92 protein-coding genes, 1 tRNA gene and 3 pseudogenes (2 of these 96 running past the window's edge) are annotated in these 115,343 nt (G+C 63.1%); 37 read left to right on the forward strand and 59 right to left on the reverse strand.

From position 1 onward, the window contains the following. A protein-coding gene (locus tag AC56LU_RS07680; protein ID WP_497174997.1) for an indolepyruvate ferredoxin oxidoreductase family protein crosses the window boundary here: on the forward strand, positions 1 to 823 show its end. The gene continues 2,735 nt to the left of window position 1, outside the view; 823 of the gene's 3,558 nt are visible here — the last part of the coding sequence; the start codon falls outside the window, past its left edge; its stop codon occupies positions 821 to 823. Between the two features lie 119 nt (positions 824 to 942). Then, a complete protein-coding gene (gene icmF / locus AC56LU_RS07685; RefSeq protein WP_497174998.1) occupies positions 943 to 4,242 on the forward strand; it encodes a fused isobutyryl-CoA mutase/GTPase IcmF in 3,300 nt (1,099 codons plus the stop codon). A 36-nt stretch (positions 4,243 to 4,278) separates the two neighbouring features. Here icmF and AC56LU_RS07690 read toward each other — a convergent pair whose 3' ends face one another. Together AC56LU_RS07690 and AC56LU_RS07695 are read right to left on the reverse strand one after the other, a co-directional pair. Next, on the reverse strand, positions 4,279 to 5,367 hold the full coding sequence (locus AC56LU_RS07690) for a WD40/YVTN/BNR-like repeat-containing protein (RefSeq protein ID WP_497174999.1): 1,089 nt from the start codon (positions 5,365 to 5,367) through the stop codon (positions 4,279 to 4,281). Between the two features lie 3 nt (positions 5,368 to 5,370). After that, a complete protein-coding gene (locus tag AC56LU_RS07695) occupies positions 5,371 to 5,640 on the reverse strand; it encodes a MoaD/ThiS family protein (RefSeq protein WP_497175000.1) in 270 nt (89 codons plus the stop codon). Positions 5,641 to 5,771: 131 nt separating this feature from the next. Here AC56LU_RS07695 and AC56LU_RS07700 point away from each other — a divergent pair, with 131 nt between their 5' ends. Continuing rightward, positions 5,772 to 6,077, forward strand: coding sequence for a hypothetical protein (locus tag AC56LU_RS07700; RefSeq protein ID WP_497175001.1), 306 nt, complete (start codon positions 5,772 to 5,774; stop codon positions 6,075 to 6,077). 3 nt (positions 6,078 to 6,080) lie between these two features. Here the strand turns inward: AC56LU_RS07700 and AC56LU_RS07705 are convergent, their stop codons facing one another. From AC56LU_RS07705 to AC56LU_RS07715, 3 genes are read right to left on the reverse strand one after another with little or no spacing between them, the layout of a single operon-like run. Beyond that, a complete protein-coding gene (locus AC56LU_RS07705; protein ID WP_497175002.1) occupies positions 6,081 to 6,638 on the reverse strand; it encodes a GNAT family N-acetyltransferase in 558 nt (185 codons plus the stop codon). Between the two features lies 1 nt (position 6,639). Next, positions 6,640 to 7,593, reverse strand: coding sequence for a GNAT family N-acetyltransferase (locus AC56LU_RS07710; RefSeq protein ID WP_497175003.1), 954 nt, complete (start codon positions 7,591 to 7,593; stop codon positions 6,640 to 6,642). Then, complete coding sequence (locus AC56LU_RS07715; RefSeq protein WP_497175004.1) at positions 7,590 to 8,549, reverse strand: polysaccharide deacetylase family protein; 960 nt, start codon at positions 8,547 to 8,549, stop codon at positions 7,590 to 7,592. The genes AC56LU_RS07710 and AC56LU_RS07715 overlap by 4 nt, the downstream gene beginning before the upstream one ends. Positions 8,550 to 9,016: 467 nt before the next feature. On the opposite strand from AC56LU_RS07715, the pseudogene AC56LU_RS07720 reads away from it, so the two are divergent. The 4 genes and pseudogenes from AC56LU_RS07720 to AC56LU_RS07735 all read left to right on the forward strand — a co-directional run. Next, positions 9,017 to 9,881 (forward strand): annotated as a pseudogene (locus tag AC56LU_RS07720) (nucleotide sugar dehydrogenase); the annotation flags it as partial. Between the two features lie 337 nt (positions 9,882 to 10,218). Continuing rightward, complete coding sequence (locus AC56LU_RS07725) at positions 10,219 to 10,806, forward strand: ATP-binding protein (protein ID WP_497175005.1); 588 nt, start codon at positions 10,219 to 10,221, stop codon at positions 10,804 to 10,806. 69 nt (positions 10,807 to 10,875) lie between these two features. After that, positions 10,876 to 11,974 (forward strand): annotated as a pseudogene (locus AC56LU_RS07730) (sigma 54-interacting transcriptional regulator). A 176-nt stretch (positions 11,975 to 12,150) separates the two neighbouring features. Continuing rightward, positions 12,151 to 12,828, forward strand: coding sequence for a discoidin domain-containing protein (locus AC56LU_RS07735; protein ID WP_497175006.1), 678 nt, complete (start codon positions 12,151 to 12,153; stop codon positions 12,826 to 12,828). Between the two features lie 19 nt (positions 12,829 to 12,847). Here AC56LU_RS07735 and AC56LU_RS07740 read toward each other — a convergent pair whose 3' ends face one another. The 6 genes from AC56LU_RS07740 to AC56LU_RS07765 form a co-directional block, all read right to left on the reverse strand. Beyond that, positions 12,848 to 13,483, reverse strand: a complete 636-nt coding sequence (locus tag AC56LU_RS07740; RefSeq protein ID WP_497175007.1) for a tetratricopeptide repeat protein — start codon at positions 13,481 to 13,483, stop codon at positions 12,848 to 12,850. 37 nt (positions 13,484 to 13,520) lie between these two features. Then, positions 13,521 to 14,399 carry a hydrolase 1, exosortase A system-associated gene (locus tag AC56LU_RS07745; RefSeq protein WP_497175008.1) on the reverse strand — a complete coding sequence of 293 codons (879 nt, stop codon included), beginning with the start codon at positions 14,397 to 14,399 and terminating at the stop codon, positions 13,521 to 13,523. After that, positions 14,374 to 15,231, reverse strand: coding sequence for a hydrolase 2, exosortase A system-associated (locus AC56LU_RS07750; protein ID WP_497175009.1), 858 nt, complete (start codon positions 15,229 to 15,231; stop codon positions 14,374 to 14,376). Before AC56LU_RS07750 ends, AC56LU_RS07745 begins: the two co-directional genes overlap by 26 nt. A 2-nt stretch (positions 15,232 to 15,233) precedes the next feature. After that, entirely contained in the window at positions 15,234 to 15,443 is a 210-nt protein-coding gene (locus AC56LU_RS07755) for an acyl carrier protein (protein WP_497175135.1), read from the reverse strand. A gap of 108 nt (positions 15,444 to 15,551) precedes the next feature. Continuing rightward, positions 15,552 to 16,574 carry a polysaccharide deacetylase family protein gene (locus tag AC56LU_RS07760; RefSeq protein WP_497175010.1) on the reverse strand — a complete coding sequence of 341 codons (1,023 nt, stop codon included), beginning with the start codon at positions 16,572 to 16,574 and terminating at the stop codon, positions 15,552 to 15,554. Between the two features lie 12 nt (positions 16,575 to 16,586). Next, a complete protein-coding gene (locus AC56LU_RS07765; RefSeq protein WP_497175011.1) occupies positions 16,587 to 17,930 on the reverse strand; it encodes a putative O-glycosylation ligase, exosortase A system-associated in 1,344 nt (447 codons plus the stop codon). Between the two features lie 234 nt (positions 17,931 to 18,164). Between AC56LU_RS07765 and AC56LU_RS07770 the strand changes: the two genes are divergently transcribed. The 3 genes from AC56LU_RS07770 to AC56LU_RS07780 are packed head-to-tail and all read left to right on the forward strand — an operon-like array spanning position 18,165 to position 22,883. After that, positions 18,165 to 19,754 carry an acyl-CoA ligase (AMP-forming), exosortase A system-associated gene (locus AC56LU_RS07770; RefSeq protein WP_497175012.1) on the forward strand — a complete coding sequence of 530 codons (1,590 nt, stop codon included), beginning with the start codon at positions 18,165 to 18,167 and terminating at the stop codon, positions 19,752 to 19,754. Further along, positions 19,751 to 20,986 (forward strand): pyridoxal-dependent decarboxylase, exosortase A system-associated, encoded by a 1,236-nt coding sequence (locus AC56LU_RS07775; protein WP_497175013.1) that lies wholly within the window; start codon positions 19,751 to 19,753, stop codon positions 20,984 to 20,986. The genes AC56LU_RS07770 and AC56LU_RS07775 overlap by 4 nt, the downstream gene beginning before the upstream one ends. Before the next feature lie 55 nt (positions 20,987 to 21,041). Further along, positions 21,042 to 22,883, forward strand: a complete 1,842-nt coding sequence (locus AC56LU_RS07780) for an asparagine synthetase B family protein (protein ID WP_497175014.1) — start codon at positions 21,042 to 21,044, stop codon at positions 22,881 to 22,883. 50 nt (positions 22,884 to 22,933) lie between these two features. Here AC56LU_RS07780 and AC56LU_RS07785 read toward each other — a convergent pair whose 3' ends face one another. The 18 genes from AC56LU_RS07785 to AC56LU_RS07870 form a co-directional block, all read right to left on the reverse strand. Next, complete coding sequence (locus AC56LU_RS07785; protein ID WP_497175015.1) at positions 22,934 to 23,656, reverse strand: hypothetical protein; 723 nt, start codon at positions 23,654 to 23,656, stop codon at positions 22,934 to 22,936. 286 nt (positions 23,657 to 23,942) lie between these two features. After that, the gene (locus tag AC56LU_RS07790; protein ID WP_497175016.1) at positions 23,943 to 27,323 is read right to left on the reverse strand and encodes a hypothetical protein; all 3,381 of its coding nucleotides are present in this window, start codon (positions 27,321 to 27,323) and stop codon (positions 23,943 to 23,945) included. A gap of 712 nt (positions 27,324 to 28,035) precedes the next feature. Continuing rightward, positions 28,036 to 29,499, reverse strand: coding sequence for an oligosaccharide flippase family protein (locus AC56LU_RS07795; RefSeq protein WP_497175017.1), 1,464 nt, complete (start codon positions 29,497 to 29,499; stop codon positions 28,036 to 28,038). Next, the gene (locus AC56LU_RS07800) at positions 29,496 to 30,788 is read right to left on the reverse strand and encodes a glycosyltransferase family 4 protein (protein ID WP_497175018.1); all 1,293 of its coding nucleotides are present in this window, start codon (positions 30,786 to 30,788) and stop codon (positions 29,496 to 29,498) included. The genes AC56LU_RS07795 and AC56LU_RS07800 overlap by 4 nt, the downstream gene beginning before the upstream one ends. 26 nt (positions 30,789 to 30,814) lie before the next feature. After that, positions 30,815 to 31,771, reverse strand: a complete 957-nt coding sequence (locus tag AC56LU_RS07805; RefSeq protein ID WP_497175019.1) for a glycosyltransferase family 2 protein — start codon at positions 31,769 to 31,771, stop codon at positions 30,815 to 30,817. After that, positions 31,771 to 33,162, reverse strand: a complete 1,392-nt coding sequence (locus AC56LU_RS07810; protein WP_497175020.1) for a phenylacetate--CoA ligase family protein — start codon at positions 33,160 to 33,162, stop codon at positions 31,771 to 31,773. Before AC56LU_RS07810 ends, AC56LU_RS07805 begins: the two co-directional genes overlap by 1 nt. Beyond that, on the reverse strand, positions 33,159 to 34,277 hold the full coding sequence (locus AC56LU_RS07815) for a glycosyltransferase family 4 protein (protein ID WP_497175021.1): 1,119 nt from the start codon (positions 34,275 to 34,277) through the stop codon (positions 33,159 to 33,161). The genes AC56LU_RS07810 and AC56LU_RS07815 overlap by 4 nt, the downstream gene beginning before the upstream one ends. Next, complete coding sequence (locus AC56LU_RS07820) at positions 34,274 to 35,485, reverse strand: TIGR04063 family PEP-CTERM/XrtA system glycosyltransferase (RefSeq protein ID WP_497175136.1); 1,212 nt, start codon at positions 35,483 to 35,485, stop codon at positions 34,274 to 34,276. The genes AC56LU_RS07815 and AC56LU_RS07820 overlap by 4 nt, the downstream gene beginning before the upstream one ends. 35 nt (positions 35,486 to 35,520) lie before the next feature. Next, positions 35,521 to 37,425: an XrtA/PEP-CTERM system amidotransferase gene (locus tag AC56LU_RS07825; RefSeq protein WP_497175022.1), complete on the reverse strand. Its 1,905-nt coding sequence runs from the start codon at positions 37,423 to 37,425 to the stop codon at positions 35,521 to 35,523. Further along, entirely contained in the window at positions 37,413 to 38,573 is a 1,161-nt protein-coding gene (locus AC56LU_RS07830; RefSeq protein WP_497175023.1) for a TIGR03088 family PEP-CTERM/XrtA system glycosyltransferase, read from the reverse strand. The genes AC56LU_RS07825 and AC56LU_RS07830 overlap by 13 nt, the downstream gene beginning before the upstream one ends. 13 nt (positions 38,574 to 38,586) lie before the next feature. Then, positions 38,587 to 40,140, reverse strand: coding sequence for an exosortase A (xrtA, locus tag AC56LU_RS07835; protein WP_497175024.1), 1,554 nt, complete (start codon positions 40,138 to 40,140; stop codon positions 38,587 to 38,589). Next, positions 40,131 to 41,324, reverse strand: a complete 1,194-nt coding sequence (locus tag AC56LU_RS07840) for a TIGR03087 family PEP-CTERM/XrtA system glycosyltransferase (RefSeq protein WP_497175025.1) — start codon at positions 41,322 to 41,324, stop codon at positions 40,131 to 40,133. Before AC56LU_RS07840 ends, xrtA begins: the two co-directional genes overlap by 10 nt. A 4-nt stretch (positions 41,325 to 41,328) precedes the next feature. Next, on the reverse strand, positions 41,329 to 42,423 hold the full coding sequence (locus AC56LU_RS07845; RefSeq protein ID WP_497175026.1) for a FemAB family XrtA/PEP-CTERM system-associated protein: 1,095 nt from the start codon (positions 42,421 to 42,423) through the stop codon (positions 41,329 to 41,331). Further along, positions 42,423 to 43,295, reverse strand: a complete 873-nt coding sequence (locus AC56LU_RS07850) for an XrtA system polysaccharide deacetylase (protein ID WP_497175027.1) — start codon at positions 43,293 to 43,295, stop codon at positions 42,423 to 42,425. Before AC56LU_RS07850 ends, AC56LU_RS07845 begins: the two co-directional genes overlap by 1 nt. After that, positions 43,292 to 44,305: an XrtA/PEP-CTERM system-associated ATPase gene (locus AC56LU_RS07855; RefSeq protein WP_497175028.1), complete on the reverse strand. Its 1,014-nt coding sequence runs from the start codon at positions 44,303 to 44,305 to the stop codon at positions 43,292 to 43,294. Before AC56LU_RS07855 ends, AC56LU_RS07850 begins: the two co-directional genes overlap by 4 nt. Positions 44,306 to 44,320: 15 nt before the next feature. Continuing rightward, positions 44,321 to 45,871: a TIGR03016 family PEP-CTERM system-associated outer membrane protein gene (locus tag AC56LU_RS07860; RefSeq protein ID WP_497175029.1), complete on the reverse strand. Its 1,551-nt coding sequence runs from the start codon at positions 45,869 to 45,871 to the stop codon at positions 44,321 to 44,323. Then, positions 45,852 to 46,754 carry an XrtA-associated tyrosine autokinase gene (locus tag AC56LU_RS07865; protein WP_497175030.1) on the reverse strand — a complete coding sequence of 301 codons (903 nt, stop codon included), beginning with the start codon at positions 46,752 to 46,754 and terminating at the stop codon, positions 45,852 to 45,854. Before AC56LU_RS07865 ends, AC56LU_RS07860 begins: the two co-directional genes overlap by 20 nt. A gap of 22 nt (positions 46,755 to 46,776) precedes the next feature. Continuing rightward, complete coding sequence (locus AC56LU_RS07870) at positions 46,777 to 48,312, reverse strand: XrtA system polysaccharide chain length determinant (protein ID WP_497175031.1); 1,536 nt, start codon at positions 48,310 to 48,312, stop codon at positions 46,777 to 46,779. Positions 48,313 to 48,618: 306 nt separating this feature from the next. Here AC56LU_RS07870 and AC56LU_RS07875 point away from each other — a divergent pair, with 306 nt between their 5' ends. From AC56LU_RS07875 to AC56LU_RS07910, 8 genes are all read left to right on the forward strand, one after another. After that, positions 48,619 to 49,482, forward strand: coding sequence for a S1 family peptidase (locus AC56LU_RS07875; protein ID WP_497175032.1), 864 nt, complete (start codon positions 48,619 to 48,621; stop codon positions 49,480 to 49,482). A gap of 204 nt (positions 49,483 to 49,686) precedes the next feature. Then, positions 49,687 to 50,262: an XrtA/PEP-CTERM system exopolysaccharide export protein gene (locus tag AC56LU_RS07880; protein WP_497175137.1), complete on the forward strand. Its 576-nt coding sequence runs from the start codon at positions 49,687 to 49,689 to the stop codon at positions 50,260 to 50,262. A 174-nt stretch (positions 50,263 to 50,436) separates the two neighbouring features. Next, complete coding sequence (locus tag AC56LU_RS07885; RefSeq protein ID WP_497175033.1) at positions 50,437 to 51,021, forward strand: hypothetical protein; 585 nt, start codon at positions 50,437 to 50,439, stop codon at positions 51,019 to 51,021. Then, positions 51,018 to 51,299: an HPr-rel-A system PqqD family peptide chaperone gene (locus tag AC56LU_RS07890; RefSeq protein ID WP_497175034.1), complete on the forward strand. Its 282-nt coding sequence runs from the start codon at positions 51,018 to 51,020 to the stop codon at positions 51,297 to 51,299. The genes AC56LU_RS07885 and AC56LU_RS07890 overlap by 4 nt, the downstream gene beginning before the upstream one ends. Beyond that, on the forward strand, positions 51,293 to 52,204 hold the full coding sequence (locus AC56LU_RS07895) for an HprK-related kinase A (RefSeq protein WP_497175035.1): 912 nt from the start codon (positions 51,293 to 51,295) through the stop codon (positions 52,202 to 52,204). Before AC56LU_RS07890 ends, AC56LU_RS07895 begins: the two co-directional genes overlap by 7 nt. Next, positions 52,201 to 53,286: a nucleotidyltransferase domain-containing protein gene (locus tag AC56LU_RS07900; protein ID WP_497175036.1), complete on the forward strand. Its 1,086-nt coding sequence runs from the start codon at positions 52,201 to 52,203 to the stop codon at positions 53,284 to 53,286. Before AC56LU_RS07895 ends, AC56LU_RS07900 begins: the two co-directional genes overlap by 4 nt. Before the next feature lie 268 nt (positions 53,287 to 53,554). Beyond that, positions 53,555 to 54,415: a PEP-CTERM sorting domain-containing protein gene (locus AC56LU_RS07905; protein WP_497175037.1), complete on the forward strand. Its 861-nt coding sequence runs from the start codon at positions 53,555 to 53,557 to the stop codon at positions 54,413 to 54,415. A gap of 125 nt (positions 54,416 to 54,540) precedes the next feature. Further along, on the forward strand, positions 54,541 to 55,617 hold the full coding sequence (locus AC56LU_RS07910) for a nitroreductase family protein (RefSeq protein WP_497175038.1): 1,077 nt from the start codon (positions 54,541 to 54,543) through the stop codon (positions 55,615 to 55,617). A 4-nt stretch (positions 55,618 to 55,621) separates the two neighbouring features. Here the strand turns inward: AC56LU_RS07910 and AC56LU_RS07915 are convergent, their stop codons facing one another. From AC56LU_RS07915 to AC56LU_RS07950, 8 genes are all read right to left on the reverse strand, one after another. Then, positions 55,622 to 56,482: a ThiF family adenylyltransferase gene (locus AC56LU_RS07915; RefSeq protein WP_497175039.1), complete on the reverse strand. Its 861-nt coding sequence runs from the start codon at positions 56,480 to 56,482 to the stop codon at positions 55,622 to 55,624. 57 nt (positions 56,483 to 56,539) lie between these two features. After that, on the reverse strand, positions 56,540 to 57,322 hold the full coding sequence (locus AC56LU_RS07920; protein WP_497175040.1) for an N-acyl amino acid synthase FeeM domain-containing protein: 783 nt from the start codon (positions 57,320 to 57,322) through the stop codon (positions 56,540 to 56,542). A gap of 352 nt (positions 57,323 to 57,674) precedes the next feature. Continuing rightward, entirely contained in the window at positions 57,675 to 60,443 is a 2,769-nt protein-coding gene (prsT, locus tag AC56LU_RS07925) for an XrtA/PEP-CTERM system TPR-repeat protein PrsT (protein WP_497175041.1), read from the reverse strand. Between the two features lie 139 nt (positions 60,444 to 60,582). After that, positions 60,583 to 61,728, reverse strand: coding sequence for a glycosyltransferase family 4 protein (locus tag AC56LU_RS07930; protein ID WP_497175042.1), 1,146 nt, complete (start codon positions 61,726 to 61,728; stop codon positions 60,583 to 60,585). Position 61,729: 1 nt separating this feature from the next. Then, positions 61,730 to 63,214 carry a GMC oxidoreductase gene (locus AC56LU_RS07935; protein WP_497175043.1) on the reverse strand — a complete coding sequence of 495 codons (1,485 nt, stop codon included), beginning with the start codon at positions 63,212 to 63,214 and terminating at the stop codon, positions 61,730 to 61,732. Then, positions 63,211 to 64,299: an NAD-dependent epimerase/dehydratase family protein gene (locus AC56LU_RS07940; protein ID WP_497175044.1), complete on the reverse strand. Its 1,089-nt coding sequence runs from the start codon at positions 64,297 to 64,299 to the stop codon at positions 63,211 to 63,213. The genes AC56LU_RS07935 and AC56LU_RS07940 overlap by 4 nt, the downstream gene beginning before the upstream one ends. Before the next feature lie 104 nt (positions 64,300 to 64,403). Further along, positions 64,404 to 65,432: a polysaccharide deacetylase family protein gene (locus AC56LU_RS07945; RefSeq protein ID WP_497175045.1), complete on the reverse strand. Its 1,029-nt coding sequence runs from the start codon at positions 65,430 to 65,432 to the stop codon at positions 64,404 to 64,406. Next, a complete protein-coding gene (locus AC56LU_RS07950; protein ID WP_497175046.1) occupies positions 65,425 to 67,152 on the reverse strand; it encodes a GNAT family N-acetyltransferase in 1,728 nt (575 codons plus the stop codon). The genes AC56LU_RS07945 and AC56LU_RS07950 overlap by 8 nt, the downstream gene beginning before the upstream one ends. 438 nt (positions 67,153 to 67,590) lie before the next feature. Between AC56LU_RS07950 and AC56LU_RS07955 the strand changes: the two genes are divergently transcribed. Continuing rightward, complete coding sequence (locus AC56LU_RS07955; RefSeq protein WP_497175047.1) at positions 67,591 to 68,343, forward strand: class I SAM-dependent methyltransferase; 753 nt, start codon at positions 67,591 to 67,593, stop codon at positions 68,341 to 68,343. 190 nt (positions 68,344 to 68,533) lie between these two features. On the opposite strand, the gene AC56LU_RS07960 is transcribed toward AC56LU_RS07955, so the two are convergent. Next, a complete protein-coding gene (locus AC56LU_RS07960; RefSeq protein ID WP_497175048.1) occupies positions 68,534 to 68,824 on the reverse strand; it encodes a c-type cytochrome in 291 nt (96 codons plus the stop codon). A 388-nt stretch (positions 68,825 to 69,212) separates the two neighbouring features. Here AC56LU_RS07960 and AC56LU_RS07965 point away from each other — a divergent pair. After that, positions 69,213 to 70,392: pseudogene (locus AC56LU_RS07965) on the forward strand (IS3 family transposase). A 218-nt stretch (positions 70,393 to 70,610) separates the two neighbouring features. Here the strand turns inward: AC56LU_RS07965 and prsR are convergent. The 6 genes from prsR to AC56LU_RS07995 all read right to left on the reverse strand — a co-directional run bounded on the left by prsR (position 70,611) and on the right by AC56LU_RS07995 (position 78,617). Beyond that, positions 70,611 to 71,972 carry a PEP-CTERM-box response regulator transcription factor gene (prsR, locus tag AC56LU_RS07970; RefSeq protein WP_497175049.1) on the reverse strand — a complete coding sequence of 454 codons (1,362 nt, stop codon included), beginning with the start codon at positions 71,970 to 71,972 and terminating at the stop codon, positions 70,611 to 70,613. Beyond that, the gene (prsK, locus tag AC56LU_RS07975) at positions 71,959 to 74,064 is read right to left on the reverse strand and encodes an XrtA/PEP-CTERM system histidine kinase PrsK (protein ID WP_497175050.1); all 2,106 of its coding nucleotides are present in this window, start codon (positions 74,062 to 74,064) and stop codon (positions 71,959 to 71,961) included. The genes prsR and prsK overlap by 14 nt, the downstream gene beginning before the upstream one ends. 40 nt (positions 74,065 to 74,104) lie before the next feature. Further along, a complete protein-coding gene (locus AC56LU_RS07980) occupies positions 74,105 to 75,508 on the reverse strand; it encodes a TIGR03013 family XrtA/PEP-CTERM system glycosyltransferase (protein WP_497175051.1) in 1,404 nt (467 codons plus the stop codon). A 51-nt stretch (positions 75,509 to 75,559) separates the two neighbouring features. Continuing rightward, positions 75,560 to 76,588 (reverse strand): SDR family oxidoreductase, encoded by a 1,029-nt coding sequence (locus AC56LU_RS07985; protein ID WP_497175052.1) that lies wholly within the window; start codon positions 76,586 to 76,588, stop codon positions 75,560 to 75,562. Between the two features lie 77 nt (positions 76,589 to 76,665). Continuing rightward, a complete protein-coding gene (locus tag AC56LU_RS07990) occupies positions 76,666 to 77,955 on the reverse strand; it encodes a nucleotide sugar dehydrogenase (protein ID WP_497175053.1) in 1,290 nt (429 codons plus the stop codon). 586 nt (positions 77,956 to 78,541) lie between these two features. Beyond that, a tRNA-Arg gene (locus tag AC56LU_RS07995) sits at positions 78,542 to 78,617 on the reverse strand. Positions 78,618 to 78,819: 202 nt separating this feature from the next. Here AC56LU_RS07995 and AC56LU_RS08000 point away from each other — a divergent pair. Continuing rightward, positions 78,820 to 79,707 (forward strand): c-type cytochrome, encoded by an 888-nt coding sequence (locus AC56LU_RS08000; RefSeq protein WP_497175054.1) that lies wholly within the window; start codon positions 78,820 to 78,822, stop codon positions 79,705 to 79,707. A 55-nt stretch (positions 79,708 to 79,762) separates the two neighbouring features. On the opposite strand, the gene AC56LU_RS08005 is transcribed toward AC56LU_RS08000, so the two are convergent. The 3 genes from AC56LU_RS08005 to AC56LU_RS08015 all read right to left on the reverse strand — a co-directional run bounded on the left by AC56LU_RS08005 (position 79,763) and on the right by AC56LU_RS08015 (position 85,553). Beyond that, a complete protein-coding gene (locus AC56LU_RS08005) occupies positions 79,763 to 81,244 on the reverse strand; it encodes a right-handed parallel beta-helix repeat-containing protein (protein ID WP_497175055.1) in 1,482 nt (493 codons plus the stop codon). Between the two features lie 87 nt (positions 81,245 to 81,331). Continuing rightward, a complete protein-coding gene (locus AC56LU_RS08010) occupies positions 81,332 to 83,392 on the reverse strand; it encodes a M13 family metallopeptidase (protein ID WP_497175056.1) in 2,061 nt (686 codons plus the stop codon). A 91-nt stretch (positions 83,393 to 83,483) separates the two neighbouring features. Continuing rightward, positions 83,484 to 85,553, reverse strand: coding sequence for a M13 family metallopeptidase (locus AC56LU_RS08015; RefSeq protein WP_497175057.1), 2,070 nt, complete (start codon positions 85,551 to 85,553; stop codon positions 83,484 to 83,486). 528 nt (positions 85,554 to 86,081) lie between these two features. On the opposite strand from AC56LU_RS08015, the gene AC56LU_RS08020 reads away from it, so the two are divergent. Together AC56LU_RS08020 and AC56LU_RS08025 are read left to right on the forward strand one after the other, a co-directional pair. Next, the gene (locus tag AC56LU_RS08020; protein ID WP_497175058.1) at positions 86,082 to 87,509 is read left to right on the forward strand and encodes a S41 family peptidase; all 1,428 of its coding nucleotides are present in this window, start codon (positions 86,082 to 86,084) and stop codon (positions 87,507 to 87,509) included. Positions 87,510 to 87,623: 114 nt separating this feature from the next. Continuing rightward, a complete protein-coding gene (locus AC56LU_RS08025; RefSeq protein ID WP_497175059.1) occupies positions 87,624 to 88,745 on the forward strand; it encodes a beta-ketoacyl-ACP synthase III in 1,122 nt (373 codons plus the stop codon). Positions 88,746 to 88,907: 162 nt separating this feature from the next. Here AC56LU_RS08025 and AC56LU_RS08030 read toward each other — a convergent pair whose 3' ends face one another. The 7 genes from AC56LU_RS08030 to AC56LU_RS08060 all read right to left on the reverse strand — a co-directional run bounded on the left by AC56LU_RS08030 (position 88,908) and on the right by AC56LU_RS08060 (position 96,441). Beyond that, complete coding sequence (locus AC56LU_RS08030) at positions 88,908 to 90,941, reverse strand: 2,4-dienoyl-CoA reductase FMN-binding domain-containing protein (RefSeq protein ID WP_497175060.1); 2,034 nt, start codon at positions 90,939 to 90,941, stop codon at positions 88,908 to 88,910. A 68-nt stretch (positions 90,942 to 91,009) separates the two neighbouring features. Continuing rightward, on the reverse strand, positions 91,010 to 91,462 hold the full coding sequence (locus tag AC56LU_RS08035; protein WP_497175061.1) for a hypothetical protein: 453 nt from the start codon (positions 91,460 to 91,462) through the stop codon (positions 91,010 to 91,012). 15 nt (positions 91,463 to 91,477) lie between these two features. Beyond that, entirely contained in the window at positions 91,478 to 91,939 is a 462-nt protein-coding gene (locus tag AC56LU_RS08040; RefSeq protein ID WP_497175062.1) for a DUF2721 domain-containing protein, read from the reverse strand. 44 nt (positions 91,940 to 91,983) lie between these two features. Next, positions 91,984 to 92,940, reverse strand: coding sequence for a prolyl aminopeptidase (gene pip / locus AC56LU_RS08045; RefSeq protein ID WP_497175063.1), 957 nt, complete (start codon positions 92,938 to 92,940; stop codon positions 91,984 to 91,986). A gap of 56 nt (positions 92,941 to 92,996) precedes the next feature. Continuing rightward, entirely contained in the window at positions 92,997 to 94,319 is a 1,323-nt protein-coding gene (locus AC56LU_RS08050) for an amino acid deaminase (RefSeq protein ID WP_497175064.1), read from the reverse strand. A gap of 116 nt (positions 94,320 to 94,435) precedes the next feature. Further along, on the reverse strand, positions 94,436 to 95,176 hold the full coding sequence (locus AC56LU_RS08055; RefSeq protein ID WP_497175065.1) for a beta-ketoacyl-ACP reductase: 741 nt from the start codon (positions 95,174 to 95,176) through the stop codon (positions 94,436 to 94,438). 86 nt (positions 95,177 to 95,262) lie between these two features. Beyond that, complete coding sequence (locus AC56LU_RS08060) at positions 95,263 to 96,441, reverse strand: acetyl-CoA C-acetyltransferase (protein WP_497175066.1); 1,179 nt, start codon at positions 96,439 to 96,441, stop codon at positions 95,263 to 95,265. 295 nt (positions 96,442 to 96,736) lie between these two features. Between AC56LU_RS08060 and minC the strand changes: the two genes are divergently transcribed. Genes minC through minE form a run of 3 tightly spaced genes read left to right on the forward strand, consistent with a single transcriptional unit; the run spans position 96,737 to position 98,657 of the window. Beyond that, positions 96,737 to 97,528, forward strand: coding sequence for a septum site-determining protein MinC (gene minC / locus AC56LU_RS08065; RefSeq protein ID WP_497175067.1), 792 nt, complete (start codon positions 96,737 to 96,739; stop codon positions 97,526 to 97,528). A gap of 60 nt (positions 97,529 to 97,588) precedes the next feature. Further along, positions 97,589 to 98,404 (forward strand): septum site-determining protein MinD, encoded by an 816-nt coding sequence (gene minD, locus AC56LU_RS08070; protein WP_497175068.1) that lies wholly within the window; start codon positions 97,589 to 97,591, stop codon positions 98,402 to 98,404. Position 98,405: 1 nt separating this feature from the next. Then, positions 98,406 to 98,657 carry a cell division topological specificity factor MinE gene (minE, locus tag AC56LU_RS08075; RefSeq protein ID WP_027864594.1) on the forward strand — a complete coding sequence of 84 codons (252 nt, stop codon included), beginning with the start codon at positions 98,406 to 98,408 and terminating at the stop codon, positions 98,655 to 98,657. A 62-nt stretch (positions 98,658 to 98,719) separates the two neighbouring features. On the opposite strand, the gene AC56LU_RS08080 is transcribed toward minE, so the two are convergent. Further along, entirely contained in the window at positions 98,720 to 99,262 is a 543-nt protein-coding gene (locus AC56LU_RS08080) for a hypothetical protein (protein WP_497175069.1), read from the reverse strand. 188 nt (positions 99,263 to 99,450) lie between these two features. Between AC56LU_RS08080 and AC56LU_RS08085 the strand changes: the two genes are divergently transcribed. The 8 genes from AC56LU_RS08085 (at position 99,451) to AC56LU_RS08120 (ending at position 108,229) form a co-directional block, all read left to right on the forward strand. Further along, positions 99,451 to 100,140: a response regulator transcription factor gene (locus tag AC56LU_RS08085; RefSeq protein WP_497175070.1), complete on the forward strand. Its 690-nt coding sequence runs from the start codon at positions 99,451 to 99,453 to the stop codon at positions 100,138 to 100,140. Positions 100,141 to 100,260: 120 nt separating this feature from the next. Beyond that, positions 100,261 to 101,532, forward strand: coding sequence for a glutamyl-tRNA reductase (gene hemA / locus AC56LU_RS08090; RefSeq protein ID WP_497175071.1), 1,272 nt, complete (start codon positions 100,261 to 100,263; stop codon positions 101,530 to 101,532). A gap of 90 nt (positions 101,533 to 101,622) precedes the next feature. Continuing rightward, positions 101,623 to 102,699: a peptide chain release factor 1 gene (prfA, locus tag AC56LU_RS08095; protein WP_497175072.1), complete on the forward strand. Its 1,077-nt coding sequence runs from the start codon at positions 101,623 to 101,625 to the stop codon at positions 102,697 to 102,699. Positions 102,700 to 102,917: 218 nt separating this feature from the next. After that, entirely contained in the window at positions 102,918 to 103,391 is a 474-nt protein-coding gene (locus tag AC56LU_RS08100; RefSeq protein ID WP_497175138.1) for a disulfide bond formation protein B, read from the forward strand. Next, positions 103,388 to 104,215 carry a peptide chain release factor N(5)-glutamine methyltransferase gene (gene prmC / locus AC56LU_RS08105; RefSeq protein ID WP_497175073.1) on the forward strand — a complete coding sequence of 276 codons (828 nt, stop codon included), beginning with the start codon at positions 103,388 to 103,390 and terminating at the stop codon, positions 104,213 to 104,215. The genes AC56LU_RS08100 and prmC overlap by 4 nt, the downstream gene beginning before the upstream one ends. 72 nt (positions 104,216 to 104,287) lie before the next feature. Then, the gene (locus AC56LU_RS08110; protein WP_497175074.1) at positions 104,288 to 106,078 is read left to right on the forward strand and encodes a DUF885 domain-containing protein; all 1,791 of its coding nucleotides are present in this window, start codon (positions 104,288 to 104,290) and stop codon (positions 106,076 to 106,078) included. A gap of 78 nt (positions 106,079 to 106,156) precedes the next feature. Continuing rightward, positions 106,157 to 107,767 (forward strand): glutamate--cysteine ligase, encoded by a 1,611-nt coding sequence (gene gshA / locus AC56LU_RS08115; RefSeq protein ID WP_497175075.1) that lies wholly within the window; start codon positions 106,157 to 106,159, stop codon positions 107,765 to 107,767. Positions 107,768 to 107,776: 9 nt separating this feature from the next. Further along, the gene (locus AC56LU_RS08120; RefSeq protein WP_497175076.1) at positions 107,777 to 108,229 is read left to right on the forward strand and encodes a GNAT family N-acetyltransferase; all 453 of its coding nucleotides are present in this window, start codon (positions 107,777 to 107,779) and stop codon (positions 108,227 to 108,229) included. 39 nt (positions 108,230 to 108,268) lie between these two features. Here the strand turns inward: AC56LU_RS08120 and AC56LU_RS08125 are convergent, their stop codons facing one another. The 4 genes from AC56LU_RS08125 to AC56LU_RS08140 form a co-directional block, all read right to left on the reverse strand. Beyond that, complete coding sequence (locus AC56LU_RS08125) at positions 108,269 to 109,282, reverse strand: hypothetical protein (protein WP_497175077.1); 1,014 nt, start codon at positions 109,280 to 109,282, stop codon at positions 108,269 to 108,271. Between the two features lie 149 nt (positions 109,283 to 109,431). Next, positions 109,432 to 109,611: a hypothetical protein gene (locus AC56LU_RS08130; RefSeq protein WP_497175078.1), complete on the reverse strand. Its 180-nt coding sequence runs from the start codon at positions 109,609 to 109,611 to the stop codon at positions 109,432 to 109,434. Positions 109,612 to 109,735: 124 nt separating this feature from the next. Further along, on the reverse strand, positions 109,736 to 110,173 hold the full coding sequence (locus AC56LU_RS08135) for an FKBP-type peptidyl-prolyl cis-trans isomerase (protein WP_497175079.1): 438 nt from the start codon (positions 110,171 to 110,173) through the stop codon (positions 109,736 to 109,738). A gap of 125 nt (positions 110,174 to 110,298) precedes the next feature. Continuing rightward, positions 110,299 to 112,176: a potassium transporter Kup gene (locus AC56LU_RS08140; RefSeq protein WP_497175080.1), complete on the reverse strand. Its 1,878-nt coding sequence runs from the start codon at positions 112,174 to 112,176 to the stop codon at positions 110,299 to 110,301. A gap of 167 nt (positions 112,177 to 112,343) precedes the next feature. Between AC56LU_RS08140 and rarD the strand changes: the two genes are divergently transcribed. The 3 genes from rarD to AC56LU_RS08155 form a co-directional block, all read left to right on the forward strand. After that, entirely contained in the window at positions 112,344 to 113,237 is an 894-nt protein-coding gene (rarD, locus tag AC56LU_RS08145; protein WP_497175081.1) for an EamA family transporter RarD, read from the forward strand. Between the two features lie 88 nt (positions 113,238 to 113,325). After that, positions 113,326 to 114,993 carry an energy-dependent translational throttle protein EttA gene (gene ettA, locus AC56LU_RS08150; RefSeq protein ID WP_497175082.1) on the forward strand — a complete coding sequence of 556 codons (1,668 nt, stop codon included), beginning with the start codon at positions 113,326 to 113,328 and terminating at the stop codon, positions 114,991 to 114,993. Positions 114,994 to 115,162: 169 nt separating this feature from the next. Then, positions 115,163 to 115,343, forward strand: the start of a protein-coding gene (locus AC56LU_RS08155; RefSeq protein WP_497175083.1) for an REP-associated tyrosine transposase. It continues 353 nt past the right edge of the window; 181 of the gene's 534 nt are visible here — the first part of the coding sequence; it begins with the start codon at positions 115,163 to 115,165; its stop codon lies beyond the right edge, outside the window.

Raw genomic sequence — 115,343 nt, forward strand, 5'->3', positions numbered from 1 at the left:
CGCCTGGCAGAAGGGCCGAATCCCGCTGTCGGAAGCCGCGCTGCTGCGCGCGATCGAGCTCAATGGCGTGGCCGTCGCGTCCAACAAGATGAGCTTCCTGTGGGGCCGCCGCGCCGCGGTGGACTGCAAGCGCGTCGAGAAGCAGGCGACGCCGGGCCAGACCGTCGTGATCCAGATGCCGCAAAGCCTGGACAGCGTGATCAAGAAGCGTGTCGAGCACCTGACCGGCTACCAGGACGCCGCCTATGCGGAGGTCTACCGGAAGCTGGTGGAGCGCGTGCGCGAGATCGAGACCGCCAGGGGCCTGGGCAGCAAGCTGACAATGGCAGTGGCGAAGAACTACGCCAAGCTGATGGCCTACAAGGACGAATACGAAGTGGCGCGCCTGTACACCGATGGCCGCTTCGTCGAACAGCTCAAGAGCCAGTTCGAGGGCGACGTCAAGCTCAAGTTCAACCTGGCGCCACCGCTGTTCGCCAGGAAGGACGCCAAGGGCCAGATGGTCAAGGCGCAGTACGGCGCATGGATGTTCGGCGCCTTCAAGCTGCTGGCGAAGATGAAAGGCCTGCGCGGCGGCGCCTTCGACGTGTTCGGCCGCACCGCCGAGCGCAGGATGGAACGCGCCCTGATTGGCGAATACCGCGAGTTGGTGGAAGGCCTGATCGCCGGGCTGGACGCGGCCAACCATGCGGAGGCGGTCGAACTGGCCGCGCTGCCGGAACAGATCCGCGGCTTCGGCCACGTGAAGGAAAAGGCGGTGGCCGAATTCCGTGCGCGCAAGGCGGAACTGCTCTCCGGCAACATTAAGCGCCGCGCGGCGTAATTTGCCCGGGTGGGCCAAGGCCCACCCCGCTATACCTGTACCCAGCTTGACGTTAACGTTAACGTCATATACCGTACCGAGATACCTCTGTCCTCCCGAACTCCCAAGGACCATACCCAATGAACGACATCACCACCGCCGCGAAACTCGACCTGCCGGAGCAGCCGAAGCTGGCCAACAAGGTGCGCTTCGTCACCGCCGCATCCCTGTTCGACGGCCATGACGCCTCGATCAACATCATGCGCCGCATCCTGCAGTCGAACGGCGCCGAAGTGATCCACCTCGGCCACAACCGCTCGGTCGACGAAGTCGTCACTGCGGCACTCAGCGAAGACGTGCAAGGCATCGCCATCTCGAGCTACCAGGGCGGCCACGTCGAATATTTCAAGTACATGATCGACCTGCTGCGCCAGCGCGGCGGCGCCCACATCAAGGTGTTCGGCGGCGGCGGCGGCGTGATCGTCCCGAGCGAGATCGAAGAACTGCACGCCTATGGCGTCACCCGCATCTTCAGCCCGGAAGACGGCCAGCGCATGGGCCTGGTCGGCATGATCCGTTCGATGCTGGAGACCTGCGACGTCGACCTGTCGTCCTATGCGCCCACGACCATCGATGGCCTGCGCGCGGGCGACATCGCCGAGCGCCACCGCCCGCTGGCCCAGCTGATCACCGCGCTGGAAAACGGCAAGCTCGATGATGGCCTGCGCAAGCAGATCGTCGAAGCCGCCGATACCGTCAAGACCCCGGTCCTCGGCATCACCGGCACCGGCGGCGCAGGCAAGTCCTCGCTGACCGATGAACTGATCCGCCGCATTCGCCTCGACCAGGGCGACCGCCTCAACATCGCGGTCATCTCGATCGACCCGTCGCGCCGCAAGTCGGGCGGCGCCCTGCTGGGCGACCGCATCCGCATGAACGCGATCAACCCATGGAACAATCAGGGAGAAATGCGGGCGCGTGTGTTCATGCGCTCGCTCGCCACCCGCGATGCCGGTTCCGAGATCTCGCAGGCCCTGCCCGATGTCATTGCCGCCTGCAAGGTCACCGGCTTCGATCTCGTCATCGTCGAGACCTCGGGCATCGGACAGGGCGATGCGGCCATCGTGCCGCACGTCGACACCTCGATGTACGTGATGACCCCGGAATTCGGCGCCGCCTCGCAGCTCGAGAAGATCGACATGCTCGACTTCGCCGACTTCATCGCGATTAATAAATTCGACCGCAAGGGCGCCCAGGATGCACTGCGCGACGTCGCCAAGCAGTACCAGCGCAACCGCGAGATGTGGAGCCGCCAGCCTGACGAGATGCCGGTGTACGGCACCCAGGCGTCGCGCTTCAACGACGACGGCGTGACGGCCCTGTACCACGGTCTGCTGCCGAAGCTGGCGGAACTGGGGCTTCAGGTCGAGGCAAGCCGCCTGGCTGCGCCTTCGCAAAAATACTCGAGCGGCAAGAACGTGATCGTTCCGCCAGCCCGTGCCCGCTACCTGGCCGAAATCGCCGACACCGTGCGCGGCTACCACCGCAACGTGCGCAAACAGGTGAACCTCGCCCGCGAGCGCCAGCACTTGAGCGAAACCAGGCGCATGCTGGCTGCGGCCAATCGGGAAGCGGTGCTCGATGACCTGATTACCGAGCGCGAGAACGCCATGGAAGGCGGCGCGAAAAAGCTGCTGGCCATGTGGCCGGACATGCAGGCCGCCTACGCGGGAGACGACTATGTCGTGAAAATCCGCGACAAGGAAATCCGTACCCGCCTGGTCTCGAAGACCCTGTCGGGCAACCCGATCCGCAAGGTGGCACTGCCGAAATTCGAAGACCATGGCGAGGTGCTGCGCTTCCTGATGCTGGAAAACGTGCCCGGCTCCTTCCCCTACACGGCCGGCGTGTTCGCCTTCAAGCGCGAAGGCGAAGACCCGACCCGCATGTTCGCGGGCGAAGGCGACGCCTTCCGCACCAACCGCCGTTTCAAGCTGGTGTCGACCGGCATGGACGCCAAGCGCCTGTCGACCGCCTTCGACTCGGTGACCCTGTATGGCGCCGACCCGGCGCTGCGCCCGGACATCTACGGCAAGGTCGGCAACTCGGGCGTCTCGATCGCGACCCTGGACGACATGAAGGTGCTGTACGACGGTTTTGACCTGTGCAGCCCGTCGACTTCGGTGTCGATGACCATCAACGGCCCGGCCCCGACCATCCTGGCGATGTTCATGAACACCGCCATCGACCAGCAGATCGACAAGTTCGTGGCGGACAACGGCCGCCAGCCGACCGACGACGAAGCGGCCAAGATCAAGGACTGGGTCCTGATGAACGTGCGCGGCACCGTGCAGGCCGACATCCTGAAGGAAGACCAGGGCCAGAACACCTGCATCTTCAGCACCGAATTCTCGCTGAAGGTGATGGGCGACATCCAGGAATATTTCGTCCACCACCAGGTGCGCAATTTCTACTCGGTGTCGATCTCGGGCTACCACATCGCCGAAGCCGGCGCGAACCCGATCTCGCAGCTCGCCTTCACGCTGTCGAACGGCTTCACCTTCGTGGAAGCCTACCTGGCGCGCGGCATGCACATCGACGATTTCGCCCCCAACCTGTCCTTCTTCTTCTCGAACGGCATGGACCCGGAATACACGGTGCTGGGCCGCGTGGCGCGCCGCATCTGGGCCGTCGCCATGCGCGACAAGTACGGCGCCAACGAGCGTAGCCAGAAGCTGAAATACCACATCCAGACCTCGGGCCGCTCGCTGCACGCGCAGGAGATCGACTTCAACGACATCCGCACCACGCTGCAGGCGCTGATCGCGATCTACGACAACTGCAACTCGCTGCACACCAACGCCTACGACGAAGCAATCACCACGCCGACCGACGAATCCGTCCGCCGCGCACTGGCCATCCAGCTGATCATCAACCGCGAATGGGGCCTTGCGAAGAACGAGAACCCGAACCAGGGATCGTTCATCATCGACGAACTGACCGACCTGGTCGAAGAGCAGGTGATGCAGGAATTCGAGCGCATCGCCGAGCGTGGCGGTGTGCTGGGCGCGATGGAAACCGGCTACCAGCGCGGCAAGATCCAGGAAGAGTCGATGCTGTACGAGCACCAGAAGCACGACGGCACCCTGCCGATCATCGGCGTGAACACCTTCCGCAATCCGAACGCTCTAGGCGCCCCGGCGACGATCGAGCTGGCGCGGTCGACCGACGACGAAAAGCAATCGCAGCTGACACGCCTGGAAGCATTCCACGCACGCAATGCCTCCGCTGCCCCGGCCGCCCTGGCGGCGCTGCAGCAGGCGGCGATCGACAACGAGAACGTGTTCGCCCGGCTGATGGACGCGGTACGCGTCTGCTCGCTGGGGCAGATCACGACCGCGCTGTTCGAGGTTGGCGGGCAGTACCGCCGCAATATGTAAGCCCTCGGTGAGCTTCTAGCCGAAGGGTGAGCTTCGTTAACCGAAGCTCACCGCATACACCGGCGGCAGCGTGGTGGACAAAGTCCGCCAGCTGTCGCCGCCGTTCTCCGAGATCCACACGCCACCCGACGTCGACCCCATCAACAGGGTACGGCCGTCGCCGCTCACCGCCAGCCCGTGGCGGTAGACCACGTCGTAGCAGTGCTCCTGCGGCAGGCCATGGCGCAGCACCTCGAAGCTCTTGCCGCCGTCGCGGGTGCGCAGCACCGCCAGCGAGGCGCCCACCGGGATGCGGCGCTGGTCCGCCTCCAGTGGCACGAACCAGGCCGTGTCGGCATCAAGCGGATGGACCGCCACCGCAAAGCCGAAGCGCGACACCGGCGCCGTCGTGATCTCCTGCCAGCGCCGGCCGCCATCGAGCGAGCGCCACATGCCGTTGTGGTGCTGGCACCAGAGCACATCGGGCTGCCCTGGGCAGCGCACGATGCGGTGCGGGTCCTGGATTTCCTCGTTCTCGTTCATCTCGGGCGGCATGTAGTCGGCGCGCATGCCGGTCGAACTGACGGTCCAGCTGTCGCCGCCGTCCTCACTGCGCCAAGCGCCGCCGCAGGACACGCCCACGAGCACCTGATTGGCATCACGCGGATCGGTGCTGATGCTGTGAATGCCCGGCACGTCGTAGCCGCCGCCGAACCAGTTGGCGCGCTGCGGCACGTCCCACAGCGAGCGCACCAGTTGCCACGAGTCGCCGTGGTCGCGCGAGACGAACAGGCCGCCGGGCAGCGTGCCCGCCCACAGCAGGCCGGGCTGGCTGGCATGGCCCGCCTCCAGCGCCCAGATCATGCGGTTGTTCCAGTCGACCTTGTCCTCGCTCTCTTCCGGCTTGGGTGGGTAGCTCGGCGCCGGCAGTTCGGTCCAGGTTTCGACCCCAGGACGGCGGCGGTGCAGCTTGACTCCGAAGTGGCCCAGGTTCAGGGCCGCATACAGGGTGCCGTCGCGCGTATCAGGCAGTGCCATCGACACCGGCTCGCCAAGGAAATGGACCGGGCCGAAGTCCCAGCGGCCGTTTTCCTTGCGCAGTTCGAATAGGCCCTTGCGGGTCGACAGGTATGCACGCTCGTTCATGCTTCAGCCTCCGGAAAGTGCCTGCAGCACGTAGACCTGGCTGCCAGGCTGCAACGGGTCGTCCAGGCGCACCGTGTCGCGGCAGCGCCGGCCGTCGATAAAGATCGTCACGTTGGCGCGCAGCCGGCCCTGGTCGTCGAGCACGTAGCCGCGCAGCAGCGGATTGATGGCGAAGGCGTCGTCCAGCCCGGCACGCAGCACGCCCGCGGTGGTGTCGACTTGCGGCACGCTGGTGAAGCGCGACAATTGCTGGGTAAAGAACAGCCGGGCCATCGTCCACGCTCATCATTTCTACTGTGAAATGGCATTCTATGCCGGCATGGCCGGGGCCGCTACTAGCAATTCCGTGGTTCTGACGCCCGCCGCTGGCCTAGAATGGACTCCAGACGACCCTGGGAGTTCACATGCCTATCCAGCCCGACCAGCTTGCCGCCCTGATGGCGGAAGTCGAACAGGAAGATCCGATCGATTTTGCCGACCTTCCATTTCCCGAAGATGAACTGCGTGCGCTGGTGGCGACCCATCTGTGTGAAATGGCTGCGGCGATGGAGAACTTCAGTACCGAAGACCGGCTGATGACCTTGCTGGCTGTTTCGGCGAAACTGGTCCTTGAAAACTTGGTATTGCATGTCCAGTTGCTGCGCCGTCTGGGCACGCCGGTCAGCGACGATGTCGCCAGCCTTCTGGGCAGGCTGCGCGGGAAGGACTGACAGCTAACGCTTGAAGGTAAAGCGCAGGTTGCGCCGCATGCCCGCAGGCTGGACCTCGACTACGGTCGCCACGCTCTGCCATCCCGCACGCGTAAAGGCACGGATCGATGGCGTGTTCGAGTGCCAGATGCGGGCGTAGTTGCGGTCGAAGCCATGGGCCGCCATCGCCCTGCACGACTCGGCGATCAGCGTCGTGGCCACCTCGCGCCCGCGCATCTCCGGCAATGTCATGATGTGGACCAGTTTCGCCTGACCGGCTTGCAGTGGCCAGAAATTGCGTTCCAGGTAGCGGGTGCCGTGCCAGTAGAAGCATAGCCCCACGATGCGCGCGCCGTCGAAGCAGGCAAAGGCATTCGATCCCGCGCCCAGGTAGCCGGACTGCTCGGCAATTTCCGCGTCGCCGCTCGCGGCCAGGTCGGCCGGGCCAACCTCGCGCACCATCAGTGTCGCACTCCTGGCCGTGCGAGGCGCCACCGGCGCCGTGGTGGCGCAGGTGTAGATGCGGTAGAGCGAATAATCGCGGAACACTAGGCGCAGCAGCGCTTTCGCGAACTGCTTCACGTCAAGCTCCCGGCCGCAACTGGGCAAAGCGCAACACGCGCTTCAGGCGGGCCTTGAGCCCGTAGCGGGTCAACACATTGCCAATCCATGCCGACAGCCGGTCCATCGCGGCGTGCGCGTGCAGGATCGCGCCATTGCGCAGGCCGCGCCGGACGAAGTACACATTGGCGCAATGCCGCTGATGCGTGGAAAACAGGCGTTTGTGATCGGACGCTCCCTCGGTGAAATCGAAGTAGCGGAACTTACCCTCCGAAAATAGCTGTTCGACCGCCAGCCACTGCAGCACCATGCCGACCGACTTGTCCATGTAGTCCGGATCGTACCCGACATAAGAGTAGCTGAGCACGCCGTCGGTGACCGGGCAATACAGATACGAAACCGGCCGCTCGCCGTCAAACAGGATGTAGGCCCGCACGCGGTCTTCGCCGGCCCATTGTTCGGCCTCGGCGAAAAACTCCGGCGAGTCGGGCAGGCCGGAATCGAGCAAGCGTTCCTGGTAGGTCCGCTTCGACACTTGGCGCGCCAGCCGGAAGTACTCGCGCATGTCGACTGAATCCTTGTACATCCGCCACTGCAAGGTGCCGCCGCAATGATCGGTGAATTTCTTGATCTTGCGGTTGATGGTCGAGCGGGTTTTGGACGAGAACTTTTTCTGGTAGGCGTCGAAGGTCTGGCCAAGGTCGATGTGGCAATGCTGATACTGGCGTGGCACGTAGCGGAAATAGCCATCGACGCGCGCGAGTACCGGCAAAGCCCCCTCGACCGGCATGCCGCGGATAACGAAGCCCTGGCTGCCGCTGGCAAGCGGCTGTTCGGGGACGCGCGGCGACGCGACTGCGGCGGTATTGTCCGCCAGCTCGTCGTTGCGCATCTGCAGGGTGATCCCGATGCTGAACAGCGTCAGGTCGCTCAGCTGGAATGTAAAGGGGACGCGCTTGCACTGCCACTGACTCAAAGGAACCTCCGGACTACCTGTTCGGCAACACGATGGCCGGTGCGCCACATTGGCGACACCAGCAACGGCGGTTGGGCCACCGCCGCGGGCGGCGCCAGACCCGCAAAGCCGCACGTGCGGAACGAATCGCGATGCTTGTCGAGGAAAGCACAGAGTTTCTGGAAACGCTTGACGACGATCGCGTCGCGCCGGGTGCGCTGGTCGTTCAACAATTCAACACTGTGCGACAGGATGACAAAGGTCGAGCGCCCCTTTTCCAGCGCCTGCCACAGCAAGCTTTCCATTTCGCCGGACGAGCATGCGGTCAGCTGGGCATGGCGCTGTTTGCCCGTGCCCTCGTGGTACACGGTCATGGGGTATTCCCACACGCCGGCGCACTCGAAAGGCTCAGTGGCAACCTGGCCGGGCAACACCCCACTGTCGGGTCCGAACATGGTGGCGTTATAGCTGCTGTCAAACGCGATGCCGTTGGCCGCCAGCGCATCCATGGTGTCGCGATTGAAGCCGAAGCTGCCCGCGCGGAAGGCATTGGGCCGCGGGCCGCCAGTCGCGGCGATCATGTCGACACCTGCTTTGATGAGCGTGGTCTGCTCGTCCAGCGCAAACTCGCGCAGGTGCTGCCGCTTGCGCTGTAGGCCTGGCAGCAAGGACGTGCGCGCCTCATCGACCCACTCGGTGTGCAGGTGCAATTGAACTTCATGTCCCGCGTCACGCACCATGCCGGTGATATCGGCCAGCGCTTGCTGGCCAAAACGGGTCGCGAACAGCGGTTCGACAAAGAACACGCCCGGGAGTCCATGATCGCGCAGCAAGGCAAGCTGGTAGGGCAGGCCATACGCGCCCTCAGGGGTGTTTCCCACGATGTAGCGCTGGTAGGCCAATGAAAATTTCTCGTCAATGTCTTGCCAGCCGTCGCACCAGAGCTCCACATCAACCGTGAAAAAAACGTTCAGCATCCGGACACGGCTCGCCTGACCAGGTCGGTGTCATCGAAAGCCCCGAATGCAAAATGTCGTTGGGAAAGATTTTTCATTGGCCAATATTACTAGACAAAATGTTCACGAACAAGCCGAATTCAGTAGCGGCTGTGGGCAACGCGCCACGCTCCCGCGCACGATTGAGCCAAAAAAATAATTCAAACGTGGAGATTAATAATATAACAACCCTGTTACATCGCGCATGTGGCTGAGCCCGCCTCACCACCGCTAATTCATTGCAACACGTACTGTGTTGTACCGCGCATACGACACGCTTGTTTAACAGAGTCAACAGTATTTGTTAAGGCAGATAGTATAGTGTTGCTGAGATAAAAATATTATTTCTCTTGGTGCAGAAATTCACGGTTTGGTGTTTGAACGCCAATGCTTGTGGTAAAGTTGTAATTTCATTATTGTCAAAATTTTATCTTGTAACGGAAACAATTATACAAGCTGATGACGTCATCGCAGTCGTTGGACTGGACTACGTGGGTCTGCCTTTGGCAGTTGAGTTGTGGCAAGAAAAGCTCCACTATCGGCTTCGACCTGTCCGAATCCAAGATCGAGAGCTATCGCAAGCATATCGACCCGACTGGCGAACTGGATACAGAGCACCTGAAGGTTGCCCGCCACCTGACGGTCAGCACCGATCCGTCGGTGCTGAAAACGCGACCTACATCGTCGTGGCCGTGCCGACCCCGGTCGACATCGCCCATAACCCGGACTTCACGCCGCTCGCCGGCGCCAGCAAGACCGTCGGCCAGAACATGGGAAGGGCGCGATCGTCATCTTCGAGTCCACCGTGTATCCAGGCGCCACCGAAGAAGTCTGTATTCCTATCCTGGAGAGCATTCCGGCCTGAAATGGAAGGTCGACTTCCACGTCGGCTTCTTGCCCGAACGGATCAACCCGGGCCACGAGGAACACACCCTGACGACGATTTTGGAATTGGTCTCTGGCGCCGACGCCGAGACCCTCGACAAGATCGCCAAGCTGTATGAGTCGGTGATCACCGCCGGCGTCTACCGCGCTTCGAGCATCAAGGTCGCCGAAGCGGCCAAGGTCATCGAAAACACCCAGTGCGACCTGAACATTGCGCTGATGAACGAACTGGCAATCATCTTCGAAAAGATCGGCATCGACACGCTGGAAGTCCTGAAGGCGGCCGGCACCAAGTGGAGCTTCCTGCCGTTCCGCCCTGGCCTGGCGGGCGACCACTGCATCGGCGTCGATCCTTACTACCTGACGCACAAGGCCGAAATGGTCGGCTACCACCCGCAGGTGATCCTGGTCGGTCGCCGCATCAACGACGACGAGTACGACGAGGAGCCCGAGAAGTACAATGATGTGGCGCTGCCGGACTGGCTGCGCGCTTTCCCGCGCGTCTGGCTGGTGGTGCCCTTGATCTTGCAGGGCAAGCTGTTCGGCTTCGTCGTGCTGCAGCAACCGCGCGGCAAGATCAAGCTGAATTGGGAAGTAATCGACCTGCTCAAAATCGCCGGCAGCCAGGCAGCCAGCTATTTGGCCCAACAGGATGGGGCGAATGCCCTGATGGTGGCGCGCCAGTTCGAGTCGTTCAACCGGATGTCGACCTTCGTGGTGCACGATTTGAAGAACCTGGTGTTGCAACTGTCGCTGCTGACGTCGAATGCGGAAAAAGCATAAGGACAATCCGGAGTTCCAGCGCGACATGCTCGAGACGCTCGACTTCTCGGTGCAGAAAATGCGCCTGCTGCTGCAGCGCCTCAGCCGCAGCGCGGCGCCGGAGCACCCGTCGCCGCTGCACCTCGACCAGGTGCTGCGCCAGGCAGTCGCCGGCAAGGCGGCGTTCGAACCGCGTCCACAGATCGACATCAAGGATGCCGGGCTGAAGGTAGTGGCCGACCGCGAATGCCTCGAGCGCGTGATCGGGCACCTGGTCCAGAACGCGCTCGAAGCGACGGCCCGCGACGGCTTTGTTGCGATCAAGGTCAACCGGGTCGGCGACGCCGCTCAGGTCCTGATCAGCGACAGCGGCTCGGGCATGAGCGCAGAATTCATCCGCGACCGGCTGTTCCAGCCGTTCGAGTCGACCAAGTCGGCAGGCATGGGCATCGGGGTGTTCGAAAGCCGCGAATATATTTCCGAACTGGGCGGCAAGCTTGACGTCACGAGCAGCCGGCCGGGCGGAACCACTTTCACGATATTGTTGCCGCTATACCGCGTCGAAGCGGCCAGCATCGATATCGCCGCGTAGTGCAAGAGGATTGTTGTGACCCAAACCAAGCAGAAACTATTGATTATCGAAGACGACCCGGGCCTGCAAATGCAACTGCGCTGGAGCTTCGATTCGTATGACGTGATCGTCGCCGGCGACCGCGAGAGCGCACTGGCGCAGATCCGCTGCCACGAACCGCCGGTGGTGACGATGGACCTCGGCCTGCCGCCCGACCCGGACGGCGCCACCGAAGGGCTGGCCACACTGCAGCAGATCCTGGCGCTGGCGCCGGACACCCGCGTCATCGTCCTGACCGGCAGCCAGGACCGGGTCAACGCGGTCAAGGCGATCGCCATGGGCGCCTACGATTTCCAGCAGAAGCCGTGCGATCCCGAAACGCTCGGCATGGTGCTGCAACGGGCCGCGCGCAGCCAACCGCTTCATGGCGATCAACTGCGCGGCAATTCCGGGAAACCTGCTCGAGAGCGAGCTGTTCGGCTATGAAAAAGGCGCCTTCACCGGCGCCGCCAAGCAGACCAAGGGCAGGTCGAACTGGCCCACAAAGGCACTTTCTTCCTCGACGAGGTCGGCGACTTGCCGATGTCGCTGCAGGCCAAGCTGCTGCGCTTCCTGCAGGAGCGCGTGATCGAGCGGGTCGGCGGCCATGAGGAAATCCCGGTCGACGTGCGTATCGTCTGCGCGACCCACCAGAACCTCAAGCAGCTGACAACGACCGGACGCTTCCGCGAGGACTTGTATTACCGCCTGTCCGAGATCGTGGTGACCATCCCGCCGCTGCGTGCGCGCACCGGCGACGCGGCCCTGCTGGCCCACCACTTCAAGAACAAATTCAGCGCCGCCGAATCGCGCGGCAAGGTGCACTTCAGCCCCGACGCGCTGGCGGTGATTGAGGCCCATCCGTGGCCGGGCAACGTGAGGGAAAATGGAAAACTGCATCAAGCGCGCGATCATCATGGCCGACGGTCCCCAGATCACCGTCGAGGATCTCGAACTGGGCGATACCGACCAGGTCGAGCAGCCGATCAACCTGCGCTAGGTGCGCGAGGAAGCGGAATATGGGGCCTTGCTCAAGGCCCTGGCCCGCTCGGACGGCAACATCCTGCGAGCCGCCGAAATGCTCGGCGTCAGCCGTCCCACCTTGTACGACCTGACGGCCCGCCATTCGCTCAATCCAGTGGAGAGCTAAGCGATAGGGCTTGGCGTCGGGCGATTGTCGGTGTTCTTTACAGGACAGTCACTGCGAGCCGCAGTGACGACCGCCGCGCGTGAGTGCGCGCCCGTAAAGCTGAGCAGCGAACAGCGTTGGCCCATTTCTTGCATCGCTCTTCAAGTCGTCTAAATCACACTAAAAGGAGAAGAAAAATGCTAAAGCATGTCTTGGTTGCAATCCTGGCAGTCGCAATCAGCACGGGGGCGAGCGCTGGCACCATCATTACGGCCACCAGTGCGGTTGTCAACGCTGGCGGGCCGGGCATCACGCCGATCGAGAACAGCTTTAACCAATCGGGGCTACTGACCCCATACATTCCCGGGGTGACCGATTTCGCCACCTACATCGCGTCCGATCCCCAGCACTCACCTGAATTCACCGGAGAATGGATCAGCGAGACCGGTTTCTCGTCGGCCGTCGTGACCTATGACCTCGGTGCAGCGTTCACCATCCAGGCCTTGGCCTTGTGGAACGAGGACGACTCGGGCATCGGCCAGCTGGATTTGTTCGGTTCGCTCAACGGCACGGATTTCACCTTGATCGCGGCCGGACTGCTGCCTACCAACAATCCGTTGAACGAGACGTATGGTCCCGACGTCTTCAGCTTCGGTCCGACCAGCTTGAGGTATATCCGCTTCGAAATGTCGAGCTGTCCGCAGCCCGACGGGGAAGATTTTGTCGAATGCGCGATCGGCGAAGTGGCGTTCGATCGCGTGGGCAACGGCAATGGCGACCCGGACGGCGAGGTGCCAGAACCCGGCTCCGTGGCCCTGCTGGGCCTGGGCGCGGCCGGATTGATATTTATCCGGCGCAGCAAATTGCGGCGCTGAGCCGTGTCGGAACGGGCGCTTATTCGGCGCCCTGCGTCCACTGGCCGACCGCCGCCAGTTTGTTCTTCAAGCCCGGCAGCGGGAAGCCCAGGTCGTAGGCCAGTTTGGCGTGGCGGCGCGCGTTGGCGTAGTCCTTTTTCTTGAAATAGGCCAATCCGGTGTTGTAACTGATCGTCGGGTCGGCCGGCATCATCTCGCTTGCGGTCTTGAACATGTTCAGGGCCTCATCGGTACGCCCCAGCGCAAACAGGTAGTTGCCGTAGACTGCCTTTACGATCGCGTCGTCCGGAGCAAACCGAATCGCACGGTCAAAGTAGCATTCCACCGGATATTTTGCCGTCTTCAGATGCAAACTCTTGTCGCGCAGGCCGACCTTGGCCAACGTCGCGAGCGCGCGGGCATGGTTGGGAAATGCATGCAGCGTGTAATCAAGGTCGCCGCCAATCTCAGTGGTTTTCCCTCTTAAGCCCGCTTCCACCTCCGGGGTAAAGTGTGCGTTCTCCACCAGCATCAGTCTGGCGTTGCTCTCAGTGCGGTAATCGTAAGGACCATAGTGGGTCGTCAGATCGCCGCAATACTGGATGCGTTTTTGCGCGTAGGCGGCGCCGGACAGCAGCAATAGCGCAGCGGCCAGCGGGTAGACAATCTTTTTCATCATAACTCCCTTTGTCGAGCAGACATGCCGTCCATGTTTACCACGATACCACCCATTCGGCGGTCCACCGGCCGACCTGGTCTTTCCAGGTACGGCGTGAAAACGTGTGATCCGCGTCCGCCAATCTCAGCTGCTGCACGCTCGGCGAACCGACCAGCTTGCGCCAGCGCGGCGTTCCCTGGGCCAGGCCGAGGAATTCCTGCGCCGTCAGGTCGGGCTCGCTGAAGATCATCAGCACCTTTCCCTTGAATGCGGACAGTCCAGCATACATGCGTTCGGGCAGTGGCAGCGCTGCTGGCTTGCCCGCCGGCTCGCCTTGCGCGGCCTGGCTGGGCGCTTGCGGCACGCCAGCGCCGCGCGCGGAACGCAGGATCCGGCCAAGCGACGCGAACGCCGCCCGGTAGTTGAACTGCCCGCCCGCAATCTTCTTCCACAGCGCCGGATCGAGCAGGCGCGCGCGGTAATAGTGCTTGAGCGTGGCCTTGGCCAGCCCGTCCGCGGTGCGTGCCCACGGATTGAGCAGCACCAGCCCGGTCACGCGCGCATCGAGCGACGCGTAGAACATGGCCGCTGAGGCGCCGTCGCACAGGCCCCAGATCACCACCTCACGCAGGTCCGGCACCGCCTGGCAAAACGCATCGATGGCGGCGCGCAGGTCCTCGTCGACCGCTTCAAAATTGCGCGCCTCGCCTTCGCTATCGCCCATGCCGCGGTAATCAAAGCGCATCGCGGCAGTGCCGTCGGTCGCCAGCATGCGCGCCAGCTCAGTGAACTGGCGATGGCTGCCGACGCGGTATTGTGGTCCGCCGACCACCACCAGTACGCCGCGCGGGCGCGGCCGTTCTGGCACACTCAGGATGCCGAACAGGCCGTCTCCCCCGCAACTGAAACTAAGCGCTTTTTCTTGGTAATTCATCGGTTCGTATCCAGTTGAGGGCGGACGTGGCGGCCACCAGCGCTGCCGCCTCGTCGATTTCCTGGCTGCTCCAGAACGGCGCGCACGCCACCTGGTGCACCTGCACGTCGGTACCGGCCGCGCGCCAGGCCGCGACCTGGCGCGCGACCGCCGGCGTCAACGGCCGCTCGCTTGAGACGGCGCAGTCGAACCAGTCGACCGGGCAGGACGGCGCCGCGAGACGCGCCATGTCGGCACCGTCGATGCCGGCGCCCAGTTCCGGCGCCAGCTCGTAGCCGGCCACTTCCATCATTTCGCCGCCAAGCAAGGCTTCGCGCAGCGCGCCATTGGCACGCCCGGCGCTGCCTTCGATCATCGTCCTCGCGCTCAGCAGGCGCAGGAACTGGGTCAGGTACTGGCTGCCGCTCTGGACCGGCTGCCACAGGACCATGCGCGCGACCGGATGGCTGGCCGTTTGCGCGTAGTCGAGCGCCAGAAGCGCGCCCAGGCGCAAGCCCCACAGGGTAACCGGCTGGCCGGTACGCTGTGCCAACCACGCGCAGGCGATGTCCAGGTCGGCCTTCCACAGCGCCCAGCGGGCGTCGCGGAAGTCGCCGCTGCTGTCGCCGCAGCCATGCAGGTCGACCTGCAGCACGGCGAAGCCGGCGTCGGCCAGCGCGCGCGCCTGCAGCGCCGCCGCGCGGCGCGACTTGTTCATTTCTTCGCCGAACGGGTGGACATACAGGATGGCGCCGCGGCAGCGCTCCCATGCCGCCGGATGGAACAGGCTAAAGCGCTGTCCCGGCGCGGCCGGCAGAAAGTGGGGCTGGGCACGCAGGTGCGCGGGACGCATGATCAGGCCAGTTTTTGCTCGACGAACGCGTTCAGGCTACCGAGGGTCTCGAATGTGGATGCGCTAATCTCGTCGTCATCAATGCTGAAGCCGAAATGCTCTTCGAGCGCGGCCAGCAGATTGACCACGGCCATGGAGTCCAGCTCAGGAATGCTGCCGAGCAGGGCGGACTCGGCCGTCAGGTGCTGGGCGGATTCTCCCAGGCTGAGCACGTCGATCAAGATAGTCTTAACGTCGTTCAAATACATAGCGATTGCACATTTCGAAAGATAATAAAGTGACATGGTAGCATGTCGTCCGGCTACACCGGACCGCACACGCTAAGCTGTGTCGCCGTCGCGACGCGCGTTCTGGATCATACGCAGCAGGAATGCCATTGGGTGGCGGTCCCATGGCGTAAAGCGTGGTAACTGGAACGTATCGCTGGCCAGGCGGGCACTGCCCCATGAGGTGGAAACGGCGGCCTCGAATCCGATTTCGCGCGCCATTGCCGCATGCTCGGCCAAGTAGTCCTGGCCCGGCTTACCGTTCGGATAGGCGAACAGCCGCACTGGCGCCCCGATGATCGCTTCCAGTGCATGTTTGCCGTCGGCCATTTCACGTCTGGCGCCGACCGCATCCATACGCGCAAGGATCGGATGGTTGACGGTATGCCCGCCGATTTCCATGCCGGCCGCGCGCAGGCCGCGCACCTGCTCCGAGCGCATCATCAGGTTCTCCGGCAGGGGCGCCAACACATGCTCGCCAATGGCGGCGACGGCATCGAGCCGTTCGTCCAGCGGCAGGTATTTCAGGCTGCCCAGCAGCGCGCCAATCGCCGCCTGGCGGTCGGCCAGGGTATGAAGGGCGAAGCGCCCATGGCCCAGCGTACTGAGGTTGAACTCGGCAGGCGCAGCCCGCACCAGCTCGATGACGGTATCGTTCCACATCCGGCCGCCATCGAGAAAGCCGGTAGCGACAAAAAAGGTCGCCGACATGCCGTGCTTTTGCAGGATGGGCAGCGCCACTTCGGCATTGTCGGCATAGCCGTCGTCGAAGGTGATGCAAGCCGCGCGGGGCGGCAACCTGCCCTCGCGCATGGCGCGTACGCCCTCGCCCAGCGAAATCACGTTGAAGCAGTGGCCGAGCAAGGCAAGCAGCGCATCGAAGCGGCGCGCGTCGACCTCGTAAGGCATGAGGGGATCGGGCTCGGCCAGCACGCGGTGGAAGATCAGAATCGACAGGCGGTTGGCGCCGTTGCCGACAAAACCCATGCGCGCAAGCGCACCATAGCCCAGCGAGGCAAACCCGGCGCCGGGCGCCCCGCCCTGCCCGTGGGCGGCGCGAATAATATTATGCGACATGCGAACTCCTTGTTATGCGACATGCGAACTCCTTGCGCGGCTCGCGGCCCCAACGGGTACGGTGTGCTGGCCGGCGCGCGCACCCCGCTCAGCCGGGGCCGGGCTGTTCTCCAGGGCCTTGCTGGCCAATGCTTTTTCGACCAGCACCGCGGTCGATACCACAATCGCGATCAGGTAATACGGTACATCGTAATACAGCAGGCTGAGGAAGGCGCCTCCGACGGCGAAGCCGACCATGCTGACCTGGATCATGCGCGCCAGGTTGGCCGCCCACTTGAGCTCGTCCATACCCTTGGTGGCCTTCAGGATCCAGGCGGCCTTGCGCCAGGTCAGCACCGCCAGCAGCAGGTACAGGCCGAGTCCGACGAAGCCATGCTCGCCAAGCGCTTGGAAATAAATACTGTGGGCGGCGTGCACGTCTTCCGGCACGGGCGCGTAAAGTGCAAACACGGTGCGGTCATAAATTTCGAAACCGCCGCCGAAGAAGCGGTCGCAGGCCAGGTTATACGCCATCTCCCACGCATTCAGGCGCCCCATCGCCGAGGCATCCTGCTCGTAGGTCTGGATGGTGTCCATCCGCGAGAACCATTGTTCTGGCATGAACAGAAATGCCACCGGTATCAGCATCGCTAGAACGGTACCGGTAAGCATCTTTCTGGGGCTCTTCAGCCAAAGGAAAAACACCATGGCGGCGATGCCGACCAGCGCGCCGCGCGAGTACGAGCCAAGGGCGGCGAAGGCACACAGTATAATCGCGGCGGCCATGCCCCAGCGGACGAAGCTTTTTTCAGCGCTAAGGAACAGGTAGTACATGATCGGAATGATGGTGATGAAGGCCAGGGCCACTTCGTTGTTGCCCTCAATATAGCTGCCCGGCGGACCCCAAACGATGTCATTGCCGCCACTGGTGAGCGTAAACAGCCCCCCTTTTGTGCCGAAGTAGCCCAGTGACAACACCAATGCCCACACCAGCCAGTTAATATGTTCCTTGGTCTTAATGAGCATCATGGTCACGGCAGTCATCAGCAGGATCTTGCTGACTTTTTCCAGCATGACGAGCGACGGTTCCGGCCATATCGCAAACAGGGTCGTGATGCCCATCCACGCCATGAATGCCCCGAGCGTCCAGACAATCGGGGTGGAAGGCAGTTTTTTCGGGTCTCGGGTGATGAGAAGCGCCAACAGCGTCGTGCCGGCGATAATCGCGGCAAACGGGAAATCGTAGGCGAAACCCCAGCCGAGACGGTGCGGGTTCATGACGCTGACCCACACCCACATAAGGACGCCGATGTACGGGCGCTTCAGGATAAAAGGAAGCGAGCTGAAAACGATCAGCGTGATGATGATGTCGCGCATGGAGATCCTGAAGGACGCAGTGGTACTGGACTGCAAATTGCATTGTGTACTGAAGGGAATTCGATTAGCAACACGTATTTGCCTATTGTAATGCCCAAGTGTTAAGATTCGATAGTGAAATTTACAAGAATGCAAGGTGTCGATACGTTAATTTGACACAAATTAATCGCTGCGTTCGCGCGTGTGCTGGGACCTTCTGGCACAGCTTGACACGGCATCACATGGCAGAAATTAATGAGCGAATTGATACAGGACTTTATCTTTGAGTCGGCGCGCCGCAGCCCGACAGCCGAAGCGCTTGTCTATGGTACAAGCCGTCTCGATTACGCCAGGCTCGCGGACATGGTGCTGCAGGTGGCCGGCGCCCTTGGCGAACTCGGCCTGGCACGCGGTGAACGGCTGGCGGTCTACCTGGAAAAGAACGTCGAAAACGTCGCCGCCATGTTCGGCGCGGCGACCGCTGGCGGCGTGTTTGTCCCGGTCAACCCCCTGCTCAAACCCGAACAGGTCAGCTATATCCTGGTCGACTGCAACGTCCGCGTCCTGGTCACCTCGGGCGACCGCCTGCGCCAGCTCGGCCCGGCGCTGGCCGCCTGCCCGGACCTGCACACGGTGATTGTGACAGGAAACAACGCGGCATTGCCTGACCTTGGCCGCCTGCGCGTGATCGGCTGGGAGGCGGCGATGCAAGCCGGCGCCGGCGATACCGCCGCGGCCCAGTGCTGCATCGACGCCGACATGGCCGCGATCTTGTATACATCAGGCAGCACCGGCAAGCCAAAAGGCGTTGTGTTGTCTCACCGTAACATGGTCGCCGGCGCGATCAGCGTCTCGACCTACCTTGAAAACACCCCGGCCGACCGCCTGCTGGCGGTGCTCCCGCTGAGCTTCGACTACGGCCTGAGCCAGCTGACGACCGCGTTCCGCGTGGGCGCGACCGCGGTCCTGATCAACCACCTGCTGGCGCGCGACATCCTCAACGCCGTGGTGGCCGAACGCATCACCGGCCTGGCCGCGGTGCCGCCGCTGTGGATCCAGGTCGCCGGCCTGCCGTGGCCGGCCGACTGCACCTTGCGCTACCTGACCAATTCCGGCGGCGCCATGCAGCGCCCCACCCTGGACGCGCTGCGCCGCGCGCTGCCGAACGCCAAACCGTTCCTGATGTACGGCCTGACCGAGGCGTTCCGCTCGACCTACCTGCCGCCGTCCGAGCTGGAGCGCCGTCCTGATTCGATGGGCAAGGCGATCCCGAATGCCGAAGTGATGGTGCTGCGCCCGGACGGCAGCGAATGCGAACCGGGCGAACCGGGCGAGCTGGTCCACCGCGGCGCGCTGGTCTCGCTGGGCTACTGGAATGACGCCGCCAAGACCGCCGAGCGCTTCAAGCCGCACGTGTCGGTCCACCGCGGCCTGATGCTGACTGAAATGGCGGTCTGGTCGGGCGACACCGTGCGCAAGGATGAGGAAGGCTTCCTGTACTTCATCAGCCGCAACGACGAGATGATCAAGACCTCGGGCTACCGGGTCAGCCCGTCCGAGGTCGAAGAAGTCATCTACGCCCGCGACGGCGTGGCCGAAGCGGCCGCGATCGGCCTGAAACACCCGACGCTGGGCCAGGCCATCGTGGTCGTCGCCTGCGCCGCCGAGGGGTCGGCGCTGGATGCGGCCGGCCTGATGGCCGCCTGCAAACCGCACCTGCCAGCCTATATGCTGCCCGCAAAAATCATCATCTCCGAGGCCAGCTTGCCGCGCAATCCGAACGGCAAGATCGACCGCAAGCTGCTCAGCACGCAGATGGAAAACCTGTTCATGGAGTCAGAATGAGCGCACCGCGCCCGAAACACGCAGCCCTTGAGCAGTTCGAGGTCATCGACGATTGCCTGCAGGTCGGCGGCATGCCGCTGACCCGGCTGGCCGAACGGGTCGGGCGCACGCCCTTCTACGCCTACGACCGCAGCAAATTGAGCGAGCGCGTGGCGCTGCTGCGCCAGCACCTGCCGGAAGAAATCCACCTGCATTACGCGATGAAGGCGAACCCGATGCCGGCGGTGGTGCAGCACATGGCCACCCTGGTCGATGGCATCGACATCGCCTCCGGCGGCGAACAGCGCGTCGCGCTGGACACCCCGATGGACCCGGCCCTGATCAGCTTTGCCGGCCCCGGCAAGAGCGACAGCGACCTGAGCTGCGCGATCGCGGCCGGCGTGGTGCTCAACATGGAATCGGAAGGCGAAATGGAGCGCATCGCCGTGGCTGCCATGCGCCTCGGCATCCGTCCGAAAGTGGCGATTCGCGTCAACCCCGACTTCGAGCTGAAATCGTCCGGCATGAAGATGGGCGGTGGTCCCAAGCAGTTTGGCGTCGACGCCGAGCGCGTGCCCGAGATGCTGGCGCGCGCGGCCGCGCTCGACCTGGACTTCCGCGGCTTCCACATCTACAGCGGCTCGCAGAACCTGAAGGCCGAATCGATCCAGGAAGCGCATGAAAAAACCTTTGCGCTGGCGATCCGCCTGGCGCAGCACTGGGACGGTCCGCTCCACCAGCTCAATATCGGCGGCGGTTTCGGCATTCCCTACTTCCCTGGCGAAGGCAGGCTCGACCTGGAAGCGGTCGGCGCCAACCTGAAACGCATCCTGCCGGGCGTGCGCGAGCACCTGCCCGATACCGAAATCCACCTCGAACTGGGACGCTACCTGGTGGCCGAAGCAGGCGTCTACGTCAGCCGCGTCATCGAACGCAAGGTCTCGCGCGGCCAGGTCTTTGTCGTGACCGACGGCGGCCTGCACCACCACCTGGCGGCCTCGGGCAATTTCGGCCAGGTGATCCGCAAGAATTACCCGGTGGCGATCGGCAACCGCGTCCATGGCGGCGAGCGCGAAACGGCCTCCGTGGTGGGCCCGCTGTGCACGCCGCTCGACCTGCTGGCCGACCAGATGGAACTGGCCAAAGCCGAACCGGGCGACCTGGTGGTGGTATTCCAGTCCGGCGCCTACGGCCTGACGGCCAGCCCGCTGGCGTTCCTGAGCCACCCGGCGCCGGTCGAAGTCGTCGTCTGAACACATATAGCAAATACGCGAGGAAAGTCATGACTGAATTGACAGGGTTGCCGCAGTGAGCGGCTTGTGCGGCTGGATCGGCAATGGGACCAGCGCCGCGGATAACCGCGCGCTGATCGAAAGAATGGCGGCGCCGCTGACGGCGTTCGACGCCAGCCCGCTGCAGACGGTGCAGGGCGTGCACGCCGCCGCCGCGGTGGCGGCGCTGGACGACAGCGCCGCGCTGTACCAGAACGACGGCCTGATGGTCGCGCTGTGGGGCCAGGCTACGCTGGCGCAGGACCAGGCGCCCGGCGCCGGCCGTGCCGCAGCGCTGGCCAACGCCTGGCGGCGCGACCCGGATGCGGTGTGCGCCATGCTGAGCGGCGCGTACTCACTGTGCATCCTGGATGAAGCCAAAGGCGAGGCGCTGCTGGCAATCGACCGCATGGGCACCCAGCCGATGATTTACCAGCATGCCGCCGGCGCGCTGGTGTTCGGCTCCTCGTCGGATGCGCTGGTGCGCCATCCGCTGACCCCTGGCGTAATCGACCCGCAGGGCCTGTACAACTATGTCTTCTCGCACATGGTACCCGCCCCAGGCACGGTGTACCGCGGCCAGCAGCGCCTGCTGCCGGGCGAATACCTGCGCTTCCGCAACGGCGCGGTCGACAAGCGCGCCTACTGGCGCATGGCGTTCGACGAACAGCCGGGACGCGACGAGACCGCGCTCAAGGCCCAGTTCCGCGACGTGCTGCGCTCCAGCGTGCGTGAGGCGGCGGGCGACCAGAAGGTCGGCGCCTTCCTCAGCGGCGGCACCGACAGTTCGACCATCGCCGGTATCCTGACCGAAGTGGGCGGCAAGCCGGCCGATACCTATTCGATCGGCTTCGAGGCCGAAGGCTACGACGAGATGTCGTATGCGCGCCTGGCATCGCGCCATTTCGGCACCAGCCACCACGAATACTATGTGACCCCGGACGACGTCGTCGACGCGATCCCGCGCATTGCCGCGGTGTTCGACCAGCCCTTCGGCAACGCCTCGGCGGTACCGGCGTTCTACTGCGCGAAGATGGCGAAACATGATGGCGTCACGCGCATGCTGGGCGGCGACGGCGGCGACGAACTGTTCGGCGGCAACGAGCGCTATTCCAAGCAGCACGTCTTCGCGCGCTACGAGCAGGTGCCGGGCCTGCTGCGCAAGGCCCTGCTGGAACCGGCCGTGTTCAACTTCCCGGGCGGCGAACACATCAAGCTGATCCGCAAGGCGCGCAGCTACATCAAACAGGCCTCGCTGAAAATGCCGGACCGGCTCGAGACCTACAACCTGCTGGGGCGCTTTGGCCCACAGAAGGTATTTACCGACGACTTCCTGGCCAGCACCGACACTGGCGCGCCGCTCGCCGGCCTGGTCAATACTTACGCCCAAAACAACGCCGACAGCTTCATCAACCGCATGCTGGCGTTTGACCTGAAGGTCACCCTGGCCGACAACGACCTGCCGAAAGTGGTCAAGGCCTGCGAAGCGGCGGCGATGCAAGCGGCGTTCCCGTTCCTGTCCGACGACATGGTGGCGTTCTCGGCGCAGTTGACGGCCAAGCAGAAACTCAACGGCACCCAGCTGCGCTGGTTCTTCAAGGAGGCGCTGCGCGACTTCCTGCCGAACGAAATCATCACCAAACAGAAACATGGATTCGGGCTGCCGTTCGGGGTCTGGCTGCAGAGGCACAAGCCGTTGCAGGATCTGGCGCTCGACAGCCTGACCGACCTCAAGGCGCGCGGCATCGTGCGCCCGGAATTCATCGACAAGCTGATCGGCCAGCACCTGAACGAGCACGCCGGCTACCACGGCACCATGGTCTGGGTGCTGATGATGATGGAGCAGTGGTTCCGCCAGCACGAAACGCAGCAGGGCTGACCGGCGGCCGGCAACAGGGCGACACCTGCGGGCGCCGCTCATTGCGGGGTTCAGTTGCCGGCTGCAGTTTCCGTCGTCACACCGCCCGGCTTCGCGAAGGCAGGTGCAAGGCGGAAAACCGGGGCGCCCGAGTCGCTGCCCGACAGCTGTACGAAGGGCATTTGGGTTGCCAGCGTCAATTGCCAATTGCCAGCTACCAGGAACACCGCAGTGGCAATCCGTTCGGCGCCCATGCGCCGGTGGGCTGCGCCGGAAGCGGCGTTGAAGGCCGAGATACGGCTGCACGACCAGCGCACGCCCAAGCTGTGCAGCAACACGTTGGCGCTGTCCCACAGGCGCGGGAACGCCATGGTGAGCTGATATTGCGGAAAAATTTGCACGTCGAAGTCCCAGGCCGCGCTATCGTCCGGCGAGAACACCGCCCTCACCTCATCCTCATGATAGTCGCCAAGGGTGAACCACAGGTAGCCTAGCAAGTTGTTGCCTTTGTACGCGGCCAGGCAGCGCGCGCCGCGACGGAAGCGTTCAGCAATGACGGCGGCCGGGCGGTCGAACTGGCTCGCGTCGAGTTCGCCTTCCATGACCTCGCGCACATTGATCGCCGCGCCGCGGCCTTTGCTGAAAGGGATCGCCGTCACCGGCTGTGCCGTGATGTAATACCTGAACAGCTTGACGCGGCCGGCAGTGCTAAGTGCGAGCAAGCGTGACAGAGCGTACCAACCACAGTTGACCCAGCCGATCTGCCGCACCGTTTGTTGAAGTTGTTTTCGCATAGCCCTTGAGAGCAGAAAATTGAACCTAAGTGTCGCCCTGCGCAGGGTGTCGAAGAGACCATGACATGTGGAGAAATATCGTACCACAGCAATTCATCAACTTTGCGGTACTGCAATTGCGTTTCACATAATTATCCGCCGTCGACTGCGCCAGTTGCGGGCACGCGGATCACAATTTTTGACTGGAAGGGAGAGCGGCTGGACGGCTGGTGAAGCCCGTCCGCCGTTGGCAAAAACTGGTCGAGCCGGAGCGACGGCGCTTGCGCGCCGCCGCCCGGGTGACCGATCAAGCCGATGTACGCATGAAGAACAAGTTCGAAAACGGCGACGGCATCAGCAGGAAACCACGCAGCGCAGGAATGTACCGGAAGCGGTTATGCACGCCGTCGTTCGGGGTTGCCGGCGGACGCTTGGTGCCGGCCAGTGGCAGGATGCTCATGTCCCAGGTGTTGGTGACATTCGGCTTGATGACATAGACGCGTCCAGCCCCGGCCCCCTGACCGCAGTAGAACATGAAGCAATCGTTGACCGGATCGTAGTCCATCCCCGCATACTCCGGCTTGTCGGCCATGAAGCTGATCACTGCCGCACTGGGGTTGAAGCCGACCGAGATCTGCTGCGAACCGTTGAGCGGAATGCGGCTTGCGTACACTCCCCCTCCCCCATAACCCTGCCCGTCGCCGAAGTTCAGCGTGAACAACTGATTGCGGTGCGAGTCGTGTGCGATCGGGAAGCGCACCTGGTCGTTGGTACGGGTGGTGATCGGCCGGGTCCAGGCTTTGGTCTGCGGTGACCAAACTGCCAGTCCGCTACTGAATACCTGGCCGGTACTCCTGATTTTGACAACACCGTACATATCGCCAGCCAGCAGATTCGCCCAGGTACCTGCAGGATCCCATGTGTTGGTATCAAGATTGAAGCCGTCGACCGTGGGCAAGCTAATCCCGGCACCATGGACGGCACTTGCACCAAACAGCATCAGCCGATTTACCTCGGGAACGAAAAACGTGCTGCTATACAAGTGGCGTGAGCTTGGCTTGCCATCGGCATAATAAGCAACGTCCCGTTGGACCGACGCCAGGGCGCTTGAAGCGTGGCGCAGTCTCCACGACGGCGCACTAGCGGTCAGCTTCAACGATACCACACGGTTATCCCACCCGTCGCCGTGGCCGCCTGCAGCGGCAATCAGGATTTCGTTGGTATCTTCCCGGTACGCAAAGCCACTATACGACGCCAGGGCCGCACCAGCAGCACCGGAGGTGCCAGGAATCTCGATCCACTGGTTCAGGGCCGAACCGGCCATCCATGCGGGATCGCCTGGAGCGACTTGTTCCGGCTCGGCCAGGGCCACAGGAGCGACCGGGACCACCGGCACCGGTGCGACATAGCGCGCCGGCTTGACGGCCCATACCGGACGGCCTTCGAAGGTCGACGTCAAAGCATTGAAGTTGGAAGCATTGACGACGCGGTTGTAGCCTTCGGCCGCGCCGGCCACGCCATGCTGCACCGCGTACGCGATCGCCGGCATCAGGTTGCCCCACATCGAATTGCCCCAGCTGTCCGACGAATATTCGGCGGCCAGCACGCCTTCAGTGCGGCCGAGCCAGGATGGCGCTACGGCGAACGAGGCGGCATACACTTCCGCATCGGTGGCGTACCACGGGCCGGTGCCGTTTTCATAATTCGGGCTGCTGCTTGGCGAAATCGCCATGACGTATGGAGCGGCGTTGATGTACCAGAAACCGTCTTTGGTGCCCAGGCGGTGGATCACGCTGCGTGCCTTCCATGCGAAGAACGCGCCCAGCTTGGTGCTCGCGGTGCTGGAAATCGGCAGGCCCATCGATACGGACCAACCGAACACTGCAGTGACGAAATCCTGCTGCCATGGCGAGGCGAGGCGGATGGTGCCGTCGTAGCCCTCGCCCGGCTTGATCCAGCCGTATGGGTTATTTTTCTGGGCAACATAGCGACCGTGGAAGTGCTCGATGTTGGCTTCGACCGACGCTATGAACTCGGCGCGCAGGGCCGTATCGTCGTCAGGGGTGACGCACAGCGCTTGGACGCGGGCGCGCCAATCCCATGCGCAGCTGCGGGTCTGCCAGGCGCCGGTGCAGGACTGGACCAGTCCCTTGCTGCCGGTGCGCAAATAGATGTTATCGCCGTTGCCGAGGTAGTTGGCGGTGGTGGCGAACTGGACTTCTTCCATGAAGTACCAGCGGCCCGTCACCAGGTAAGCCAGGTAGCCGACCGACGGACTGTGCGCCACGTCCCAGCCCGGTGGATTGCCGCCGGTCGGTGTCGGCGTGTACATGTTGTTGGTCGAGCCGCCATTGTCCTTGAAACCTTGGCCGTCGCCGATGTTCAGCGTCGGGTAGGTACTGAATCGTGGCGGACGGTTGGTGGTCTCGTCGCGGTAATGGATGGCCCAGCGGCCGGCGCTGAAACCGTTGCGCACCACGGCGCCATAGGTGGCGACCGAGTTGGCGATCAAGTGGACGACGTCGTGCTGTGGCAGCAGGCCGATCGGATCCTGATAGCCGGACGACGCCATGTTGTCCTGATCGTACTTGAAGTTACCTGCCTGCAGCGGCTGGTAGGACGACACCAGGCTGCTTAATGCGGTGCCTGACGACAAATGGCTCATATACGACGGAACCAGCTCGGTCGCCTGGAGGTAAGCAGTGTCCTGGCGGGCGGCCACACCCAAATCTTGGGCAGCCCAATACGACAGCGCGGTGCCGCTGATCAGCGGAGTACGCTGGTGGTGCTTGAGGTCGATCGCGGCCGACATGCGCTGGCTGCGGTTCAGGGTGAAACCGAAGGTGGCCGCCTTGTTAGACGGGGCGGCGACGCGCAGGAAGCCGTTTTCGATCCATGGCAGCATTTCGATGGCGCCGTTGGCCCACATGCGTACTTCAAGCCAAGCCACCAGGTGCTTGTCGCTGCCGACCGGCTTGCGGTAGATCCACGACGACATGGCAGGGCCGGCAATCCAGGTCTGGAAAGGCGTATCCCAGTCTGTCGCCTGCCACAGGGCGGCACCGAAACTGCCGCAGCTCACTTCAGCGACGGCGCCGCTGGAGCGCAGGCGCGATGGGGCGACCGGCGATAAATTGACGGCGCTGTCCGTCGCCGAGCTGAGGTTGACGGTGACGCTGCCGTTGGCTGGCACAGAGAGCTGGCCCGACAGGATTGCGAACTTGAGCGAGCCATCAGGCCAGCGGTTCTTCACGGTTACTTGCATGGTGCCTGCGTCAGCCAGCACGGTACGGCCGGCGACCACCTCGCCCTTCTTGAACGCGAATCCAAGAGAGTACGGCGCGGTTTCGCTGCCCAGGGTGCTCGAGACTATGAAGCGCGCGCCGGGGATCAGCGCTGCAGGCGACGCCGGCGCGCGCGGTGGGGCGGCGACATTCCTCGCGCCTTCACTTTTAATTGAAGCGGCGAACCGATCGCCCAGCGCTTCTTCGGTACCACCCCCACCGCCGCAGGCGGTCAGGGCGCCAGTGGCGGCCAGGGCGGATGAGTTACGGAGGAATACGCGGCGTTTAGTGTTGATCATTGTTAATATCTCAGTAAGTAAGTAATGACCGACTGGATGCGCGAACTTATGCGTCGATCTGGCTGCACCACGGGGTCGATCTGCAAGACACGGCGTCAGGAACATGCGTTTAATACGGGAAATTCCAATCAGCCTCTTTTAATGCCTTGTGGCACCTTTTAATCCATTCTAGCGAAATGAATGAGCAGTTAAAATATCCGTACAGCAATAAAATGCCGCAAAACAACAAATTCCTGACTTTTCTTGCGCAGTGGCAAGCATTCCTACCGATCACACTCATGCATAAAACGCACGACGTGTTAATCGATTGATATAGCTAATTAGTGATTTGGCAGCGGTGATTACCTAGGAGGCAATAGGCATGAACAAACCCGCAATGATCATGCAGATCCCTTTATCCCGTGGATGGCGATGATCTTCTTGAGCAGCAAAGCTGCCGTTTCCATCGGGTAAATAGGTCGTAACGACGTCAGCGGGATTCCCGCAGCGCGTTATTATTATTGGGTAATACAGAGTGGAAGACCGCTAATATGCGATGACCAAATGCAGAGTGTAAGCAGATGTAAATAACAGTCAGGTTGCAATAGTTCCAATAAATATTTAGAAAGTGTATTCAAGACAAATATTTTCTTGAAGAGCACAAATTCTACACGGAATTAATGCACTAGTTAAACACTTTGTTCGTGCGGATCTAAAACATTAATATTGTTATTAATGCTTGAGCTATTACTGTTCAATTAATGAAAGGCGATTTGATTCACTAACATCCGGACGCGTTATCAAATCGCGTACGCCCCCGGTGAGGGGACGGGCCAACTTAAGCGGTCTGCGCTTTGGCGCCGACACGTGCAGCGAGTATCGAGGTGAACTCGTGGAACAGGGGGTGGCGCAGCGCCCACAGGCTGGCAGCCCAGGCCACGCAGGTCAGGCCGGCGCAGGCGAAGAACAGCGGGTAAGGCAGTGCGCCGTGCGGCGGCCGCATGAAGTACACGATCACCAGCGCTGGCGCCAGCGCCAGCGCGGTAACGAGGCCATTGAGCCCCAGCCCGCGCCCCAGCGCACCAAAGGCGGTCGGCATGCAGCGCTGCTTGACCACGTACCAGTAAGGTACGCTGAACAGGGCAACCATCATGAAGCCGGCGGCAAAATAGTAAAGGTTGCGGTAGTAAAAAACGAGCGTGCACAGGGTCGCCGCGCGGATCGGCTGTATGATCAGCTCCGCAGTTGCTACCTGCCTTGAATGACCCGCCGCCAGCAGCGCGGTCGGGACCAGGTTGATCAGCGCGCTGGCGGCGCCGGCAATGCAGAACAGCGGCACGAGGGGTGCCGACTGGTCCCACTGGGGACCGAACATCAGGCGCAGCACTTCCAGCGGGAACAGCCCGGCAAAACCATAAAAAGTCCACGCGATCGCGCTGACGTTGATCACGCTTTCGACAAACTTGGCATCGACTGGTTCATTGTTGCGATAAGCCTTGGAGAAGGCTGGGTAGGCGACGTTGCGCACCGCGCCCATGAAATCGCGGTGGAACAGGTTCATCAATCCCTGCGCACGGCTGGCGATCGCCACCGCGTTAAAGCCCATGATCTTTCCGACCGCAAGGTCATTGATATCCATCGTGATCGAAGTGATCACGTTGGCAGCCGTCAACGGGCCACCAAAGCGAAGGATTTCGCGCCAAGTGGCGAGCGACGGCTTGAGCAGGTGGCCGGCCCCGCCGATGGCCAACAGGCCCCCACCGATCATGGCGTTGTTGAGCACAGATCCCAGCGCCAGCGAATAAGCGCCAGCGCCCAGCCAGGCCAGCATCAGCGTCGCCAGCGTCGACAAGAAGGCCCCTGCCAGGTTAATCCGCATCACCACTTGGAACTTCATCTCCCTGCGCAACAGCGCAAGGCAGACCGAATTAAAAGGCAGGATAAGGAAGTTCAACGCCACGATGCGGGAGATCGAGGTCAGGCTGTCGTCATTGTAGAAGGCACCGATGAACGGCGCCCCCAGTTGGACCAGCACGAACAGCGCGCCCCCAAGGATCAGCGCCATCCCCCACGCGGTGGAAATATGCTCCGGGCCCAGATCTTTTTTCTGGATCAGGAAGCTCACCAAGCCAAAGTCGCGTATGACTTGCGTGATGGTGATGATGGCCAGCGCCACTGAAAACAAGCCTACCTGCGCCGGCGTCAACATGCGTGCAAGCAGGATGAAGGAGACCAGGCTTAGGGCGATACCGAGATAGCTCTCGAGAAAGGAAAAGACAAGCGCTTTGCGCACTATGGTCATGAAGTGGCCGCCTGTCTGGTATCGCTGGTCAATCCCGTCACGGTTTCGAACGCCCTCGCCAGCCTAGCGGTCAGGCTGGCGCGCGTATATTTGGCCAGCTCGGCCGGCACGCGCGGCGAGAATGCGCCATCTCCCTGCCCCTCGCACATTTGCTCGATCGCCCGCGCCAGCGCTTCAATATCGCCAGGATCGACGCGGCGGGCCCCGCCGACGCCTTCCAGCACGCGCGCCACCTCGCTAACCGGCTGGGCCGACGCCAGCACTGGGCGACCGCTGCCAAGGTATTCGAAAAGCTTGCCAGGAATGCTCGCATGCTCGTAGAAACCCTGCGACACCGGCAGGTAGACGGCACTGGCGCCCATCATCAATGCGAGCGCCTCGGCGTGGGTGACGCGGCCGTGTTCCTCGACCAGGTCGGCGATGCCGTACTCGGCAGCGCGTCCCTGCCCGAAGCCGGCCACCGCCAGCTGCAAGCGGCCGAGTGACGGCGCGCCTCGTTCCTTCAGCAAACGTACCGCGGCAAACAGGTCGTCTGGTCCATAGCCAGGCCGCCACACGCCGGTGTAGACGATGCGGACCTTGTCATCCTGCGGGACGTCCGCCGGCGGGAAGTCGGCCGGGTCGAAGCCGTTGGTGATTGCGAAGCGGTTTGGACCGAGCAGGTCCTGTGGCAACATGGTCAGGAAGGTGGCGGTGGTGGCGATCACGCCGTGGGCGGCGCTCAGCACGCGCCGTTCGAGCCCGGGATTGTGCTTGCGCTGTTGCGGCGTATGCTGATCCCATGCCACATCAGACGGCATCCACAAGTCGCGGTAATCGACCACGAAGGGCACGCCGGTCAGCTTGCTGGCGCGCTCTGCCACCAGAAACGACGACCATGGCGAACCGCTGGCGTAAATGACATCGAACGGGGTTTCCGCGTGCAGCTTGCGAATCGCCGCCACTGCTGTCGGAATCCAGCTGGCGGCATCGTCGGGCACGCTCCAATAGCGACGAATGCGCCAGTGCAGCGCTGCTGAGATGCGCTGCGCGCCGAACAAGAATCCGAATGCGGCATCGAGCTTGCTGCCAATGTCGGCGTCCCAGAACGGCACCCGAACGATGCGGGTACCTGGGCGCACTTCGTCCAGCAGGGTCGGGTCGCACTCGGACGGTGGCGGGTCAGCCACCGTCAACACGGTAGGCTCCCAGCCATTGTCGGGCAGGTGGTTGACGAATTCCAGGCTGCGGCGAGTACCGGAGTTAAAGATTGGAGGATACAGGAACGCAATGACGAGAACTTTTTTCATTTTTTCTTTACTAGGCGGGGACAGCATCACCCGCGTTGCTTGGCTTGAAACCGTGCCACCGATTTGATGATGGACTTGATCAGGACCTTCCATCCGTACGCATGGCCAGGATCGGCACGTAGAGCGGCCCAGCCGGCGCTGCGCGCCTTGACCAGACTGCCACCCTGCAGGTGCGCGCTGGCGTATTCGCACCAGCTCTTCGACAGCAGGCGACGCACGGCAGCGTGGTCCGCTTCGCGTCCGTCGGGCGAACGCATGCCCCAACTGGCGATCGCACGCCCCAGGACTTTGGCGCGGTAATTGTCAGTAGGCATGCTATGGGTGATGCTGTTGGGATGCATACGGTACAGCGCATAGGGGTACGCCACGCGGTGGATCGGCGTGACACGCGAGGTCCGCAACCACAGGTCATAATCCTCGCCCACGCGCAAGGTGGTGTCGAAGCGGCCGATCTCCTCGAACAGCGTGCGATGAGCCAGTACAGTCGAGGTCCAGACCTCGCAGTCGACCAGCAGCTCGGGATAAATCCAGCCGCTGGGACCCTGCCATTTTGTGATGTCGGCGGCGTCTTTTTCCAGCTCCGCGAGTAAGGCTTCGGTGGGCAAGGGGTCGACGCTGGGCCATACTTTCCACGCCGTGTAGCTCATGCGGCAGCTCGGCACGTCGGCCATTGCATCGAACTGGGCCGCGAGCTTGCCCGGTAGCCAGATGTCATCGGCATCGACGAAGGCGACCCACTGCCCGCGCGCCAGCGCAATGCCGCGATTGCGCGCTGCCGCCACGCCGGCATTGGCCTGCTGCTCTACCCGCACCTGGGGAAACTCGCGCCGCACCAGTTCTACCGTGCCGTCCGACGAGCCGTCGTCGATGACGATGATTTCCATCCCGGCCTGATCTTGCGCCAGTACCGACCGGATCGTCGCGCCGATGTAGCGCTCGGCGTTGTAGCAGGGAATGATGACCGAAACGACAGGATCGCTCATCACTGCCCCCGGTGCGCGGCATCGAGCTTGCTGACGACGTAGCGGAACTTGCCCGACTTCTCGGGCAGGATTGCCTCGACCTGCTCGACCGCGATGTCCACCTGCTGGCCCAGCCTGCCTTTGAAGCCTTGCACGATCTTGCTGCGCAACGGATCGTCCAGCGCGCTGTCCAGCACCACCTGGACGGCGGTGAGGGACATCGTTTCCTGCACAATCCTGAAGCTCTTCACTTGTGGCAGGTCGCGCAGGATGTACACCAGCGCCAGGCCATGCATGACGGTACCGTCGCTGGCGATCAGGAAATCGGTGCTGCGCCCCTGGATCTCTTTCAACAACGGTAGGCCGCGGCCGCAACTGCAAAGTTTTGTGTCGAGCACGCCGATGTCGCCGGTGCGATAGCGGATGAATGGGAAATCGCCGGTGCCCAGGTGGGTGACGACGATCTCACCCGATTCGCCGCGCGGCACCGGCTGGCCGGCGCCGTCGAGAATCTCAACGATGATGTCCTCGGCCGTCAGGTGCATGCCGCCGGCCGGACACTGGTGTGCGATAAAGCCCGCGTCGCGCCCCCCGTAGCCGTTAGCCACCGGGCAGCCGAAGGTGCTGGCAATCTGCTCGCGCTGTTCGTCATACAGGCGCTCGGAGGTGACAAACGCGACCCGGATGCCCAGGTCGTCCATGCGCTGTCCCTTCGCCTGCGCATGGCGCGCGATGTGCGACAAGGCCGACGGGTAGCCGAACAACATGCGCGGGCGCACCGCGCGTATGCGTTCAAGGAAGCTATCGAGCTTGGCATCGGACATTGCGAACGCCGGCAGCAGCGACGTGCGCAGGATGCGGTCGCGCACGGCGCGGACATTGTCTTGCGCGCCCAGTTCGATCGGCGAACCCCACACGACGATTTCCGGATCGCCGATATCGACATTCCACCAGCGCGTGGCGCGCCACTTGGCGGCGACGTCATGGCTGACCCGCTCCTTGCCGATGAAGAAAATCAGTGGTTCTCCGCTGGAGCCGCCGGTATTGAACCGGGCCAGCCCTTTCGCAGCGTCCGCCTTCAGGCGCTCGGTATTGGCGCGGATGATGGCTTTGTCGAGCAGCGGCAGGCGCGCCAGGTCGGCCAGCGCCTGCACGTCGCGCGCCGGATCGAACTGGAGCTCGGCGAACAGGTCGCGGTAATACGGCACGCTGGCCTGTACACGCGCCAGCAATTGCTTCAGGCGCCGCAACTGCAGGGCCTGCAGTTGCGCTTCCGGCCACCATTGCGATTCTTCCATCTGTTTGCGCAGCGCCACGGTGGTATGGCGCTTCATGCGTTCGTGGAAAGGGAACAGCAGGTTGGAAACGACGGAAGTATACAAGCCGGTCCGGGGCGCTTGACGATTGCTCATGGGTGGCTCACTTCTTCAGCATTCTTGACATTCAGTCCTGGGTTGAGCACGTCGCGGTAGACCTTGAGCAAGCGCGGGCGCACTTCCGGCCACGCATACTGCTGCACGTAGCTCAGTCCGGCCTGGCGCAGCCTGGCGGCCAGTCCCGGTTCATCGAGCAGCCGCAGGATCGCCGCGGCTATCGCCTGCGGCACGCCTGGCGGCACCAGCAGCGCGGTCGTCTCATGCTCAACAAAGAACGGCACGCCGCCGACGTTGGTGCTGACCACCGGTATCCCGCAGGCGAGCGCTTCGAGCACCGAGTTGGGCATGTTGTCGACAGTGCTCGGATTGAGCATGATGGCGGCGGCGCGGTACAGCGCGGCCATTTCCATGTTGTCGACGCGGCCGGTAAACGTCACCGCGTGGCTGATCGCCAGTTCGACGGCCAGCTGGCCAAGCGAGTCGCGCAACGGGCCCGAGCCGGCCACCACCAGCCGGGCCTCTGGATGGCTTGCCAGCACGATGGCGAAGGCGCGCAGCGCGCTGGCATTGTCGTAGATCGGCTCGAGGTTGCGCGCCACCAGGATGGTCGGGGCGAGCGTGGCGCCTGGCGCGGCCGAGAACCGCTTGAGGTTGATAATGTTCGGCACCACGGTCGTGCGCACCCCGTATTTGGCAAACACGGCTTCCAGGAAACCGGAAGGGACGATGACGGCACTGGCGCGCTGAAGCGTCGGCCGGACCCAGGCCAGCGATTTGCCCAGGAAAGCGTCGGCTTCACCGCCCCGGTAATTGATCACGACCGGGCGACCGCGCATCCAGCCGATCCAGACGGCCGGCGCCGCGTACAGGTGCCACGACCAGCCCGAATTGGCCATCACATGAAACAACTGGACCCGTCCTGCGGTGCGCCACAGCTGCAAAAGATACGGAACCAGGCGAAACACGGCGCGCACGCCGCGCAAATTAGCTGCCCAGGACGGCCGGATCGGCGCGTTGACCTGGACCACTTCAACCGCCATGCCTTCCCCACGAAGCAGGGTCGCCAGCTGCAAAGTCTGGTAGGCCATCCCGCCCGACGGCGGCGGCAGCGGTCCCACCAGCCCGATGGAACGGGCAGCGGTGGCCGTCATGCGAGCGCCTTCGGCAGCGCCCCATACACGGCCTTATAGCGCGCTACGCTGTTTACCCAGTTGCGCTCGTTCTCGACAAAGGCGCGGCCGCTGTCGCGCAACGCCTGCCATCGTTCCGGCGCGGCCAGCAGCGCCAGCACCTTGCGCGCCAGCGCCTGCGGGTCGTCGGCGCCGAACAGGATGCCGGTCTTGCCGTCTTCTATCAATTCCTGGTGGCCGCCGACGTCCGAGGCCGCCACCAGTCGGCCCTGGGCCATCGCTTCGAGCGGCTTGAGCGGCGTGACCAGGTCGGTCAGGCGCAACTTCAGGCGCGGATAGACCAGTACGTCGACCAGGTCGTAGTAGCGCTGCACATCCGCGTGCGGCACACGTCCGGTGAACACCACCTTGTCGGCCACGCCGAGCTGCGCGGCCTGCTTCTTCAGCGCGGCGTCCTGCACCCCGCCGCCGACCAGCAGCAGGCGGATGTCCGGGTTCGCGGCCAGCATCGCCGGCATCGCGTCGAGCAGGATGTTCAGGCCCTCGTAGGCGTAGAACGAACCGATGAAGCCGAGCACCTGCTTGCCTTGCAGGCCGAGCTGCGCGGCCAGCGCCTCGTCGCGCGTGCCGCCGGTCTGGAAGTCGGCCACATTGACGGCGTTCGGGATCACCATCACCTTGGCGGCGGGAATGCCGCGGCCGAAGATCTCGGCGCGCAATCCTTCGCAAATGGTGGTCGCGGCGTCCACCCGCCTGAGCGCGTGGGTTTCCATCGCGCGGGTCAGGCGGTAGCGCAGGCCCCATTCGCGGCTGGTGCCGTGGTCGGCCGCCGCGTCTTCCCAGAAGGCGCGTATTTCATACACCACCGGAATGCCGAAGCGCTTGCCAACGCGCAACGCGGCCATCGCATTGAGGACCGGCGAGTGTGTGTGGATCACATCCGGCTTCACCGCCAGCGCAACCTCGTGCAGGCGCGCCGGCAGCTCATCGATGACGGCCAACTGGTCGAACATCGGCAAGCGCGCCAGCATGCCGCTGGACGCGGCGGTGCGGTGGAAGCCCAGCCCGTCGACGTCTTCGTACGGCGCGTTCGGCACGCCCTGCTTCGGTCCGGTGATGTGGAAGGTCTGCCAGCAAAGCGCGCGCTGCCGCTGCAGGATGGCGCGGTTGCGGAAGGTGTAGCCGCTGTGCAGCGGGATCGAGTGGTCCAGCACGTGCAGCACGCGCAGCGCCGCTTGCTGCGGCAGGCGGTCGGCGACCGCGTTCATGCGGCGGCCCCTTCCATTTCCTTGCGCAGGAAGGCTTCGAACATCAGCACCGACCAGATCGGGGCGCTGTAGTCGCGCCGTCCGCTGTGGTGGTGTTCGACCATCTCGGCGAGGAAAGCGGTGTTGAAGATGCCGGTGTCGGCCAGGGTCGAACCGAGCAGCGATTCGCGCACGCGCTGGCGCAGCGGGCCGCGGAACCATTCGGCCAACGGTACCGCGAAGCCCATCTTCTTGCGGTACAAAATCTCTTCCGACAGGTAGGGCTCCATCGATTTCTTGAAGATGTACTTGCCTTCGTTGCCTTTGAGTTTCATCTCGGGCGGCAGGCCGGAGATCCACTCGACCAGCTTGTGGTCCAGCAGCGGCACGCGCACTTCCAGCGCGTGCGCCATGCTGGCGCGGTCGACCTTGGTCAGGATATCGCCCGGCAGGTAGGTCTTCATGTCGAGGTACTGCACCATCGACAGCGGATCGTCGGTCGGCGACCTGGCAGCGTGGGCCTTCATGACTTCCACCGCGCCATAGCCCTGCAGACTGGCCTTGAAGCGGTCCGAGAACAGGCGCGCGCGCATAGCGTCCGACATCAGCGACACGCCATGGAAGTAGCCTTCGGTAAGGTCGCGCGACAGCGCTTCGAAGGTGGTTTTGGCACGAAACACGCGCGGCGCCCAGTCAGCCTTCGGATAATATTTGCCGAGCGGGCCAAACACCATCTTGCGCATCCCTTCAGGAATGCGCGAGCGGACATTCTCTTCGGCCATCGCATAGCGGTAACGGCGGTAGCCTGCCAGATTCTCGTCGCCGCCGTCGCCGGACAGCGCGACGGTCACGCGCTTCCTCGCCAGCTGGCACACGCGGTAGGTCGGGATCGCCGAACTGTCTGCATACGGCTCGTCGTACAGGTCGGCCAGAGTGTCGAGCAGCGCGTAGTCGTCGGTGTCGACGGTTTCGGTCACGTGGTCGGTCTTGTACTGCTTCGCGACCTGTTCGGCATACTGCGACTCATCGAAGGCCTTTTCCTGGAACGCGATCGAGCAGGTGTTGACCGGGTCCTTGTTCAGGCCAGCCATCATCGCCACCACCGCGCTCGAATCGACGCCGCCCGACAGGAAGGCGCCCAGCGGCACTTCGGCCTTCAGGCGGATCTTGACCGCCTCGCGCAGGCGCTCGACCAGCTCGCCCTTGGCGTCCCATTCGGTCATCGCGTGGTGCCGCTTGAACGGCACATCCCAGAACTGCCTTGGCTGCGGCACCGGCTGGCCGATTTTGACTGTCAGGCAGTAGCCTGGCGCGAGTTTTTTGGCGCCGGCGTAAATGGTTTTTGGTTCCGGGACATAGCCATAGGCGAAGTATTCTTCGACCGCCTGCGGGTCTATCGCGTGCGGCAGGCCCGGGTGGGCGCGTAAGGACTTCAGCTCGGAGCCGAAGATGAACATCCCGTCCGGCAGTTCGGCGTAGAAGAACGGTTTGACGCCCATGCGATCGCGTGCCATGAACATGGTCTGTTTGGTGCGGTCCCAGACGGCGATGGCAAACATGCCGCGCAAGCGGTGGACGCATTCCTCGCCCCAGGCTTCCCAGGCGTGGACGATCGTTTCGGTGTCGCTCCTGGTGCGAAACACGTAGCCCAGCTGCTGCAGCTCCTCCGTCAGCTCGGGATAGTTGTAGATCTCGCCGTTGAACACGACGCCGACATTGCCTTCGGCGTTGAACATTGGCTGCTGGCCGCTCAGGATGTCGATCACCGACAGGCGGCGGTGGCCGAAGCCCACTCCCGGCTCGGTGTAGACATCGCCCTCGTCCGGACCACGATGGTGCTGGGTTTCGTTCATGCGCCTGACCAGCTCCGCGTCGATCGCGCGCGCGCCGCGCGTATCAAAAATCCCGACTATTCCACACATGATTTCACTACTTTCCTAGATTGTTTTTTACGTTCGCACAACGTGTCGTAGAGCGCTTGGTACGCGGCCACCATGGCCGGCATATTATAGTGGCGCATGACGCGCTCGCGCCCTGCTCTACCGTGCGCGCCTGCCAGCGCCGGCGCCGCCGCGTAGGCCGCCAGAGCCGCGGCCATGGCCTGCGGATCGCGCGGCGGCACCAGGGTGCCGGTCACGCCATCTTCCACCACTTCGGGGATGCCGCCGACGCGCGTGCCCACCACCGGCAGGCTGCTGGCCATCGCTTCGAGCGCGGAGCCGGGCGTGCCCTCGGCGATCGAGGACAGCACAAACACGTCGAAGCCGCGCAGGATGTCGGCGATATCGGTACGCGAGCCAGGGAACCAGCAAACATCGGCGATGCCGGCCTGTTCGGCCTGGGCGCGGATGGCCGGTAGCAGCGGGCCGCCGCCGACGATCGCGAGGCGCAGGCGCGGCCGCAGTTCCGGCATGCGCTCGCGCAGGGCCACGAAGGCGCGCACCAGCGTCGCGTGGTCCTTCACATCATCCATCCGGCCGACGCAGCCGACGACAAAGGCGTCGGCGTCGAACGGCAGCACTTCGCCGCCCGCGCGGTCGAACTTGTCGAGGTCGATGCCGTTGGCCAGCACGCAGCTCTTGTGTTCCGGTAGCCCGAGCACCTCGCGGCCCCAGGTCAGCATCTGCAGGGAATTGGCGTAGCAGACGTCGTAGAACGGCAGCATCAGGCGGCGCAGCAGGTTGTGCTTGCGGTTGCGGCCTTCCGGATCGGCCGCGTCGCGTCCGTGCATGCCGTTGACGCGCACCGGCACGCCGGCCAGCAGCGCGGCCGGCCCGTATTCGACCGCGGCCAGGTTGTAGCTGTGGACGATGGTCGGTTTCAGGCGGCGCAGCAGCTTCCACAGGTCGGCGTGGGTGCCCAGCGACTGGCCCGGGCGCTTGTGCAGCGCATACAGCCCCACGCCCGGCTTGGTGATTTTTTTCGCGAAGTCGGTGTAGTCGGTCAGGCAGACTACCGCATGGCGGTAGCGCTCGGCCGGCATGCGGTTGATGCGTTCGACCAGCAACGTTTCCAGCCCGCCGAAGTCGAGCCGGTAAATCAGGTGGACGACGAGCGGAATCTCATCCATGACCGCACCGTGCTCAGCGTCCACTGTTTGCCGCCAGCACCGCTTCGATCGCGGCCAGGTCGCGTGCCAGCAACGCGCGCATCGCGGCCCGGGCCTGCTCGCGGTCTTCATCATAGGCGGCGGCGAACATCAGCACGGCGCCATCGTCGGACGAATGGGTCAGCTTCTCGCGCAGCTGCAACAGCTTGCCGTGATAGTCATTGCTGGTGTTGGTGCCGTCGATCCAGTACCAATGCCACGTCAGCACGTGTCCGCCCAGCCCGGCAATCACGCTCTCGCGCACACGCAGTGCGCGGCCACCAATGTTTTCGTCGCGGAGCTGCATGCTGCGCGGCCGCCACAGCGAATCGCCGGAGGTGGCGGCCATGCGGTTGCTGGTGCTGATCAGCTTGGTGCCTTCCGGCGGCTGGCGGTAGTAGCGCAATTCCAGGTCGACGGTACGTCCACCGATGTCGTAGCTGCGGTACAGCTCGCCAGCCGCCGCCGGGAAGGCGGAGCGCCAGCCGGTGGCCCGGGCCGCTGTCGGCGAGGCCAGCGTCAACTGGTTCAGCTCGACCGGCGCGGCCGGCGCGGTATCCTGTAGCAGCGCGTAGTTGTAGGCCGGCCAGATACCTGCCACGACCACCACCGCCAGCGCCGCGAGGGCCAGGCGCACGCCGCTGGCGCCTGCCGTCAGGATCGGTCCTTGCTGCGCGGCGCTGGCCGGAGCGACCTTGTCGTCTTCACGCCACAGCGAGCCAATCCAGAACAGCAAGAACATGACCAGGCCGAAGAACAGCCAACCGTAGATCAGGTGGTCGACGCCGACTGCCATCGTCATGCCACTCAGGTGGCCGATCATGACGATGATGTAGGCGCGCAAGCCATTGGCGACGATCGGCACGATGATCGACGTCAACACGAACAGTGCGCGCCGGCCCGCGGAGCGGAAAGTCAGGTAGGCATACACGCTGCCGAGGGTGACCGAGGAAATCAGGTAGCGCACGCCGCTGCAGGCTTCGACCACCGACCAGTTACCGCTCGGCAGAGAAAAGTTATTGCCTTCCCGGTAAATCGGGATGCCGGTCGCCTGTACCGCGCGGACCGTAAAGTCGGCGGTCACATTGATCAGCGGGTCGATGAAGACGTCGCCGAACGGCACCGCAAACAGGATGAACAGCAGCGGAAAGGCCAGCCGGCGGGCGATCGGCACGCCGAGTATCGCCAATGCGCTTAGCGGCAGCATGGCGGCGAATGCATACTGGCGCACCACCTGGACTTCGGCCAGCTCGGCCATCAGCCAGGCCACGCCGCACAGCGCCAGCGGGACCAGCGCCGGCAGGCACAGCGTCACCGGCAGGCCGCGCACCTGCTCGCGCCGGCCCCAGATCAGCCACAGGGAGATCGGCAGGATCGCGTAACCGTGGGCGTAGGTGCCGGAACGGTTCCAGATCTCGACAATCGAGCGCGCCGTGTCGAAGTACATGGCGAACGGCGCCAGCACGGCGAGCGCGATCAGCAGCCATGCGCCGACGGACAAGGCGCCTCGCTGGGCATTCATGACGGCCGGCGGCGGTGTCAGGTACATTCAAGCCTCGCATCGATGCGCGCCAGGTTGCTTGGCCAGCTATAGCGCGAGACGACGGCGGCGCGCGCCGACGGCCCGAGGGCGGCATCGTCCTGGTGCAAGAGAGTGGTTATGGCGCTGATGAATTGCTCGGCGCCTTCGGCAAGGAGCAGGTCACTGCCAGGCGCGGCCTCGATGCCTTCCAGCGCCTGCGGCGACACCACCACCGGGCGCGCCATGGCCATCGCTTCGAGCACCTTGTTCTGGATCCCGCGCGCCACCCGCAGCGGCGCGACCGAGACGGTCGCGTGGGCGATGTAAGGGCGAACGTCCGGGACCGTGCCGGTGACGACGACGCCTGGCAGGCGCGCCAATTGCTGCACCGGCGAGGAAGGACGGGCGCCGACGATGTAGAAACGCAGTTGCGGCGCCGCGTCCAGCAGGCGCGGGAACACCTCGGCGGCGAACCACTGCACGGCGTCGACATTCGGCCAGTAATCCATGGCGCCGGTAAACACCAGCGCCTGCTCGCCCACCCGGTACGGATTGTCGTACGCGCCCTGCGGGGTAAAGTACTCGGTATCGACGCCGTTGTTGAAAAAGCCGATCTTGGCGTCGCTCTCCGGGGCCAGCTGGCGGAACAGGTCGGCCTCGGGCGCCGACACGAACAGCGCGGCGTCGGACTCGGAAGCGACCTTGCGCTCGTAGCGCAGCAGCTGGCGCGCCTCGTGCGCATACAGCGCGCTCATCGGCCACTTCTTGCCGTCGGCGTACTGGCGCCATTTATCCGAATCGACGTCGCAGAAGTCCACCACCCTGCGCGCATCGCGGTAAGGCTCGGCATACTGCGCCATCGGCGAAGAGAACACGACGATGCGGGCGATCGGATGGGCCGCCATGGTGTCGGCCACCCAGCGCTGCACGGTGGCGTCGCGGTAGTAGCGCAGCGACAGCGATTCGTTGGTGGCCAACGCGGCCAGGCTGCGCACCCGCGCCATGCGCGGATCGAGCGGCGCGAAATGGCTGCTAGCGCACAGCGCCCTCACCGTCGGCACATGCTGCCAGTCGTCGGCATCGTCGACGAAGGTCGATAGGTGGACGCGGTAGCGCTGGCTCAGGTGCTTGAGCAGGTAGTAGGAGCGGATTTTGTCGCCCTTGTTGGGCGGATACGGCATCCGGTGCACCAGCAGGAGCAGGTCGTCCATCGGGTTATCCCAGGTTCCTGACCACGTACGGGCCAAGGAAGTTGGCCAGGCCGATCGGCATCTTTTGCCACAGCTTGATGAATAGCTGGTACTTCGGATTCAGCGGATTGTTGTCGGGCAGCTCGGTCGATTCGTACAGGCGGTATTCATAGGCCAGCGGGGTCGGCTCGAACCCCCAGTTCTTCTTGAAGTCGAAGGCGCCGGTGCCCAGCTTGCTGCGGCCGAAATCGAACACGCGGCAGCCGCGCGCGGCGGCCGCCTGCATCAGGTTCCAGTACATGTAGTCGTTGCCCGCGCATTCGCGCGCGGCCGGCATGCCGCCGCCGTAGTAAGGCAGCACTTCGTCGCGGAAGTAGAACGACAGCACCGCGGCGATCACTTCGCCGCCGCGCACGATGACGCGGATTTCGCAGTCGTCGCCGAACACTTCCTTGATCACACGGAAGTACGACTTCGGAAAGACCGGGGTGCCGAGCCGGTGCACGCTGGTCGAATAGGCGAGGAAAAAGCGCTCGACATCCTGGTCGATCTCGGCGGCCAGGCCCAGCTTGATGCCCTTGCGTACCATCGCGCGCTGCTTGCGCGGGATAGCGTTCATGTTGGCCTCGTCGTCGGCGCCGATCTCCTTGCGGAAGGTGACGTAGAGCTCTTTCTGGTACCAGTTCGGATCGCCAGCGTGGCGGGCGACCAGGTAGCGGTATTCGAGATGGCCGACCTTCAGTTCGCGCGCCAGCGCGTCGGCGGCGTCATCGAGCATGCCGCGCGCCGCGTCCACTGTGGCGACGACGCCGCCCAGCACGCAAAACGGCAGCGAACCGAGCGAGTGGCCGAACATGCGGCTCTTGATTTCGGCGAGCGGCAGGATGCCGATGATCTTGCCATCCTGCTCGACATAATAGAACCAGGTCTGGTGGCCGTAGGCCCGTTCGATCACGGTTTGCCAGCCGGCGCGGTGGAAGAACGTGGCCTCGGGGCAGGATGCGACGAACGCATCCCAGCGCGCGTAATCGGCCGGTTTCAGCAACTGCAGGGCGGGACGGTTGGCGGCGATGCTGGCGGCCGCGCGTTTGGTTTGTACCGCTTCGATGATCGAACTCATTATTTACCTAAAAAAATCCTGTCCATGCGGTCCCACTTGAAGTCGCGCGTCAGCTGGGCGATGCGCCCTTCCATGCGGCCGAGGTTCACGTAGTGGCGGAACCGGCTCTTGGCGCTGGCGCCCGGCGGGCGTGGCTGGCCAGGGTCGATTTCCCATGGGTGGAAGTAAAAGATGGCGCTTTGCTGGTCGACCCGGTTGACCCGTTCCATCATCCAGCGCGACAGCGCGTACGGCAGAAGGCGGAAGTAGCCGCCGCCGCCGGCCGGCAGCTTGCGCTGGCCCACTTGCACGGTGGTGATCGGGACTTCCAGCAGGCCGCCCGGGCCGTCCGGGTAGAAGGCGAAGCGCGGCGCCTCCGGCATGCCGTAGTGGTCATGCTGGATCGGATAGATGCTTGAGCTGTAGCGGTAGCCGGCTTCCTGCAGCACGTCGAGCGCCCACAGGTTGGCGGTGCCGATCGAAAAGCTCGGGGCGCGGTAGCCAAGCACGGCCTGGCCGCCGATGTCTTCCAGGATCGCCTTGCTGCGCTGGATGTCGTCGGCGAATTCGGCGCGGCTCTGGTCGGACGCGCGCAAGTGGCCATAGCCATGGCTGGCCACTTCGTGGCCGCCGGCGACAATGCTGCGCACCAGCGCCGGATAGCGTTCCGCCACCCAGCCCAGCACGAAGAAGGTCGCCTTGACGTTGCCGCTGGCAAGAATCGCGAGGATGCGCCCGACATTGCGTTCGACGCGGCATTCCAGGCTATCCCAGGTGTCGCGCGCGATCACCGGGGCGAACGCCGACACCTGGAAGTAATCTTCCACGTCGATCGTCATCGCATTACGGATCTCGGTCGCGGCAACGGCGGTTGGGTGCAGGCGGTCGTTCATTCCTGCCTCTGATTGGTCGATTGCTGGGAGGCAGGCAGCGAACTGACGATCTTTTTCAGGATTGACAGGACCGACGACATGGATTTCTCCATTTTCATCATGCGCTCGTCCATGAAGCCCGAGTTGTCCATATTGGGCGCGCCTGCGGCGGCGCCCTGGATGCTGGCGCCCATGGCTGGCGCGGCGCCCGGCGGCAGCTGGTATTCTTCGGCGATGTCGCTGATCACTGCCTCGACGTCCTTTTCCTTGAGCGCGTGCAGCTCTTCCAGATAGCCCATCAGCAGCAGGCGGTCGCACAGGGCATTCACCTTGCGCGGGATGCCGCCCGAATAATCGAAGATCGCGGCATAGGCGTTGTCGCTGAAGGTCGGGTCATCGTGCCAGCCGACCGTGTGCAGCCGGTGCTCGATGTAGGCGCGGGTTTCTTCCGCATCCATCGGGCCGAGATGGTAGCTGGCGGTCACGCGCTGGCGCAGTTGCTGCATGCCAGCGCTGTGCAAGGTGGTTCGGAATTCTGGCTGTCCCAGCAGGAAGGTCTGCAGCAGCGATTTGTCGTCGGTCTGGAAGTTCGACAGCATGCGCAGCTCCTCGACCGCGCGCGAGGTCAGGTTCTGGGCTTCGTCGACCACCAGCAGCGCACGCTTGCCTTGCTCGTCGCTGGCGCGCAGGAAATGCTCGAGGCGCGCCAGCATCGCCGTCTTGCTGGCGTTTTCGTAATCCAGGCCGAACGCTGCCACCACGGTGCGCAGGGTGTCATCGGCGTCGAGATGGGTGTTGACGATGTGGGCCGCGACAATCTTGTCGGACGGAATCTTGTTGAACAGGTTGCGCACCAGCGTGGTCTTGCCGGCCCCGACTTCACCGGTGATCACGATGAAGCCCTCGCCGTGCGACAGACCGTACTCGAGGTAGGACATAGCGCGCTTGTGGCCCTTGCTGCCGTAGTAGAAGTGCGGGTCTGGCCTCAGCCGGAATGGCTTGTCGCTGAGACCGTAATAGGATTCATACATTGCAGTACTCGCTTCTCAGAACAGCATGTTGACGGACGCGGACACAGCATTCTCGACATAGCCGGGACCGTTCGGGCCGTTTGGGCCGGTCTGGCGGCGCAGTTCGGCGATTCCGGTAAACCGGCGGTCGAAGCGGTGCTGCAGCGACACGCTGGCCGACTTGTGGGTGGCTTCAATGCCTGTGGCGTCCGACCTGACGCGCGTCACCTGCGCGATCGTGTTGAGTTCATTGCTCGGATTCAACCGCAAGTTCCACAGGACGTTGGCCCCGACCTGCCGGTTCGAATCATTGAGCGAACTCGAATTGGGACCCAGCAGCTCGCTATCGGTGTCGACGTTCGACAACGCGATGCGGCGCACCGCGAAGGCCGACAACAGCAGGTTGCTGCGGGTACCGCGCAGACCGGCCGAGGCCTGCAGTTCGCGCTGCAGGAAATACCGGTTGCTGAAATAATTGATATTGTTAGCCAAGGTAGGCGGAAGGCCGCTCGCGCGAATATAGTTCTCGACCGCGCGCTGGCGTGCGACCGGGTCGAAAATCGTCGCCGCAAACAATCCATCTAGCATTTCCGCCGTGCTCACCGCCGAGGGCAGCACGAACTCGTTGCGCGTGCTGGTGACAGCGTCGTTGTAGCGCAGGTCAAACACCATGCGGCGCGTGCGGTGCGAGGCATTCAGGTAATAGCTGGAACCGTAGTAGCGCTTGCCCACGGCCGCGTCGACCCGGGTGCGCGCGCTTGGCGCCCACTGGAAGCCGGCCGACCATGAGCGCCCGCCCGTCGAGCCGCCCAGCGCCGCGTAATCGTAGTCGTCATAACCAACGCGCGAGGTCAGCTTGAAGGCCCGGCTCAGCGCATAACTGAGTCCGACCGAGGCGTTCTTCGAGGTGACGTCCGGCGCGAAATCGTAGGAGACCTGCTGCTGCACGGCCTGGATGTCCCAGCCCACCGAGGTAAACCGCGAGCCGCTGGCGAGGCTGAAGGCGATGGTGCTGCCCTCACTGGAGCCGACCGCGCGCGTACCGGTATCCACGACGTCGTGGGTGTAGCCCAAATCCACCGTCGCGGTATTGCCAAAACTGTGACGCAGCGACGGCGTGGCGCGGTAGCTGCGCACTTCGGAGCGGTTGCCCCCCAACGCGGTGTCGCTCGGCAGGGGGTCGAACGCCGAAATCGGCTGCTGCGTGATGTTGGCGGCCGCGTCGAAGTAGAACAGGTTCTCGACCAGTTTCGCTCTCAGGTTGGCGCCAAGCTCGGACTGGCCGCGGTCGATCCGCTCGCCGCGCTGGTCGAACTCGCTGACGTTGGTGAAATAACGGTATTGGTAAGTGGCGTCGAAACTGAAACGGCGTCCCTGGTTGCTCAGCCTGAAACCAGGCGCGATCTCGCTGCGCCAGCCGCCCTCTTCCTGGCCGCGCGGGCGCAGGTCGAGGTTGTCGGAGTAGATTTCACGGACATTGAGCAGGGGAGAAAATTTCCAGTTCGCCTGCGCGGACGGCGTCAACAACAACACCAGCGGCGCCAACGCACATGCTGCGCGCCGGTGCTTAGCCATAGTGATAGTCATAGGTTTCCGTACCTGGAAACGCGCGCGTCTTGTTGTAGATGAGGTTGACGTTTGGCATGCCTTGCAGCTGGGCCACTGCCACCGTGACGGCTTGCTGGGTTGTTACTTCGGCCTCAACCACGACCACGATCTGGCCCATGTGCGATGCCAGCACGTGCGCTTCGCTGGTCAGCAGCAGCGGCGGCGAATCGAAGATCACGATCCGGTCGGGATAACGGTTGGCGATCTCGGAGACCAGGCTGCTCATAGCCTGGCTGGCCAGCAGTTCGGTGGCGCGCGGGTTGCTGGTGCCCGCTGGCAGAATCGACAAGGTATTCACGTTGGTGCGCAACAGCACGTCGGCTACGTCGAGATTATCGTCGAGCAGGACGTCCATCAGGCCACGCTCGGCGGGCAGCCCGAGGGTGTTCAGCACGGACGGACGCGCGACGTCGGCATCGATCAGCAGCACGGTGTGATCCAGTTCCATCGCGATGCTCATCGCCAGGTTGATCGCGCAGAAGGTCTTGCCTTCACCCGGCAGCGAACTGGTGACCATGATCAGGTTGCCCGGCATTTCGCCAGCGACCGGCTCGCCAAAGGCGCGCCTGAGCAGCGGGCGCTTGATGATGCGGAAGTCTTCGAGCAGGGTGGTGCGTCCGCCACCGGGGGTGATCAGGCCCATGGTCTGCATGCGCTGCAGGTCGAGTTCGACTTCGCGGCCGTTACGCTGAGGCTGCGCCGATACGGCTGCCGCGGTCTCGACCGGCGGCAGCGCGGCGCTGACTGGTACTGGCGCTGGCGCCGGTGCATCCAGGGTGATGGACGCGGCAACCGGCATGAAGGCGGCGTCCTCGTCCTGCTTGGTGCTAATCCGCTTTGCGGCTTTTTCAATAATGCTCACGCAAGTTCTCCAGTGAACGCGATTACAGCGATGGTTGGATGACGAGGACCGCTATCACGGCGCCATAGGCGCCGAACAGGGCCACGACGGCCGCGCCGAACGCGTAGGTTCGCTTGGTGCGCTTGATTTTCTGCTCGTCGGTCCAGTTCATACTGATGCTGCCAAGGATAGGCAGGGCCGTGACTTCGCGCAGCTTGGCCTGGCTCATGAAGGTCGGACGGATCTGGCTCATCAGGAGAGCGACGCCGAGACCGGCCAGCAGCGCGCCCAGAAACACCAGCGTGAACAGGCGCGGACGATTCGGTCCAGCCGGCGTCGATGGTACCGTCGGCGGATCGATCACCCGGAACACCAAGGTATCGGTTGCCGAGCTGAGCTCGCCCGACAACTTGGCGGCCTCGCGCCGGCCCACCAGTTTCTCGTAGTTTTCCTTGTTAATTTCGTAGTCGCGATTAAGCTGCGCCAGGTGCGCCTCGACGTCCGGCGCCAGCGCGCTCTGGGAACGCAGGCGTGCGGCACGTGCGCTGTATTCGCCGACCCGCGCCCGGAGGGCCGCGACGCGCGCTTCTTCGACCGACAGCGCGACGTTCAACTGCTGCAGCATCGGGCTGTAATTGGCGCCAGGATCATTGCTGCGCTTGATCTTCTTGGCCGCTTCGCGCTTGCGCTCCTCGAGTTGCTCAATCAGGCGCTTGGTCGCGGCGATATCGGGATGCTCGTCGGTATATTTCATCTGCAAGCCGTCCAGATTCTTGCTCAGCTCCGCAAGCCTGCCATCGATCTCGGGATTGGCGATATCGGTTTCCTGCAGGCCGACCGGCACCGGCGTATCGCCGGCAATCTGGCGCTTGATGGCATCGCGGGCGTGTTCGGCCTCGGTCAGCTCAAGCCTTGCCGCGCTGAGCTGGTCGATGATCGCGCCCATTGCGGTGTTGTAATCGCCGCCGCCCTGTCGCGGCAACATGCCGATGTTCTTGATCTTGAATTCCTTCAGCGTATTCTCGGCCGTCGTCAGCTTTTCTTCATAGGACTTGATCTGGTCTTCGATGAACTGCACCGCCTTGTCCGAATCCTGCTTCTTGCCGCCGAAGCTGCCTTCGACGAACAGGGTCAGCAGCGATGCGACGACGTCCTTGCCGACCTTCGGATTGGGGTTACTATAGGCGATCGTGTAAATGTCGTCACGCTCGGTGCCGGTGATGCTGATGTCTTTGATCAGCTTGTCGACCATTTCCTCGTGTTCCTTCGGCGTCTTCGACTTGATGTCGAGATCGACCATGCGGATGACTTTCTCGACGTTCGGACGGCTGATGAGGGTGCGGCGCATGAAGCCGACCTGCTGCTCGACATTGGGCACCGTGGTCATTCCGGCCAGCAGCGGGGCGAGGATGCTCTGGGTGTCGACGTAAACCCGTGCTGAAGCCTGGTAGTCGTCGGGCATGCGGTATGCGGAAATCCACCCGACAATCGCTATTACCACGGACGTCAGAAGCGCATGCCAACGGTATTTCCAGATCGCTTTCAGGAAGCTGGTGATCAGGATGATTAATTCTGTCATCTATGTATCGCCTTTAGTGACCGCGCGGACAAGGCTGTCAGGCGCATCTTGTTAGCACTGTTTTGGTTTAGATTGTTTACCAATGCGAAATTGCCGTAATGCATTGACTAATGTCATATCATACATGACATATTATTGCATATTGCTACGTAATCTCAGTTTTCTCTTAACTCGGTTGCAAGATAGTGACAACTGCGGGGATGACGACGAACCACCAAATCGCGAAGTTTCCCGCGGAAAACAGTTTCCCACAGAAATGGAAAAAAAGATGTGATATTACAATCGTGCGCTTCAATTTAACAACAGATGCGGGTCCGGCTTCTGCCTGCACGCTTTATCGAATGTCACTTCTTGCTTTTCTTGGAGCAACTAGCTAGTCTCGGCGGCATGTCGCCATTCGATTTCTTCTTCATCAAGTTCACTGTTTTGGCCGCCCTTTTGCTTGCCCAGCCAGCCGTGGCCACGGCCGCCGACCTGCCGCGCACCATCGCTGCCATCAAGCCGTCGATCGTCGGCGTCGGCACCTACCAGCGGACCCGCACCCCGGCCATCCGCTTCGCCTCGACCGGCTTCGCGGTCGGCGACGGCCTGTCGATCATCACCAACGCGCATAGTATTCCCGCCCTGCTCGACACGGAAAAGATGGAAGTGCTTGGCGTGGTGGTAAAGGATGGTAAGGAGATCGCGTTTCGCCCGGCCCGGCTAGCGGGCATGGATCGCGAGCATGACCTGGCCCACCTGCGCCTGACCGGCGCGCCGCTGGCGCCGCTGACGCTGGGCGATGCGGCCAAGGTCGTAGAGGGCATGGATTTCGCGTTTACCGGCTTCCCGCTGGCCATGGCGCTGGGCATGCACCACGCGACCCACCGGGCAACGCTGGCGTCCATTACGCCGGTGGCGATGCCGGCCTTGAACTCAAGTAACCTCAATCCGCGCGTGTTAAGCCAGCTGCAAAAGACGCCGTTTGCCATTTTCCAGCTCGACGCCACCGCCTATCCGGGTAATAGCGGCAGCCCGCTGTACGACCCGGAAACCGGCGTGGTCTATGGCATTCTAAACATGGTCATGGTCAAGGGACTCAAGGAAACGGCCATTACCACGCCCAGCGGCATCACGTATGCGATTCCAGCCAGTTATATTCAGGAACTGCTGAAGGAGCAAAAAAACTAGCGGATAAAATTTGCAATTGTGCAGCTTTTCGACAAAAAGATGCATGCTAAAATAGAAACTCTTGAAAGTATAGTTACTTATCAGAATCATTATGGATGCGATGCCGCTAGCGGCCGACGCTTCCTCATCACGTTCTAAAAGGATATCCAAGTGAAGACTCTCCAACACAACCTGATCAAACTGCTGGCGTGTTCCGCGCTGGCAATGTGTGCGCTTGGCCTGAGCGGTTGCGCCTCGCGCGGCGTCAGCGCGCCGGTCGCCGAGCAGATTCCTGAACGCGATTACCGCATTGGCCCCGGCGACAACCTTTCGATCATGGTGTGGCGCAATCCGGAGGTATCGACCAGCGTCCAGGTGCGCCCGGACGGCAAGATCACCTCCCCGCTAGTGGAAGACTTGCCTGCCGCTGGCAAAACCTCGACCGAACTGGCGCGCGACATCGAAGCCGCGCTGGCGCAATTTATCCAGCAGCCGACGGTGACCGTGATGGTGAGCAGCTTCAGCGGCAACTACGACGAGCAGATCCGTATCATCGGCCAGGCCACGCGCCCGCAGACCCTGCCGTTCCGCCGCAAGATGTCGCTGATGGATGTGATGATCGCTGTCGGCGGTATCACTGACTTCGCTTCCGGCAACCGCGCGACCATCGTCCGCACAATCGACGGCAAGCAGCAGAAAATCGATGTCCGCCTGGACGACCTGATCAAGGGCGGCGACATCTCGGCCAACATCTACATGTATCCGGGCGACGTGCTGATCGTTCCTGAGAGTTTCTTCTAAAACTGTCGATTATACTTACACGCTCGGGGAAGCGCACCCGAGCCAGCGCCGGGATTCCGGCGGAAGGCCTTGTTTTCTCACGGATTTTTCCTTAATCATGCGCGACGGAACGAAAATTGCTAAGCTTACATTCGGTCGGCGCACCGTTGAGCTGACCATCATTGAGGATATGACGTGACTACCGAACAACAACAAGATGCGTCTCCCGTCGTCGCGGACGAGGATGCACAGGAAAAGATCACTGCGCGGCGCAAGTTCCTGCGCGCCGGCAGCACTGGCGTCGTCCTGACCCTGGCCAGCGGCTCGGGCATGGCGACGGTATGCACCGTCCCGTCGATGACAATGTCTGGCCCGACCATGGCCAGCCGCGGCGTGACGATCGAAAAATGCGCCGGCGGCAATTCGCCCGGCTTCTGGAAAAACCCGACCCGTACGTGGCCGCTTGGCACCTCACGCGACACCCCGTTTGGCGACATATTCCCCAGCGACGAGCCGTATGCGAGCACCAAGTTGGGGGTAATGATCAAGCAGCAAGATCCCGGCAATTATTTTGATACGCACAATCTGGGGTGTCACTTTACTGCCACATACCTCAATATCAACGCAAAACTAGTCAAGTTCATGACGGTGGACCAGCTCAGGGCGATCTGGAACGAACTGAGGACCTTTGGGGTCTACGCGCCGGTCGACGACCCGGATGTCGAGCCCTGGTCGAAAGAGCGCGTGGCGAAATATCTTGAGAGTACCTACCACGATTGACGGACGCTGAACTGGCGGCGCAGTGGCGCCTGGTCCGCGGACAGCAAATGCGCCATTACCGCTGGGACGACGAGTTTGTCTTGTTTAACAACCTGTCGGGCGATACCCACCTGCTGGGTGTGCAAGCCATGCAGTTGCTGCAGGCGCTTGCGGCGGGCGCGCGCAGCGACTCCGAGCTCGGCGCCGCGCTGACTGAATCCCTCCCCGGCAATACCACCCTGTCCGAGCTCCTCGCTGACCTCGAACGCCTGATGCTGGTCGAGCGCTGCCCGTGCTGACCCTCGCATCGCTCAACCCGCGGGAACTGCGCCGGCGCTTGTCCGGCCCCGGCTTGGATATCCGCACCGGCCCTTTCGTGGTGCGCCTGCATACCCGCATTGCCGCGGTGGTCGACAACCTGGCTCTCCTGTATCCCGATTACCCGCTCGACGACAGCGGCTTTGCCGACTTCCACATCAGCGTGGCGCGCGCGCGCGGGCTGCGCCGCTGGATCCGCCCGCAAGTCGAATTCCTGGTCGATGGCGAATCGATGTTCAGCCCGTTGCCGCTGGCGCAGGCCTTCCCGATTTTCGAATGGGGACTGAACTGGTGCGTGTCAAGCCAGGCCCACGACCACCTGGTGCTGCACGCGGCCGTGGTCGAACGCGGCGGCATGGCGGCGATCCTGCCGGCCCCGCCCGGGTCAGGCAAGAGCACCCTGTGCGCCGCCCTGGTCAACAATGGCTGGCGGCTGCTGTCGGATGAACTGGCGCTGGTGCGCCTGTCGGACGGCATGCTGGTCCCGGTGCCGCGGCCGGTCAGCCTAAAGAATGCGTCGATCGACATCGTCCGCACTTACATACCGGCCGCCGTTCTGAGCCAGCCGGTGCACGCCACCAGCAAGGGCAGCGTCGCCCACCTGCGGGCGCCGTCAGGCAGTGTCGCGCGCGCCGCCGAGCTGGCGCGTCCGGCCTGGGTCATTTTCCCCAGGTTCGAGGCCGGCGCCGACGTCGACCTGGAAGCGGTGTATGGCGCCGATACCTTTATGCGGCTGGCCGAGAATGCGTTCAACTACCCGGTGCTCGGCGCCGCCGGTTTCGATGCGCTGGCCGGCCTGGTCAACGGCTGTTCCGCCTACAGCTTCAGCTATAGCCGGCTGGACGACGCCCTGGCCACCTTCGACAACCTCGCCGCGGGCGCATGATGACCGACCTTCCTTTGCTGCTGCAAGCCTGGCGCGATCCTGAGCGGGCCTGCGGCTTTGGCCTGGCCGACTGGGACAAGCTGCTGCGCCAGGCCGGACGGGTCAAGCTGCTCCCCGCGCTAGCCGGGCTGTTCGAAGCGCGCGGACTGCTCGATCGGCTGCCGCCACAAGTGCGCGCGCATTTCGTCCGCTGGAAGGCGGTCGGCCTGCGCCACCGCCAGGGCACCGGCTACGAAGTCCTGCTGATCCAGGCGGCGCTGCGCGAACTGGGCCTGCCGCTGGTCCTGCTCAAGGGCGCGGCCTATGCGGTGGCCGGGTTGCCGCCGGCGCCGGGCCGGCTGTTTAACGACATCGACATCCTGGTGCCGAAAGCCATGCTGGGCAAGACGGAAGCCGCGCTGATGCTGCACGGATGGACTACGACCCATCAGGACGCCTACGACCAGCGCTACTACCGCACCTGGATGCACGAACTGCCGCCGATGGAAAACGTCAAGCGCGGCACCCGCATCGATGTCCACCATGCCATCCTCCCCGAGACTGCGCCAGTGCGCCCGGACCCGCGGCTGCTGCTGGCCGGCGCCGTTCCGGTCGAGGGAAAGGACGGAATACAGGTGCTGGCCCCTGCCGATATGGTGCTTCATAGCGCCGTCCACCTGTTCTATGGCGAGTTCGAGTATGGCCTGCGCGACCTGGTCGACCTGCATCGGCTGCTGTCCCACTTCGGCCGCGATCCGGCGTTCTGGCCGCAGTTGATGGCGCGCGCGCGTGCCCTTGAACTGGGTCCGACGCTGTATTACACCTTGCGCCATGCCTCGCGCCTGCTGGGCACGCCGGTTCCTCCCGCGATACTCGCAGACAGTGCCGCCGATGCGCCCTCGTCATTGATGGCCCCGATGATGGACGCCCTGTTCCTGCGCGCGATCGAGCCGGACCATCCGAGCTGCCGCCGCGCTGGCAGCGGTCTGGCGCGGTTTTTACTCTATGTGCGCAGCAACTGGTTGCGCATGCCTCCGCTGCTGCTCGCACAGCATTTGCTTCATAAAGCAATTTTTCCACCCAAGCAATCGAATGATGCTTGACGCATGTCGGAAAAGCTTACAGTTCCGCTTTCCGAATTTTTGACGACTCCCATAAGTTATTGATTTAAAACGATGTATGAGAGCTGGCCTGGAAAATGCTTAGCATATACCGTCAGACCGGAATCGCAATATCTAGCTGAGCCGCTCGGAGCAAGGGCAACACTGAAAATCAGCGTTGGCACGGTCCGAAGCCTGAAGCAAGAGTCGTAAAAAAGCGCGAAACCATCATCGAAACATTGAGCAGTTAAACACTTAGGAGATATTTAAAATGAAATCGATCAAGAAAACGCTGCTGGCCGCCGCGCTGGCCATCAGCAGCCTGCCAGCCTTCGCAATTACCGTTGGTGGCATCAACGTCGGCACCGCTGGCTCGCCACACTTCGAAGCTGCAGAAGTGTACGAGAACTTTATCGGTACCTACACCACCAGCCCGGGCGCCACCAACGTCGGCACCGGCTTCACGCCTGGCTTTGGCCCGGGCGCAGAACTGGCCGGCTATGGCCGCGTCAATTCGATCAACGGCAACCTGAACTACTGCGCCGGCGGCCCAGCCACCTGCGAGCTGACCTTCCGCTTCTACGGCTTTACCGCCAAACCGGGCGGCACGCCGAACGACATCGACTTCAACGGCGGCTTTGTTGATTTCTATGTCGGCACCGGTGCCGACGTTGACTTCAATCCGTTCCAAGCCACCGAAGCGCAGATGCTTGCACAATCAACTAATGGCACCCTGTGGCTGCGTTTGTCCGGCGCCAACTTCCTTGACCTGACTTCGGGCCGTACCGGCACCCTGCAGGCCAACGGTACCAACTTCGGCACGGGTACTGCCGACGGCGGTAAGGGAATTGGCCAACTGGACATCGTTTCCGGTCTGGCTGATGTTGTCGCTGCGCTGAACACCAACTCGGTGACCAACAACCTGGGTTGCACCCTTGGCGTCAACTGCTCCGACTTCGACCTGACCACCTCGTTCAGCATCGTTGGCGCCTCGGGCGAGTTGCCTCTCGCTGGCGTTGCCAGCGTCGCTGGCCGCGTCGCTGCGGTACCAGAGCCTGCATCGCTGTCGCTGATGGCACTGGGCCTTCTGGGTCTGGGTGCTGCAAGCCGTCGTCGTCAAACCAAGAAGTAATTCCTGCCGCGCGATAACGCGCAGCACTTTAAGCCCGTCCTTCGCGACGGGCTTTTTCTTTTTGAACGCGGCCCATACACTGCCTTTTGCGCTCACAGTCCGCGCGAAGCATGGTAGGGTTCTGGATGGAAATTAGCCAAACAATATCGACACCGATGACATCGACATTTATCACGCACGTGGCCGAGACTGGCGCACTGGCCCCTTCGGCCGACAATTGCCAGACCTGGCGGATGACATGGAACGGCCAGGTGCTTGAACTGGCTTACGAACAGCGCCACGCCGAAACGAATGTGTTTTCGGCAGAGAGCCACGCGACCCTGATGGGCATCGGCGCGGTGGCCGAGAACGTCCAGGCGGCGCTCGCCGCCAACGGCGTGGATGCACAGTGGCGCTGGAATAATGCAGGACAGCCGTATGGGTCGATCGAGATTTCCTCCACGCCTGCAGGATTTACGATACCCGACGGCCCGGCGAGGCGCCATACCAATCGCCTCGCTTATCGCAGCACGGCGCTGCCCGCCGCCCTTGCCGATCAGATGCTGCAGCAGGGCGAAGGCGCCAGCCGGGTGACGCTGCTGACGGCAAAGCAGCCCAAGGCTGAGCTGATTCGTGCTGTGCGAACCAGCTCGGAAGCACGCTTTTGCGACCGTGCGCTGCACGCGTGGCTGTTCGGCAGCCTGCGCCACACGCCGGCGGAGGTAGCCACAGGCGATGGCCTGGACATGAACACGCTGGGTCTGCCGCCAGGCGGCAAGGCAATGATGGGCTTCATGTCCGACTGGAGCCGGTTGTCGGCGCTGAACCGGCTGGGCGCCTACAAGCTGCTGGCGCGTTCGGAAGTGGGGCTCATTTCGGCCGCTCCCGCGTTGCTGTGCATTTCAGGTCCCGGCGACCGCCGCGGCGTCATCGATGCCGGGCGCCTGCTGGCGAGGGTGTGGAGCGAATTGAACCTGGCCGGGCTGGCGGCGCAACCGTATTATGTGGTCACCGACCAGATCAATCGCCTGCATTCAGGAAACTTGGCCGAGGGTTTCGACGCGAAAATCACCGGCGTCGAACAGGAAGTGCAGCGCCTGCTTGGTCTTGGCCAGAGTGAGATGCTGCACATGATACTGCGTGTCGGCTATCCGAAGGCGACACCGGTGCGTTCGCGCCGGCTGCCGTTGGCGACGGTGTTTACCGACACCACCAGCGCCTGAACCGCTACTTGGTCAGCTGGCGCTTTCCAATAGCAATGGCGAGGCGCTGCACCGGGTGGCGGTTGCCGCCCGGGCGCCAGGTACGGGTCAGCTTGTACCGGTAGGCATCGAATTGCGAGCCGTGCGGGGCTGCGCGCACCTTGCCGCGCTTTAACAGGATCTTCAGGGCCTCAGTGGCAGCGATGCCGGCGCACAGCTGGCACGCCATGATCGTCGACGGCCCGCGCCGCTCGGCGAAACTCACCGTCGACGGCACGACTAGGTAGCCGCGATGCAGACCGGCCGGGGCCAGCCCGACCACGAAGCGGATCGCCTTGTCGATCTCCGGCAGGTCGCCCCACTGGAAATACTCCTCGAACGTCATCTTCCCTGGCATGAAGTTGAGCAGCGCTGCGCCCATGCCCAGCGGCGCGACGGTAGTCGCTGGAATGCCAAGGGCCGCGCAGCGCGCAAAGGTCTGTTGGCGTATGTCGAACGCAAAGAAATCGAGTCCGTCAATGTAGAGGTCGACACCTTCGAGGAATTCGTCCAGGTTGCCCCCATTGATACCCTCGGGGAATATCTTGATGTCGAGGCCAGGGTTGATATCGCGCGCCATCCGCGCCATCACCTCCACTTTGGCCACCCCGACCGTTGTCATACTTGCACCGACCTGCCGGTTAAAGTTGGCGATGTCGAATTTATCAAAGTCGGCGATGTTGAACGCCCCAATGCCCAGCCGCGCCAAGGTCAGCAGGTGAACGCCCCCTACACCGCCGCCACCAGCGATGGCGACACGTTTCGTGCGCAGGACTGCCTGCTCTTCTCGCGTGAGCCAGCCGATATTACGGGAGAACGCTGTATCGTACGGGAAGAAATCGCTCATAGGGAAGCCGCCAGCTACGCGCTGGAAAGAATAAATGTGGGAACTTGCATCGCCGGGTTATATTTCGGCGTGTTCGTCAATCCTGAGTAACCGGTTACGGATACCGATCTCCTCGCGTGGCGAGAAAAAATACGGGTAGAAAGAGCGTTCCGTGGGGCTCTCGCTGCGGGTTCCGCCGTATTTGATGATTTGCTCGCTTGCGTAGTCCAGGCTGACCCGAAGTAGATAGGCAGGGGCGTCCACGCGCGGATTGATTTTCATCTCACCTTCGCGTTGGAACCCGAGCATGCGCTCGTAGAAACGGCGGTGGCGCGGATTGACCTCAATCACGATATCAGTGCAATGGTAAATGTCGCGGGCGTAAATCACGGCAAGGTGAAACAGATTGCCCAGCGATTCCTTGGAACTGCCGGTGGGGTCGAATGCCAGCTTGGTAAATTCACATAACTTGGCACCGCGTTCACGGTGGGCATTCAACTCCTGCCCGAATATTTTGTCCGCGTTGAGTCCAATCGCCGAGTCGATGCCGATCGTGATCGTGCCCAACACCGTGCCTTTGTTCTGGGCCATCAGCGTAATACGGTTCGGATCGTCGTCGGGTCGATGGGTGCCGGCGTAACCGCGCCAAGCATACATCTTGCTTATCAACATGCTTGCTGAGTTCCGAATTTCCGCTTTATCGCAAAGACGAAGGTGATAATTGTCCCGTTGCACGATTACGTCCTCGTATTGACTGGACGTTATGATATCCCGAGTACCAGATATCGTGGCGCGTGATTCGGCCTCATCTGTACCCTCATCTATTACTGTCTCGAGTTGTCCTAGCTTTTCGGCATTCATGGTGTTTCCCCTTAATGCGCCCAGTCACTATACACACGGTTTCGCTCAGCTGCCAACGTAACGGCCAGCCAAGTGACGCCCCGCTCAGCAGGTGAGCAGGCACATCGAACGCCTTCAGCGATGCTGTAAACATCGTCCAGTTCTATGAAATCTTTATTGCTGGAGCAAAATCTGATTGCCAGAATTCTTTCCATCAACGCCAGTCAGCGGTCACATACGTGCAAAACCATGTAGACAAGCTATCCTACCATTCCGCAACTTTGTGTTTTCAAAGAATCAAAAAATTCAGAGCAAAATGTTGCCTAACATAACACGTTGTTGATGTTCATGCTAGCCGTCGATGACATGAACTTCACAGTTGCTTATAGAGAAGCTCGGCCTTGTCACGTTCGCTGTATTCCTTATTGGCCATTACCTTTTCCAACTCCTTGCGGGCATTGGCCTTGTCGCCAGACTTCGCCATGCCCTGTGCCAAGTGGAAGCGGATCGCCGTATCGTTCGGCGACAGCTGAACCGCCTTCTGCAGATACCCGAGCCCGCGCGCGGCGTTGCCCTGCTCCACCAGCAAGTAACCGAGCGTGTCGAGAATGGCAGGCGCACTGCTGGCCAGCGAATGCGCCTTTTCCGCCGTTTTCAGCGCGCGCGGGTCCTTGACCTGCTGGTAAGCCCAGGCAAGGTTATTCAGCGCGGCCGGGTTTTCCGGCGATTGCTGGACCACACCTTCCAGTATGACGATCGCTTCCTTGTACTCTTTCTTGGCCAACGCGCGCTCTGCGGTAAACATCCGCATCGTATCATCCGGCTTGTTTTCCTTCTGCCATTTCACCAGGCGCGCTTCGGCTTCCGCCCCCTTGCCTGCGGCACTCATCGCGGCGTGAAGCAGCAGCAGGTTGGCCGTGGTCGGCGCTACCGCGAGCGCCTGCTCGTAAGGACGGATTGCAAGGGCCGGCTTTCGCTGGGACTGCAACAGATTGCCTTCGAGCAGGAATCCGATTGGCTCCTTGGCGCGCTGTTTCTGGATCTGGCGCGTCATCGCAACGGCTTCGTCCGGTCTGCCCGAACGCGCCAACAATTCGGTCATGACGATCTGGGCGTCAAGGTAGGCCGGGTCGATCGCCAGCGCTTTTTTGACGGTTTCCTCGGCTTGCCCAGGTTTTTGTACCTGCGCATACGCCGATGCCAGGCGCAAATGCGCAGGTGCGGATTTCGGCATCAAACCAACGAGCTTGCTGTACGAATCCACGGCGCCTTCCTTGTCGCCTTTGGCCAGCTGGGCATTGCCCAGCAGGTCGAGCACGCGCGGCTCATCCGGGTTGGCGACCTGGAGCTTGCGCGCCAGGACCAGGGCCTTGTCGTTCGCGCCGGTGGCAGAGTAGTGCTGGCCCAGCAGCAATGCTGGCTGCACCGCGTCCGGATTGGCCGCTTGCGCCTTTTCCAGCCAGCTGGTCACTTCGGCCGGCTGTTTCTGGGCAGCCGCCAACTGCGCCAGCGCGGTCATCGCTTCAGCGCTTTTTGGCTCTTTTTCCAGGAAGGTCAGGAACTGTTTCTTGGCAAGCTCGGGTTTCTTCTCGCGCATCGCCAAGTTGGCCAGGTTCGACGCCGCCGGGAAGAAGCTCGGGTTCAGCGCCAATGCCTTCTCAAACGCGGCGCGGCCCGCTGCCGTATCGCCTTTGGCCATCAGCACGCCGCCCTTCAGGTTGTGCACTACCGGATCCTTGGGATGCTGCTGCTCCATCACGGCAACGGCCGCCAATGCCTTATCGAAACGCTTCAGGCGCATTTCAGCCAGCACCAGCAGCGAACCGGAACGGATCGACGAGGGCTCGAGCTTGGTGGATTCCTCAAGATCGGTCACGGCGCTGGCGGCATCGCCCTGCGCCAGCCGGGTCACCGCCAGCGATGTCCGCAGACCAGCCGCGGCGGGCGCCATCTTGGCGGCCTGCTCGAACAGCAAGCCGGCCTTGGTGAAGTCGCGCTGCTGCATGGCGATTTCGCCGGCCAGCGCCAGCGCCTGGGCATCGGGGGTGGCGCCAGCGGCGAGCAGTGGTTCCAGCGTGGCGCTGGCATCGGCTAACTTGCCGCTCTTCAGGAAGGACGACACCAGCAATTTGCGCGCATACGGATCGCGCGGGATGCTGTTGACATACTTACGTAAATAAATCTCGGCTTGTTGCCGGTTACCCAGTTTATCCTCGACGGCCCCTGCCAGCAGCATGCTCGGCAGATGCTCAGGCGCCGCTCGCAGCACTTTCATCAGCAACTCCCGGGCTTCGGCATTCTTGCCGCTGGAATGCTCCAGCAGCGCTTCGGTGTAAAACAGCTGCAGGCTGTTCGGGGTGATCTTCTTGGCTGCCGCAACGTCAGCCCGCGCGGCGTCGTATTTGGCCGTGGAGATGTGAATCGCCGCCTTGGCGAGGTGGGCCGATCGGTGCGCCGGTTCCGCTTTCAGCACGGCATCGTAGGCGGCCAGCGCCAGGTCAGGCTTGCCTTCCGTGCGCAGCAGGTCGGCTTGGAACATCAACACCGCGGTATCGTTAGGGTGACTAGCGAGCGCCTCGGCGACCAGGCGCTTGGCGGCGTCGAGGTCGCGCTGGGTGCCGTGGTAACGGGCCATGCCCAGCAGCGCTTGGGCATCCGCCGGTTTCAGCTTGAGCGCCTGTTCGTAGGACTGTTTTGCCTCATCCTGCTTGGCCAGGGCCAGGTTGGCGTGGCCGCGCAGCACCAGCAGTTCCGCCGTCGCGGCGTCCTTGGTCTCATCGATGACCTTCTGGTACTGCTGCTGAGCCAGCAAGGCCGTGGCCAGGCCGGGCGCCGCCTTGTCGGCCGGGGCGCCCAGCTCCATCGCCTTGCGGAATTCTTTTTCAGCCGACAGCGCGTCGCCGGTCTCGTTGTACAGCGCGCCCAGCGTCAGACGCGCCTCGACGTCGGATGGGTTCTTCAATAAGGCGTTCTTCAGCTGGATTACCGCGGCCTTGCTTTCTCCCTTCTGGATCGACTGCTTGGCGCTGGCGACCAGGGTTTCCGAGGTCTCGGTTTTTCCGCAGCCGGACAGGCCGCCAAGCAGGAGAATAGCGGATACGACGGTAGCGCCGACATGTTTCTGGTTTCGAGTACTTTGCATGACATCCCTCAGGATTGATAGTGCGATTGAAGTTTTGTCCGGACGCCGGCGGAAGCGGCCATGCCCAGCATGAATAGTTCGTCCATTCTATATCGCAATGGCAACGAAACAAGCATTAAAGAATGTCGATGCGCTAAGGCTACGATTCACCGGCGTGAAACCTCACGCTTATGCCCGGCGCGCGCTCCAGTACCTCGCGATAGACCGCGAAATGGCGCTCCACGCTGCGCCGCCACGAAAACTGGCGCGCCCATGCGATCCCTTCGGCCGCCAGCGCGGCGCGCCGTGCCGCCGGCAGCGCCAGCACTTCATTGAGCGCCGCGAGCCAGACGTCAAAGTCCTCGGCGTCCACAGCCCACGACAGCGGGCCCACCAGGTCGACCAGGCTGCTGACGGGACTGAACAGGATCGGCGTACCGGCCGCCTGCGCTTCGACGGCGGGGAATCCAAAGCCCTCGTACAACGTCGGATAGAGCGCGGCGAGCGCCCCGCGATACAGCGTGACCAGTTCGCTGTCTTCGACATACGGTGCAAAATGGACGCGGTGACGCAGCGCGGGCGGCACTTGGTCCAGCGGGGCGGTGCCGGCGCCAAACCCGCATCCAACCAGGTGCAGGTCCTCGCGGCCGCACCGGGCCAGCAGTTCCAGCGCCCAGGCGAAGCGTTTTCGCGGCTGCGGACCACCAAGGAATAACAGGTAGGGAGCATCCCCCAACGCTTGCTGCAGCAGCGCCGGCAACGGGACGCTGCTGTCGCTGAAGAACTCGTCGGCAATGCCGTGCGGAATGACCGTGATGCGGTCTGCCAGCACCGGCCACCGGTTGGCAATATCGCGCTTGGAGTTTTCGCTGATCGTGATGACCGCAGCGCAACCCTTCAGCGCCTGGCCTTGCACCTGGTGGAGATAGAAATGGTCGAGCTTGGTCGGACGCTGCTCTTCCCACAGTACGGTATCGTGAATCGTCACAATGGTTGGCACCGGCTGCCAGATCGGTAGCGTATTCTCCGCGCAATGCAATATGTCGACGCCCGACCGGTCCAAGCGCTTTGGCAGCCCGATCTGCTCCCATAAACCGAAGCGGTCGCCAGGAAACTCAAACACGTCCGTGGTACCAAGCAAGGGAGAAGGCACCTTGAACGGTTTGGCCGGATCCTGCGCGTACGCGGTCCACCGCACGTCATCGCTTTCCTGTGTATTCCTCAGCAGCTCCTGGACATAGCGTCCGGTGCCGCGCAGGTGTTCGACATTGAGCGTCGTTGCAGCGATTCCAACTCGTAAAGTCATATCAGGGATTTTCTACGGGTGACGGCATAAGGGAAGATGCGTCGCTGCCTGGCGCATCGATGGGCGCTGCGTGTCCGCGTGCGCGCCGGCTCAGGTGCCGGGCCAGGCGCAACGCAAGCGCGCCGATGGTCAGTCCGGTGTTGGCGATGCCGCTGGCGGGAATCACCGAGCCATCGCACACGTACAGGTTGGGTATGCCGTGAACGCGGCAGTCGCTGTCGCACACGCCCGACGCGGGTGAGCGCGACATCCTTGCCGTCCCAGAATGATGGGCGCCGGTCGAGATGGTCGTGAGCCAGTCCGGGAATACCCTGGCGCTCTTGAGCACCGGGCCCAGCTGCGAGAGCATCGCCTCGACGGCGGCGCTCAGGTCTTGCTGGTAGGATACCGGGAAGCGCCAGCGGCGGATCCTGCGCTCCTTGCCGGTTGCTGGGTCCAGCTCGCTCCAGACCGAGCGCTCGTCGGCCGGCGGCTGTTGCGCCATCATCAGCAGGGTGTAATGCCTGGTGGGCAAACGGATGTTCAGCTTGAAGGACAGGATGTCCAGCACATCGTCCCAATGGGTCAGCAGCTTGAAATAGTTGAAGACGTTCCAGGGATTCTGACGCAAGGTGTTCAGCACGCTACCAACCCGCTCGCGGCGGCTGTCGCGATAATAGTTCGCTGCCGGCCTCAGCTGGAAGGACACGGGCGTGCCGTTGTGCCATACCACCAGGGGCAGCCGCAGGTTGCCGCCGGTTCCCTTCACATGATGATTCCAGAGTTGATAGAGCGGTACCGTCAGCTCGACCTCGCCGACAAATCCCATCGGATGTTCTTCGTAGTGGCAACCGGCATGCTGGAGTGCCGGCAAGTCGGTCGTCGCCGCCAGTTTCTGCAGCAGCACCGGTGTGCCCAAGCCGCCGGCGGCCAGGACGAACACATCGCCACAGACCTGTTGCGCCTGCCCGTTCACGACCACCGTCAAGCCGGCGATGGCATCTTGCCCGTTGAGCCGGAAGCCGGTGACGTCGCCTTCTACCACTGTCACCCGGCCCTTCAGCTTCAACGCATCCCATATATTGATTGGCCAGCGCGGATAAAAGAGCCCAGGCGATGATTCGCCTGGCAGGCCGAGGTCGCGATACTTCTGCCTCAGTTCGGCAATCGCCTCGCGCACGCGCGCCTGCGGTACACCCGAAAGCTGGAAAAAGGCCTCTTTATAATGCCGATCGAGATCGGATTTTGGCAGCGGCCAATGGGCACGGAAAATAGCGTCGTCGATCTCGATCAGGCCATTGTGCCAAAGTTGGGTTGAGCCGCCCAGGCCGGAGCCGAAGTTGGGTTCTGTGCGCGCTGGCATGCCGACATCGAGCACGGGAAAGCGTGGATCGATCGTCGTGGCACCGCGCTCGATGATGGTGACGTCATGGCTGTCCAGCAAGGCGTGTGCAAGCATGCACCCGCCCAAGCCTGCGCCGACGATGACTGCCTTCGGTCGTGTCATGCCAGGTAACCCTTCGCAGTCAGCCAGGCGCGCGTGAGCGCCGCACCGCGCGGGAAGTCGAACTGCGGCGCCCAGTCGAGCAGCCGCTTTGCCTTATCGTTGGTAAATGCAATTGGGAACATTTCCCGCTGCACCCGGCCGGCGTGCGGCCATGGCGCGGCAGGCGGCTGCCAGCCCGTCATGCGTTTGAGCTTCAGGCCGATCCGGTCCAGCAAGCCGTTCACCTGTACTGGGGGATTTGCCGCCCAGTAGCTGAGCGCGTCAGCCGACGAGAGATTGACGAATTCAGGCGGTGGCTCAACCATCGCCGCGAAGGCCTGGATGAACTCGCCCCAAGACACCGTCTGATCCGCATTGATGAACATCGCCTCGCCGATCGCTTGCTGGCGCACCAGCGCCGCGTCGATGGCGTCGCACACGTCGTCGACGTAGACCGCGTTGCAAATGCCGGCGCCATTGTCGAACATCGTGACAGCCCCCTTGCGGGCCTGCTCGACGACTTGCAGCACAAAATGGCTTGCCGGCCCGTACACCACAGTCGGACGCAAGATCACGACGGGCAGGTCGCCACGGTCATGGGCGGCCTGGACAATTTCTTCTTGCTCGGCTTTGGAGTCGGAATAGTCGTGGTCATACCTGCCGATGCGGGCGGTCTCTTCACGCGCCGCCTCGGGGCCGGGGACCGGCCCATGGACCGACATCGTGCTGACGTGGACGAAGCGCTTCACGCCACGTGCGATCGCGCACTCGACCAGCCGCCGCGTCGCCAGTGGTCCGTGGTTACCATGGGCCAGGTGAACGACGGAATCGCATCCCTCCAGCGCCTGGTTTACCTGTTTGACCTTCAGCAGGTCAGCAACCGCCAGATGCGGCCAGCGCCCGTGCAACAGGGCTGCGCTTTCCTGGCTGCGGACGAGGGGCACGTAAGCTTGCACGCCGCGAGCGTCGAAACGCTCGCATAGCCGCGAGCCGATGAATCCCGAGGCGCCAGTGATCAGGCACTTCGACGGACGTAACTGGAGAGAATTCATTTGATACCAGTATCGAGATTGTTCAAGCTTGACAGCCGAGCCAGCTTCGATCACGTTAAATTACGAACGACATTTTCCTATTTTACAACTTTCTGCCGGCGCCAGGCATGCAGGATACTGTCGTGCGCGCCACCTTGATTGCTGCGCTAAATCAATTGTCAGCCACGGCTTAGCAGTCGACGAAGCACATCCGAAAAGCCGCTCAATGCAGCCTCGAATTCCAACGGATGAATGTTGTCACCATCGAGGAAGCGGCGCATCGCATGGCGTGGCGTGGATGGCGTATTAAGCCCTGGCAAGCAGGTCGTTGAACTTTTCACCCCCATCGCATCCAGCCATTCTCCCTGTCGCGGTGCGAATTCCCCGCTCGGATAACAAAAGTGCTCGATTGCATCGACACCGCAGCGCTTGAGAGCGGCCCGGTTGTCGTCAACTTCGCGCACCGCCTGGTGCCGGTCATCTGTCGAAAAACCGTGGCGGTGAGTATGCAGGCCAACGCTGACACCATCGGCGGCTAAGCCCCGCAACTGCTCGGGGGTCATCAGGTGGAACATCTGGGACGCCGAGATGTCATGGAACGGCAGGTTCAGCAGGTCGCCCAGTGTTTCACAGATTGCCTGGCGTTCCTTCTCGGTGCAGTTGCGTTCACCATGGTCGATGCATTCCGAGGTCACACGTTCTGCCTCCTCGGGGTTCGTCAGGTCGACTACACCATCCGGCGCCCAGCCGACGTTTTTCAACGTCAGCTGGGACACGGTTGACCGGTGAAACATATATTGAACGATCAGGCGAAACACCGGCACTGCATGTTCCACATAGTAGGTAGTGACGTAGACGGTGGCCGGAAAGCCATACTTGCGCAGTAATGGCGCTGCGAGGTGATGGGTCGAGTGAAACCCGTCGTCGACGGTGATGACGACCGTGTGATCGGGCAACTCCCCTGAGTACAGCTGATCAACAGACTGGTCAAGGGTGCCGACTCGCATGCCGCAACGCTTGATGGTCGCCAGCCGTTGCTCGAACTCGGCCGCCTTGATGAACAGCTTAGGCCGAAAACTGCATTCGTCGGCTACCGCGAAACCGTGGTAGCACAGTATCTTCAGCTCGCGGCGCGTCAACCAGCGCGCGAAGCTGAAGAGGCCGATTAGCTTGCAAATGAAAAAGAAACTCAGCTTCACTTTACGCATTTGCCGTCTCCACCGTCGTCATCCCTTCGCTCGACCATTTGCGTTCGGCGCCGAATCGGCGCTCCCAGAAGTAAGAACCCTGGTATGCGAAGCCCATCGATTCGATCACATGCCGCGAGGGGAAGTTGTCGGCCAGCACGCTGATATACGCATAGTCGGTGGCTTCGGCACTGAACGCGGCCTTGAGCATGTGGCCGATCGTTGCGCGGTACAGACCCGCCCCGCGGAAGTCGGGATGCGAATAGAAATCAAAGAGCGCAGCGCTGTTCGTCGGGAAGCTCATTGTCTGTCCGACCTCCGTCATGTGCGAGCTCACCTGATTTGCTGCGAGCCAACCAGAATGGGCCAGTCGTCCGTCGATGCTGACAGTAAACGCGCTGACGCCGTGCTCGATACGCTCGAGTGCAGTGCTCAGGAAGCTATCGCGCGACTGCCATGATTCGCCCGGTTCGAAGGCCAGCAAGTGAGGAATCTCATTGCAACGCACGCGCGGATCGAAGTCGAACCTGGCAGCCAGATCCCGGTCGGCCCGATACACCCGGAATTCGCGGTGCTCCCCGCCCAATTTGGCCAGCTTGCGGCCGAACGCGGCTGGTTTTGCACGCCGCAGAGTGCTGATCGCAGCGCGAACCTGCTCGGGCGTAACGCTTGCCAAGGCCAGCGCGCGCTTGCCCAGCCGTGCAATCTGTTCTTTGGCCTTGTCGCGCCGCAGCCCCATTGCGGAGCGGAAGACCGTCGCGTCGGCAACCTCGTCGTGCGCATTGGCAAAACGTTCCTTCCAAGCATCCCCGCCAGGCGTCAGGTCAAGAACCTCAATGCCGTCTTTAAGTAACTGCTCACCCAGCTGCATCATGTGGATCTTGCCGGGCGAATGTTCGGCACAAAACGGCGACGAAATCAGCAACCCAAGATGCGCCATCTTCCCGCTGACAACGCCCCAGAAAGCGGCAATCGGGCGCTCGTCGGTATACGTCACAGCGCAATAAATGTCATCGGCCGCGTTGGCTAACAGCGCGCGATGGAAGGCGCGCTTGGCCGGATCCTCGCCAAACGGTGTAGATTGGTTAACCGCGCTCTGGCGTAAATCGTAAAAATTAATCAGGTCGTCGAAGATGCGCTCGAATTCTGCAAGGTCGGTGATGCGGCGAAGTTCGAGTTTCCCGAGCTTGGCAAGGCGATTGAACCGGCTCTTATTGCTCTTCTTCGCCATGCTGGCGCGCATTTCCTCGGCATTCAATGTCATGAGTGGACGGGCGCTGCGTCGAACGGCCACTCCACCCTCGACCGCCAAGGCCGCCGTCAATGTGTCGCTGAGCGCTGGATGTGGAAGAAATTTGAAGCGCAGCGACGAAAAACTGAATTGCCGTTTGAGCATGCGCCAGCCTGCTGCCAGCAGTTCATGGTCGTTGCCGGGCGTGCTGAGCCAGACATGGTATTCCGCCTGATGGGCGCCGGCATGCGCCAGTTGCTTTGAGACCTTGTCGTAAGCCAATAGCCACAGGCCGTTCAACGTGCCGGTTGCGGCGCTGGCGCGCACAAGAATCGGCTCCCACTGCGCCGCATACGCGGCATACCACGTGCGCACGAAACCGGGGCCCTGGAAAGCGGTTGCATGCGGACATGCGTTGTGCAACACCTGCCATGAATGCACAAATTCGGGGTCGTTCATCAACTCACGCGCGGCTTTGCCGTAAATCACACCCACAGTATCGACACTCATTACGAATCAGTCAGCCTTATTGTTAAGTCGGTAGCATGAAGATGCGCGATGCGGCGCCTGATTACTCATCCAGGCGGGTTGTGCGATTTGCGGAGCTCCGCCACGGCGTAGCAGCGGAAATGGGATACGCGAAAAAACATCGTCAAACTACAAGCCGCGTCATTTTACATGACAAAAAATAAACGATGCACACAGGTATGTCAATCGTTTTGCTACCCCGCGAACTCATGGGGCCGCCATCCCGGAGATCAAGTTGCGGAAGCGTGCCATTTTGGCTCGAGCTATAAAGCCTGTCCGCCAGCCCAGCTATTCTGACAATGCGAATTTCGCCTGATAAACAGTTATCGCCGCAGCGACTCCTGCTATTATTGTAACAACATTCTGTGCTGGCATATCACGCGAGGCACGAATTTAGTTTACCGATGGAGGAGTTCTCCTATGCTGTCCTTAGTTCAGTTACTTGTTACTGCCGCCGTCCTGGCGCTGGTTTGCTACACCTTGTACAAAGTGCGCGCAGCCCATCTAATGCTGTATGAAGTAGGCGGCCAGGTGCGCGCAGGCACGGAAGATCTCTTCAGGCAGCTTGAAGCCTTGCAGGGCCTGTACGTCGAACTGGGCTTGACGAAAAGCATGCCTGCCACGCGCGGCTGGGCGGCGTCGCCTGATTTCTTGCTGGAGGCCGCGCGTCACGCGTTGGCAAGCAAGCCACGCGCAGTTCTCGAATGCAGCAGCGGCACCTCGACCATGGTGCTGGCACGCTGCATGCAAATGAATGGCGCGGGTCATGTCTACAGCCTCGAGCACGACCCGTACTTTGCCGCACAGACCCGCTTGCTACTGGAGCGGCATGGCTTGTCGGACTGGGCAACGGTGCTGGATGCGCCGCTGACGCAGCGTCAGATCGACGACGGCAGCTGGCTCTGGTACGACACTGCCGCCCTGCCGCCGCTGGCTTTCGACATGCTGGCGATCGATGGGCCGCCACAGGCAACGGGCCATCTGGCACGCTATCCGGCCGGGCCGCTGCTGTTTCCACGGCTGGGCTCCAATGCGGCCGTGTTCATGGACGACGCCGACCGGCCGGACGAGCGCTCCATCCTGGCACGCTGGAAAGCCGAGTTTCCACTTTTTGCACAAAGCTCGCGCCAGTGCGAGAAGGGTTGCGCGGTGCTGACGGCGCCGCAGCGCTAACTAGGTTCTTAGTTCTTCAAGGTGATGTTGCGCTAGGCTTCGAGTGCCTCGGCTGGCCAATTGCTCTTGATGTAAGCGAGCACGGCGACGATGTCACCGCCCGTCAGTACGCCTACATACGCGGGCATGTCACTGCGGTAACCCTCGGGCGCAGTCTTTCCGGGTACCAACCCATCCCGCACGATATCGATCAGGACAGAATCGGGATGATGTCAAGTGTGGCGCTAAAGTCATGCGGCGGCGCCGGCAGGCAGCCATTGGCAAGCCGGTCTCGCCAGTTGAGCTGCCCTTCGAGCGTGGCGCCGTGGCAGGACGCGCAGTTCTGCTCGTACATGGTCTTGCCGCGGGTAACCAGCGCGGTGTCGGAGGCCGCGATGTATTCCAGAATGACGGGTGGCGCGGGGCGGCGGACGAATAATGTGACCGCAACGCCGGCGACAATCGCAACGGTAGCGCCTATGGTGGCGATTGATCTATGCATACTGCCACTTGCAGAGATGCTAAGAGAAAGCGTTGGCCGGCTGGCGGGGATCGAACCCACGACCCTTGGCTTCGTAGGCCACTAGTCGTTGGCTTGGAGAACCGCATGAACACTGTAACTCGTTGAAATTACATACTATTGTACATTGCAAAAGTAGGCAGTAGTGAGCAGTATCAGGAAGAACATCAGGGTGTTTTCTCCCCAATTTCTCCCCAAAGTCTAGGGCACTTTCGTCGGATTACGTCACAGTGTCCATGCCGCGAATGAACATTATTCGTGTTGCTTATTGCGCAATACTATGCACGAGCGCGTGAGGAAAGCCAGGTGTAGTGGTTTAATTGCCCGGACACCTCGATAGGTGGACAATCTGCCATCCGAGGAGATTTGCATGAAAAGGCAGCGCCGCAGTTTCGATCCCAGCTTCAAGCTTGAGGTCGTCAAAATGATCAAGGAACAGGGTCTCAGTGTTCAGCATGTAAGCGAGAGCATGAGCATTGGCCCGAGCGCCATCCGTCGCTGGGTGGAGCAGTACGATGCCGAGCAGTCCGGCCAGCCAGGCATTGGTAAGCCCCTGACACCCGAGCGGCAACGGACCCGGCAGTTGGAGCAGGAGAACCGCCAGCTGCGAGAGGACGTATCCATCCTAAAAAAAGCATTGGCCTTCTTTGCGCGCGAGCTGAAATGAGTTTTCGACTGATCGAGGAACTGCATACGAAGGCCATTTCTGTCTCGCGTAGCTGCCACGTGTTGGGCGTCAGCCGATCCGGTTTTTATGAAGCGAAGCGCCGCGCCGCCACGCCGGCTGTTTGCGCAGCGAGCGTTCATGCGCGTGCTGCTTTCGCATCGAGTTATCAAAGCTACGGCAGCCGCCGGATGGTGACAGCGCTGGCAAATCGCGGTATCCAGGTCGGGCGCTACAAGGTCCGTCGTTTATGCGCCAGGCAGGCCTAAAACCGGTCTGGAAGTGCAAATTCGTCCACACTACCGACAGCCGGTATGATTTGCCGGTCGCCACCAATGTGCTGGCCCGCCAATTCAATCCAACAGCGCCAAACAAGGCATACGTTTCAGATATCACCTATGTCCGCACCGACGCCGGCAGGCTGTAATTAGCGGTCGTGATCGACCTGTTATCGCGCAAGGTGATCGGCTGGGCCATGGCGCCGAACATGCCGGCCAAGCTCGTCTGCGACGCGTTGCATATGGCCGTTCAGCAGCGGCGACCGGGCAAAGGCTTGATCGTCCATTCAGATAGTAAGAATGTCAGTATGCAAGTGCCCAGCACCAGACGCTGTTAAGCAGTCACGGCTTCGTCTGCAGCATGAGCCGCAAAGGCAACTGCTGGGACAATGCCGTCGCTGAACGCTTCTTCTTGAACCTGAAGATGGAACGGCGTCTGGCAGCGAAAATATGTTAACCACGCCGAAGTCAAGCTCGATATCGCGGCCTACATCGTTGGCTTCTACAACAGCGAACGCCTGCATTCAGTTCTGGGTAATCTGCCGCCCTCCGTCTACGAGCGGAACATGGCAGCACAAAAACCTATCGTCGTGTCCGAATTTACTTGACCACCACACCCTTTTTATTCAGGGTCGAGGTCGACGAGTCCCCGAGCAGCGAAACCGTTATTTGCAGCTCGCCCGTCTGTCGGGCCTTCTGGGCTTCCACGTCCTCCGGCAGGACTGCGGCTATTGAATCGAGCCGTACACGATAAACAGGGTCATCGCGATCAGCAGCACCCGGGCCGGCGTGCGGCTTGGCGCTGCGCCATGCGGCCCGAATGCGGTCAGGCGTTGGCCCCTTTGATCGCATGGCGCGCCATCAGATCGTACATGGTCGGACGACTGATCCCCAACACTTCGGACGCCTTGACGATATTGCCGTCGGCCCGGGCCAATGCCTTCACCAAGGCCTTGTATTCAGCTTCGTCGCGTATCTGACGCAGGTTGATGGGCTGCTCTTCCGCCTCGACATCCAGGCCCAGGTCCTCGGCCTGGATGGTCGACCCGTCCGCCATGATGACGGCGCGCTTGATATAGTTTTCCAGCTCTCGCACATTGCCTGGCCAGGCGTAGGTCTCTATCGCGCCCAAGGCTTCGGGTGAGAAATGCAGGCTCGAGCGCGATTCCTGGGCACAGAACTTGTTCTTGAAATGGTGCGCCAGCAGCGCCGCGTCACCGTCGCGCACCCGCAGCGGCGGGATAGTGACGACGATCTCGGACAGGCGGTAATACAAGTCTTCACGGAAGCGACCGCTTTGGGCCAATTCCTTGAGGTTACGGTGGGTCGCACAAATCACGCGCACGTCGACCGGAATTTCTTCATGGCCGCCAATGCGCTCGACCACCCGCTCCTGCAGGAAGCGCAGCAGCTTCGCCTGCAAGGCCATCGGCAGGTCGCCGACCTCGTCGAGGAAGAAGGTGCCGCCGCTGGCCAGCTCGACTTTTCCTTTCGTCTGTTTGGCAGCCCCCGTGAAAGCGCCTTTTTCATAGCCGAACAGCTCGCTTTCAAGCAGGTTCTCCGGAATGGCGGCGCAGTTGATGGCCATGAAACGGTTGCTCGAGCGCGGACTGAGCTGGTGCAGCGCACGCGCCAGCACTTCCTTGCCGGTGCCCGACTCGCCCAGCAGCATCACCGAAGCCGAAGTTGGCGCCACTTTCTCAATGCTTCGGCAAACCCTGAGCATGCCCGGATCGCGGCTGATCACGCCTGACATCGGCGAATCGGCCTGGCTCTGCATCATACGGCGGTTCTCGTTCTGCAGCGAATGCAGGAAGAACGCGCGCTGCACCACCAGGTTGAGCACTTCCTGGTCGCAAGGCTTCTGATGGAAATCGTAGGCGCCCATGCCGATGGCCTTGACTGCGTTGGCATGGTCCTGGTTGCCCGTCAGGACGATGACCTTGGTGTCAGGCGCCAGTGCCAGGATACTTTGTAGCGTCGCCAGTCCCTCGGTGGCGCCGTCCGGGTCGGGGGGCAAACCCAGATCCATGGTGACCACGGCCGGCTCGTGGCGGCGCAGCAGCGCCAGCGCGCTCTCGCGATCACCGGCGACCACGACCTCATACGCGTCCAGGCTCCAGCGCAACTGCTTCTGCAGGCCCACGTCATCTTCGATGATGAGCAGTTTTGGTTTATTCTGTGTCAAGACTATCCTCCAGCCTGACCGCGCGCGGCTTGGCTTGCGCCACGTCCACGCGGTGAAGAGGCAATATTACGTCGAAAGTAGTGCCGATTTGTGGCGTGCTGCTGATCTCTATCCGCCCGCCCAGTTCCTGGATGTATTCGCGGCTTTCGAAGGCGCCGATGCCCATGCCGGCCGCCTTGGTTGATTCGAAGGGCTTGAACAGGCGCTCGCGGATGAATTCCTCGTCCATCCCGACCCCGGTATCCTGAATCGAGACGACAGCATGGTCCTCGCGCCGCATTACCTCGATGGTAACCTTACCGTCGCGCGGAGTGGCCTCGATTGCGTTCTGCACAAGGTGACCGAGCACCCGCTCCAGCCGTTCGCGGTCGGCCAGCACCATCAAGCCCTGTGTGCGGACGCGCAGCACCGGATGCGGCTCGAAGCCGCGCTTGTCCTTGATGGCCTGCTGCACCACGTCGCCAATGGCCAGTGGGCCAGTTTGATCGGCATTGGCGCTGCGTCCCAGTTTTTGCAGCATCAGCTTCATCTTTTCCACTGACAATTCAACGGTTTCCAGCATGTCGCGCTGGAATTCGGGATTGTCGCGGTGCTTTTCCGCGTTGACCACCATTAGCGACAACTGCGAGACCAGATTCTTCAGGTCGTGCACGACGAAGGTCGACATGCGGTTGAAAGACTCGAATTGGCGCGCGACGATCAGGGCGTCGGCCGCTTCCTGCTGGGCCAGGTAGCTGGCAGCCTGCACGCCTGCGATTTTGAGCAAGTCGATCACTTCCCAGTTCAGGTTGACTGGGCTGCGCGATTGCTGCAACACCGCGAAACCGAGCAGGCCGCCATGCATCATCATCGGCACCACAAGCCAAGCCCTGGCTTGCTGGTTCAGCCAGTCCGGCAAGACGAGTCCGGGATATTTGTCGGGGTCGCTGGCGGCCTCGCGCAGGTCGACCACCCATTGCGATTGCTCCAGGTAACGGCAAAATGACGAGTCGGCATCTTCGCAGCCTTCCTGCGCGGTCATGTGCCAGTAAGCGGTTGCTTCATACTGCCCTGAATCGCGCCGCAGCCACAAAGCCCCCCCGGGACTTTCGACCAGTGCCGCAATGGCCTGGATCGCACGCGCGCCCAGTCCTGGTCCCGGTTCGGACAAAGTACGGGTAAAGCGCAGCCATTCCTCACGGTAATCGTAGTTATAGGTATAGAAGTGCTTGCTGATGAAGACTTTCAGCCATGACCGGAACGTGCCAGAGAACAGGATTCCGACCAGCAACAGTAAGGCGGCGAACAGGAAAGCCGCTTGCATCACAGTACCCCAGCTGCCGCCGAAGAACCGCAAGTAGTAGCCGGCCAGGCCCATCGTCAGCAGGTAAAGCGCCGAGCCGAACAGCGCCGCCGAATGGAACATGACGCGACGCGAGAGTGCCAGTTCTGTATTCCACGACGCACTCCTGGCCATCGAAACCGCGATCAAGGGTACGGTGACTGCATTGACCGCGCCGCGTGCCGCCCAGACATCCTCGTTAATTTGGCGGAATAGCAAAGCGTCGCTATACATATAGAAGTCATAAGCGAACATCCCACCGATACCGAGGCAAGCGAACTTGATTGCCCAGCGCTCCTGTTCCGGCTTGTTGCGGTATACCTGCTCTACCAGCAGCATGCCGAACACCGCCAGCCCTACCCGCAAGGTCATCGACGAGACCATACTGAATTCTTCCAACGCATGGCCGCCCCACCAGCCATACAAGGTAATGGCCAGGAAGAAGGCGTAGCAGGCCGCGGCAATAGTCACCTTGTTGCTTAGGCCGAGCGGAAGTCGGCTGTACGGGCTGCGGTGGCGTCCGAGAAGGACCACAAGAAAGAATGACCAGGCTGCGTTGCGCAGGATCTCGAGGACATCCACCAGCATCGAGAGCGGGATGTCGACGTGGGCATGGTAACCGACAGTGGCCGCCCAGCCCGACGTCAGCAGACAAGCGGTGGACAAGATTGCGCGATGGAAGTGACTACGCCAGCTGGTCAGCCACATCGCTCCCAGCAGCAGGAAGCCAACGGCGGCGACCAGATAACTGAAGGTAACGATCTCGGTCAACTTGCTTTATCCATGACATGTTGCCGGCGCCTGCAAGGCATTAGCGGCCGCTGCGTAAGAGGACGACCTTCAAGGTGTTGATCAGCACCAGAACGTCGAGGAACAGGCTGTTGTTCTTCACGTAATACAGGTCGTACTGCAGCTTCTGCAGCGCGTCCTCGGCTGACGAGCCATAGCCATAGCGCACTTGAGCCCAGCCGGTGATACCGGGCTTCACGCTGTGGCGCACGTTATAGTAAGGGACCACTTCGATCAGCTGCTCGACGAAATACGGGCGTTCCGGGCGTGGCCCGACGAAGGACATCTCGCCCTTGAACACATTCAGGATCTGCGGCAGCTCGTCGATGCGGGTCTTGCGCATGAAGTTGCCGAAACGCGTCACGCGCGGGTCGTTCTGGGCGGCCCACTGCGGCTTGCCGGCTTTTTCGGCATCGGTGCGCATGCTGCGGAATTTATGCACGTAGAAGGTCTTGCCGTCCTTGCCGACCCGCTCCTGGGAGTAGAAGACTGGTCCGCGGTCTTCCAGGTAGACCAGCAGCGCCGCCAGCAGCATCAGCGGAAAGGTGATGGCCAGGATCAGGGTACTGCACACCAGGTCGAAGGTGCGCTTCATGAACGTGCGCGCGAAGCTCTGGTCGAAGCCGCCGCCGAACACCAGCCACGAAGGCTGCAGTGAATCGACGCGGATCTGACAGGTTTCGCGTTCGAAGAAAGTGGCGGCGTCGGTGACGCGGATGCCTTGCAGTTTGCAGTCGAGCAGTTCCTTGATCGGGAATCCGCCGCGACGGTTCTGGACCGACACCACGATTTCCACCACGTTGTGCTGGCGCGCAAGCGAGACCAGCGAGTCGCCGTCGCGCACGGTCAGCAAATCCGAGTCGGGCACGCACAGCTCTTCGGCCGGGCTCGGAATGAAGCCGGCGATACTGTAGCGGTGGTAGTTCGACGGACGCGCCGCCAGGTCGCTGCATTCCTTGGCCAGCGGCCCGCCGCCCAGGAACATGATGCGCGATTCCAGGATCCGCGCCTCGGACGACTTGAAGAAGGCCATGCGGGCCAGGAAGATGCCGCCGCCGGCCAGCGCGAATACCAGGGCCATGGTGCCGCGCCCGAACGACAGCTCCGGCGCCATGTAGAACACCAGCGCCAGGATCGCAAAACCCATCAGGAACGAGGGCATCAGCTTCATGAAGAACGGATGGCGCAGGCCCTCGTCGAAATCGAGCTGGTACATGCCCATCGCGCTCATGCTGAAGATGATCGCCACGGTGAACGCCACCGCGGACGTAAAGAAATGGTCGAGCTGGGTGGCCGCCGCGGCGTCGCCATATTCGATGAAGCGCAATGCCGCGCCGATGTAGGCTGCCCCCAGCAGCACCAGCACTTCGACGAACAGCAGCAGGAAGACAATCTTCGAAACGTAGTGGTTCGCGATCCTAAACACGGTAGCCTCCGAGATTCTTGTATCTTTTCTGGATATGCATGGATGCTTGTTTTAGTGCGACAGGCTACGGACGTACCAGTCCATCGCCTGCTTCAAACCTTCGCCGATGCGGTGCGTCGGCTGGAAGCCGAGCGCCGCTGTTGCCTTGGAAATATCCGCCTGTGAATGACGCACGTCGCCGCGGCGGAAGTCGGCGTACTTCGGCTGGTGCTGCGCCACGTGCGGGAAGCGGTCCTGCAGCGCCACCTTCATCATTCCGTACAGCTCATTGAGGGTGGTGCGTTCGCCCAACGCGACGTTGTACACCGCATTGGCGGCGTCCTTATCCGACAGCGCAGCCAGGAGGTTGGCCTGCACCACGTTGTCGATGTAACAGAAATCGCGGCTGGTCTCGCCGTCGCCGTTGATGCGCAGTTCCTTGTTGCGGATCAGGGCGGCGATCCATTGCGGGATCACGGCGGCGTAGGCGCCGTCCGGGTCCTGGCGTGGCCCGAACACATTGAAGTAGCGCAGCCCGATCGATTCCATGCCGTAAGTACGACCGAACACATTGGCGTACAGTTCGTTAACGTATTTCGTGACCGCGTATGGCGACAGCGGGTTGCCGATGCGCTCTTCGATTTTCGGCAGGTCCGGGTGGTCGCCATAGGTCGAGCTCGACGCGGCATAAACGAAGCGCTTGACACCGTTATCGCGGGCAGCGACCAGCATGTTCAGGAAGCCGTCGATATTGGTCGCGTTGGTCGTCAGCGGATCGTCGATCGAACGCGAGACCGAGCCGAGCGCAGCCTGGTGCAGCACGAAATCGGCGCCGTGGCAGGCGGCCTGGCAGGCGGCAGGGTCGCGGATGTCGGCTTCGATGAAATTAAATTTCATCCAGGCATCTGCAGTGACAGAATCTTTCACCTGCGCCAGGTTATGGCGGTGACCGGTTGCGAAATTGTCGAGGCCGGTCACTTGCTGGCCGAGCTTGAGCAAGGCTTCCACCAGATTCGACCCGATGAAGCCGGCCGCACCCGTTACCAGCCAGTGATAAGGATGCTGCAGCAGATGTTGCTGGATTTCTTGAAACTTGTTCACTCTCACACACTTTCACGGTCACGCCGGCAAGGCCGGCGTTGCCCGCCGTGCAACGGCGCGGCGGTTAAAGGGGGCGCTTACAGGCGCCAGACACAGTAGCCGGCTTCCTGCAGGGCGGCGGCATCGAACTGCGACTTGACATCGATGAAGCAGCCGTTCTGGTTGAGCTTTTCCTGGAAATGCGTCAGCGACAGCGCCAGCACTTCCTTGTGTGGCACCGCCACCACGACCGCATCGGCCTGCGGCAGCGATTCCCAGCTTTCCAGCTTGATGCCGTATTCGTGCTGTGCTTCGGCGGCGTCGGCCTGCGGATCGAATACGTGCACCTCGCAACCATAGCTTTCTAGTTCGTGGACAATGTCCGCGACTTTCGAATTGCGCAGGTCAGGGCAGTTTTCCTTGAAGGTCAGGCCGATCACATTGACCTTGGAGCCCTTGACGTTGAACCCAGAGGAGATCATCGACTTGACGGTCTTTTCGGCAACGAACTTGGCCATGCCATCATTGATGCGGCGCCCGGCCAGGATCACCTGCGGGTGATAGCCGACCATCTCGGCCTTGTGGGTCAGGTAGTAGGGATCCACGCCGATGCAGTGACCGCCGACCAGGCCCGGGCGGAACGGCAGGAAGTTCCACTTGGTGCCGGCAGCTTTCAGTACCTCGAGCGTGTCGATGCCGATCTTGTCGAAGATGATGGCCAGCTCATTCATCAGGGCGATGTTCAGGTCTCGCTGGGTGTTCTCGATGACCTTCGCTGCTTCGGCGACCTTGATGCTCGAGGCGCGGTATACGCCGGCGGTGATCACCGATTCATACAGCGCGGCGATACGCTCGAGGGTCTCGTCGTCGTCACCCGACACCACTTTCAGGATGGTAGTCAGGGTGTGTTCCTTGTCGCCCGGATTGATGCGCTCCGGCGAGAAGCCGACATGGAAATCGTCCTTCCACTTCAGGCCCGAATGCTTTTCCAGGATCGGGATGCAGACTTCCTCGGTCGCCCCTGGATACACGGTCGATTCGAAGATGACGATCGCGCCGCGCTTCATGTGGGTGCCGACGGTCTTGCTGGCGCCAGCCAGCGGCGTGAAGTCCGGGTTGTGGGCGATGTCGACCGGGGTCGGCACGGCGACCACGATATAGTCGGCCTTGGCCAGTACCGACGGATCAGTAGTGACGTCCAGGTGGCGCGCTTCCCTCAACTGCTCCGACGTCAGTTCGCCGGTAGGATCGATGAAGTTCTTGTAGTTGTCGATCTTGGCCTGCGACAGGTCGAAGCCGACGGTTTTCGACTTCTTGCCGAACTCGACTGCCAGTGGCATGCCAACGTAACCAAGTCCAACTACTGCGACAATCTCATCTGCTTTCATTATCGGATTCCGTCCTCGAATTGCGTTTTGCTATTATGCTAACTTTCAATATACCATGGAAATATATGCCTGCTCAACGTTGTCGTGCGTATGCGCGTGGATACAACGACATTTCCGAACTAACAATGTAAAAATGCTAGCTTTTTGGCACTCATTATGTTGTGTTTTTAATAATTTTATTATTCCAGGCTGGCAGCATATGTATTCACAACATTTGCCAGAGGAACGGGCGCTTGTAATTTTAACATTTTCCAAAATGCATGGTCAGGCATATCGAATCGTGCGCTTCTTATTGTCGAAATGCAATTTCAATGTTGCACTTCGGTAATATCCCCGATTGATTTAGTTGCTTACCGTGCAACTTCCTACTGCATCACCTGTTCTTCAGGTGCATCATTCACCGTCGGGGAACAAGTGTGGCACTCTGCTTTAATCTTGCGCAAGCAAAACTGTTACAAAGCTGCATCGGTGTCGTTTATCGGTGCCACAAGGGGACAAGGTCGGCGCGACCATTCGAACAAGCGCAGGAAAGGTACGCATGCAGGAGACTGCTTCGAAGGTGCACTGGTGGAACTAGATTTGATGATGGTGCGGCTGGCGGGGATCGAACCCACAACCCTTGGCTTCGGAGGCCAATACTCTATCCATTGAGCTACAGCCGCACGGGAGGTAAACAGATGTGATGCCGAAGGATACAGAAATTCCAGCCTCCCGTCCATGGAAAGGCTGGCACGCTGACAATTTGCGTGCCACAGCGTATTACTTTACGTCTATAATCGGCCGTTTGGCGGCGTTTCCAAAAAAGCACGCAGAGGTGCAGGCGCCGGGAAGGTAGCAGGTTTTTTTAATAGTATTAAGGAAATCATGAGCGACGCACACCACGAACACGAATCAGTCATCCGTACGCCGAAGCAACTCATCGCCGCTGTCGCAGGTTTTTTCCTGGTTATTGTAATCGGCATCATCCTGCTGGTGGTCTACGCTACCAGCGACAAGCTGACCGGCGCCGGCACCACCTCCCAGAATGAAGAAGCCGTCGCCGAACGCATCCGGCCACTCGCCGAGCAGGATTTCACGCTGGTCGATGCCAATGCGCCACGCATCCTGCAGGCCGGCGGCGCGGTCTACGCGGCAGTATGCGCTGCCTGTCATGACAGCGGCGCAGCTGGCGCCCCGAAAACTGGCGACACTGGTTCGTGGAGTGCGCGCCTGGGCCTGGGCTACGATACCCTTGTCAAGCATGCGATCGAAGGCATCCGCGCGATGCCGGCCAAAGGTGGCAATCCAGACCTGGACGATGTGGAAGTAGCGCGCGCCGTGGTGTTCATGGCCAACAAGAGTGGCGCCAGCTTCAAGGAGCCAGCAGCGCCCGCCCCGGTCGCAGCGCCGGCAGCGGCAACGGCGGATGCCGCAGCGACGCCGGTTCCTGCCCCGGCGGCTGCGTCAGCTTCGGCAGCTGCCGCGCCGGCCCCTGCCGCCGTAGCGGCGCCGGTCGTGGCCCAGGCGAACGGCCAGAGCGTCTACAACGCCGCCTGCGTGGCCTGCCATGGCGCCGGCATCGCCGGTGCACCCAAGCTGGGCGACAAGGCCGCGTGGACCGCGCGCATCGCACAGGGCGCGCCAACGCTGTACGAGCACGCCATCAAGGGCTTCCAGGGCAAGGCCGGCGTGATGCCGCCGAAAGGCGGATCAACCGCGCCCGATGCTGACATCAAGGCTGCCGTCGATTACATGGTCGCCGCATCGAAATAAGCCTGGCGGCAGCGCCAACCAAGCAACCCGGACCTGATCCGGGTTTTTTTGCGCTTCAGGGTGCCGGTGGCTGCGCTGTCAGGCAGCCGCTGAAATCGTCGAACGCCCCGTAGCGCGGTTTGTCCGCACGCGCGGGGCCGCACAGGTCGGGCACTGCGCCACCCGCAGCCGACCGGCGTTCGGCCGGCTCGCGCCAGCGGAAATCGAAGTCGAGCGGGTCGCGGAACAGGTCGCGCTGCGGATGGCTGCCGGCATACAGCCACGCCGCCGACGAGTACCGGTTGTCGCCCATGTGCAGGATGCCATTGTCGCGACTGCGGATGATGCCGTCGACCAGGTTGCCGTCGAGCGTAGCGCTACTGGTGGCGAAGCGCACGGTGATGCCACCAGTGTCGACCAGCGTATTATGGATCAGCTTGCTGCGCGCGGCCGCGTTCAAGTAGATGCCGTCGTCCGAGCACGAGGCGACCAGGTTGGCGCGCAGCGTGCTGTCGTCCTGCTCGGTGATGCACCTGCCATCGCGGCAATACGGCTTTCCGGTGCCGCCGCCCCCCAGGGACAGGCCGACCCGCTGTCCCGGTGCGCCGCGCAGCCGGTCTTCGCACAGCACCATGTTCTGCTCCAGCAGGTTGTCGCTGCCGGCGCCCTTGACGAAGGCACCGTAGCTGATGCCGTCGCCCCTGCCCTTGATGAAGTCGCTGATCAGGTTGCGGCGGATCACCCAATGGCTGGCCGCGACCACGTCGACCGGCGTGACCGAGCTGCTTGTGTCGCGGATACCGTTGTTACGCAGCGTATTGGATTCCAGCAGCCCATGGTCGGGGTAGCGCCCGCCCTCGGCATTGACCTTGACGTGCGCATTGAAGTCGAGGATCAGGTTATTCACTGCGGCGAAATGATGGGCGTTGCCCACCACGTGGAAGGCATGCTCGCAGCCGCCTTTGCACACGCCCTGCAACACCAGGTTCTCGAAGCGCCAGTAAGGTGCGGACAGCTTGAAGCCTTCGGTCGTGTTGATCTCGACCTGGACGCTGCCGGGTGAGATGGCGCGCACGACGATCAAGGCGTCTTGCAGGCCGGGACGCGAGATCACTAGCGGGCGGTCGATCCGATACCGGCCCGGCATCAGGGTGATGACCTGGCCTGGCTGCGCCGCCGCAATCGCGCGCAGCAGGCCGGCGCTGTCGGCGACCATCACCACCTGCCCGGCCCGCTCTGGCGCTCCTGCCGCCTGCACACCCACGCGCCCGCTCCAGGCTGCCGTGCGCAGCGGCGGCTCGCCGCGATCGGCACCCACCAGCCAGCGCCGCGCGGCCACGCCGATGGTTTCGAATACCGCATGGTGCCCATCGCTGCGGCGCTCGACGTACGGCCCGAGGGACCGCGGGGTGATCCCGACGTCGTTCAGATAAAACAGCGCAGCGCCGCCAGCGGCACCGGCGAGTGCCAGTCCCGCGCCGCCCAGCCAGAAAACACGGCGCAGGCCGTTGCGGCGCCGACGGCGGGCGGTGTGGGAAAGGTCGGTCGAATTCCGCATGGTCTCGGTCGTCGGCAATGTGTAGTCGTTAAAAGAAAGAAGGCCACGACATGATCGTGGCCTTCTTTGTACTTGGTCAATAAAAACTTACCAGATAATCACGCGGTCCTTCGGCGCCAGGTACATCTTGTCGCCTTCCTTCACGCCGAAGGCTTCGTAGAAGCCCGGCTGGTTCTTCAAGGTGCCGTTGGCGCGGAACTGGCCCGGCGAGTGCGGGTCGGTCTTGACCTGGGCGATCTGTGCCGGCTCGCGCATCTTCGAACGCCACACCTGGCCCCAGCCCATGTAGAAGCGCTGGTCGCCCGTGAGCTTGTTGATCACCGGCGCCGGCTTGCCCTTCAGGGACAGTTTATACGCCTTGTAGGCGATCGCCAGGCCCGAGTTGTCGCCGATGTTCTCACCTAAAGTCAATTCGCCGTTCACGTTATAGCCCGGCAGCGGGCTGTAGCCGGCGTACTGGGCGATCAGGACCTTGGTCTTCTCGGCGAAACGCTTGCCGTCTTCCTCGGTCCACCAGTTGCGCATGTTGCCGTCGCCGTCGTACTGCGAACCCTGGTCGTCGAAGCCGTGGCTGATCTCGTGGCCGATCACGGCGCCGATGCCGCCGTAGTTCACCGCGTCGTCGGCATTCGCATCGAAGAACGGTGGCTGCAGGATCGCGGCCGGGAACACGATCTCGTTCAATTCCGGGTTGTAGTAGGCGTTGACGGTCTGCGGCGTCATGCCCCATTCGTCGCGGTCGATCGGCTTGCCCAGCTTGTTCAGTTCGCGGTTGTATTCCACTTCGCGCGAACGCATCACGTTGCCGACCAGGTCCCCGCGCTTGACGCTCAGCGCCGAATAATCCTTCCACTTGTTCGGGTAGCCGATTTTCGGGGTGAACTTGGCCAGCTTGGCCTGGGCTTCCTTCTTGGTGGCCGGGCTCATCCAGTCGAGGGTGTCGATCGAGGTGCGGTAGGCCTCGAGCAGGTTCTTCACCAGCACTTCCATGCGCGCCTTGCGCTCGGCCGGGAAGTGCTCTTTCACGTACAGCTTGCCGACCGCATCGCCCAGCGAACCCTCGATGGTGGACACGCCGCGCTTCCAGCGCGGTTCCAGTTTCGGCGCGCCCGACAGGGTGGTGCCGTGGAAGGCGAAGCGCTGGTCGACGAAGGCTTTGGAGAGGTAATTGGCGTAGCCGTTCACGGTGTGCATCTGCAGGTAGACCTTCCAGGTCTCGAGCGGCACCCGGTTCACGATCTCGGCCATGCCCTTCAGGTAGCTCGGCTGGCTGACGATGACGTAGTCGGTCTTGCCCTTGATGCCCGATTCCGCCAGCCAGGCGTCCCAGGCATAGCCCGGCGCCAGTTCGGCCAGCTTGGCCAGCTCGACCTTGTTGTAGGTCTTGACCGGGTCGCGGTTCTCGACCTTGGTCCACTGGACGCGCGCCAGTTCGGTCTCGAGATCGACCACGGCTTTCGCATTCGCCGCGGCATTGCGGTCGCCCGACATGGCCAGCATCTTCTCGACGTGCTGCTGGTACTTGGCGCGGGTGTCGGCCAGCTTGGTGTCGTCCGCCTTCAGGTAGTAGTCGCGGTCCGGCATGCCCAGGCCGCCCTGGTACAGGTCGGCCACGTATCTGGTCGAATCCTTGGCGTCCTGGTGGATGTAGAAGCCGAACGGCACGGTGACGCCCATGCGGCCCAGGCGCGCGAAGGTGGCGGGCAGTTCGGCCTTGTCCTTGATGGCAGCGATTTTCGCCAGTTCGCCCTTGAGCGGAGTGATACCCAGCTGCTCCAGGCGCGCTTCGTCCATGTAGCTGGCGAAGAAGTCGCCGATCAGCTGCTCTTCCGAGCCGGCGCGCGGGTTCCTGGTGGCGGCCGATTTCTCGATGATGGCGCGCAGCTGCGGCTGGGTGTCGTCGTGCAGCTTGTAGAAGGCGCCCCAGCTCGACTTGTCGGCCGGGATCTCGACGGTCTTGAGCCACTTGCCGTTCAGGTGCTGGAAGAAGTCGTCCTGCGCGCGCACGGACGGCTCGACGTACTCGAGCGCGATGCCGGTCGACAGTTTTGGCGTAGCCTTGCTGCCGGTGGTGCTCTTCGCGGATTCAGCCTGCGCCATCGAAGCCACCAGGACGAGCGCCGCGGCGCTCAGGATATGTCGTTTCATTCTGTCTCTCCGTACTGTTGTCTTGTAGTTGTCTGAATGGTGAAACGGGCCGGAAGCTTGCGCCGCCGGCCCGTTCGGGAGTGCTACCTGCTTACCAGATGATCACGCGATCCTGCGGCGCCAGGTACATCTTGTCGCCCGGCTTGACGTTGAAGGCCTCGTAGAACTCGGGCATGTTCATCACGGTGCCGTTGGCGCGGAACTGGCCCGGCGAGTGCGGGTCGGTCTTGACCTGGTTGATCTGCTGCGCTTCACGCATCTTCGAACGCCACACCTGGCCGAAGCCCATGAAGAAGCGCTGGTCGCCGGTGAGGTTGTCGATGACCGGCGCCGGCTTGCCGTTCAGCGACAGCTTGTAGGCCTTGTAGGCGATCGACAGGCCGGCGTTGTCGCCGATGTTCTCGCCCAGGGTCAGTTCACCGTTCACGTTATAGCCCGGCAGCGGCGAGAAGCCGTTGAACTGCTTGACCAGCTTGTCGGTGCGGGCCTTGAAGGCGGCGCGGTCAGACGCGGTCCACCAGTCGCGCAGGTTGCCGTCGCCATCCGACTGGCTGCCTTTGTCGTCGAAGCCGTGGCCGATCTCGTGGCCGATGACGGCGCCGATGGCGCCGTAGTTGACGGCGTCGTCGGCGCGCATGTCGAAGAACGGCGGCTGCAGGATCGCGGCCGGGAACACGATCTCGTTGGTCGTGCTGCGGTAGTAGGCGTTGACCGTCTGCGGCGTCATGCCCCATTCGGTGCGGTCGACCGGCTTGCCCAGCTTGTTCAGCTGGTAGTTGTACTTGAAGTTCGCAGTGCGCATCGCGTTGCCGACCAGGTCGTCACGCTTGATGCTCAGCTTCGAATAGTCGCGCCACTTGTCCGGATAGCCGATCTTCGGGGTGAACTTGGCCAGCTTGGCGCGGGCTTCCTTCTTGGTGTCCGGGCTCATCCACTCGAGGTTGTCGATCGACTGGCCGTACGCGACGATCAGGTTCTTCACCAGCTCTTCCATGCGCGCCTTGCGCTCGGCCGGGAAGTGTTCCTTCACGTACAGCTTGCCGACCGCTTCGCCCAGCGCGCTCTCGACCGCGCCGACGCCGCGCTTCCACAGCGGGGCCTGTTCCGACACGCCCGACAGCGCGGTGCCGTAGAACGAGAAGCTCTGCGCCACGAAGGCTTTCGACAGCAGCGGCGAGTATTCGCGCAGCAGCTGCCACTCGAAATAGGATTTCAGGGTCGACAGCTCGGTCTTGGCCAGCACCTCGTTCAGGCCCTGGAAGTAGCTCGGCTGGTTGACGATGATGGTATCGAGCTTGTTGCCGACGCCCGACGCGCCCAGGGCCGCCTTCCAGTCGTAGCCAGGGGCCAGCTTGCCCAGCTCGGCCACGCTCATCTTGTTGTAGCGCTTGACCGGGTCGCGGTTCTCGACGCGGGTCCACTGCACCTTGGCCAGCTCGGTCTCGAAATCGACGATGGCCTTGGCCTGGGCCGCGGCATCCTTTTCGCCGGCCAGCGCCAGCGTCTGCTCGACGTGCTTCAGGTACTTGGCGCGCACTTCCGCCAGCTTGGCGTCGTCCTGCTTCAGGTAGTAGTCGCGGTCCGGCATACCCAGGCCGCTCTGCGAGATGTACACGACGTGTTCGGTCGAGTTGCGCATGTCCTGGCTGACGTAGATGCCGTACGGGGTCGAGACGCCGATCTTCGACAAATGGGCCACCAGGTTCGGCAGGCCCTTCTTGTCCTTGAGGGTGCGGATCTTCTGCAGCTCGCTGCTCAAGGGCTTGGTGCCCAGGGCTTCGCGGCGCGCTTCATCCATGTAGCTGGCGTACAGGTCGCCGATCTTCTGGGTTTCGGAACCCGTCTTGGCCGACTTGTCGGCCTGCGCGGCCTCGATGATGGACTTGATCTGCGGCGTGGTGTCGTCGCGCAGCTTCATGAAGGTGCCCCAGCTCGCCTTGTCGCTCGGGATCTCGGTCTCTTTCAGCCACTTGCCGTTCAGGTGGGTGAAGAAGTCGTCCTGCGGGCGCACGCTGGCATCGATGTATTGGGTATCGACACCCGAGATCGGCGCGGCGACCGACTTGGCGCTCGCGGCTACGGCCGCAGCCGGCTTGTCTGCCGCGTTGGCAAAGGCTGCCGCCAGGGACAAGGTCAGGGTGCTCAGAAGGATTCGCTTCACGGAATAGTCCTCGATTGCTAGGGATTGCTGGGTTGTGAAATAGCGGCCGGCTTGTGGCCAGTCTCATCGTTGTGCGCCTGGGTAATCACCCGTCCTCGACGGTAAAGGCTCCAGGCATTCTAGCGGGTGAGCAAAGGGCGGCAACAGCCTGCCGGGCTTTTTTACTTTTCGATACATGCAGCAAGGGTGATATCGCATATGCATGTGTTGGTACGTCACAACAACATGCGCGGGAAAGCGGCCATAAAAAAGCCCGCGGAGGGGGCCGCGGGCAAGACCACTTCAAAAGTGGAGAGAGAGAGAAAAACTGAGATTGACTATAAGGTTCGGCTCCCCCACCCGATTGGACTCTTACAATTGCTTACCAACCTGAGCAATTCGTAACAGGGCTCGACGGCCGCTGCTGCCCGAACAAGGTTTGGCCTGCTTCGGAGCAGCACGCGGCGTTCGGGTTTATACTGGACTCGCGCTAACTCATGTGCACACCGGGGCACCGGCAGCGAAGTCAGCGCTCACATCGGGTGAACCATGGGCTCCACTTTCAAGAATTCCTGTCTCGTCGGCCTGGGCGCCATTGCCGGGGTCGCGGTCACCATGCAGTTTTCCGCGCTGGCCCAGAAGCCGGTCGATGCGGACATGCCCATGGCCGAGCTGCGCCAGCTGGCCGACGTCTACGGCGTCATCAAGTCCACCTATGTCGAACCGGTCGAAGACAAGGCCCTGCTGTCGCAAGCGATTTCCGGCATGGTCGCCTCGCTCGACCCGCACTCGGCCTACCTCGACCCGCGCGCCTACCGCGAGCTGCGCGAAGGCACCGAAGGCCGCTTCGTCGGCCTCGGCATCGAGATCTCCGAGAGCGACGACGGGTACGTCGAAATCGTCGCCCCGATCGAGGATTCCCCTGCCTGGCATGCGGGCATCAAGGAGGGCGACCTGATCACCCGGATCGACGGCCATCCGGTGCAGGGGCTGCCGATCGACGAAGCGATCAAGCGCATGCGCGGCGAGCCCGGCACCCGGGTGACCCTCACCATCGCACGCAAGGACAGCCCCACGCCGCTGCGCTTCACTATCGCACGCGGCGAAATCGTGCAAAAGAGCGTCAAGGCGAAGATGGTGGAGCCGGGCTACGCATGGCTGCGCATCGCGCAGTTCCAGGAACCCACCGTGGACGACATGGCGGCCAAGCTGCAGGCGCTGTACCGCGACAACCCCGACATGAAGGGCCTGGTGCTCGACCTGCGCAACGACCCGGGCGGACTGCTGCAGGGGGCGATCGGCGTGGCCGCCGCCTTCCTGCCGAAAGACGCCGAGATCGTCTCGACCAACGGCCAGCTGGCGGACTCGCGCCAGCGCTTCTACGGCAGCCCCGAGTTCTACATGCTGCGCAGCGGCGCCGACCCGTTGTCTTCGCTGCCGCCGGCCTTCAAGAAGCTGCCGATGGTGGTGCTGGTGAACACCGGTTCGGCCTCGGCCTCCGAGATCGTCGCCGGCGCGCTGCAGGACTACAAGCGCGCGATCATCCTCGGCAGCCAGACCTTCGGCAAGGGCTCGGTGCAGACCATCCGCCCGATCGGCCGCGACGCGGCGGTCAAGCTGACCACGGCGCGCTACTACACCCCGGCCGGGCGCTCGATCCAGGCACGCGGCATCGTGCCCGACTTCCCGGTCGACGAAACGCCCGACGGCGACGGCCTGAACGCGCTGCGCATGCGCGAGGCCGATCTCGACCGCCACCTGTCGAACGACCGCGACAAGGAAGCCGCCACGCGCGCCGACGACATCGAGGAACAGATGCGCCTGTGGGCCGAGGCGCGCGCGCGCAAGCCGCTCGACTACGGCAGCGCCGACGACTTCCAGCTGGCCCAGGCCCTGCGCCACCTCAAGGGCGAGAAGGTGCAGCTGTCCAAGCGCGCTGGTTCTGCCGATACGACGCTGGCGCAGCACGCGCGCTAAGCCTAGGTTATACGGGCCAACGTGCCGGTTCCGACAATTCTCAGGTCCTTTCCAAGGGTGTAGAATCGGCGCATCTTGCGGGCAACTCCCGTTATTTTCTTTGAAAGTTTTGACATGAAACCTGTCGTGATCAGCGGCACCGGCCTGTTTACGCCCCCGTATTCCATCTCCAACGACGAGCTGGTGACGGCCTACAACGCCTACGTCGCGCTGTACAACCAGGAACACGCCGCCGCCATCGCCGCCGGCGAGACCGCTCCGCTGGAAGCGTCGAGCAGCGCCTTCATCGAGAAAGCCTCGGGCATCAAGTCGCGCTACGTGATGGAAAAGGAAGGCATCCTCGACCCAAGCCGCATGACCGCCCGCATCCCGGAACGCGCCGACGAACAGGTGTCGCTGCAGGCCGAAATGTGCGTAGCCGCCGCGCGCGAAGCGTTGGACCGCGCCGGCAAGCAGCCCGCCGATATCGACATGGTGCTCGTAGCCTGCTCCAACATGCAGCGCCCCTACCCGGCCATGGCGGTCGAGGTGCAGGAAGCGCTGGGCATCGAGGGCTTCGGCTTCGACATGAACGTGGCCTGCTCCTCGGCCACCTTCGGCATCCAGACCGCGGTGGACGCGGTGCGCAGCGGCCGCGCACGCGCCGTGCTGATGCTGAACCCGGAAATCACCAGCGGCCACCTGAACTTCCGCGACCGCGACAGCCACTTCATCTTCGGCGACGCCTGCACCGCCGTGATCGTCGAAGCCGCGGAGACCGCGACCAGCCGCCACCAGTGGGAAATCCTGGACAGCAAGCTCAAGACCAAGTTCTCGAACAACATCCGCAACAACTTCGGCTTCATGAACCGCTTCGACGAAGCGGGCATCGGCGCGCCGGACAAGCTGTTCCGCCAGCAGGGCCGTAAGGTGTTCAAGGAAGTGTGCCCAATGGCGGCCGAAACGATCGCCGACACGGTCCAGAACGCCGGCCTCGAGATCAAGGACGTGTCGCGCTACTGGCTGCACCAGGCCAACCTGAACATGAACCTCCTGATCGCGCGTACCCTGCTGGGCCGCGACGCCGAGCCGGGCGAGGCGCCGGTGATCCTCGACACCTATGCCAACACCTCGTCGGCCGGGTCGATTATTGCGTTCCACAAGTACCAGGATGACCTGCCGAGCGGCGCCAACGGCGTGATCTGCTCGTTCGGCGCGGGTTATTCGATTGGGTGCGTGGTCGTTCGCAAGAAGTAATCGTAGCGTGGGCGGGAAAACAGGTCCGTAGGCTGGGCGGCTTTGCCGCCCACGCGTCCAAATTACGCAAGATCAGCCTGCGCGACATTTCATTCGCTAGCTATCACCGCGTGGGCGGAAGACCCGCCCACCCTACATTCAAGACGATATCATCGGACCCAGTTACAAACGCGCCGCCAATTCAGCCCCCTCCCGGATCGCCCGCTTCGCATCCAGTTCCGCCGCCAGCGCCGCCCCGCCGATCTTGTAAAAGCGCGGCCCGCCTTGCACAGGCTGCGCCGGCATCAGCTCCGCCAGGCTCTCCTGCCCGGCGCAGACCACCACGTTGTCCACCTCCAGCAGGCGCCGCTCGCCGCCCACGGTGATGTGCAGGCCGGCGTCATCGATCCGGTCGTACTGCACCCCAGCCAGCATCTGCACGCCGTTGCGCACCAGGGTAGCGCGGTGCACCCAGCCCGAGGTCTTGCCGAGCCCAGCGCCCGGACGCGTGCTCTTGCGCTGCAGCAGCCACACTTCGCGCGGCGGATGCGGCTTCACCGGTGGCACCAGCCCGCCCGGCCTGGAAGACGCAGGGTCGACGCCCCACTCGCTCATCCAATGCCTGGTGGGCACCGGCAACGGGACTTCCGGGTCATGCACCAGGAACTCGCCCATGTCGAAACCGATGCCGCCGGCGCCGATGATGGCCACGCGCCTTCCCACCGGCTTCCCTTCACGCAGCACGTCGAGGTAGCTCAGCACCTTCGGGTGCTCGATGCCGTCGATCGCAGGCTTGCGCGTGGTGATGCCGGTGGCGACGATCACGTCGTCGAAGCCCGCCGCCAGCAGCTCCTCGCGGCTGATGCGCGTGTTCAGGCGCAGCGTCACACCGGTCAGTTCGATCCTGCGGCCGAAATAGCGGATGGTCTCCGCAAACTCCTCCTTGCCCGGTACCCGCATGGCGACGTTGAACTGGCCGCCGATGCGGTCCAGCGCGTCGAACAGCGTCACCTGATGCCCACGCTCGGCCGCCACGGTGGCCGCCGACAGGCCGGCCGGACCGGCGCCGACCACGGCGACGCGGCGCGGCCGGGCGCTCTTGCGAAACACCAGCTCGGTCTCGTGGCAGGCGCGCGGATTCACCAGGCAGCTGGCACGCTTATTGGAAAAAGTGTGGTCGAGACAGGCTTGGTTGCAGGCGATGCAGGTGTTGATCTCGTCAACGCGTCCGCCGGCCGCCTTGACGACCCAGTCCGGGTCGGCAAGAAAAGGGCGCGCCATCGACACCAGGTCGGCGCTGCCTTGCGCCAGCAGCGCTTCGGCATCGTCCGGCATGTTGATGCGGTTGGATGCCACCACCGGAATCCGCACTTCCTTGCGAAGGCGGCCCGCCACCTCGGCAAAGGCGGCGCGCGGCACCGAGGTGACGATGGTCGGCACGCGCGCCTCGTGCCAGCCGTAGCCGGTGCTCAGGATCGTCACGCCGGCAGACGCCAATGCCCTGGCCACCGCCACCACCTCGTCCCAGGTATTGCCGCCTTCGACCAGGTCGAGCACCGAGTGGCGGTACATCAGGATAAAGTCGGGGCCGACCGCTGCACGGATGCGGCGCACCACCTCGACGGCCAGGCGCATGCGGTTCTCGATGCTGCCGCCCCAGTTATCGGTACGCTTGTTGGTGCGCGCGCACAGGAACTGGTTGAGCAAATAGCCTTCGCTGCCCATCACCTCGACGCCGTCGTAGCCGGCCATCTTGGCCAGCTTCGCGCAGCGGGCGTAGGCGGCGATGGTGGCCTCGATGCCGGCGGCGTCGAGCGCCTTCGGCCTGAACTTCGAGATCGGCGACTTCAGGCTGGAGGCCGACACCACGAAGGGCTGGTAACCGTAGCGGCCCGCATGCAGGATCTGCAGCACGATCTTGCCGCCCTCGTCGTGGACGGCGCGCGTGACGCGCCGGTGGTTGGGTACGTCGCCCAGGAAGTTCAGGGTGCCGCCAAAGGGCAGCAGCCAGCCCTGGCGGTTCGGCGAGATGCCGCCGGTGACGATCAGACCGGCGCCGCCGCGTGCGCGCTCGCGGTAGAACGCGGCCAGCTTGCCGTAGTTGTAGAAGCGGTCTTCGAGCCCGGTGTGCATCGAGCCCATGATCACGCGGTTCTTCAGTGTGGTGAAACCGAGATCGAGCGGCGCGAGGAGATGAGGATAGGTGGAATGCGTCATCACGGCATTACACCGTGATTTCGTGGAGCGTTGTTTCTAAAATTCTTACTGAACTGCCACCGGGAGGTTCAGGACAGGTGGAATTCGCGCTCGCGCAGCTCGGCGAATGCTTCGATGCTGCCGATGTTGATGACCACCGGATTCAGGCTCGAGCCCGGCGACATCGAGCGCCAGGCGAACTGCCATTCCTTTTCCTGCGACTGTCCCAGGCTCTTGGTAAACGCCGCGCCCAGCGGCGAGCGCGTGCCGTATTCCACCTGGCCATCGATACCGGCCCAGTTGGGCAGGGTGCGCTGCACCGCGCGGTGCAGGCGTTCGCCGAACAGCTCGGTGTTATGGATTACCAGGCAGCGGTCGGCGGGACTGAACACGTCGAACAGGCGCTTGTCCCATGCGGTCGAGAACGACAGGGCAAGGAAGCCGCCGTCGGGCAGCAGACGGAACTGGCCGCGCAGCGCTGCTTCGAGTTCGTCTTGCGGCGCGTAGCGGTACAGGGTCGGGGGGCGTTGATAGTCGTGCATGGGTTCTCTACTAATTCATTCGGTAAGGCGCTTGCGGGACTGCTTGAGCGACAGGATGTGCTGCATGCGCATGAAGCGCGAGGCAATGAAGATCTCGCGCAGGAAAAAAACGAAGCTGCTGATCAGGCCGAGCATCGCAATCACGAACAGCCCGGCGATGTACTGGTCCAGCCGCAGGTTGGTGGTATCGCCAACGAACAGCATGGCGATGACGAGGCAGACCATCAGGCCGCAGGCGGTGCTGGAGGTGATCGCGGTGTTGATCAGGTGCGCACGCACGTACAGCGTCTCGCGCTCGGAGAAGTATTCAGCATTGGCGCCCTCCTTGAGGCGCTCGTCGAGGACGCGGGTGCGGTCGATGATGCGCGCCAGCCGGTTCGTCAGCACGGTCAGCTTGGTCGCCACGCCGGTCAGCAGGAAGACCGGCGCGATCGCCAGCTGGATGACGTGGCCGATGTCGCTGATCTGGATATTCATGAGAACACGGTTCGTTGTTGTAGGTTTGTCCGTAGTGTAGCAGGTCAGTCGAAGCGCCCGTGGCGCTTGAACTGCTCGGTCGCACTCACCAGCGCGCGGGCAATGCCGGTCTCGAGCGCGCCGTGGCCGCCGTCGGGAATCATGTGCAGCCTGGCGCCCGGCCAGGCCTGGTGCAGGCGCCAGGCCGACAGCGGCGGGCAGATCACGTCGTAGCGGCCCTGCACGATGGTGGCCGGCAGGTGGGCGATACGCTGGACGTCGCGCACCAGCTGGTCTTCTTCCAGGAAGGCGCCGTGCAGCATGTAATGCGATTCGAGGCGGCCGACGCCGAGGTCGAGCGCGTCAGACGAGGCTTCCTCAGGCTGCGGCAGCAGGAACACGCGCCGGCCTTCGAAGCGGCTCCAGGCGCGCGCGGCCGGCCAGTACACGGCGGGGTCGGTGCACAGCAGGCGCTCGCAATAGGCCTTGAGCAGGTCGCCGCGCTCGGCTACGGGAATCGGCGCCACGAACTCCTCGTACAGCTCGGGGTAGAACCACTTGACGCCGTTAATGAACCAGTCGACCTCAGGCTTCGTGCACAGGAAGATCCCGCGCAGCACGAAGCCGAGGCAGCGTTCCGGGTGGGCCTGGCCATAGGCCAGCGCCAGCGTCGATCCCCATGAGCCGCCGAACACCAGCCATTGCCGGATGCCGAACATGGCGCGCAGGCGCTCGATGTCGTCGATCAGCAGTTGGGTCGTATTGTTGCGCCACTCCCCCAGCGGGGTCGACTTGCCGGCCCCGCGCTGGTCGAACAGGATCACGCGGTAGGCGCTCGGGTCGAAGAAGCGGCGGTGCTGCGGCGACAGCCCGGCGCCCGGCCCGCCGTGCAGGAACAGCACCGGGATGCCGTTGGGGTTGCCGACTTCTTCCCAGTAGATCGTGTGCAGCTCGTCGACGGCGAGCATGCCGTGGCGGAGGGGCTGGATCGGCGGGAACAGCGACGGCGGTGTGGCGGGCATGGAGTCTCTACTCTCTCGGCAGGTGAGTACCGATTGTAGCTCACCACCCCGCCCTTTCAGAAGAAGGTGTTCAGCGCTTCAAGCACGTTGTAGGCGTCGTCCACGGCCAGCAGCACCTGCCACTTGTCGAAGGTGGTGCAGGGATGCGAGATGCCGCAGCCGACCAGGTCGCCCACCTGCAGGGCGGCGCGGATATCTCCCTCCGGCAGCCGCAGGTAGGCGTGCTGGTCGTTCATCTTGAAGATCTCGCAGCCGGGCGGTAGCTCACCTGGCGCGGCCACATCGCTGCCGGGACGGTGGCTGAACAGCGGTGTCGGCAAGGCTTCGTCGTAGCCCGCGTCGCGCTTGCCCATCGTGAGGATCGCCAGGCCCGGCTCGGGACGCGACTGCACGGTGCTCCAGACTTCCAGCGCCGGGCGCAGGCCCTCTTTCGTATGTGCCTCGCGCTGATCGAGCTGGGCCAGCAGGCGCCGATATGAACCGTGGTCGCTGGTGAGATAGCAGCCGCTGCGCAGCACCGCACGCACCGGGCGCGACAGGTCGTCCATGCCCGCGAAGCCGCGCGCCACCAGATCGAAATAGGACGAACCGCCGGCCGAGATCAGGATCTCGGCGCCGCCGAACAGGCCTTCGGCGTCAGCCGTTTCCACCAGGTCCACCAGCTCGGCCAGGAAGGCCTGAACGGCGCGCACATCGGCATCGCGGTCGGCGCTGACCAGGAGGCCCTCGTAGCCTTCGAAGCCCGCCAGCACCAGGCCATCGGCTTGCGCGATGGCGCGGGCCACCGCCATCGCTTCTTCCGGAGTACGGCAGCCGGCGCGCTTGCCGGCCAGGCCGAGTTCGACCAGCACCGGCAGGGGACGGGCGAGCTTGCGCGCCACCGCGGCCTGCGCGAGCCGCGCCACGCCCTCGAGCGAATCGGCCAGCACGAAGCACTCGAAGTCCGGATCGTCGTGCAGCAATGCCAGCATGGCCTCGATGTCGGCGCGCGCCACCAGCTGGTTCGCCAGCAGCACCCGGCGCACGTTGAAGCGGTGCGCCACTTGCACCTGCGTCGCGCTGGCCAGGGTGATGCCCCAGGCGCCGTTGGCCAGCTGGGCCGCGAACAGCTGCGGGCTCATGGTGGTCTTGCCGTGCGGGGCCAGGGTGGCGCCGTGGCGTTCGCAGAAGGCCTTCATCCAGGCCAGGTTGTGCTGCAGGGCCGAGGCCTTGAGCACGGCAACCGGGAAGCTGGTGTCGCCGCGCAGGATGTTCCAGCCTTGCAGGCCGACGGCGCCCTGACGAAGGGGCTCGGTCAGCGGCAGGCCCTTGGTACCGGGCAGGAGGAGTTGTTCATCGAGGGTGGACAGGGCGAGGCCGTCGCGGGGCAAGGTGTGCATGGCAGCGCTTTGGAAGTAGTCGGGATGCGACTATTTTAATGGCCTCTGGGCGCGCCGGGCCGCGCAAAAAAAGGCACCGCCGCAGCGGTGCCCTCCCTTGCACGAAAGCGCAGCATTTACTGCATGTGCTGGCCGCCGTTGATGGCGATATTTGCGCCGGTCACAAACGCAGCCTCTTCCGACGACAGGTAAGCCACCAGGCCGGCGACTTCTTCCGGCTTGCCCAGGCGCCCCATTGGAATCTGCGGGATGATCTTCGATTCCAGCACTTCGCTCGGGATGTCCATCACCATCTTGGTACCGATGTAGCCCGGCGAGATGGTGTTGACGGTCACGCCCTTGCGCGCCACTTCCAGCGCCAGCGCCTTGGTGAAGCCGTGCATGCCGGCCTTGGCCGCCGAGTAGTTGGTCTGGCCGAAGGCGCCCTTCTGGCCGTTCACCGACGAGATGTTGATGATGCGGCCCCAGCCGCGCTCGACCATGCCGTCGCAGACCGGCTTGGTCATGTTGAACACGGAATCCAGGTTGGTCTTCATGACCGCGTCCCAGTTCGGCTTGTCCATTTTCTTGAAGGTCATGTCGCGCGTGATGCCGGCGTTGTTCACCAGCACGTCCACCGGGCCGACTTCTTGCTCGACCTGGCGCACGCAGGCCTGGGCCGAGTCGTAGTCCGACACGTCGCAGGCGTAGGCCTTGAAATCATAGCCCTGCTCTTTCATCTGGCCCAGCCAGGAATCCGCCTTTTTGTTCCCCGGCGAAAAGGTAGTGACGACCTTGTAACCCAACGCGGCCAGCTTGATGCACACCGCTTCGCCCAGACCGCCCATGCCGCCCGTCACCAATGCTACTCGTGCCATTGTCTTCTCCAGTTTTGTTGTCAGTCACTTCTCTACGAACCAGGGCGGCCGCGCCGGACTGCCCTGACATCAAATCAAGGCTGCGCTCAGTCGCGTTCGACCGCCAGCGCCACGCCCATGCCGCCGCCGATGCACAGGCTGGCCAGTCCGCGCTTGGCGTCGCGGCGCACCATCTCGTGCAGCAGGGTCACCAGCACGCGGCAGCCCGAGGCGCCGATCGGGTGGCCCAGGGCGATCGCGCCGCCGTTCACGTTGATCTTCGCCGTGTCCCAGCCCATTTCCTTGTTGACCGCGATGGCCTGGGCAGCGAAGGCCTCGTTGATTTCCATCAGGTCGATGTCTTCGTGGGTCCAGCCTGCCTTTTTCAGGCAGAGCTGGGTTGCCGAGACCGGGCCCATGCCCATGATCGACGGGTCCAGGCCGGCCGATGCGTAGGCCTTGATGCGCGCCAGCGGGGTCAGGCCCAGCTCTTTGGCCTTGGAGGCGCTCATCATGATGACGGCCGCGGCGCCGTCGTTCAGGCCGGACGCATTGCCGGCGGTGACGGTGCCTTCTTTATTGAAAGCCGGACGCAGGCTGCCCAAGGCTTCGAGGGTCGAGCCGTGCTTCGGGTACTCGTCGGTGTCGAAAACGGTCGGGCCCTTTTTCGACGGGATCTCCACCGGAATGATCTCGTCCTTGAACTTGCCCGCCTTTTGGGCGGCCTCGGCCTTGAGCTGCGACTGCAGCGCGAATTCATCCTGCTCGGCGCGCGAGACGTCGTACTTGCGTGCGACGTTCTCGGCGGTCACGCCCATGTGGTACTGGTTGTACACGTCCCACAGGCCGTCGACGATCATGGTGTCGACCAGCTTGGCGTCGCCCATGCGGAAACCGTCGCGCGAGCCGTTCAGCACGTGCGGCGAGGCGCTCATGTTTTCCTGGCCGCCGGCGATGACGATCTGGGCGTCGCCGCACTTGATGGCCTGGGCGGCCAGGTGGGTGGCCTTGAGGCCGCTGCCGCAGACCATGTTGATGGTCTGGGCCGGCACCATGTCCGGCAGCCCGCCCTTGATGACGGCCTGGCGGGCCGGGTTCTGGCCGGCGCCGGCGGTGAGGACTTGCCCCATGATCACTTCGCTGACCGAGGCGGCGTCGATGCCGGTCTTGGCCAGCAGTTGGCGGATCACGTGCGCGCCGAGCTCGGCGGCAGGGATCTTGGCCAGCGTACCGCCGAATTTACCTACTGGAGTGCGGCCGGCGGCCACGATGACGACATCTTCCATGTTGCTCTCCCTAGTCCCGGTCTGGCCGGGGATTGTTAAAATCGGCTGGGCCGTAAAACCATGCATCTTAAGGTTCTGCGCAAAGCCCATGTTTAATCGAAATCAATCTTATCAGCTTATTCACCGATTACAACCGGGTCTTAATAGGCTGGTCACGATGTTGCTTGCTTGTATTTGAACGCTGAAGAAAGCCTGCGGCAACAGTCATTTCTACTAGGAATCATGCGTACGTAAACGTCCTTTCGGTCAATTTTCACAGTAGAATGCACGAGCGCAACGCCAACCAGACTGCTTTATGCTCAAGACCCCATCCTCACTGCCTATCGAAATCAAGATTTCCACGGTCGTCGCCATTTCGACGATCCTGCATTCGGCCGACCCGGCCACGATCGATGCGGCGTTGAACCAGATGACCGGTGGGGTCTCGGATTTCTTCGAGGACGAGTTCGCGGTGATCGATATTGCCGCCATCGCCCATGAGGCGCCGGTCATCGACTGGGCAGCCCTGGTGGCGCTGCTGAAGAAATACCGGCTCAATGCGGTGGCCGTGCGCGGCGCCGGCCCGGAGATGGCGGATGCGATCCGCGCCCACGGCCTGTCGCTGGATGACGGCTCGAGCGGCGTGCGCGCGCCCGAAGCAACGGAAGTGCCGGCGGTATCGGCTCCGGTCGCCGAGCCGGCCGCCGCGCCGGAACCTGCACTGGAACCGGCCCCGGCACAATCGCCCCCGCTTCCTGTGGCGGCCATGATCATCGACACCCCGGTGCGCGCCGGTCAGCGCGTCTATGCGCGCGGCAGCGACCTGATCATTACCGCCGTGGTCAACAATGGGGCGGAAATCATCGCCGACGGCAGCATCCACGTGTATGCGCCGCTGAACGGCCGCGCACTGGCGGGCGCCTCCGGCAATCCGGAAGCGCGCATCTTCGCCTTGTCGATGCAGCCGGAACTGGTGTCGATCGCGGGCGTGTACCGCACCTTCGACGACGGGTTCCCCAGTGACCTGACGCGCCAGCCGGCGCAAATCAAGCTGGTCGGCGACCGGCTCGCGATCTCATCGCTGGCAACGCCGCCGTCGCGCACCTGAGGTTGCGCACGTCAAAACTTCGACCGCAGAGATACTGCTAGAACTGTAAAGGACCTTTTTGTGGCAAGAATTATTGTTGTGACGTCCGGCAAGGGCGGTGTGGGCAAAACCACCTCGAGCGCAAGCTTTTCCAGCGGCCTGGCCCTGCGCGGCCACAAGACCGCCGTCATCGACTTCGACGTCGGCCTGCGCAACCTCGACCTGATCATGGGCTGCGAACGCCGTGTGGTCTATGACCTGATCAACGTCGTCAACGGCGAAGCGACCCTGACCCAGGCGCTGATCAAGGACAAGCACACCGAGAACCTGTACATCCTGCCGGCGTCGCAGACGCGCGACAAGGATGCGCTGAGCGAAGAAGGCGTGGAGCGTGTGCTGAACGAGCTGGTCAAGATGGGCTTCGAATTCATCATCTGCGATTCGCCGGCCGGCATCGAGCACGGCGCGCTGATGGCGCTGACCTTTGCCGACGAGGCGATCGTCGTCACCAACCCGGAAGTGTCCTCGGTGCGCGATTCCGACCGCATCCTCGGCATCATCCAGGCCAAGTCGCGCCGCGCCCAGAGCGGTTCGGAGCCGGTCAAGGAACACCTCCTGATCACCCGTTATTCGCCGAAGCGCGTGGAAGCCGACGAGATGCTGTCCTACCAGGACGTGCAGGAAATCCTGCGCATCCCGCTGATCGGCATCATCCCGGAATCGGAATCGGTGCTGCACGCCTCGAACCAGGGCAACCCGGCCATCCATTTCAAGGGCACCGACGTGGCCGAAGCCTACGAGGACGTGATTGCCCGTTTCCTGGGCGAAGACCGCCCGCTGCGTTTCACCAGTTACGAAAAGCCGGGCCTGCTGCAGCGCATCTTTGGAGCCAAGTGATATGGCACTTCTCAATTTCCTGTTTCCGGAGAAAAAAAAGAGCGCTTCAGCCGCCAAGGAACGCCTGCAGATCATCATCGCCCGCGAGCGCAGCAGTGTCACGGGTCCGGACTTCCTGCCGGCCCTGCACCGCGAGCTGATCGAGGTGATTTCGAAGTACACCAAGGTCAGCGCCGACGACATCAAGATCTCGCTCGACCGCCAGGGCAACCTGGAAGTGCTCGACGTGAACGTGGTGCTGCCGGACGCCTGAGGGCATGAAGGCCTGATAAACAAATGCCCGCTCGAAGCGGGCATTTGTTTATCCAGGAGGCGTCAAACGGGCGCCGTCCCCATATCGATCACCCGCGCCTTCTGCAACTCCTGCGCCACCTTGGCGCAAGCGTCCACATGCTGGTAACCCATCTTGCGGAACAGTGCGAAGCCGATCGCCGCCGAGGCCACCTGCCCCGCGATCGGCACGACCTTGGTCACCGTCTTGGCCGCGATCCTGACGCCCGCGCGCTTGAAAATCTGCAGCACCAGCGCCTTCGTCACCAGCTTCCCCACCAGCATGCCGCCAACCGAGGCCGCGGCCTGGTAGACCAGCACCCGCATGCGCGGATGCAGGCGCTCGATCTGCTGCTGGCTCAGGCCGAACTCCTGGTTGACCTCTTCCACCAGCACGGTGAAGGTGGTCAGGTCCGACAGGATGTCCACCCCCGGCAGCGGCACTGCCGCCACTCCGGCCGACATCAGCGCCCGCTTGCGCACCATCTCGCGGCAGCGCTCGCGCGCCAGCTCGATCTCGGCGCCACTCACCGGCTCCAGCTTCGGCTCGGCCGCGGCGACCTCCTTTTTTTTGCGTCGAAACCACATATCGCCTCCTGTTCGCATCGTACCAACGAGTGTAACGCCCTCTAGCGTTTCTCTTTAACACAACAGATCTAATTTCCAGAACGCAAAATCATTATTTTGCTGTAGCGCTATTTTGTAAAAGTCTGCTATATTCGGTTTAACCCTTGTAGGAGGCTTCCTACAAGGGCAACCTCAACAGTAGATGTCCTATGAAGATCGCCGTTCTCGAACAAGACCGCAGCCAGGCTGAACTCATCTGCCAGGTGCTGACCGCAGCAGGCCACAGCTGCCAGTCGTATGACAGTGCCAAGGAATGCCTCGCGCAACTGCGCAAGGAAAATGCCGACATGCTGGTCATGGACTGGAATGTCCCGGACATGGAAGGCGCCGAAGTGCTGCGCCGTGCCAAGGAAAAAATGGCGTCCAATGCGCCGGTGATTTTCCTGGTCGGCAACAATGCCGAGGACGATATCATCGCCGGCGTCACGGCCGGCGCCGACGACTACCTGGTCAAGCCGCTGCGCCGCGGCGAGCTGGTGGCGCGCGTGTCGGCACTGCTGCGCCGGGCCTACCCGTCGCAGAACAGCGCCGAGCAGCTGCAGTTCGGCCCCTTCACCTTCGAAACCCGCCCGGGACGCCTGCTCAAGGATGGCTCGATCATCGACGTCACCCAGAAGGAATTCTCGCTGGCGCTGCTGTTCTTCCGTAACATCGGCCGTCCGCTGTCGCGCGCCTACATCCACGAATCGGTCTGGGTACGCGATACCGACGTGCCATCGCGCACGATGGACACCCATGTCTCGCGCGTGCGCAACAAGCTCAGCTTGCGTCCGGAAAACGGCTTCCGCCTGGTGCCGGTATACAGCTACGGCTATCGCCTGGAAAAGCTGGGCGCCTGAGCGTCGTGTAAAGAGTAGTGCAATAGCATTGCGCTAACATGGCGGCCGGCCCCGGCCGCCCGCTGAAACCCTTCTCGCACAAGGGTATAATGGGTGCATACCCGTCGACCCCGCCCCTCCATGCAACTGCTTGCCGTTGGCCTGAACCACACGACCGCACCGGTCTCGCTGCGCGAGCAGCTGGCGCTCGCGCCTGACCAGCTCGGCAAGGCGGTACAGGCGGCGCGCGGCTGGTTTGCGCGCCAGGGTGCCGGTGGTGACGAGGCCGCGATCCTGTCGACCTGCAACCGCACCGAGATGTACGCGGCCAGCGACATTGCCAATCCGCTCGACGCCTCGGCCCAGTTCCTGGCCCATTATCACGCGCTGAATTTCGCCGAGCTGCGCCCCCATCTCTACATGCTGCCGCAAGACAGCGCCGTGCGCCACGCTTTCCGGGTCGCCTCCGGGCTCGATTCGATGGTGCTGGGCGAGCCACAGATCCTGGGCCAGATGAAGGACGCGGTGCGCAGCGCCGAGGAAGCCGGCGGCCTGGGCACCTACCTGCACCAGCTATTCCAGCGCAGCTTCGCGGTGGCCAAGGAAGTGCGCAGCACCACCGAGATCGGCGCCCACAGCGTCTCCATGGCCGCCGCCGCGGTGCGTCTGTCGCAGCGCATTTTCGACCGCATCGCCGACCAGCATGTGCTGTTCATCGGCGCCGGCGAAATGATCGAACTGTGCGCCGCCCATTTCGCCGCGCACAACCCGGCATCCGTCACCATTGCCAACCGCACGATGGAACGCGGCGAAGCGCTGGCGAACCGCTACAACGGCAGCGCGATGCGCCTGGCCGACCTGCCCGAGCGCCTGCAGCATTTCGACATCGTGATCTCGTGCACCGCCTCGACGCTGCCCCTGATCGGCCTCGGCATGGTCGAGCGCGCGGTCAAGGCACGCCGCCACCGCCCGGTATTCATGGTCGACCTGGCCGTGCCGCGCGATATCGAACCGGAAGTCGCGCGCATGGACGACGTGTTCCTGTACACCGTCGACGACCTCGCGCAGGTTGTGCAAACCGGCATGGAAAGCCGCCAGGCCGCGGTCGCCCAGGCCGAAGCCATCATCGACCTGCGCGTGCAATCCTTCATGACCTGGATCGGCGACCGCGCCGTGGTGCCGGTGATCCGTGAGCTGCACGAGTCGAGCGAGGCGCTGCGCCTGGCCGAACTCGAACGCGCGCGCAAGCTGCTGGCGCGTGGCGACGACCCCGAGGCGGTGCTGGAGGCACTGTCGAAAGGCCTCACCGCCAAGTTCCTGCATGGGCCGCAGCAGGTGCTGCACCATGCCCAGGGCGACGAGCGCGCCCGCCTGGCAACCCTGTTGCCCCAGCTGTTCCGCGGCCGCCGTTAGCGGCCCTCTTCCTTTCGTCGTGCGCCTGTCCGCTGCCGGGCGGGCGCGTCCCGGCCGCATTGCTGCCACCCGAACTGACCCGAGCATTCCATGAAACCATCCATGCTGGCCAAGCTGGACCAACTGGCCAACCGACTCGTCGAACTGGACGAACTCCTCATGTCCGAAGGCGCCACCGCCAACATGGACAGCTACCGCAAGATGACCCGCGAACACGCCGAGCTGTCGCCCTTAGTCAGCCTGTACCGCCAGTACGGGGCGGCCCAGGACGACATCGTGGCCGCCCAGGAGATGGCGCAGGACCCTTCGATGAAGGAGTTCGCGCAGGAAGAGATCGAAGAAGCGAAAGGGCGCCTGGCCTCCCTCGAGCTCGATCTACAAAAAATGCTGCTGCCGAAGGACGCCAACGACGAGCGCAACATCTTCCTCGAGATCCGCGCCGGCACCGGGGGCGACGAGTCGGCGCTGTTCGCCGGCGACCTGCTGCGCATGTACACCCGCTTCGCCGAGCGCAATCGCTGGCAGGTGGAGGTGGTGTCGGAGTCGAGTTCGGACCTGGGCGGCTACCGCGAGGTGATCGTGCGCATCATCGGCAACGGCGTGTATTCGAAACTGAAATTCGAATCGGGCGGGCACCGCGTGCAGCGGGTTCCCGCCACCGAGACGCAAGGCCGCATCCACACCTCGGCCTGCACCGTGGCGGTGATGCCGGAAGCCGACGAGGTCGAGGACGTGAACATCAACCCGGCCGACCTGCGCATCGACACCTACCGCGCGTCCGGAGCAGGCGGACAGCACATCAACAAGACCGATTCGGCGGTGCGCCTTACCCACCTGCCTACGGGAATCGTGGTGGAGTGCCAGGACGACCGCAGCCAGCACAAGAACAAGGCCCAGGCGCTCAAGGTGCTGGCCGCGCGCATCAAGGACGTGCAGCTGCGCGAGCAGCAATCGAAAGAGGCGGCCACCCGCAAGAGCCTGATCGGCTCGGGCGACCGCAGCGAGCGGATCCGCACCTACAACTTCCCGCAGGGCCGCCTGACCGACCACCGCATCAACCTGACCTTGTACAAGCTGGACTTCATCATGGACGGCGACCTGGCGGAGCTGACCAATGCGCTGGCGGCGGAGCATCAGGCGGAGCTGCTGGCGGCGCTCGGCGATTGATCCTGTAGGGTGGGCGGGTCTCCCGCCCGCGCGTTCAAATCCGGCATGCACGGATGCGACGCGACTATTCACCAGCTGGTTGAACGCGTGGGCGTAGTTCAGGCTACTGGCCTGAATTACCCTGCCCACCCTACGTCAAGCAAAGATTAAGTGGCAATATGGGCTTCATGCGAGAATGAGCCCGTCCTGAACAACACCCAGAAGAACCAACGATGATGCTGCCTTCCAACCGCCAGATCCTGTTCGCCATCTCGTCGATCTGCTTCGCGCTGATCGGGGTCGCCCTCTACCTGCAGCACATCCACGAGATGCTGCCCTGCCCGCTGTGCGTCATCCAGCGCTACATGTTCCTGGCGATCGGCGTGGCGAGCCTGGTGGCGGCCATCAGCGGCAAGGTGCGCGAAGGCACGGTGCTGGCGCTGCTGGCGGCGCTGGGCGGCCTGTATGCGGTCGGCAAGCACCTGTACGTGATCGCCAACCCGGGCTTCAGCTGCGGCATCGACCCGATGGAGACCTTCCTCAACAAGATCCCGACCGCCGAATACCTGCCCTGGCTGTTCCGCGCCGACGGGCTGTGCGAAGGCGCCACCGACTCGCTGATGGGCCTCGCGATCCCGCAATGGTCGGCGGTCTGGTTCGTGGTGCTGACCGCGCTGCTGGCCTTCGTCCTGCTGCGCAAGAAGCGCGCATGACGCCAGTCGTTCAAGCCGGCACGACGATCGCGCAACTCCAGACGACGCTGCCGCTCGACCCGCTCGAAAACCGCATCCTGTTGTGCCATGCGCTCGGGCTGTCGCGCATCCAGCTGATCACCCAGTCCGAGCGCGCGCTTGACGCCGACGAAGCCGAGCGGCTCGGCGCCCTGGTGGGACGCCGCCTGGACGGCGAACCGATCGCCTACATCGTCGGCGAACGCGAATTCTTCGGGCTGCCTTTCAAGGTCGGCCCCGGCGTACTGATTCCCCGCCCCGACACCGAACTGATCGTCGAACTCGCGCTCGAGCGCCTGCCGGCGCGCGGCCGCCTGCTCGACATGGGCACCGGCAGCGGCGCCATCGCCGTGGCCTGCGCCCACACGCGCAAGGACGCCATCGTGACTGCGCTCGACCTCAGCGAAACGGCGCTGGCGATCGCGCGCGCCAACGCCGCGGCCAACGGCGCCGCCGTGCGCTTCCTGCAGAGCGACTGGTTCGCCGCCGTGGGCGACGAATGTTTCGAGGTGATCGCCTCGAATCCGCCCTACATCGCAGCGGGCGACGAACACCTGTCGCAGGGCGACCTGCGCTTCGAGCCGGTGGGCGCGCTGACCGACCATGCCGACGGCCTGGCTGCACTCCGTTGCATCATCGACGGCGCTCCCGCCCACCTGGAAGCGGGGGGCTGGCTGCTGCTCGAGCATGGCTACGACCAGGCCGACGCGGTGCGCACATTGCTGGCGGCGCGCGGCTACGGCGAGGTGCAGAGCTGGCGCGACCTGGCCGGCATCGAGCGCGTCAGCGGCGGCCGCATTTCCTGACGGGCGCACGAACACGGGCGGTCTTGCTAAAATGACCAGCCCATGATGACCAGCCCATTTCCCGGGCCCGGCATGCGCACACTCTTCGCTTCGATCGTCCTGCTTGCTCCTTTCGTCTGCGGCGCCGCCGACACGACGGCGGAGAACGCACGCCGGCTGTTCGAACGCGAATGGCAGTGGCAACTGCGCCAGCAGCCCGAGTACGCCACCGCCATCGGCGAACACCGCCATGACGCTGTTCTTTCCGATACCACGCTGGCCGCGCGCGCCGCCGCCGCCGAACACGCGCGCCAGGTCCTGGCCGAAGCACGCCAGCTCGACCGCGCGGAGCTCGACGGCCAGGACCTGCTGTCCTACGACCTGTTCGTCGCCCTGCGCGAACGCCGCCTCGCGCAGGAAGCGTTCACCGCCTTCGATCCGCAGCCGCTCAGCAGCGCGGATGGTCTGCATGTGCGCCTGCCGCGGTTGGTCGCCGCGATGCCGTTCACGAGCGAAGCCGACTACCGCAACTACCTGGCGCGCCTCGGCGCCCTGCCCGCGCATGTCGACGGTTTGCTGGAGCAGTTGCGCGCCGGGATGAGCGCCGGCTGGACCGTGCCGAGAACGGCGATCGCGCCGGTGCCGCCGGCCCTGCATGCGCTGCACGAGGACATCGCCACCGGCCCGCTGTTCGCGCCCTTCCTGCGCATCCCGGCCGGCATCGAGCCGGACGTGCGCGAAAAGCTCCTGGTGGACGGCATCTCGGCGCTGGCCGATGCGGCCCAGGCCCTGCACCGGCTGGAAGCGTTCGTGCGCAACGACTACCTGCCTGTGGCGCGCGAGACCATCGGCGCCTCGAACCTGCCCGGCGGCGCGGACTGGTATGCCTTTTTGGTGCGCACCGCCACCACCACGCGCCTGACGCCCGTGCAAATCCATGCCATCGGCCTGCGCGAAGTCGCGCGCCTGCGCGCCACGATGGTCAAACTGGTGCCGCGTACCGGGTATCGCGGCAGCCTGGAGGGCTTCCTGGTCTTTGCGCGCAGTGACCGCCGCCTGTTCTTCCCGGACCAGGAAGCCCTGCTGGCCCGCTACCGCAAGGCGTTGGCGCGCGCCAGCGCGCAGCTGCCGAACGTGGTGGCGACGGTGCCGGAGGCGGGTATCGCGGTCAAGCCGATGTCGCAGGAAGGTCCCGCCCAGCCGCTCGCCTATTACGAAGCCGGCAGCATGGAGCGCAGCGCCGCGCTGGTGGTCAACGTGGCGCAGCCGGGCATGCGGCCGGTCTGGCAGGTCGACAGCGTGGCCCTGCACGAAGCGCTGCCCGGCCACCACCTGCAGGTGGCGCGCGCCCAGGCGCTGGCGCTGCCGGCCTTCCGGCGCCACGGCTGGTACGAGGCCTTCGGCGAAGGCTGGGCCACCTATGCCGAGAGCCTCGGCCCCGAACTGGGCTTCTTCAAGGACCCGTTCTCGCGTTTCGGCCACCTGAACGAAGAGATGCTGCGCGCGGCGCGGCTGGTGGTGGATACCGGCATCCATGCGCTGGGCTGGTCGCGGCGCCAGGCGATCGATTACCTGAACACCCACACCGCCAATCCGGCGCTGGACAATGAGGCGGAAATCGACCGCATCATCGCCCAGCCGGCGCAGGCGCTCGGCTACAAGATCGGCCAGTTGCGCATTGCCGCGCTGCGCGAGCGCGCCGCCACCGTCCTCGGACGGCGCTTCGACCTGCGGCGTTTCCACGACGCGGTATTGGGGGGCGGCGCCTTGCCGCTGGACGAACTCCAGCGCCAGGTCGAGCGCTGGATCGTGACCGAAAAAGAGGCAGCGAACGCACCGCGACCAACGGTGCCCGCCGCTCCTGCCGCCGCCCCGAAGGAATGAGGCGGTCGCCGACGCGCTGCGCGTTTTTCGGTTAATCTCTGCTCCAATCGAATTGGCAGTATAAGAAAGGAAACACCCGTGGGTAATCAACCAGAGTCGAACCAGCTGCAGCGCCGCCTGGCCCTGCTCGACGACGACGAGCACCGCGCCCTGCTGGGCCAGGGCCTGCGCGGCATCGAACGCGAAACCCTGCGCGTCGACCGCCACGGCCAGCTGGCGCGCACTCCCCATCCGGTGCAACTCGGTTCGGCACTGACCCATGCGCAGATCACCACCGACTACGCCGAAGCCCTGCTGGAATTCATCACGCCGGCCGAGCACGACATCTCGACCGTGCTGAATCACCTCGACGCCATCCACCGCTTCGTCCACGCGCGCCTGGATGGCGAGATGCTGTGGAGCGTGTCGATGCCGGGCGAGCTGCCATCGGAAGAAGACATCGAGATCGCCTGGTACGGCAAGTCCAACATCGGCATGCTCAAGCACGTCTACCGCCGCGGCCTGGCGCTGCGCTACGGTAAGGCGATGCAGTGCATCTCGGGCATCCACTACAACTACTCGCTGCCGGAAAAGCTGTGGCAACTGGTCGCCGCCAGCGAAGGCATCCATGAAGAGCGCCGCAATGCGCTGCGCGATTTCCAGTCCGAGAGCTACATTGCGACGATCCGCAACTTCCGCCGCTACAGCTGGCTGCTGATGTACCTGTTCGGCGCCACCCCTGCCCTGACCACCAGCTTCCTGCGCGGCCGCCCGCACAAGCTGGAAACCCTGTCCGACGATACGCTGTACCTGCCCTACGCGACCAGCCTGCGCATGAGCGACCTCGGTTACCAGAACGACGCCCAGGCCGGCCTGCGCCCGCACGAGAACAGCCTCGAAAGCTATGTCACCACCCTGATGTCGGCGGTGAACACGCCCTACGCACCCTACGCGGCGCTCGGCACCAAGAAAGACGGCGAATGGATCCAGCTGTCCACCAATGTGCTGCAGATCGAGAACGAGTACTACTCGACGATCCGCCCGAAGCGCGTGATCCGTACCGGCGAGCGTCCGGTGCAGGCGCTGTGCAACCGCGGCGTGCAGTACATCGAGGTGCGCTGCCTCGACGTCGATCCGTTCGAGCCGGTCGGCATCAGCCTGGAAACCGGCCGCTTCCTCGACGCCTTCCTGCTGTTCTGCGCCTTCGAAGAGAGCCCCCTGATCAGCGCCCACGAAGGCCAGGTCCATGCGCGCAACTTCGCCCGCACGGTCAAGGAAGGCCGCGACCCGGCGCTGCTTCTTTCGCGCGACGGCGTCGAGGTCTCGCTCAAGGAATGGGCGCTCGAGCTGGTCGAACGCATCCGCCCGGTGGCGCAGCTGCTCGACGACCAGCACAACGACGGCACGGTGCACGAGTCCTCGCTCAACCTGCAGAAGGCCAAGATCATCAACCCGGCGCTGACCCCGTCGGCGCGGGTGCTGGAAGAAATCCGCGGCCTCGGCTCGGCCACCGCCTTTGGCCTGCGCCAGAGCGAGCTGCATGCGGCGAGCTTCCGCGAAAGCCCCTTGATGCCGGCCGAGGAAGCGCTGTTCGACGAGATGGCACGCAAGTCGCTGGCCGACCAGGCGCAAATCGAGCAGGGTGACACCGTCGGCTTCGACGCTTTCGTCGCCGCCTACAACAGCAGCACGCTGTGCGGCAACCAATAAGAGCGCTTCATGATCGACTGGCAGTTTTCGCATTTCAACGACCTTGGTCCGGCCGACCTGTACGAAGTGCTGGCCCAGCGCCAGGACGTGTTCATCCTCGAGCAGACCTGTCTCTATCCCGACATCGACGGCCTCGACCCGCAGGCGCACCACCTGCTCGGCTGGCGCAGCGTCGACGGCCAGCGCCGGCTGGCGGCCTACCTGCGCGTGCTGGGCCCGGGCGTGAAGTACGACGAGATGTCGATCGGCCGCGTCATCACGACCAGGGCCGCGCGCGGCACCGGCGCCGGCCGGCTGCTGCTGCTTGAAGGCATCGCGCGCGCCGAAGCGCTGTATCCGGGCCACCGTATTCGTATCGGCGCCCAGCAGTACCTGGAAGCGTTCTACCAGGGCTTCGGCTTCGACACCGTCTCCGCACCCTATGACGAAGACGGCATCATGCACATCGACATGCTGCGCTAGGAAACGCTGAGCCTGGCAGAACCTTCGCCGAAGGCGCGGTCAACCGCCGGTGGGAACAGCAGCCTGGGGTTCGAGCAGCACTGCGCGGCAGTCGCCGTACTCGGTACAGGCATAGGCGGCGATCTGCTGGGCGTCGTTGATGCCGACGGCATCGAGCACCGTCCAGATGCCGCGCTTGGCAACCAGGTCGTTCAGGTCGTGCATCACGCCGTCGCGGTAGAGGAAAGCGTGCGAGAAGCTGTCGCCGGGGGTGTCGCTCGCGCGGGTCGAGTAGCCCACCACCATCCCGGCATTGTTCAGGGCGCGCGCTTCGGTGGATGCGCCGCCGAGGGAGCCGATGTCGATCATCGTGCCGCCGCGATACAGGAAGGCATGCTGGATGTCGGCGTTCACGAAGCTCATGCCGGCCACCTCCCCGCGCTCGTTGATGGCTGCGGCCGCACTCGAGGGGCCCCCGAGCGTGCCGAGGTCTTTCATCACGCCATTCGCGTATACGAAGGCGCGCTGGGCCGTGAAACCGCGCAGGAAGGAGACGCCGGCCACCGCGCCGGCGTTGTTGATGCCGGTCGCGCGTGCGACTCCGCTGCCGAGGCTGCCGATCGCGCTCATCTTGCCGCCGGAATACAGGAAGGCACGGTCGTTGCCGTTGCGATCCAGCGCATACCCGGCCACCTGGCCGCTCGCATTGATGGCCGTGCCGAAGGTCGGCCGGCCCTGCAGCATGCCGAGGTCGCGCAGCGTGCCGCCCTTGTACATGATGGCATGGGAGACACCGTTCTTCGCATCCGAGGAGCCGGCGACCTGGGTGTTGGCGCTGATGGCCGCAGCCGCGCTGGCGGCGCCGCCGAGCGTACCCAGGCTGGCCATGACGCCGCGCGACCACAGGAAGCCGCGTCCATTGGTTCCGACGCCGACGATGCGCCCGCCGGCATCGATGGCATGGGGAGTCGTGTTGGAAGGCAGGAAATGCATTGTGTAGAGGGGTTGGCCATATGCCGTGAGTGGAGCAGCAAGCGACGAGGACAGCAGGAGGGCGAGCAGGGAGTGACGCATGACTTTCCTTTGATGCTTGAGTGAAGGGGACTTTCAGCATCTCGACATACCAACCCAGCAGGTTTGATAAATATCAATGTCCAAAATCTCATTTCCTCAGCCTGCTCCATAAGGCGCATTTCGTCACGGCCGAGTAGCGTCATAGCGACTCATCTGTGGCGCTGTGCCAGGCGGCCCGCCATGCACACGACCAGCGCTGCCAGCAGCAGCCAGCCGTCCGGCTCGCTTTGCATGGCGTGCCGCACATGCAGCGGCGGACAGGCGGGCGCTGCCGCACCGGCAGCGGACGAATAAAAGAAGAAGAAAAGGAGGACAGGAAAGAATCGCATGGCGCACAGGCAGGGTTCGGGACCAGCAGCATCCGGCATGTGGCGGGCCCGGCCTGTGCGCCAGCGCAGGCGTGCGCGCAAAAAAAACCGGGGCAGTGCCCCGGTTCGTTGCAACCCTGCGGTGTTACTCCACCTTGGTCAGGGTGATTTCGAAGACCAGTCCATTGTTACTTGGAATGTTGCCCGAGCCGCGCTCGCCGTAGGCCAGGCTCGCCGGCACTTCGATAGTGCGCTTGCCGCCCACCTTCATGCCGGTCACGCCCTGCTGGAAGCCAGGAATGACGCTGGTCCCGCCCAGCACGAATGCGAAGCTGTTCGACTCCAGCTGGGAGCCCTTGTGGTTGGCCGCCGAGGCGCTGTACAGCCACAGCGTATAGGTCACGGTGGCGGTCTTGCCGGTCACGGCTTCGGCGCCGGTGCCGAGCACGTTGTCGGTCTTGACCAGGGCGGTCGGGTTGTTCGGGTTGACGACAGGCGCGCTGGAATCACCACCGCCACCGCCGCAGGCAGTCAGGCTCAGGAGGGCGACAAAGGCGGCGATCAGGGGAAACTTCAGCTTCATGGGATGGACCTCGGGGTGGAAACCCCGAACCTTACCGGAGGCCTGTGCGGACGTCTGTCCCCCGACTGTCCGCCTTTTGTATTTTTCTGTCGCCTTTTGTAATTCGTAATCGAATAATCAAATCCTCAGATCTCGACCTGGGTACCGAGCTCGATGACCCGGTTGGGCGGAATCTGGTAATAGTCGGCGGCGGCGCGGGCATTGCGCGACAACATCGCGAACAGGTGCTCGCGCCATGGCGCCATGCCGCGTCCCGGGGTCGAGATCACGGTCTGGCGCGCGATGAAGAACGAGGTCTCCATCATCTCGAAATGCAGTCCCAGGCCGCTGCACTGGCGCAGGATGCCGGGGATGTCCGGCTCGTCCTTGAAGCCGTAGCGGACGTTGAGCTGGTAGCAGTTGTGGCCCAGTTCGACCACCTCGACCTGCTCCGCCAGCGGCACCCAGGGTTCCTCGCGCATGTGCACCGTCAGGAACACGACGCGCTCATGCAAGACCTTGTTGTGCGACAGGTTGTGCAGCAGGGCGTGTGGCACGCCGTCGCTTTCGCCGCGCAGGAACAGCGCGGTGCCGAACACGCGCACGGGCGGCGCCACGAACAGCGAATCCATGAAGGCTTCCAGCGGGATCGCGTGCTTTTCCAGGTTTTCGAACACCAGTTCGCGGCCGCGCTTCCAGGTCAGCATCAGGGTCAGCAGCACGGTGCCGAGCAGCAGCGGGAACCAGCCACCGTGCAGCAGCTTGAGCGAGGTCGACGCGAACAGCATGATGTCGATCACCAGGAAGAAGCCGGTCGCAAGCAGGCACACCGCCAGCGGCAGGCGCCAGCGGTAGCGCGTCACGAAGAAGGTGAGGATGGTGGTGGCCATCATGGTCGCGGTGACCGCGATGCCGTAGGCGCCGGCCAGCTCGTCCGAGGAACCGAAGCCGATCACGGCGATCAGGACGACGGCCAGCTGCAGCCAGTTGACGGCCGGGATGTAGATCTGGCCGATCTCGCTTTCCGAGGTATGCAGGATGCGCATGCGCGGCAGCAGGCCGAGCGCGATCGCCTGCTTGGTCATCGAATAGGTGCCCGAGATCGTCGCCTGCGACGCGATCACGGCCGCCATGGTCGACAGGATCACCAGCGGGATCACGCTCCAGGTGCCGAGCTGATGGTAGAACGGGTTCTCGACCGCGGTCGGGTCGTTGATCAACAGGCCGCCCTGGCCGAGGTAGTTCAGCACCAGCGCCGGATAGGCGATCGCGAACCAGGCCAGGCGGATCGGCTTGCCGCCGAAGTGGCCCATGTCGGCATAGAGCGCTTCGGCCCCGGTAATCGCCAGCACCACCGCGCCCAGCGCGACGAAGGCCAGCAGCTTGTTGTCCAGCATGAAGTGCAGCGCGTACATCGGGTTGAGCGCGTTCAGGATGACCGGCGTCTCGACGATGTTGATGACGCCCATGGCCGCCAGCGCGATGAACCAGACCAGCATGACCGGCCCGAAGAAGCGGCCGATGCCGGCGGTGCCGTGGCGCTGCACGCTGTACAGGGCCACCAGCACCACCACCGCCAGCGGCACCACGTAGTGCGACATGCCGGGCGCAGCCACTTCCAGGCCCTCGATCGCGCCCAGCACCGAAATCGCCGGCGTGATCACGCTGTCGCCATAGAACATGGTGGCGCCCACCACGCCGATCACCAGCAGCGGGAAGTGCCAGCGCGAGGCCCTGGTCACCGAATTGGTGGCCAGCGCCATCAGGGCCATGATGCCGCCCTCGCCGCGGTTGTCGGCGCGCAGCACCAGCGTGACGTACTTGAGCGAGACGATGATCGTCAGGCTCCAGAAAATCAGGGAAATGATGCCGAGGATGTTGGGGGTGGTGAGCGGTAAGCCGTGTTCTTCGTCGAAGATGGCGCGCAGGGTGTAGAGCGGGCTGGTGCCGATATCGCCGTAGACGATGCCGACGGCGGCCAGCGTCAGCGCCGCGACGCTGCTCTTTTTATTTTCGGTACTCAAGGTTGCACCATTGTTCTGTTCTTGGTGCAGCGCACCATAAAATAAGGACAAGGAAATTGCAAGAAGATTTCGAATAGGATCATACACCCGCCAAAAAACCGGCTACTCCTGCAGAGAAATTGCGCATCTAGGATAATGACCGGCTCTGCAATCCGCCTCTTCCCCCCATGCGTTCCGGAATCCTGTCCGCCGCCCTGGCATTCCTGTGCTGGGGCCTGTTCCCCATTTATTTCCACGCGCTCGGCGATGTGCCGCCGGTACAGATCCTGGCGCACCGGGTGCTGTGGTCGCTTGCGTTTCTTCTTCTTGTGCTGGCTTTCCGGCGCCAGTGGAAATGGCTGGCCCTGGTCCGCCAGCCGCGGGTGTTCTGGAGTTTCGTCGCATCAAGCTTGCTGCTGTCGGCCAACTGGCTGGTCTACATCTGGGCAGTCAAGAACGGCCACGTGATCGAGGCCAGCCTCGGCTACTTCATCAATCCGCTGGTGAACATCATGTTCGGGTTTCTCCTGCTGAAGGAGCGCATGCGTCCGGCGCAATGGGGCGCGATCGCCATCGCCGCGCTGGGTGTGTGCTGGCTCACCTGGCAGTCGGGCTCGGTACCCTGGATTGCCCTGTTCCTGGCTGCCTCCTTCGGCGGCTACGGCCTGCTGCGCAAGACTGCGGCGCTCGGCGCGCTGGAAGGCCTGTCGTTTGAAACCATGGTGCTGTTCCCGTTCGCGGCCGTCTACGTCGCCTGGCTGACGTTCAACGGCGACAACGCCTTTCTCAACGCGCCGCTCGATTCGACCCGCCTCCTCTTGATTGCGGCCGGCCCGATCACCGCGATCCCGCTGCTGCTGTTCGCCACCGGCGCGCGCAAGATTCCGCTGTCGATCCTGGGCCTGCTGCAGTACCTGTCGCCGACCATCCAGTTCCTGCTGGGCGTGTGGCTGTTCCACGAAGCGTTCAGCAGCGATCGCCTGGTCGGCTTCCTGATGATCTGGGCCGCGCTGGCGCTGTTCGCCGGCGAGGGCCTGTTGCGCAGCCGGGCCGCTCCTGGCCGGGCCAGCAAGAAAGACTGACCGAATGCGCGCGCGGGCACAAAAAGCTGTGCCCTGCGCAGCGGGTTCTGTCGTATCCTGTGCACCTTAAACAACACCAGAGTAAAGCATGGCCAATTACGTCTATACCATGAATCGCGTGGGCAAAATCGTCCCGCCAAAACGCCAAATCCTGAAAGATATTTCCCTGTCCTTCTTCCCAGGCGCCAAGATCGGCGTGCTGGGCCTGAACGGCTCGGGCAAGTCGACCCTGCTGAAGATCATGGCCGGCATCGACACCGACATCCAGGGCGAAGCGCGCCCGATGCCGGGCCTGAACATCGGCTACCTGCCGCAGGAACCGCAGCTCGACCCGGAAAAGACCGTGCGCCAGGAAGTGGAATCGGGCCTGGGCGAAGCCTTCGAGGCCCAGGCCAAGCTGGAAGCCGTGTACGCGGCGTATGCCGACGAAGACGCCGACTTCGACGCCCTCGCCAAAGAGCAGGAGCGCCTGGAAGCCATCATCTCCGCGGCCGACGGCGGCAACCTGAACCTGCAGATGGAAATGGCCGCCGACGCGCTGCGCCTGCCGCCCTGGGACCAGAAGATCAGCGTGCTGTCGGGTGGCGAGAAGCGCCGCGTGGCGCTGTGCAAGCTGCTGCTCTCCAAGCCGGACATGCTGCTGCTGGACGAGCCGACCAACCACCTGGACGCCGAATCGGTCGAGTGGCTGGAACAATTCCTGCTGCGCTTCCCGGGCACCGTGGTGGGCATCACCCACGACCGCTACTTCCTCGACAATGCCGCCGAGTGGATCCTGGAACTGGACCGCGGTTCGGGCATCCCATGGAAGGGCAACTACTCGTCGTGGCTGGACCAGAAGCAGGCACGCCTGAAGCAGGAAGAGTCGACCGAATCGGCGCGCCAGAAAGCGCTGCAGAAAGAACTCGAATGGTCGCGCCAGAATCCGAAGGCGCGCCAGGCCAAGTCGAAAGCCCGCCTGGCCCGCTTCAACGAGCTGAGCGAATACGAATACCAGAAGCGCAACGAGACCCAGGAGATCTTCATCCCCGTGGCCGAGCGCCTGGGCAACGAAGTCATCGAGTTCAAGAACGTCTCGAAGGCGTTTGGTGACCGCCTGCTGATCGACAACCTGTCCTTCACCGTGCCGCCGGGTGCGATCGTCGGCATCATCGGCCCGAACGGCGCCGGCAAGTCGACCCTGTTCAAGATGATCGCGGGTAAAGAGCAGCCGGACAGCGGCGAAGTCGCCATCGGCAAGACCGCCAAGGTCTCGCTGGTCGACCAGCACCGCGACGAACTGGCCAACGCCAAGACCGTGTTCGAAGACGTCACCGGCGGCGCCGACATGCTGAGCGTCGGCCGCTTCGAGATGCCGTCGCGCGCCTACCTCGGCCGCTTCAACTTCAAGGGATCGGACCAGCAGAAGGTGGTCGGCAACCTGTCGGGCGGCGAACGCGGCCGTCTGCACCTGGCCAAGACCCTGCTGCAAGGCGGCAACGTGCTGCTGCTGGATGAACCGTCGAACGACCTCGACGTGGAAACCCTGCGCGCACTGGAAGACGCCCTGCTCGAGTTCGCCGGCAGCGTGATGGTGATCTCGCACGATCGCTGGTTCCTGGACCGCATCGCGACCCACATCCTGGCCTTCGAAGGCAATTCGCAAGTCACCTTCTTCGACGGTAACTACCAGGAATACGAAGCCGACAAGAAGAAGCGTCTGGGTGAAGAAGGCGCGAAGCCGAAGCGTATTCGCTACAAGCCGCTCACCACCTGAGCTCAGCAATAAGTGTTTGTTTCATAACGAAAAGCCCCGCGATGCGGGGTTTTTTTTTATTAGCGGAAACGAACGCGGTCCAGCAAACGCCGTGTGTAAAATCCTTGGCGATTGGGCCGGATGGCCTGCGATGTCCGCTGCCTTTGCAAGGGACGGACTGACGGAGCCTATGATTGATTACCGCAACAACCGCGTCCCGGGCGGGACTTTCTTTTTCACGGTGCGCCTGCTCGGACGAGGCAGCACCCTGCTGACAGACCACATCTCCGCCTTCGGTGAAGCCATGCGCCTGGCGCGCGTGCGCAAGCCCTTCCACGTCGATGCCTGGATAGTACTGCCGGACCATGCGC

The organism is Telluria sp. PB2R4 (assembly GCF_059685695.1).

Coding starts and splice junctions, on each gene's coding strand:
- icmF (WP_497174998.1), top strand. CDS start 943: ATGAACGACATCACCACCGCCGCGAAACTCGACCTGCCGGAGCAGCCG.
- AC56LU_RS07690 (WP_497174999.1), bottom strand. CDS start 5,367: ATGAACGAGCGTGCATACCTGTCGACCCGCAAGGGCCTATTCGAACTG.
- AC56LU_RS07695 (WP_497175000.1), bottom strand. CDS start 5,640: ATGGCCCGGCTGTTCTTTACCCAGCAATTGTCGCGCTTCACCAGCGTG.
- AC56LU_RS07700 (WP_497175001.1), top strand. CDS start 5,772: ATGCCTATCCAGCCCGACCAGCTTGCCGCCCTGATGGCGGAAGTCGAA.
- AC56LU_RS07715 (WP_497175004.1), bottom strand. CDS start 8,549: ATGCTGAACGTTTTTTTCACGGTTGATGTGGAGCTCTGGTGCGACGGC.
- AC56LU_RS07725 (WP_497175005.1), top strand. CDS start 10,219: ATGCGGAAAAAGCATAAGGACAATCCGGAGTTCCAGCGCGACATGCTC.
- AC56LU_RS07735 (WP_497175006.1), top strand. CDS start 12,151: ATGCTAAAGCATGTCTTGGTTGCAATCCTGGCAGTCGCAATCAGCACG.
- AC56LU_RS07740 (WP_497175007.1), bottom strand. CDS start 13,483: ATGAAAAAGATTGTCTACCCGCTGGCCGCTGCGCTATTGCTGCTGTCC.
- AC56LU_RS07745 (WP_497175008.1), bottom strand. CDS start 14,399: ATGAATTACCAAGAAAAAGCGCTTAGTTTCAGTTGCGGGGGAGACGGC.
- AC56LU_RS07750 (WP_497175009.1), bottom strand. CDS start 15,231: ATGCGTCCCGCGCACCTGCGTGCCCAGCCCCACTTTCTGCCGGCCGCG.
- AC56LU_RS07760 (WP_497175010.1), bottom strand. CDS start 16,574: ATGTCGCATAATATTATTCGCGCCGCCCACGGGCAGGGCGGGGCGCCC.
- AC56LU_RS07765 (WP_497175011.1), bottom strand. CDS start 17,930: ATGCGCGACATCATCATCACGCTGATCGTTTTCAGCTCGCTTCCTTTT.
- AC56LU_RS07770 (WP_497175012.1), top strand. CDS start 18,165: ATGAGCGAATTGATACAGGACTTTATCTTTGAGTCGGCGCGCCGCAGC.
- AC56LU_RS07775 (WP_497175013.1), top strand. CDS start 19,751: ATGAGCGCACCGCGCCCGAAACACGCAGCCCTTGAGCAGTTCGAGGTC.
- AC56LU_RS07785 (WP_497175015.1), bottom strand. CDS start 23,656: ATGCGAAAACAACTTCAACAAACGGTGCGGCAGATCGGCTGGGTCAAC.
- AC56LU_RS07790 (WP_497175016.1), bottom strand. CDS start 27,323: ATGTTCCTGACGCCGTGTCTTGCAGATCGACCCCGTGGTGCAGCCAGA.
- AC56LU_RS07795 (WP_497175017.1), bottom strand. CDS start 29,499: ATGACCATAGTGCGCAAAGCGCTTGTCTTTTCCTTTCTCGAGAGCTAT.
- AC56LU_RS07800 (WP_497175018.1), bottom strand. CDS start 30,788: ATGAAAAAAGTTCTCGTCATTGCGTTCCTGTATCCTCCAATCTTTAAC.
- AC56LU_RS07805 (WP_497175019.1), bottom strand. CDS start 31,771: ATGAGCGATCCTGTCGTTTCGGTCATCATTCCCTGCTACAACGCCGAG.
- AC56LU_RS07810 (WP_497175020.1), bottom strand. CDS start 33,162: ATGAGCAATCGTCAAGCGCCCCGGACCGGCTTGTATACTTCCGTCGTT.
- AC56LU_RS07815 (WP_497175021.1), bottom strand. CDS start 34,277: ATGACGGCCACCGCTGCCCGTTCCATCGGGCTGGTGGGACCGCTGCCG.
- AC56LU_RS07825 (WP_497175022.1), bottom strand. CDS start 37,425: ATGTGTGGAATAGTCGGGATTTTTGATACGCGCGGCGCGCGCGCGATC.
- AC56LU_RS07830 (WP_497175023.1), bottom strand. CDS start 38,573: ATGGATGAGATTCCGCTCGTCGTCCACCTGATTTACCGGCTCGACTTC.
- xrtA (WP_497175024.1), bottom strand. CDS start 40,140: ATGTACCTGACACCGCCGCCGGCCGTCATGAATGCCCAGCGAGGCGCC.
- AC56LU_RS07840 (WP_497175025.1), bottom strand. CDS start 41,324: ATGGACGACCTGCTCCTGCTGGTGCACCGGATGCCGTATCCGCCCAAC.
- AC56LU_RS07845 (WP_497175026.1), bottom strand. CDS start 42,423: ATGAGTTCGATCATCGAAGCGGTACAAACCAAACGCGCGGCCGCCAGC.
- AC56LU_RS07850 (WP_497175027.1), bottom strand. CDS start 43,295: ATGAACGACCGCCTGCACCCAACCGCCGTTGCCGCGACCGAGATCCGT.
- AC56LU_RS07855 (WP_497175028.1), bottom strand. CDS start 44,305: ATGTATGAATCCTATTACGGTCTCAGCGACAAGCCATTCCGGCTGAGG.
- AC56LU_RS07860 (WP_497175029.1), bottom strand. CDS start 45,871: ATGACTATCACTATGGCTAAGCACCGGCGCGCAGCATGTGCGTTGGCG.
- AC56LU_RS07870 (WP_497175031.1), bottom strand. CDS start 48,312: ATGACAGAATTAATCATCCTGATCACCAGCTTCCTGAAAGCGATCTGG.
- AC56LU_RS07875 (WP_497175032.1), top strand. CDS start 48,619: ATGCGGGTCCGGCTTCTGCCTGCACGCTTTATCGAATGTCACTTCTTG.
- AC56LU_RS07880 (WP_497175137.1), top strand. CDS start 49,687: ATGTGTGCGCTTGGCCTGAGCGGTTGCGCCTCGCGCGGCGTCAGCGCG.
- AC56LU_RS07900 (WP_497175036.1), top strand. CDS start 52,201: ATGATGACCGACCTTCCTTTGCTGCTGCAAGCCTGGCGCGATCCTGAG.
- AC56LU_RS07905 (WP_497175037.1), top strand. CDS start 53,555: ATGAAATCGATCAAGAAAACGCTGCTGGCCGCCGCGCTGGCCATCAGC.
- AC56LU_RS07910 (WP_497175038.1), top strand. CDS start 54,541: ATGGAAATTAGCCAAACAATATCGACACCGATGACATCGACATTTATC.
- AC56LU_RS07915 (WP_497175039.1), bottom strand. CDS start 56,482: ATGAGCGATTTCTTCCCGTACGATACAGCGTTCTCCCGTAATATCGGC.
- AC56LU_RS07920 (WP_497175040.1), bottom strand. CDS start 57,322: ATGAATGCCGAAAAGCTAGGACAACTCGAGACAGTAATAGATGAGGGT.
- prsT (WP_497175041.1), bottom strand. CDS start 60,443: ATGCAAAGTACTCGAAACCAGAAACATGTCGGCGCTACCGTCGTATCC.
- AC56LU_RS07930 (WP_497175042.1), bottom strand. CDS start 61,728: ATGACTTTACGAGTTGGAATCGCTGCAACGACGCTCAATGTCGAACAC.
- AC56LU_RS07935 (WP_497175043.1), bottom strand. CDS start 63,214: ATGACACGACCGAAGGCAGTCATCGTCGGCGCAGGCTTGGGCGGGTGC.
- AC56LU_RS07945 (WP_497175045.1), bottom strand. CDS start 65,432: ATGCGTAAAGTGAAGCTGAGTTTCTTTTTCATTTGCAAGCTAATCGGC.
- AC56LU_RS07950 (WP_497175046.1), bottom strand. CDS start 67,152: ATGAGTGTCGATACTGTGGGTGTGATTTACGGCAAAGCCGCGCGTGAG.
- AC56LU_RS07955 (WP_497175047.1), top strand. CDS start 67,591: ATGCTGTCCTTAGTTCAGTTACTTGTTACTGCCGCCGTCCTGGCGCTG.
- AC56LU_RS07960 (WP_497175048.1), bottom strand. CDS start 68,824: ATGCATAGATCAATCGCCACCATAGGCGCTACCGTTGCGATTGTCGCC.
- AC56LU_RS07990 (WP_497175053.1), bottom strand. CDS start 77,955: ATGAAAGCAGATGAGATTGTCGCAGTAGTTGGACTTGGTTACGTTGGC.
- AC56LU_RS08000 (WP_497175054.1), top strand. CDS start 78,820: ATGAGCGACGCACACCACGAACACGAATCAGTCATCCGTACGCCGAAG.
- AC56LU_RS08005 (WP_497175055.1), bottom strand. CDS start 81,244: ATGCGGAATTCGACCGACCTTTCCCACACCGCCCGCCGTCGGCGCCGC.
- AC56LU_RS08010 (WP_497175056.1), bottom strand. CDS start 83,392: ATGAAACGACATATCCTGAGCGCCGCGGCGCTCGTCCTGGTGGCTTCG.
- AC56LU_RS08020 (WP_497175058.1), top strand. CDS start 86,082: ATGGGCTCCACTTTCAAGAATTCCTGTCTCGTCGGCCTGGGCGCCATT.
- AC56LU_RS08025 (WP_497175059.1), top strand. CDS start 87,624: ATGAAACCTGTCGTGATCAGCGGCACCGGCCTGTTTACGCCCCCGTAT.
- AC56LU_RS08030 (WP_497175060.1), bottom strand. CDS start 90,941: ATGACGCATTCCACCTATCCTCATCTCCTCGCGCCGCTCGATCTCGGT.
- AC56LU_RS08035 (WP_497175061.1), bottom strand. CDS start 91,462: ATGCACGACTATCAACGCCCCCCGACCCTGTACCGCTACGCGCCGCAA.
- AC56LU_RS08040 (WP_497175062.1), bottom strand. CDS start 91,939: ATGAATATCCAGATCAGCGACATCGGCCACGTCATCCAGCTGGCGATC.
- pip (WP_497175063.1), bottom strand. CDS start 92,940: ATGCCCGCCACACCGCCGTCGCTGTTCCCGCCGATCCAGCCCCTCCGC.
- AC56LU_RS08050 (WP_497175064.1), bottom strand. CDS start 94,319: ATGCACACCTTGCCCCGCGACGGCCTCGCCCTGTCCACCCTCGATGAA.
- AC56LU_RS08055 (WP_497175065.1), bottom strand. CDS start 95,176: ATGGCACGAGTAGCATTGGTGACGGGCGGCATGGGCGGTCTGGGCGAA.
- AC56LU_RS08060 (WP_497175066.1), bottom strand. CDS start 96,441: ATGGAAGATGTCGTCATCGTGGCCGCCGGCCGCACTCCAGTAGGTAAA.
- minC (WP_497175067.1), top strand. CDS start 96,737: ATGCTCAAGACCCCATCCTCACTGCCTATCGAAATCAAGATTTCCACG.
- minE (WP_027864594.1), top strand. CDS start 98,406: ATGGCACTTCTCAATTTCCTGTTTCCGGAGAAAAAAAAGAGCGCTTCA.
- AC56LU_RS08080 (WP_497175069.1), bottom strand. CDS start 99,262: ATGTGGTTTCGACGCAAAAAAAAGGAGGTCGCCGCGGCCGAGCCGAAG.
- AC56LU_RS08085 (WP_497175070.1), top strand. CDS start 99,451: ATGAAGATCGCCGTTCTCGAACAAGACCGCAGCCAGGCTGAACTCATC.
- hemA (WP_497175071.1), top strand. CDS start 100,261: ATGCAACTGCTTGCCGTTGGCCTGAACCACACGACCGCACCGGTCTCG.
- prfA (WP_497175072.1), top strand. CDS start 101,623: ATGAAACCATCCATGCTGGCCAAGCTGGACCAACTGGCCAACCGACTC.
- prmC (WP_497175073.1), top strand. CDS start 103,388: ATGACGCCAGTCGTTCAAGCCGGCACGACGATCGCGCAACTCCAGACG.
- AC56LU_RS08110 (WP_497175074.1), top strand. CDS start 104,288: ATGCGCACACTCTTCGCTTCGATCGTCCTGCTTGCTCCTTTCGTCTGC.
- AC56LU_RS08120 (WP_497175076.1), top strand. CDS start 107,777: ATGATCGACTGGCAGTTTTCGCATTTCAACGACCTTGGTCCGGCCGAC.
- AC56LU_RS08125 (WP_497175077.1), bottom strand. CDS start 109,282: ATGCGTCACTCCCTGCTCGCCCTCCTGCTGTCCTCGTCGCTTGCTGCT.
- AC56LU_RS08130 (WP_497175078.1), bottom strand. CDS start 109,611: ATGCGATTCTTTCCTGTCCTCCTTTTCTTCTTCTTTTATTCGTCCGCT.
- AC56LU_RS08135 (WP_497175079.1), bottom strand. CDS start 110,173: ATGAAGCTGAAGTTTCCCCTGATCGCCGCCTTTGTCGCCCTCCTGAGC.
- rarD (WP_497175081.1), top strand. CDS start 112,344: ATGCGTTCCGGAATCCTGTCCGCCGCCCTGGCATTCCTGTGCTGGGGC.
- ettA (WP_497175082.1), top strand. CDS start 113,326: ATGGCCAATTACGTCTATACCATGAATCGCGTGGGCAAAATCGTCCCG.